We start from the raw sequence: 89592 nt of genomic DNA on the forward strand, positions 1-89592 counted from the left end.
GCGATGGTGCTGGGCCTCGGCATCGCGGTGCTGCGGCGTACGGGCGGCCCCTGGGTCGCGGTGCCGCTGCGCGTGGCCGTGGAGTTCGTGCGGTCGACACCGGTGATGATCCAGCTCTTCGCCGCCTGGGTGCTGCTGCCCGCGCTGGAACCGCTGGTCATCGGGATCGTGGTGCTCGGCGTGCACTACGCGACGTACACCTCCGAGGTGTACCGGGCGGGCATCGAGGCGGTGCCCAGGGGCCAGTGGGAGGCGGCCAGGGCGCTGTCGCTGTCCCGGACGCGCACCTGGTCCGCGGTGGTCCTGCCGCAGGCGGTGCGGAAGATCGTGCCGGCCCTGGGCAACTACGTGATCTCGATGTTCAAGGAGACACCGTTCCTGTCGGTCATCACCGTCGACGAGATGGTGCGCGAGGCCGGCACCTTCGGCAGCGACCACTTCGCCTATCTGGAGGCGTTCACCCTGGCCGCGGCGGTCTTCCTGGTCGCGAGCACCCCCACCTCGATCCTCATGCGGAAGCTGGAGAAACGCCTTGCTCACTGACGGAACACCGCACTCCGCCACGACCGCCCGGACCGCCGGGACATCCGCCGTCCGCTTCGACCAGGTGGTCAAGCGCTACGGGGACCACACCGTCCTGGACCACCTGGACCTGGAGGTCCGGCGCGGCGAGCGGGTCACGCTGATCGGCCCGAGCGGCAGCGGCAAGACCACCATCCTGCGGCTGCTGATGACTTTGGAACGGGTCACCGAGGGCGTCATCCGGCTGGACGGCGAGCCCTTCTCGCACATGCCGGGCCGCGGCGGCCGGCTCGTGCCGGCGGACGAGCGGCACCTGCGCGCCGGGCGGCGCCGGATCGGCATGGTCTTCCAGCACTTCAACCTCTTCCCCCATATGAAGGTGCTGGAGAACGTCATCGAGGCCCCGGTGCACGTGCTGGGCACCGACCGCGACGAGGCCGCCGAGCGCGGCCGCGAACTGCTGGAACTGGTGGGCCTGGCCGACCAGCAGGACGCCCACCCCACCCGGCTCTCCGGCGGCCAGCAGCAGCGGGTGGCCATCGCCCGCGCGCTGGCGATGCGGCCGGACATCCTGCTGCTGGACGAGGTGACCTCGGCGCTCGACCCCGAACTGGTGGCCGGGGTGCTGGACGTGCTGCGGGACATCGCCCGCGGCACGGACATCACCCTGCTGTGCGTCACCCACGAGATGGGGTTCGCCCGGGACGTCTCCGACCGCGTGCTGATGTTCGACGGCGGGAGGGTGGTGGAGTCGGGTGCGCCGGAGCGGATTTTCGGCTCCCCGGAGCACCGCAGGACCCGGGAATTCCTCGGTGCGGTGCTCTGAGAGAAAGTGGTCCGTGCCCGGGGCATATGCCAGAGTGGCGCGTTCCTGCATATACGTCCGAAGGCGTTCAGACAAAGCTTCAACGGGCTCTACTCGAAACCGCTTTGAGGCTATCGTGGAATGCGGCCCGGCTGCCGGGTCCCGTCCGTCGTGCGCGGTGGCCGTGACCAGCAGCCACAGCAAGGACGCAAACGGTCACACCTGTAGGGGGACACCGTGGCGCTTGAGCACCGACAGGTCGCGCCGGTCTACGCCGTCCAGCACGCGCTGCGCGTGCTGGAGACCGTGGACAAGCACCGGCACGGCGTCAGCGCCGAGCAGCTCGCCCGCGAAATCGGCGTGCCCATCGGATATCTTTCGCAACTGCTCGCCATGCTCAATCGGGAGCGCTATCTCAACGCCCTGCCCGGTGGCGGGTACGCGGTCGGTGAATCGCTCGTCCTGCTGGGCAGCGCCAGCCGCGACACGGCGCTCGCCGAGAAGATCAAGAACGTGCTGATGACCCTGCGCGACGAGGTCGGCGCGGCGGTCTACTTCAGCCGGTACGACGACGGCGAGGTCAAGATCGTCGACTTCGCCGACGGACCCGCCGCGCCGAAGGTCAACGAGTGGGTCGACTTCCGCTCCGCCGCGCACGCCAGCGCGGTCGGCAAGTGCCTGCTCACCCAGCTCGACCACAACGGCCGCCGCGACCACCTGTCGCGGCACAAGACGGTGCGGCTGACCTCGAGGACCACGATCAGCGAGAAGATCCTGCTGACGAAGCTGGAGAGCCAGCCGGCCACCGCGCCCACCCTGGACCTCCAGGAGTACGCGATCGGCACGGTCTGCGCCGCCATCCCGGTCACCATCGGGGCGACGGTCGGCTGCCTCGCGCTCTCCCTGCCCGTCACCCAGGCCCACCGCCTCAAGGGCGCCGCCGACACCCTGAACGAACGGGCGGCCCCCGTGCTGCTCTCGCTCGCGCTCTGACGACGTCCCACGGAACACAGAAGGGCGCCCCTCCCGGAGGAGGGGCGCCCTTGTGCTGTGCGCCGCCAGGGACTCGAACCCCGAACCCGCTGATTAAGAGTCAGCTGCTCTGCCAGTTGAGCTAGCGGCGCGTGCGAACGGGACAATCATACGGGGTCGGAGAGGGTGCTCATGACCACTGCCTCCGGACCACGAGGCGCGGGGGGACAGGGCTGTGCGGCACCGACGACATCGCGCCACAACGCGGACGCCCTCGCAGGGGCGGACGCCCGTCGTCCCCCCTGCCGCGGGGCATGCTGAAGGGCCCGGCAAGAGGGGGGAGGTATGCCGGGCCCATCAGCGTGGGGGGAGGGGTGTAGCTCTTGGGGGGGTGGTGTTGCTCTTGGGGGGTTTGTTGTGCTTGGGGGGGTGTTGTCTTTGTGGGACGGCCCAGGGTGCTACCAGGCGATGTCGTTCGCGTGGATGCCGGTGTGGTGCACCGACCAGGCGATGTCACCGTCCGGAGCAGGCTGCGCAGTTGCTGCCGTTGCGCCGATGAGCCCCATGGTGATGGAGGCAACGACGCCCAGAAGGACACGAAGGGCGTTGCGGCGAATCGATTTCATGGCAGGCCTGTCCTGGGAGTGTGAGCTGGGGTGGTACTCGGGGGGTGCAGCGCCGGCTTGGGGGAACCGTACGACTGACTGAATTCTGTCGGACGCCAAGCCGGTGGTCTTCACTTTTCGCGTTCCGGATTCGGACATGGCCCTATGCGGACACATGGGACCGGATGGCCCCCGATGGGTCCATACGCGAGCGGCGCCACGTAACCTGATCGGAGCCGGGGGGACGTGAAGCATTGGGGGTGCGAGCAGTGACCGACGACCTTCTGCGCGCCCGGGCGCAGGAACTCTACGCTCTGGCGCTCGCCGACGCCGACTGGACACCAGAAAGCGTCTGCACGCTCACCGGCTGGTCACACGGCGAACTGGACGCCGCACTGCACTCCTTGGCGTCCCTCGGCCTGGCCGCACCGTTCTCGTCCGCGCGCAGCGGCTGGTCGGTGCACTCCCCCGCGACGGCGATGGCGCAGCTCATCGAGGGCAGCCGGCGCCGGACCGAGGAGATGGTGAGGACCATCACCGACACCCATACCGCACTCAGCCAACTGGCAGCCGAGTTTCAGCCCGTGCACATGCGCCAGCTCGCCGAGGCCCGCATCGAGGTGGCCGCCCAGCCCGCGCAGATCGCCGCGATCCTGGACGAGGCGGCCAGCACCGTCACGACCGAGATCCTCTCCATGCACCCCGGCGCGCTGCCCGAGGACCACCTCTTCGAGGCGGACGACCGTAACCGGGAGGCGCTCAGCCGGGGCATCGCGATGCGCTCCATCCACCTGGCGACCGCGGCCGCCGTGCCGCACGTGCGGGCCCATCTGCGCATCATGGTCAACGACGGCGGCGAGGTGCGCGCCGCGGCCACGCTGCCCATGAAGATGATCATCGTCGACCACACGCTGGCCATCGTGCCGCCGCTCGGGCCGGACGCGAGGGACGAGCGTGCCGGCGGCTCCGCCATGGTGCTGCGCAGCCCGGCGATGGTCGGCGTGCTGCGGCAGATGTTCGAGCACTGCTGGGCGTCCGCGTCGGACCTGTTCACCGACGACGTGGGCGCCGCGCCCGCCGCCCGGCACCGGGAGGTCGTCCGGCTGCTGGCCTCCGGGCTGACGGACGAGGCCATCGGCCGCAAGCTGGGGCTGTCCGACCGGACGGTACGGCGGATCGTGGCGGAGCTGATGCAGCAGATAGGGGCCGACAGCCGCTTCCAGGCCGGGGTGAAGATGGTCCGCCTGGGGTGGCTGGACGACGACCCCGCGCTGCTGGAGGACGTGGTCGGGGGCACCCCCGGTGGTCAGGTAGGATCCTCTCTGTCGGTGAGCGCCGCTAGCTCAACTGGCAGAGCAGCTGACTCTTAATCAGCGGGTTCGGGGTTCGAGTCCCTGGCGGCGCACAGACATGAAGGCGTCCCTCCTCCGGGAGGGGCGCCTTCGTTCGTTGGGCCCGCGAACGAACAGGCGGCATCCTTGGGGACTCGGTGCGAAAATATGCCGTAACGACGAGGCAGGGGCTCCACCGGGGCTCTGGCGGGCCTACGAGGAGGCCATGCACGCACACGACGCAACGCCGCCCGGCACGGACAGGGAGGCCCGGCCAGCTCCCGGGACCCCTTCGCCCGGAGGCCTGCTCGACCTTCTCGGGGTCGCGGCGATGGTCCTCGACCGGCACGGCCGGATCGTCCTGTGGAGCCCCGAGGCCGAGCGGCTGTTCGGCTACAGCGCGGCCGACGCGCTCGGGCAGAACGCCGGGCTGCTCATGGTGGAGCCCGCGAAGCTGGAACTGGTCACCGAGCTGTTCAAGCAGGTCAGGGCCGGTGCGGTGTGGCAGGGCGTGTTTCCCATCGTGCACGCCGACGGCACGGTCCGTGACATCGAGTTCCGCAACATGCGCATGCTCGACGTCGACGGCGGGGTCTTCGCCCTGGGGCTCGGCGCCGATCTGACGACCGTCCGCCGGGTCGAGACGGACATGGGCCTGTCGAGCAGCCTGGTCGACCAGTCGCCCATCGGGCTCGCGGTCTTCGACACCGAGCTGCGCATCGTGCGGGTCAACGAGGCCCTGGAGGGCATGTACGGGCTGTCCGCCGCGTCAATGCTCGGGCGCACCATGCGCGAGGTCTCGCCGGGCATCGACGCCGTGGGCATCGAGGCGGCGATGCGGCGCGTCCTGGACACCGGGGAGCCGCTGCTGGACCTGGAGACGGTCGGCCGCACCTACGCCGACCTGGGGCGGGACCACGCGTGGTCGATCTCGTACTACCGGATCGAGGACCCCACCGGCCGGGTGCTGGGCCTGGCCACCTCGGTGGCCGACTTCACCGAGCGGCACCACGCCGCCGAGGAGATCGCGGCCGCCCGCGGCCGGCTGGCGGTGATCGCCGAGGCGGGCACCCGCATCGGCACCACCTTGGACCTCCAGCAGACCGCGCAGGAGCTGGCCTCGGTCGTGGTGCCGATGCTCGCCGACATCGCCACCGTCGACGTGCTGGACTCGGTGATGCGCGGCGAGACGGTGTCCCGGGTGGCCTCCGGCGAGACCGCCGAATTCCGGGCCCTGGCCGTCACCGCGGCCGACGCCGGCGAGGCGATCGGGGCCGTCGACCCGGTGGGCGAGCCGGCCTCGTACCCGACCGACCGGCTGATCACCCGGGCGGTGCGGGAGGGGCAGCCGGTGGTGGTGCACCGGGTGAGCAGCCGCATGCTGCGCCGGATCGCGCGCGACGACCGGGCCGCCGCGCTGCTGCGCCGGGCCGGGGTGCACTCGTACCTGGCCGCGCCGCTCATCGCGCGCGGCGAGGTACTCGGCGTGATCGGCCTCTACCGCACCCGCAACCAGAAGCCCTTCGACGACCAGGACCGCACCCTTGCCGTGGAGCTGGCGGCCCGGGCCGCGATATCCATCGACAACGCGCGGCTGTACGCGGGCGAGCGGCTGGCCGCCCTCACCCTCCAGCGGAGCCTGCTGCCGCACGAGCCGCCGACGGTGAACGGGATGGAGATGGCCACCCGCTACATACCGGCGGTCCGGGAGGTCGGCGGGGACTGGTTCGACGTGCTGCCGCTCAAGGACGGCAAGGTGGGCCTGATCGTCGGCGACGTGATGGGCAAGGGCCTGCGCGCCGCCGCGATCATGGGACAGCTGCGCACCGCCACCCGGGCCTTCGCCCAGCTCGACCTGGCGCCGAACGAGCTGCTGCGGCACCTGGACGACATCATCGGCAGCGCCGAGGGGGACTTCATCGCCACCTGCGTCTACGCGGTGTGCGACCCGGGGACCGGCCGCTGCCAGTTCTCCACCGCAGGGCACCTGCCGCCGGTGCTGGTGCCGCCCGGCGGTCGTGCCGAGCTGATCGACATCCCGAACGGGGTGCCGCTGGGCGTCGGCGGGATCGGTTTCCGCATGGTGGAGCGGGAGCTCGCCGAGGGCGCGGTGCTGGCGCTGTTCACCGACGGGCTGGTGGAGGACCGCCGGCAGTCCCTCGACGTCGGGCTGCGGGCGCTGATGCGCGTCCTCAAGCTCAAGACCCGCCACCGGTCCCTGGAGGACACCTGCGACCTGGTGCTGAGCACCCTGCAGCAGTCGGCGGACGACGACATCGCCCTGCTGCTGGCCCGGATGGGCCCGGCCGCAGCGCCCGTGCCGTGACGGCGGCAGCCGCCGCCGGGTTTCCCACTGCCCGCATTGTCTGTCTATGTTCGAAAGGTGAGGCCGTCACGCAGCAAAAAGCCCTACAGCGGCGGACCCGCTCTGCGGGTCCTCGATTCGGTCGTCCCGGTCGGCAGCGGAATCCTGCTGCCGCTGCTGCTGATCATCGGCATCTCGCTGAGCGACTGGCTGAGCGGCCCGCAGATCTATCTCGCGCCGATGATGGTCATGGCCCCCGCGCTGGCGAGTGTCTCCACCACCTGGCGGCGCACGCTCGGCGTCGGCGCGGCGGGGCTCGTCGCGCAGCTGGCGCTGCTGCCGTACGACGAGGTGCGCCTGCCGGACACCGGCACGCTGCTGCGGGCGCAGCTCGTCGCCTACGTCGTGGTCTCGCTCTTCGGCACCTACATCGCGTGGCGCTACGAACAGGGCCGGCGGGTGTTCGCCGCCGTCCACTCGGTCGCCGAGGCCGCCCAGCGGGCGCTGCTGCTGCCACCGGGGCCGGTGGTGGGGGACCTGCGGCTGGCCGTGCGCTACGTATCGGCCGCCGACACCGCGCAGATCGGCGGCGACCTGTACACCGTGGTGGAGACGCCGCACGGCGTGCGCGCGCTCATCGGCGACGTGCGCGGCAAAGGGCTGGACGCGGTGCAGACGGCGTCGGTGACGCTGGGCTCCTTCCGGGAGGCGGCGTACGACGAGGAGACGCTGACCCGGGTCGCGCAGCGGGTGGACGCGAGCGTGGCCCGGCACATGGCCCCGGGTGAGTTCACCACGGCGCTGTTCCTCCAGTTCAACGACCCGGGGCAGGTGGGACTGCTGCACTACGGCCACGTGCCGCCGCTGCGGGTCGCCCCGGACGGCACGGTCGCCTCGCTCGACCCGCCCGATCCGTGGGTGCCGCTCGGGCTGTCCCAGTTCGCGACGGGGCCGCCGCCCCGGCCCTGGCAGGAGACGCTGGGCCCGGACGACGTCCTGGTGCTGTGCACGGACGGGGTGATCGAGGCGCGCAGCGCCGTGGACGGCTCGTTCTACCCGCTGGCCGAGCGCGCGGCGCGGCTGGCCGCCGCGTCGGCCGGCGACCTGGAGGCGGCCGTCGAACGGCTCTACGCGGACCTGCTGCGGCACACCGGCGGCGGCCTCTCCGACGACGCGCTGCTCATGCTGGTCGCCCGCTCCTGAGCGTCGTCCGCCCGGCCGAACGACCGAACAGACGTCCCAAATCGCTCATTTGGCCGGTTAGCGGCCCGATTCCCACCTTGCGATCAAGACGGGCATTCGGGAAGGCTGGGGGCGCAGGACATCTAAGCGCCAAACGGAATCTATCTGCCCGAAACGGGAGGACAGGGATCCGTTTCGGCGCCTTTTGACCGAGCGGGGCCCAGGGGAGACGGCCCCGGCAAGGGGGTGGGCCACCGGCGTGACCCAGCGCGGTCAGGTCCCGGGCGAGCCGTAGCGGCATCGCGGGACCGGGAGCGGACCGCACACGCGTGAACACCCCGGGGGGCGGGGGGCCGCAACGCCCGGGACACCATCGCCGCGCGAGCGGCGCAGATGCTTCGGGGGGAGCATTCCCATGCCGCCGACACCGACCGGCGCCCAGCAGTACACCACCGACCACCCAGGTACCGGCGCGCCCGGCACCACGCCCGTCATCCCGCACCAGACCCGCCCCGGCCCGTCCCGGCCGCGGGCCGGCGCGGTGGCACCCCGGTACGACTACGAGCACTACAGCAGACTCGCCGGCCCGCTCACCGAGCCGGAGCCCGGCGTCCCCTACCGGGTGCGCTACCGCAGCCTGCTCGCCGAGGAGCCGCACCGGATCCGCGCGGCACTGCTGCTGGGCGCGGCCCCGGTGCTCTCCGCGGTGCTGCTCGCCTGGCTGCTGCAGCCGGCCCACTGGACCCGCCGGGAGCACGCGCCGGGCTGGATGACGGCCTGCGACACGGTGATGCTGATATCCATCGGCCTGATCGAGCTCTTCCGACTGATCAATGTGACGTCGAACGCGCACGCGACCCTCGTCGCCCGCGACCCGGTTCCCGTGGTCCCCGAGGAGGGCACCAAGGTCGCCTTCCTCACCACCTTCGTCCCGGGCAAGGAGCCCCTGGAGATGGTGCGGGCCACCCTGGAGGCCGCGATCCGGCTGCGCCACCGCGGCACACTGGACGTCTGGCTGCTCGACGAGGGCGACGACCCCGAGGTCCGGCGGCTGTGCGACCGGCTGGGGGTGCACCACTTCTCCCGCAAGGGCGTGGAGAAGTGGAACCGGCCCACCGGCTCCTTCCGCGCGAGAACCAAGCACGGCAACTACAACGCCTGGCTGGACGCGCACGGCGACGACTACACGTTCTTCGCCTCGGTCGACACCGACCACGTCCCGCTCCCCAACTTCCTGGAGCGGATGCTCGGCTATTTCCGCGACCCCGACGTCGCCTTCGTCGTCGGCCCGCAGGTGTACGGCAACTACGACACCGCGGTGACCAAAGCCGCCGAGAGCCAGCAGTTCCTCTTCCACGCCCTCATCCAGCGGGCCGGCAACGCCTACGGCGCCCCGATGTTCGTGGGCACCAACAACGCCGTACGGATCAGCGCCCTCAAGGGCATCGGCGGTCTGTACGACTCGATCACCGAGGACATGGCCACCGGCCTCGAACTGCACCGCCACCGCAATCCCGCCACCGGCCGCACATGGCGCTCGGTCTACACCCCGGACGTGCTCGCCGTCGGGGAGGGCCCGTCCTCCTGGACCGACTTCTTCACCCAGCAGCTGCGCTGGAGCCGGGGCACGTACGAGACGCTGATCAAGCAGTTCTGGCGGCTGCCCTTCGCCCTGTCCCCGGGCAGGCTGCTCAACTACACGCTGATGGTCGTCTACTACCCGATGACGGCGGTCAACTGGATGCTCGGCGGCCTCAGCTGCGCCCTGTTCCTGGGGCTCGGCGCCTCCGGCGTCCAGATCGACTCCGAGGTCTGGATGATGCTCTACAGCGACGCCGCGGCCCTCCAGATCGGCCTGTACGTGTGGAACCGGCGGCACAACGGCAGCCCGCACGAGCCCGAGGGCTCCTCGGGAGCGGCCGGCATGGTGATGTCGGCGCTGTCGGCGCCGATCTACGCCCGCTCGCTGATCGACGCCGTACTGCGCCGCAAGAGCCGCTTCGTGGTCACGCCCAAGGGCGACTCGGCCAGCCCCGACCGGCTGCTGTCCACCTTCCGCACCCACATCCTGTGGACGCTGGTGTTCGGCGGTTCGCTGGCCGCGAGCTTCTTCAACGGCCACACCCACGCCGCGATGCGCACCTGGGCGGTGCTGGCGCTGCTGCTCGCCGCCGCGCCGGTCGCCGTCTGGTGGCTGTCGTCCGCCCGCACCAGGAGCGCCGCCCGATGACCTACCGACCGAGCCGCCGGCTGCGGAAGATCGCCATCGGGAGCACCGCCGTGAGCGTCCTGGCCGGGATGAACGCGCCCGCGCTCTACGGCTGGACCACCTCGACGTACCACGACTACAAGATCGAGCAGCCGGAGTACAAGGCCGCGTACGGCCACTGGGAGCAGCTGGACGTCCCCAGGAAGTACCGGATCAACGCCATCCACGCCGCGCTGCTGCACACCGGGAAAGTGCTGCTCATCGCGGGTTCCGGCAACGACGAGACGAACTTCAGGGCCAAGTCCTTCACGAGCGTCCTGTGGGACCCGGTGAAGAACACCTTCAAGGAGATCGACACCCCCAAGGACATGTTCTGCGCCGGCCACAGCCAGCTGCCGGACGGCCGGCTGCTGGTGGCCGGCGGCACCGCCCGCTACGAGAAGCTGAAGGAGGCCGTGGACCGGGCGGGCGGCGCCATGCTGATCAAGAACGAGAACCCGGACGCGCCCCGGACGTTCCCGCAGGGCACGGTCTTCGTCAACAACGAGAACGGCCGCACCTTCCGCTCGGAGTTCCCGGTCACCGTGCCGCGGGCGAAGAAGACCACCGACCGGCGCACCGGCGCGGTCACGGTCACCGCGAGCGAGGTCCGCGTCTTCGTCCAGTCTCTGGTCAAGGGCGAGGCGGGGATCGTCAACACCGCCGCCCAGTACGGGATCCGGGGGCTGGAGGGCCGGGACCGGGACAACCTGTACGGGCTGGCCACCAAACTCGGCCTGGACAAGAAGGACTTCCAGGGGATCAAGGAGGCCTACGAGTTCGACCCGGTCGCCGAGCGCTACATCCCGGTCGACCCCATGAACGAGGCCCGCTGGTACCCCACCCTGGTCACGCTCGCCGACGGGCGGGTGCTGTCGGTCTCCGGCCTCGACGACATCGGCCAGGTCGTCCCCGGGAAGAACGAGATCTACGACCCCCGGACGCGTACGTGGAGCTACACCACCACGCGCTACTTCCCGACCTACCCGGCGCTCTTCCTCATGCAGGGCGAGAAGATCTTCTACTCGGGGGCCAACGCCGGCTACGGCCCCGCCGACCAGGGCCGCGTCCCGGGCCTGTGGGACCTGCGGACCAACCGCTTCACCCCGGTGCCCGGGCTCCGCGACCCGGGGGACCTGGAGACGGCCGCCTCGGTGCTGCTGGCACCCGCGCAGGACCAGAAGGTGATGGTGCTCGGCGGCGGCGGGGTCGGGGAGTCCCGGTCCTCGACCGCGCGCACCGCCGTGGTGGACCTGAACGCGGTCGGGCCCGCGTACACCGACGGCCCCGACCTGCCGGAACCCACGCGCTACCTGAACAGCGTGCTGCTGCCGGACGACACCGTCTTCACCACCGGCGGCTCCCGCGACTACCGGGGGCGCGGCGGCAGCGACATCCTCACGGCGCAGATCTACGACCCGGTGCGCAACGTCTTCAAGGACGCCGCCGACCCGGCCGTGGGACGCGACTACCACGCCGAGGCGCTGCTGCTGCCCGACGGCCGGGTGGCGGTCTTCGGCTCGAACCCGCTCTACGGGGACGACGCCGACACCACGCCGGGCTTCTTCGAGCAGCGCGTGGAGATCTACACCCCGCCCTATCTCTACCGGGACTCCAAGCCCTCGCTGGGCGAAGGCCCGCGGTCGGTGGAGCGCGGCGGCTCGATGACCTTCCCGACCCGGTACGCCGACCACATCGACACGGCGCGGCTCATCCGGCCGAGCGCGGTCACCCACGCCACCGACACCGAGCAGCGGTCGATCGCGCTGGACATCGAGCGCGGCAAGGGATCGGTGCGGCTCACCGTGCCGCAGGACCCGTCGCTGGTGCCGCCGGGCTGGTACATGGTCGTGGTCACCGACGAGGACGGCACGCCGTCCGTGGCGCGCTGGGTCAAGGTCTCCTGACCGCTTCCGCCGGTGGCGGCCGGCCCGGCGCGCGGTGTCTCAGGACGACGCCGCGCGCCGGGCCAGTCCCAGCGCGTACTCGGGCCACCACTGGCCGGCCTGGGGGCCGCCCTTGCAGGTGCCGTCGGAGTCGCCGGGGCGCTTGATCCACAGATAGGCGTCGACGAGTTCGCTGCCGGTGTCGGTGGTCGGCGGGGTGCCCAGGCCCCGGCCCGGCGGATTGCACCAGGCCTCGTCGTGGCCGCCGTCGAACGGGCCGCGCCCGTTGCGGCTGGTGTCGATGACGAAGTGCTTGCCGCCGACCAGCCCCGACAGCCGCGTGCCGTAAGCCGTGTTGGCCTCGGTGGTGTAGAAGTTCGAGGTGTTCAGGGCGAAGCCGTCGGCCCGCCCGATGCCCGCCCGGCGCAGCGGACCGGCCAGCCGCGCGGGGTCGCGCACCCAGCCGGCGTTGCCCGCGTCCAGGTAGACCGCGGTGTGCGGCAGCGCGCCCAGGGCGTCGACGGCATGGCCGAGCAGGGCGTACCGCTCCTGCGCGAAGCGGCCGGGAGTGCAGCCGTCGACCAGGTGCGTGAGCGCGTCGGGCTCCAGGACCACCAGCGCCTCGCGGTCGCCGATCCCGGCCGCGACCTCCTCCACCCAGGTGCGGTACGCCTCCGCGTCGGCGGCGCCGCCGCTGGAGTACTGGCCGCAGTCGCGGTGCGGGATGTTGTAGAGGACCAGCACGGGGGTGCGGCCGGCCCCCTCGGCGGCGCGCGTGAGGACCTCCGCCCGGCCGCGCGGGTCGTCGGGGCCGATCCACTCGGCGACCGGCCGGCCCGCGATCCGTTCCAGCAGGGCGGCGTCGGCGTCCCGGCCGGCCGCGCGCCACTCGCCGGCCTGACGCGCGGCGGAGGTGTCCGGGTTGACCCAGAAGGGGGCGCCGGCCATGGGGGTGCCGCGCCGCGCGGCCTCGTCCCGTCCGGTCGCCGCGGAGTCGTCGCCGCGGGAGCAGCCGGCGAGGGCCGCCGCGATCAGCCCGGCGGCGAACGCCGCGCGGGCGGCCCTGCGCGACGGGCCGGTGGAGGTTCCGTGCATCCACTCCCCCTTGGATGGCGGGACGGGACCGGTCTGCGTCAATCCTGACATACCGCACCGTCAACGCACCGCCAGAACAGGGCAGTTGCCGTTTTCCCGTCGAATGCCGCGGTTCACCGGCATGGCAGAATCCCGGCGGAGCCGTGGCCGACGATGGCGGGAGCAAGCCGTGACCGAACACCCGCACCGCCTCGCCGAAGTCCTCGTCGGACTCGCCGACACCCTGGGCAGTGACGTCGACCTCGACACCCACCTCGGGCGCGTGACCGCGGCCTGCGTGGAACTGCTGGACGCCCGTGCGGCGGGAGCGCTGCTGGCCCTCCCGGACGGCACGCTGCGCGCCGCCGCCTCCGGAGCGGTCCCGGAACTGCTCCCCGCCCTCGACGAGGAAGGGCCGTGCCTGGACTGCTACCGGTGCGCTGCCACGACGGTCGTGCCCGACCTGGCGCGCTGCGACGAGCTGTGGCCGCGGTTCGCGCCCCGCGCCCGGGAGGCCGGTCTGCACGCGGCGTACGCGGTGCCCCTGCGCCGGGGCCCGCAGGTGATAGGCGCGCTGGGCGTGCTGCGCACGGGCCCCGGGGAGCCGCCCGAAAGGGACCTGGAACTGGCCCGCGCGCTGGCGGACGCCGCGGCCATCGGGGTGCTCCAGCACCGCGCCCGGCGCGAACAGGAGCTGCTGGCCGAGCAGTTGCAAGGGGCGCTGGACAGCCGGGTGGTGGTCGAGCAGGCCAAGGGGCTGCTGGCCGAGCGGTGGGGCGTGGGCGTCGACGAGGCGTTCGCCGCGCTGCGCCGGTACGCCCGCAGCCACCGGATGCGGGTGGCGGAGCTGGCGACCCGCGTGCTGGCCGGCGGCTTCGACACCGACCGGCTGCGGGACGGCACGCCCTGACGTATCCGGTCACCGATTGTCAAGTCCTGGCCACAAGAGGACAGCTGACGGCCCGTCTGCCCTAGGGTGGTGCCCATGTCCGACACCTCCCTGCTGACGAGCACCCCGTCCATCGCCTCGGTCCGCCGCCGCGCGGAGGGCGACAGCACGGTGGTCACCCTCGACGGCGAGGTGGACGTGCTGACCGCACCGCGCGTCTCGGCCGCGCTGGACCTGCTCACCGGGACGGACCGCCCCGACATCGTGGTGGACCTGCGGCCGGTCGACTTCATCGACTGCAGCGGGCTGTCCGCGCTGGTGCGCGCGCGCCGTCGCGCGGAGCAGCAGCAGGGGCGCGTACGGCTGGTGTGCCGGGACGGGTTCACCCTGCGGACGCTGCGGACGACACGGCTGACCCAGTACTTCACCATCCTGCCGGACTGGCCGGACGGGACGGGACCGACGGGTCCCGGGGCCTGAGGCGCGCCCCGTCCGCGCCCCCAACGCGCCCTGGCAGGGCCGAGATCGGCTGTTCTAGCCTGGCGGAAAGGGCGGCCCGGGACCCCGGTCGCCGGCAGAGCAGCCTCCTACGCCCACAGGACGTGGTCCGGCCATGGCCAAGCTCGCGGCCTCCTCACGACTGTCCCTGTCCGATCCGAAGAGATCCGCCCTCGACGTCTCCTGGACCTGCTCGCTGCGCCGCACATCCGGCAGCGACGCGCTCGCGGCACGCCTGAGCCGTTCCGCGCTGGAGACCCTCTCCTGCGGCCCGGACGGCGCCCGGATCGCCCAGGCCGTACTGGTGGCCTGCGGCTACGTCGTCACGCACGGCCGGGCACGCCGTTTCCGCGTCACACTCGGCGTGGAGGACGGGCACTGCTCGGTGTGCGTCACCGACACCGGCTACGACCAGCCGTCCGCGCACGGCGGCGGCACGCCGCCGGAACCGCCGTCCTCCACCGAGACCGCCCGGCTGTGCCGGCAGCTCGCGGGCGCCGGGGACGGGGAACCGCTGGACGGCGTGCAGGTGCACCACACCGCCGACGGCGCCGTCCTGGTCCGCTTCCGCACCCGCCTGCCCGAGCCGCCGGCCCATCGTTCTCCCCCGGACGCGCCGGACCACTCCCGCGGTCCAGGCACCCGAGGGTGAGGAGCGCCCGGTCGGCGGCCGCGAGGGGAGCACGCCGCAGGCCGGGCGACCACGCCCCCGTCAGGCGCGGGGGGCGAGCCGGATCGTGCGGCCCTCGTGGGCCGAGACGGCGGCCGCTTCCAGGACCGCCAGTGTCGCGGCGGCCTGGGCCGCCGTGACCGGCGGCTCCGTGCCGTCGCGCAGGGCGGCGGCGACGGCCGCGTAGTACGCGGGGTAGTCGCCGGGCAGCGTCGGCTCGGGACGGACGTCGTCGCCGGCGCCCAGCAGGCCCCACGCGGACTGCGGTTCGGTGCCCCACGCGGCACCGGGGGCGGGGCGGGCGCCGTCGCGCAGATCGGCCTCCTGCGGGTCGAGGCCGTGCTTGACGTAACCGGCGGTGCTGCCCAGCACCCGGAAGCGCGGGCCGAGTTGGGCGGTGGTGGCGGTCATCCACAGGTGGGAGCGGACCCCGCCGGCGTGGGTGAGGGCGACGAAGGTGTCGTCGTCGGCCTGGGCGCCGGCGCGGCGCACGTCCCGCTCGGCGTACACGCTCTCGGCGGGGCCGAAGAGGGTCAGCGCCTGGTCGACCAGGTGGCTGCCGAGGTCGTAGAGCAGACCGCCGACCTCGGCGGGGTCGCCGGACTCGCGCCAGCCGCCCTTGAGGTTCGGCCGCCAGCGCTCGAAGCGGGACTCAAAGCGCCACACCTCGCCGAGTTCGCCGCGCTCCAGCAGTCCGCGCAGGGTGAGGAAGTCGTTGTCCCAGCGGCGGTTGTGGAACACCGACAGCAGCAGTCCGCGGTCGGCGGCGAGCGCGGCGAGCGCGTCGCCCTCGGCGGCGGTCGCCGCGAGCGGCTTGTCGACGACGACCGGCAGCCCGGCCTCCAGCGCGGCCGTGGCGAGCGGGACATGGGTCTTGTTCGGGGAGGCCACGACCACCAGGTCCAGCTCGTCCGCGCGCTTCCAGAGCTCGTCGGCGGACGCGGCGAGGCGGACGTCCGGGTACGCGGCGCGGACCTGCGCCTGGCGCTCGGGGTCGCTGGTGACAACGGTGTCGAGGGCGAGGCCGTCGGTGGCGGCGATCAGCGGGGCGTGGAAGACCGAGCCGGCCAGGCCGTAGCCGACCAGTGCGACGCGAAGGGGTGCGGAAGCCATGCGCCCCACTTAAGCAACGCTGTTGCGAAAGCGCAAGCGTGCCCGACAATGGGCAGGTGAACAACGGAACCGCCGGAGCCAACCTGCCAGTGCTGCGCAGCCACAACACCGCGCTGGTGCTCGGGCTGCTCCGCACCGCGACCGTCGCGGACGGCGAGGGGATCAGCCGGCTGGAGCTCGCCGAGCGCACCGGCCTCACCCCGCAGGCGGTCAGCAAGATCGTGGCGCGGCTGCGCGCGGACGGACTGGTCGACGCGGCCGGCCGCGGTGCCCCCACCGGCGGCAAGCCGCGCACCCTGCTCCGGCTGGCCCGGCGCGCCCGGTACGCGGTCGGGGTGCACCTGGACCGCGACGAGGTCACCGTGCTCCTGGCCGATCTGGCGGGCGAGACCACCGACGCCCGGACCGCCCCCCTCGACCTCGGCCGGCCCGCCGACGAGGTGCTGCGCGCGGTCGCCGGCCTGGTGCACGCCACCGTCGCGGACACCCCGGGCGCGGACGGCGCGGTGCTCGGCGCCGGGGTCGCCTCCCCCGGACCGCTGGACCACGGCACGGGCGCGCTGCTGCGCATCACCGGCTTCCCCGCCTGGGACGGCTACCCGCTGCGCGACGCGCTCGCCGAACGCCTCGGGCTGCCCGTCGTCCTGGACAAGGACACCAACGCCGCCGCCCTGTCCGTGCTGTCGCCGCCGGACCGCACCGGCACCGGGGACTCCTTCGGCTGCCTGCACCTGGGCAGCGGGCTCGGCGCGGGCCTGGTCCTCGGCGGCGCGCTGCACCGCGGCGCCCGGACCGGCGCCGGGGAGTTCGGGCACCAGGCGGTCGCCCTCGACGGGCCGCGGTGCGCCTGCGGGAACCGCGGCTGCCTGGAGGCGCTCTGCCTGGCCGCCGTCGGCCGCGGCGACCACGCCGGGGCCGCTCGGCTGCTCGGGCTCGGCGCGGCGAACCTGGTCTCGCTGCTCGACATCGACCGCGTCGTACTCGGCGGGCGCACCGTGCTGGCGCGGCCCGAGCTGTTCCGGCGCGAGGTCGGCGCCGCCATGGACGCCCGCACACGGCGGTCGGCGGGCCGTACCGTCCCCCTCTCCCTCGTCCCGGACGGCGCGCACGCGGTCGCCCGGGGCGCGGCGCTGCTGGCCCTGGCCCCGCTGTTCGGCCAGACGGCGGGCGGCTGACCGCCCGTACGGGTAGCCGCCGGGGACCACCCCGCGCCGTACGCGCATATGAGCGTACGAACGTGAGAGCTTCGCTGCCCATGAGGTGGCGCAGCGCTCTTGCCATGGCGGCGGCCTCGGTCGTGCTGGCCTCGGCCCAGGCAACCGGTGAACCCTTCCCCGTGCGGGCCCGGCTGAAGGACGGCCCACCGGCCTTCGTGGCGGGCGCCGCGGCGCGGGAGTTCCGCGTGGAGCTGGAGAACACCACCGGGCGGGCCCGGCGCGACGTGCACCCGGTCATCGTCCTCGTCGACCGCGACCGCAAGCTGACCGCACGCCAGGTGCGCCTGGAGTACCGCGCGCCCGCGACGGGCGGCGCGAAGGGGGCCGGCCGGTCCGGCGAGGCGCGCTGGCGGCCGGTGCCGGTCGCGCACACCGGCAACGACGAGAACATCGCGGTGGTGGGCGAGCACGACCCCGGCGTGGTCCTGCCCGCGCGCCGCACGGTACGTGTCGCGCTGCGGCTGCGCTTCACCCCGGACGCGCCGCCCGGGCCGGTCGCGGCCTCGGCCACCGTCGTGCAGCGCCGCGGCGCGGACGGCGACTGGGTCGGCGAGTCGGCGCCGTACCGCTTCACCGTCGTGCCGCCGACGGCCCCGGGCACACCCCGGGAGACCACCGGCGGCCGGGCGCCGGGCGGCACCGGAACGGCCCCCGGCACGGGCGGCGGCGGGCATCCCGGGGCCGGGGAACGCCCCGGCGTACGTCCCGGTGAGGGCCCCGGAGGACACCCCGCCGAACGTCCCGGTGCGGGCCCCGGTCCAGGCGGCCCAGGCGAAAGCCCCGGCGGCGGCGCGGGCGCGATCACGGGCACCGCCCCCGGCCGCCCCGGCGGCACCGTCCCCGGCAAGGGCGACGAGGGGGACCCGGACCCGCGGAACACCGCAGGCAGCCGGCTTCCGGGCGCCCCCGCCGCCTCCGCCGCGCCGCGCACGCACCCGCCCGGCCTGGCCGACACCGGCCCCACCCAGGACCCGAGGCCCGCCCTGCTCCTCATCGGCGCCGGTGCGCTGCTGCTGGCGGGCGGGGTCGCCTTGAGGGTCGGCCGCCTGAGGTGATCGGGGCACCGGCCGCGAACTCCCCTCCCCCGGTGGGTGATCGGCTGGTGAACGCCGCCCGGTGCGGCGCCCCCGGCCGCCTCCCGGGCCCGGCACCTGCGGCCGTCCTCCCCGCTCCGATCTGCGAGGATTCACCATGTGAACGACACCCAGGCGGGCGCGCCGACCCGCGCCGGCATCCCCGAGCACGGCCGGCTTCCCAAGTACTTCGTCGTCAAGACGCGCTTGGAGGAGCTGCTCGGCGAGCTCGGCGAGGGGGTGCCGCTGCCGACCGAACGGGAGCTCGCCGCCCGGTTCGGCGTGGCACGGGAGACCGTGCGGCAGGCGCTGCGCGAGCTGCTGATCCAGGGGCGGCTGCGCCGCCGCGGCCGCGCGACGGTGGTCGCCGGCCCCAAGCTGGAGCAGCCGCTGTCGCTGGCCAGCTACACCGAAGGAGTGCGCCGCCAGGGGCGGGTGCCGGGCCGTAACCTCACCGCGCTCGACCGGATCGCGGCGGACGAGGTGCTGGCCGGGCAGCTGGGCATCACCACCGGCGGCCCGGTGTGGCACATGGAGCGCGTCCTGCTCGCCGACGAGGAGCGGGTGGGCCTGGAGAGCACCTATGTCGCGGTGGAGCGCGTGCCGCGGCTGGACGTCGAGTTCGACCCGGACTCCTCCTTCTACGCGTATCTGCGCGAGCGCGTGGGCGTGGAGTTCGGCGACGCGGACGAGCGGATCGAGACGGTGCTGGCGACCCCGCGCGAGGCGCTGCTGATCGGTACCCCTCCCGCGCTGCCGATGCTGCTGCTGCACCGCCACAGCCGGGACACCGAGGGCGCGCCGCTGGAGCGGGTCCGGTCGCTGTACCGCGGGGACCGCTTCAGCTTCACGACCCATTTGTCCCGTACATAACACCAAGAACCTTTCACACCCCCCTCCCCGGGGCCTTTTAAGTCACGGAAAGATAACGGGTCTAGTCCAAGATTGCGGGTCCGTTCACGACCGGTTCAGAAACCGGACCCGACCGCGTCCGCCGGCCGCACGACTGTGGTCCGCATGAGAGTCCTGATCGTGGGTGCCGGAGCACTCGGCACCCTTCACGCCTGGCACGCCGTCGACCGCGGACACGAAGTCGTCCACCTGGAACGGGAGACCGAGGCCCGCGGCGCCTCCGTCCGCAACTTCGGCCTGGTCTGGGTCGGTGGCCGGGCCTCCGGCGCCGAACTGGAGACCGCGCAGCGCGCCCGCGAACTGTGGCAGCGCATCGGCGAGCAGGTGCCCGGCGTCGGCTTCCGCGCCAACGGCTCGCTGACCGTGGTGCGCACCGAGGCCGAGCGCGCCGTCGCCGATCAGGTCCTCGCCTCCCCCGAGGCCGCCGCGCGCGGGCTGAAGTGGCTGGACGCCGCCGAGGTCCGGCACCGCAACCCGGCGCTGCGCGGCGAGTTCACCGGCGCCCTGCTGTGCGAGCGGGACGCCGCCGTCGAGTCCCGCGTCGCGCTGCCCGCGCTGCGCGCGCACCTGGCCGCCACCGGCCGCTACACCTTCCTGCCCGGCCGTGAGGTCCGCGACATCGCGCCCGGCACCGTCCGCGACGACCACGGCGACACCCACCACGGCGACACCGTCGTGCTGGCCACCGGCGCCCACCTGACCGGGCTGGTCCGCGAACTGGCGGGCCCCGGGCTGCCGGTGCGCCGGGTCCGCCTGCAGATGGCCCAGACCGACCCGCTGGACGAGCCGCTGACCACCTCGGTCGCCGACGCCGACAGCTTCCGCTACTACCCCGCCTACGCCGGCACCGCGCTCGACGCCCTGCGCGCCGGACAGCCCCAGCCGCCGGTCGCCGCCGAGCACCGCATGCAACTGCTCATGGTGCAGCGCCTCGACGGCGGGCTGACCATCGGCGACACCCACGAGTACGACGAGCCCTTCGCCTTCGACGTCACCGAGGACCCCTACGACCACCTCACCGCCACCGCGGAAGCGCTGCTCGGCCGCCCCCTGCCGCGCGTGCGCCGCCGCTGGGCCGGGGTGTACGCGCAGTGCACCGACCCGTCCCTGGTGGTGCACCGCAGCCGCGTCGCCGACGGCGTGTGGCTGGTCACCGGACCCGGCGGCCGCGGCATGACCTGCTCCCCCGCCATCGGCGAGGACACCGCCAACGAGATCGGCTGGTAACGACAATGACCGACCGCACTTCCCCCACGCTCGTCGTGCTCGACATGGCCGGCACCACCGTCGCCGACGACGGCCTGGTCGAGCGTGCCTTCGTCCGGGCCGCCGAACGCCTGGGCGTCGAGCCCGACCTGGACTACGTCCGCCGCACCATGGGCGAGTCCAAGATCTCCGTCTTCCGCGCCCTGTTCGGCACCGAGGAGCAGGCGCAGCGCGCCAACACCGAGTTCGAGCTCGCCTACGCCGACCTCGTGGACTCCGGCGCCTGCGCGCCGCTGCCCGGCGCGGCCGAGGCCATCGCCGCCCTGCGCGAGCAGGGCCGCACCGTGGTGCTGACCACCGGCTTCTCCCGCACCACCCAGGACGCGATCCTGGCCGCCCTGGGCTGGCAGGACATCGCCGACCTCACCCTGAGCCCGGCCGACGCCGGCGGCCGCGGCCGCCCCTACCCGGACATGGTGCTCACCGCGCTGCTGCGCACCCGCGCCGCCGACTCCGTCCGCGAGATCGCGGTGGCCGGCGACACGGCGTACGACATGCTCTCCGGCGTCCGCGCCGGCGCGCCCGTCGTGGCGGGCGTGCTGACCGGCGCCCACGACGAGGCGGCGCTGCGCGAGGCGGGCGCCACCCACGTCCTGGACTCCGTCGCCGCGCTCCCCGCCCTGCTGGCGAAGGTCTGAGATGGGCATACGGTTCGAGGACGTGACGGTGGCCTACGGCCGCACCACCGTCCTGGAGTCCTTCGACCTCACCGTGGAACCCGGCGAGGTGATGGCCCTGCTCGGCCCCTCCGGCTCGGGCAAGACCACCGCGCTGCGCGCCGTCGCCGGCTTCGTCACCCCGGCCCGCGGACGGGTGTGGATCGACGGCCGCGACGTGACGAAGCTGCCGCCGTACAAGCGCGGCATCGGCATGGTCGTGCAGAGCTACGCCCTCTTCCCGCACATGCGCGTCGACAAGAACGTCGGCTTCGGGCTGCGGGCGCAAGGGGTTCCGCGCGCCGAGACCGCCGAGCGGGTCGAGCAGGCCCTAGCGCTCACCGGCATGGGCGAGTTCGCGCGGCGCTACCCGCGCGAGCTGTCCGGCGGCCAGCAGCAGCGCGTCGCCATCGCCCGCGCCCTGGCCGTACGCCCCCGGGTGCTGCTGCTCGACGAGCCGCTCTCCGCGCTCGACGCGAAGCTGCGCTCGGGAATGCTGGCCGAACTGGCGCGCCTGCACCGCGAACTGCCCGACGTCTCCATGCTGTACGTCACCCACGACCAGATCGAGGCGCTGACCCTGGCCGACCGCATCGCGGTGATGGACCGGGCCCGGCTGCAGGACGTCGGCACCCCCCAGGAGCTGTACCGGCGCCCGCGCACCGAGTTCACCGCGTCCTTCGTCGGCAACGCCAACCTGCTGCCGGTCACCGTCGGCAAGGACGGCGCGGTCCGGTTCGCGGAGCACGACCTGCTCGCCCCCACCGGCGACGCGGCCCCCGGCGCCGACGCCACGCTCTGCGTGCGCCCGCACGCCGTGGGCCTGGGCGACGGGCCCAACCCGCTGCCCGGCACCGTCACCGGCATCCAGTGGCGCGGCGCCACCCACCGCCTGCTGGTGGAGACCGCGGGCCACCAGCTGATGGCCGATGTCACCGAGCTGCGCGACCCGCCCGCCCCCGGCGACAGGGTCACCGTGCACTTCGCGCCCGACGACGCCGTCCTGCTGCCCGCGGGCACCGGGGGCGGTGACCGCGATGGCTGAGGCACGCCCCTGGGCGCCCCGCCTGCTGTGGGCGGGCGTCCCCGTCGCGCTGCTGGCGGCGACCTTCCTCTATCCGCTGGTGCTGCTGGTGTGGCAGTCGGTGTCCCCCGACACCGGCGGGCACTCCTTCGCCGTGTACGGCGACGTCTTCGGCTCCGAGGTCTTCCGGCGGGCGCTGGGCAACACCGTGTGGATCGCGGCCGCCTCGACGGCCGGCTGCCTGGTGCTGGGCTTCGTCCTGGCCCTGGTGATCGCGTTCGTGCCGTTCCCCGGCGCCCGCGCGGTCGCCCGCTTCGTCGACGTCTTCCTGTCCTTCCCGTCCTTCCTGATCACGCTGGCGCTGGTCTTCGTGTACGGGTCGGCGGGCATGGCCAACGGGCTGTGGACGGACGCGACCGGCGCCGCCGAGGGGCCGTTCGCCTTCCTGACCACACCCTGGGGCGTGATCCTCGCCGAGGTCACGTACTTCACGCCCTTCGTGATGCGCCCCCTGCTGGCCGCCTTCGGGCAGCTGGACCCCGCGCAGATCGAGGCCGCCTCCTCGCTGGGCGCCCGCGCCCCGCGCATCGTGCGGCAGGTGATCCTCCCCGACGCGCTGCCGGCGCTGGCGGCCGGCGGGAGCCTGGTGCTGGTGATGTGCCTGAACGAGTTCGGCATCGTGCTCTTCACCGGCGCCAAGGGCGTCACCACGCTGCCGATGCTCGTCTACACCAAGGCGATCCTGGAGTCCGACTACCCGGCGGCCTGTGTCGTCGCCACCGTCAACGTCGCCGTCTCGCTGGCGCTGTACGGCATCTACCGGGCGGTGAGCCGACGTGCTGGTGCATAGCCGCGGCGGCCGCTGGGCCGCGTGGGCGCTGTTCGCCCTGCTCTTCCTGCCGCTGTTCGCCCTGCTCTTCCTGCCGCTGTTCGCGCTGCCGCTGCTGGTGCTGGTGGCCGCGTCCTTCGCGGGCCACTGGAGCGGCGCGCTGCCGTCCGGCCCGACCCTGGACCACTACGACGCCGCCGTGCGCGGCGAGTCGCTGCAGGCCCTGACGACCAGTCTGGCCACCGCGGCCGCCGCGAGCGTCCTCGCGCTGACCGCGGGCACCTGGGCCGCGCTGTCGGCGCACGCGCTGGGCCGCCGGGCCCGGCGGGTGATGGACCTGCTGTTCATGCTGCCGGTCGCGGTGCCGTCGGTGGTCGCCGGGCTCGCGCTGCTGGTCGCCTTCAGCAAGCCGCCCGTGCTGCTCAACGGCACCCGGACGATCGTGATCCTGGCCCACACCGTCCTGGTGACGGCCTTCGCCTACCAGTCGGTGACGGCGGCGCTGGGCCGTCTCGACCCCGCCTACGAACAGGCCGCGGCCAGCCTCGGCGCCCGCCCCTGGTACGTGCTGTGGCGGGTCCGCCTGCCGCTGCTGCTGCCCTCCCTGGGGGCGGCGGCCGGGCTCTGCTTCGCCCTGTCCATGGGCGAGTTGAGCGCCACGATGATGCTCTACCCGCCCGACTGGCTGCCCCTGCCGGTCCTCGTCTTCAGCGCCACCGACCGCGGCTCGCCGTTCACCGGCTCCGCCCTCGCGGTGGTCCTCATGGGCACGACCCTGCTCGTCCTGCTCGCTCTCTCCCGCATCCGCACCAAAGCCTCCTACCGATGACCCTCAAGGAGATCAGTCCCGCCATGTCCTCCGTCCCCCGCGTCACCCGCGTCTCCCGTCGCGCCCTGCGCGCCCCGATCGCCGTCCTCGCCTCCTCCCTCGTCCTCGGCGGCGCCCTCACCGCCTGCGGCGGCGACTCCTCCGCCTCCGACGCCAAGGAGGTCACCGTCTACAGCGCCGACGGCCTCAAGGGCGAGAACGGCGACGGCTGGTACGACCAGATCTTCAAGGACTTCGAGAAGCAGACCGGCATCAAGGTCCGCTACGTCGAGGGCGGTTCCGGCGAGGTCGTGCAGCGCGCCGTCCGCGAGAAGTCCAACACCCAGGCCGACGTCCTGGTCACCCTGCCGCCCTTCATCCAGCAGGCCGACGCCAAGGGCCTGCTGGACAAGTACGCCCCGAAGGGCGCCGACAAGGTCGCGGCCGCCGACAAGTCCACCGACGGCACCTGGACCTCGGTCGTCAACAACTACTTCGGCTTCGTCTACAACAAGCAGCAGCTGAAGACCGCCCCCACCACCTGGGACGAACTGCTGGACGCCACGTACAAGAACAAGCTCCAGTACTCCACGCCGGGCGTCGCCGGCGACGGCACCGCGGTCGTCATCAAGGCGATGCACGACTTCGGCGGCAAGGACCAGGCCATGGACTACCTCAAGAAGCTCCAGGCCAACAACGTCGGCCCGTCCTCCTCCACCGGCAAGCTGGCGCCGAAGGTCGACAAGGGCGAGATCCTGGTCGCCAACGGCGACGTCCAGATGAACTTCGCCCAGGCCAAGTCGATGCCGAACCTCGGCATCTGGTTCCCGGCCGCGCAGGGCGGCAAGCCCACCACCTTCGCGCTGCCGTACGCCGGCGGCCTGGTCAAGGGCGCCCCGCACTCGGAGAACGGCAAGAAGCTGCTGGACTTCATGCTCGGCGAGGAGGCCCAGAAGCAGGTCAGCTCCATCGGCGGCGGCTTCGCCGCGCGCTCCGACGTCAAGGCCGACGACGCCAACGCCACGGCGCTGGCCGGGATCCTCCAGGGCGTCGAGGTCTTCCAGCCGGACTGGGCCGACATCGACACCAACCTCGACACCTACGTCAAGGCCTGGCAGGACGCGACCGGCAGCTGACCCACCGCGGCACCCCCCCCCGGCACCACGCACAGCGCGCACAGCACGACCCGGACGCCCCTGCCCCGCCAGGGGCGTCCGGCTGCCCGCATCCGACGTACACGACCCTTCGTCTGGAGGACCGTCATGCCGAACGGCATGTCCCGTCGCACCGTGCTCACCGCCTCCGCCGCAGGCGCCGCCCTGGTCGCCGCCGGCGGCCCGCTCGCCGGGCTCGCCCACGCGGCCGCCCCCACCCTCCCGAACGGCACCAGCGCCGACAAGGTGCTGGTCATCGGCATGGACGGGCTGCGCCACGACCGGATCGACGCCGCCAAGGCGCCGAACCTGAAGTCCCTGATGGCGAACGGGACCTACGGGCTCAGCCTGCTCTACGCCTCCCCGATGGCCGCCACCTCCTCCGGCCCCGGCTGGTCCACCATCTCCACCGGTGTGTGGCCCGACAAGCACGGGGTGAAGGACAACACCTTCGCCGGCAAGAACTACACCCGCTACCCCGGCTTCCTGGCCCGCCTGGCCCAGGTGCGGCCGCAGCTGTCCACGTACGCGGCCGTCGACTGGAAGCCACTGGACACCGAGGGCACCGTCACCGCGGGCGCCGACGGCAAGAACGTCTACGACGGCGACGCCGAGGGCTACCCGCTGCACGACGCCCACATCGCCGACGACGCCGAGCGCGTGCTGCGCGACCAGAACCCGGACGTCGCCTTCGTCTACTTCGGCAACACCGACGTCGTCGCGCACGCGGTAGGCGCCGCGAGCCCGAAGTACCTGGACGCCATCGCCGTCCAGGACGGCTACGTCGGCCGGCTGCTGGCGGCGGTCAGGGCCCGCCCCACGTACGCCTCCGAGCGCTGGACCGTCATCGTCGCCACCGACCACGGGCACCTCGACGCGGGCGGCCACGGCGGCAGCACCGTCGAGGAGCGGCGCACCTTCGTCCTGGCGCAGGGGCCGGGGATCGCCGCGGGCGCGCGGCCCGCCGACACCCGGCTCGTGGACGTCGCGGCCACCGTCTTCAAGCAGTTGGGCATCGTCCCCGACCCCGCGTGGGGCCTGGACGGCAAGCCCGTGCAGGAGCGCTCCACCGACCCCTTCGACGCGCTGCTGCCCGCGCTGGGCGGCCGGGTCGACGAGACCGGCATCCCGGCCTCCGTCCTGGGCTTCACGCACACCGCGCCCAGCGGCTGGTCGGTGGTGAACAACGCGATGGGCACCGGCGGCGTCACCGAGTGGCGGGGCTGGTCCTTCGCCACTGACGAGTTCTGGTCCCGCGCGCAGCGCGACCAGTGGCGCGAGCTCAACGTCCGCTCCCGCGGGGTGTTCGCCGTCGCCGACTCCGACGAGTGGGACGACACGTCCCACTCGGGCGGCTACGACTCCACGCTGGTCACCCCCGCGTACGCCGTGACCGGCAGGAGCAGCGTCACGCTGTCCTTCACCACCTTCTACCGCCAGGAGGGCGCCCAGACCGCGCAGATCCTGGCCTCCTTCAACGGCGGCACCCCCACCGCCGTCAAGAGCTACACCTCCGACGTGGTCTCGCAGCCCCAGTCCGTGACGGTCGCCGTCCCGGCGGGCGCCTCCGGCGTGAGCTTCCGCTTCCGCTACACCGGGGCCAACAACTGGTACTGGGTCATCGACGGGGTCAAGGTCACCACCGCCTGACTAGGCTGGGGGCGCCGGCACGACGACGTGCCGGCGCCCCCTCACCTCAGCACCCCGCCGCACCGCAGGAGTCCGTCCCATGGCAGAACGCAAGCCGATCGAGTCCTGGCTCACCGACATGGACGGAGTCCTGATCCACGAGGGCACCCCGATCCCCGGCGCCGACGCGTTCCTCAAGCGCCTCAAGGAGTCGGGGAAGCCGTTCCTGGTCCTCACCAACAACTCCATCTACACCCAGCGCGACCTGCACGCGCGGCTGACCCGCATGGGCCTGCACGTCCCGGTGGAGAACATCTGGACCTCCGCGCTGGCCACCGCCCGCTTCCTGGACGAGCAGCGGCCCGGCGGCACCGCGTACGTCATCGGCGAGGCGGGCCTGACCACCGCACTGCACGACATCGGCTACGTGCTGACCGACGTCGAACCGGACTACGTGGTGCTGGGCGAGACCCGCACCTACAGCTTCGAGGCGCTGACCAAGGCCATCCGGCTGATCAACAACGGCTCCCGGTTCATCGCCACCAACCCCGACGAGACCGGCCCCTCGGCCGAGGGCGCGCTGCCCGCCACCGGTTCGGTCGCGGCCCTGATCACCAAGGCCACCGGCAAGGACCCGTACTTCGTCGGCAAGCCCAATCCGCTGATGATGCGCGCCGGGCTCAACGCCATCCAGGCGCACTCCGAGACCAGCGCGATGATCGGCGACCGGATGGACACCGACGTGCTGGCCGGTCTCGAGGCGGGTATGGAGACCTTCCTGGTCCTCACCGGGCTGACGCGGCCCGCGGACATCGACCGCTTCCCCTACCGGCCCTCGCGGGTGGTGGAGTCCATCGCCGATCTGGTGGACCTCGTCTGACCCAACCGGAGCAGCCCCGCATGCGGCGGCCCGTCAGAAAAGAGACCTTCGAAGTACCGGGGCCGACCGATCCGACAACGTGAGCCCGGGTGAGCGGAGGTTTTCATCATGGGCTCTGTCAGGGACGCCACCCGCATTCCCCTGTGCGCCGCCGCGGCGGTGGCGGTGATCGCCGTCTGCGGTCCCGTCGCCGTCGCGGACGACGGCCCGGCCGGGAGCGGGGACGCCACCAGCCGGCTGTGGGAGCGCGCGGCCGGCGGGGGCGGCGGAGCCCAGAGCGGCGACCGCCAGGACTTCGGCCGGCAGGACGGCGGCCGGGACAACGGTGACCGGGACGACAACGGGCGGGACAACGGCGGACGCGGCAGCCGCGACGACAACGGACGCGACAACGGCCGGGACAACGGTGATCGGGACGACAACGGCCGCGACAACGGTGGCCGCGACAACGGCCGGGACAACAACGGCGGACGCGACAACGGCGGACGGGACGGCGACGGCGGCGAGGGCCGCGACGGGGGCGGCGGCGGTGAAGGCGGCCGCGGTGGCGGTGGCGGCGGTGTCGTCGGCGGAGGCGGTGTGACCGTCAACCCCGGTTCCGTCGGCCCCGGCGGCGACGTCGACGTCCGCACCCAGGAGTGCGACCGCGCCCAGTCGGGCACGGTCAACTCCTCCGCCTTCGTCGCCCCCGTCCGGCTCGCCCCCGCGTCGGACGGCGGCATGTACGCCTCCGCGGTGGTGCGCTCCGGGCTGGCGTCCGGCTCGTACAAGGTCTCCATCGAGTGCAACGGCCAGTCGCACGAGGGCCAGATCGAGGTCGGCGAGGGCACCGGGGACGGCGGCTTCCCGTCCGCGCCGGTGCCCGCGGGCGGCGGCGCCATGGCCGCCGGCGTGGCACGGCACGCGGCCTCCGCCCCGCAGCCGGCCGGGGTGCCGGGCACCGTGGCCGCGGGCGTGCTGGCCGTGGCGGGGGCGGCCGGCCTGGTCATGCACCGGCGCCGCAGCCGGGACTGAGCGCGGTGCAGGGACGGACCGTCGCGGCCGCCACGGCCGCGGTCGTGCTCTTCGCGGCGTGGCTGAAGGGCTACGTCCACCCGGCCCCCGGGGACGCCATGGGCGCCCCGGGGGTCACCGCCACGTCCGCGCCCGGGGCGGACGGGCGCCCCACCCCGGTCTACGCCGCGCACACCCCGCTCCGCCACGCGCGGCCGCTCGGCATCCGCATCCCCTCGGCCGGCATCGACGCCCCGCTCGTGGTGCGCGGGCTCACCGCCGACGGGGCCGTCGACCCGCCGCCGTTCACCTCGCCCGGCGTGGCGGGCTGGTTCGGCGCGGGCCCGGCGCCCGGCGACGCGGGCGCGGCGCTGGTCGTCGGCCATGTGGACACCCGCACCCGGGCCGCGGTGTTCTACAACCTCAGCACCGTCACGCCGGGCACCCTGGTGGAGGTCAACCGCTCGGACGGCTCGGTCGCGGAGTTCACCGTCGAGGGCGTGGAGATCGTCCCCAAGGAGGGCTTCCGCCCGGAGCGGGTGTACGGCTCGGGCGTCCGCCCCGAGCTGCGGCTGATCACCTGCGGCGGCACCTTCGACCGCGCGACCCAGAGCTACTCGGCCAACGTCGTGGTCTACGCGGCGCTGACCGGCTCGCACACCCGTGCCTGAGCCGGTGGCGCCGCACCGGCCCGAGGGGGCGTCAGACGCCCAGGTCGCGGATGAGCTTGGCCACGTGCCCGGTGGCCTTGACGTTGTACCAGGCGTGCTCGACCTTGCCGTGCTCGTCGACGACGACCGTCGAGCGGATCACGCCGGTCACCACCTTGCCGTACAGCTTCTTCTCGCCGAAGGCGCCGTACGCGGTCAGGACCGACTTGTCGGGGTCGGCCACCAGGGTCACCTTCAGGGACTCCTTCTCGCGGAACTTCGCGAGCTTCTCGGGCTTGTCGGGCGAGACGCCGATGACGTCGTAGCCGGCGCCCGCGAGGACGTCGAGGTTGTCGGTGAAGTCACAGGCCTGCTTGGTGCATCCCGGGGTGAGCGCGGCGGGGTAGAAGTAGACGATGACCTTGCGGCCGGCGTGGTCGGCGAGGGAGACCTCGTTGCCGTCGGCGTCGGGCAGGGTGAAGGAGGGTGCGGTGTCGCCGGGCTGGAGGCGCTCGCTCATGGGTGCAGTTCTCCGGTTCGGGGTGCCGACGGGCGCCGGCACGAGCGGACTGACAGACTGTCTGCACGGTACCGGTCGAGACAACGATGGAGGCTGCACGGTGTCGGATGGCAGGAGCCCGGCTCAGATCGAGGCGGACATCGCCCTGAAGCGGCGGGAGCTGGCCGCCACCCTGGACGAGATCGCCGTGCGGGTGCACCCGGCGACGATCGCCGCCGACACGAAGGCGAAGGTCGCGTCGGCCGTGGACCGCACCGCCGGACGGGCGTACGTGGCGGTCAACCGGGGTGTGACGGAGATCCGGGGGCACTTCGTCACCGAGGAGGGCGCCCCGCGGGTGGAGCGCATCGTGCCGGTCGCGGTGGCGGCCGTGGCACTGGTCACCGTGGTGGCCGGCCTCTCGCTGCGCAGACGACGCCGGTAACGTCGTACCTGTGAGTTCGCCATCGCATGACAAGCTTCCGATCCGCATGCTGCACGACCGCGTGCTGGTCCGTTCCGACACCCCCGAGGGGGAGCGCCGCTCCGGCGGCGGCATCCTGATCCCCGCCACGGCGGCCGTCGGGAAGCGGCTGGCCTGGGCCGAGGTGGTCGCGGTCGGCCAGAACGTGCGCACCGTGGAGGTCGGGGACCGGGTGCTCTTCGACCCGGACGACCGCGCCGAGGTCGAGGTGCGGGGCACGGCCTACGTGCTGATGCGGGAGCGGGACCTGCACGCGGTGGCCGCCGAGCGGCTCCAGGGCTCGGAGGACTCCACCGGTCTTTACCTCTGATTTGCTATCGTCGCTCTCATCCCCCTGACGAGACGCGCCGTACCAGGGCCCATGCAAAGACGACGCACCGCCTGATTCTTCAATGATCACGGAGGTGCTCGTCGTGGCATGGGTCCTGCTGTGTCTGGCCGGCCTGCTGGAGGTCGGCTGGTCGGTCGGCATGAAGTACACCGACGGTTTCACCCGGCTGTGGCCGAGCCTGGGCACCGGGTTCGGCATCGTCGCCAGCATGCTGCTGCTGTCGTACGCGGCGAGGACGCTGCCGATCGGCACCGCCTACGGGGTGTGGGTCGGGATCGGCGCGGCCGGGGCGGCGGTGCTCGGCATCGTGGTGCTCGGTGAGCCGGCGACCGCCGCCCGGATCTTCTTCGTCTGCCTGCTGCTGGTGGCCGTCGTCGGGCTGAAGGCGACCTCCGGTCACTGAGCTACTGGAAGCCGCCCCCGCCGCCTCCGTCGTCGCCCCCGACCGGGCCGCCGATCGGCAGCTCGGCGCCTCCGGGGCCGCCCTCGCTCGGCGGCGGGGAACTGCTGGCAGGCGGCTCGGACGGCGACTGCGGCGGCTCCGACGAGGTCGGCGGCTCGCTGGTCGTGGCCGGCGGCTCGGACGGCGACTGCGGTGGCGCCGAGGAGGACGGCGGCGCGGAGCTGGCCGGCGGGGCCGAGGTGGCCGGGGGCTCCGAGGCACCGGGCTCCAGCCGCAGGTGGAAGCCCTCCACCGGGGTGCCCTTCAGCGCGCCCGCGGTGTACTGCGCCCAGATCTCCGTCGGGAAGCCGCCGCCGTTGACCCGGTCCAGGCCGGTGGTGCCGTACAGCTGCTTCTGGGCGCCGGTCTGCGAGTCCTGCCCCATCACGGCGACCACGGTGGCCAGGTTCGGGGTGTACCCGGCGAACCAGGCGGCCTTGTCCTCCTCCGCCGTGCCCGTCTTGCCCGCGGCGGGGCGGCCGGAGGCCTGGGCGGCGGTGGCGGTGCCGCCCTGCACCACCGAGCGCAGGATCGACGTCGTGGTGTCGGCCGCCTCGCGGCTGACCGCCTGCCGCGGCGTCCGCTCGGGCAGCCGCAGGTCCTCGCCGTTCTTCGTGACCTTCACCACCATCGTGTACGGGACGTACCGGCCGTGGTTGGCGAGGGTCGCGTAGGCCTGGGCCATGTCCAGCGGGCTGGCCTCCATGGTGCCGAGCGCCATCGCCGGGGTGCTGACCAGCTTGACCTGCTCGGGGACACCGAGCGCCCGCACCGTGCTGTTGACGTCGTCCGCGCCGACGTCCTGCGCCATCTGGGCGTAGACGGCGTTGACGGACTTGTCCATGGCGCGGGTGACGGTGATCGGCCCGTAGGAGACGTCGTCCTCGTTGGCCGGGGCGTAGCCGGTACGGCCGTTGCGGCCGACGACCTCGCGCTTGTTGGTGCCGTCGTACGTCGTGTACGGCGTGATGCGCCGGCCGCCCTGCGTGGTCGAGTCGTTCTGGACCGCCGAGGCGAAGATGAACGGCTTGAAGGTGGAGCCGACCTGGTAGTCGCGGCGCGTCGCGTTGTTGACGAACTGCTTGGTGTAGTCGATGCCGCCGTACATGGCGACGACCTTGCCCGTCGCCGGGTCGATCGAGGCACCGCCGGCCCGCACGTACTGGTCGGTCTTGTGCGCCTTGGGGTCCAGCTTGTCCAGGAGCTGCTCCTCGGCCGCCTTGACGAAGGCGTCCTCCTTCTTGCGGTCGATGCTCGTGGTGATGCGGTAGCCGCCGGAGCGCAGCGTCTCCTCGTCGAGGATGTGCGCGGAGGCCAGGTAGTCCTTGACCGCCTCGACCAGGTAGCCGCGCTGACCGGACAGGCTGGTGGCGGGCTTGGCCTTCAGCGGGGTCGGGAACGTCAGCGAGGCGCGCTCGGTCCCGCTCAGCCAGCCCTCCTTGACCATGCCGTCCAGGACGTAGTTCCAGCGGGCCTGCGCCTGCGTCCGGTTCTCCGGGTGGGCGATCACGTCGTACTCGCTGGGGGCGTTGAGCAACGTGGCGAGGTAGGCGCCCTCGGCGGTGCCGAGTTGGTCGGCGTCCTTGCCGAAGTAGGCCTGGGCGGCGGCCTGGATGCCGTAGGCGTTGCGGCCGTAGTAGCTGGTGTTGAGGTAGCCCTGGAGGATCTCGCTCTTGCTCTTCTCACGATCGAGCTTGATCGCGATGAAGAACTCCTTGGCCTTGCGGATCGCCGTCTGATCCTGGTTCAGGTAGTAGTTCTTCACATACTGCTGGGTGATGGTCGAACCGGACTGCTTGCCCTTGCCGGTGACCGTGTTCCAGGCCGCCCGGATCATCGCCTTGGGGCTGACCGCGGACTCGTTGTAGAAGTTGCGGTCCTCCGCGGCGAGCGTGGCGTACTGGGCGGTTCTGGCGATCTGGCCGAGGTCGACGTTCTCCCGGTTGACCTGGCCGTCGCGCGCCAGCTGGCTGCCGTCGGAGTAGAGATAGACGTTGCTCTGGGCGACCGCCCCCGCGTTGGCCTTGGGGATCTCCACCAGCTGGTACCCGATGACGAAGGCCCCGGCGCAGGCCAGCACGACCAGCAGGAAGGTGCCGACCACCGTCTTCCAGCCCGGGATCAGTCTGCGGAATCCGGTGCGCTTCGGCTTCTTTCCGGACGGCGCGGTTCCCCCGCCGCCGGGGGAAGCGTTGCTGCTGCTCATGTCTGTACTGACTCCTCCGCGGCCGCCGAGGGTTGTGCCGCGGCGGAACATCTTGGGTCAATCGTGCCGTACGACCCGGCGGACACTCACGCACCTTCGGGACAAAACGGTGCAATGGCGCGCGTCCGTGACAGGGCTGTGACAGCTCTGGAGCACGCCGGGGACCCCACCACGGAGTGAAAAAGCCGTGGCAGCGCGTGACGGCGGCCGGTAGCGTCGTGCGCTTGCGCCCGCCCCGGACCGCACGGTCAACACGGTCAGCACGGCACCTGGGCGCGGCACGAACAGCACGACGGGAGGGTCGGGAGCAGGATGCGCCTGTACGCCGCCGTGGCGGCGAGCGGCTTCCGCCGCCACGCCACCTACCGGACGGCGACCGTGGCCGGGATCTTCACCAACACGGTCTACGGCTTCGTCATCGCCTACACCTACATCGCCCTCTGGGACGAACGACCCCACCTCGGGGGTTACGACCAGTCCATGGCGTTGACGTACGTCTGGACCGGCCAGGCACTCATCGCCGCCTGCGCACTGCTGGGCGGCGGCTTCCAGGACGAACTCATCGACCGCATCCGCAGCGGCGACGTCGCCGTCGACCTGTCCCGCCCCGCCGACCTCCAGGCCTGGTGGCTCGCCGCCGACCTCGGCCGGGCCGCCCACCAGTTGCTCGCCCGCGGCGTGGTACCGATGGCCTGCGGCGCCCTCGCCTTCCGCCTCGCCCTGCCCGCCTCACCCCTCACCTGGGCGTTCTTCCTGCTGTCGGTGCTCCTCGGGGCCGTCGTCAGCTTCGCCCTGCGCTACCTGGTGGTCCTCAGCGCCTTCTGGCTGCTCGACGGCAGCGGCGTGGTCACCGTCGCCGCGCTCGCCACGATGTTCTTCTCCGGCATGCTGCTGCCGCTGAACGCCTTCCCCGCGGCCCTGGGCGCCGTCGCCCGCGCCCTGCCGTTCTCCTCGCTCCTCCAGGTCCCCGCCGACATCCTGCTCGGCCGCAGCACCGGCACGGCACTCGCCGGCAGCCTGGCCTTCCAGGCGGGCTGGGCGGTCGCCCTGCTCGGCGCCGGCCGGCTCCTTCAGGCCGCGGCGACCCGCAAGGTGGTGGTCCAAGGTGGCTGAGGCACTGCGCACCTACGGACTCGTCGTGGGGATGTGGATCCGCTCCACCATGGCCTACCGGGCGTCCTTCGTGATGACCGCCCTCGGCAACTTCGCCGCCACCGCACTGGACTTCGTCGTCATCCTGCTGATGTTCTCGCAAGTGGACAGCCTCGGCGGCTGGAGCCTCCCCGAAATCGCCCTGCTCTACGGCACCGCCGGCACCTCCCTCGGCCTGGCCGACCTGGCCATGGGCAGCATGGAACGGCTCGGCAGCCGCATCCGCGACGGCACGCTGGACACCTTGCTGGTACGGCCCGTGCCCGTCCTGGCCCAGGTCGCCGCCGACCGGTTCGCGCTGCGCCGCATCGGCCGCGTCGTCCAGGGGCTGCTCGTGCTCGGCTGGGCGCTGGCCCGGCTCGACATCGCGTGGACCCCGCTGACGATCGTCCTGCTGCCCGTCAGCGTGCTCAGCGGCGCCGCCATCTTCGCCGCGGTCTTCATCGCGGGCGCCGCCTTCCAGTTCTGGGCCGGCGACGCCTCCGAGGTGCAGAACGCCTTCACCTACGGCGGCAACACCGTGCTGCAGTACCCGCCCTCCGTCTTCGCCAAGGACCTCGTGCGCGGCGTCACCTTCGTCGTGCCGCTCGCCTTCGTCAACTGGCTGCCCGCCCTGCGTATCCTCGGCCGCCAGGACCCCCTCGGCCTGCCCGGCTGGGCCGACTTCGCCCCGCCCCTGGTCGCCGCCGCGTGCTGCGCGCTCGCCGGCGCCCTGTGGCGGACCGCCCTGCGTTCGTACCGGAGCACCGGGAGCTGATGCCGCCATGACCACCCCCGTCATCGAACTCGACCAGGTCGAGAAGGTCTTCGACGTCCGCCGCAAGACCGGCCTGCTGCGCCGCGAACGCCGCCAGGTGCGCGCCGTCGACGGCCTCACCTTCAGCGTCCCCGCCGGCGAGATGATCGGCTACATCGGCCCCAACGGCGCCGGGAAGTCCACCACCATCAAAATGCTCACCGGCATCCTCACCCCCAGCGCCGGCCGGCTGCGCGTCGCAGGCATCGACCCCTCCCGCGAACGCGCCCGCCTCGCCCGCCGCATCGGCGTCGTCTTCGGCCAGCGCACCACCTTGTGGTGGGACCTGCCCCTGCGCGACTCCTACGAACTGGTCCGCCGCATGTACCGCATCGAGGCACCGCGCTACCGCCGCAACCTCGGCCGCTGCGTCGAACTGCTCGACCTCGCCCCGCTGCTGGACGTACCGGTCCGGCAGCTCTCCCTCGGCCAGCGCATGCGCGGCGACATCGCGGCCGCCCTGCTGCACGACCCCGAAGTGCTCTACCTCGACGAACCCACCATCGGCCTCGACGTCGTCAGCAAGGCCAAGGTCCGCGCGTTCCTCCGCGACGTCAACACCGAGCAGGGCACCACCGTCCTGCTCACCACCCACGACCTCACCGACATCGAGCAGTTGTGCCGCCGCGTCATGGTCATCGACCATGGACGCCTGATGTACGACGGCGGCCTCGCCGGACTGCACGCCATCGGCGAGAGCGAACGCACCCTCGTCGTCGACTTCGCCCACGAACTGCCGCCCGTGGAACTCCCCGGCGCCCGCTGCGCCCGCGTCGACGGCCCCCGCCAGTGGATCGCCTTCCCCGCCACCGCCAGCGCGGCCCCCCTCGTCGCCGAACTCGCCGCCCGGCACGGCGTCGTCGACCTGTCGGTGCGCGAACCCGCCATCGAGGACGTCATCGCCCGCATGTACGCCACCGGCGGCGCCCCCGTGTGACGCCGCCGGCAACCGCCCAGCGGCAGCCCAGGAGGATCAGCGCAGCGAACCCAGCGCCGCCCGCACCCGCTCCACCGCGCCCGACGTGGTCGACGCGTGCGCCGACAACCGCACCGAGTCCGTCCGCACCGACGGCGTGACCCCCTGCTCGTGCAGGGCCTTCGCGATCCGCTCCGGATCGGTGCCGGGCACCGCGAACGACACGATGCCCGCCCGCTCCTCCCGCGCCACCGGCGACAGCACCTCGCCGCCCGCCGCGCGCACCACCTCGATCAGCTCGTCCACCCGCCGCGCCACATGCGCCTCGATCGCGGCGACCCCCGACGACTCCACCAGCTCCAGCGCCACCGCGAAGGCCGCCGCCGTCACCGGACTCAGATTGGTGATGCTCCAGCGCAGCGCGTCGGGCGCCGGCGGATGCTCCGCGTCGTCGAAGACCGCGACGTCCGTCACCCCCGTCCAGCCCGAGAGCGTCGGCTCCAGCCGCTCCAGGGCCCGGTCCGACAACGCGGCGAACCCCGTCGCCCAGCTCGCCCGCAGCCACTTCTGGCCGCCCGCGACCACGACGTCCGCCGCCTGCCAGGGCAGCTCCGCCACACCGAACGCCTGCATTGCGTCGACGATCAGCAGCCGGTCGCCGATCACCTCGCGCAGCGCCGCCAGATCGGCGCGGTAGCCGGTACGGAAGTCCACCGCGCTGACCGAGACCGCCACCACCTCGTCGGTCAGGGCCGCCCGCACCGCGTCCGCGGTCGGCGCCGCGTCCAGCCAGCGCGGCACCGCACGGCCCAGAGCCGCACTGCGCCGCCACGGATAGTGGTTCGCCGGGAAGTCCGCCGCGGGCACCAGGACCGCGCCCCCCGCCAGACCGAACGCCGCGTGGAACAACCCTGTGGAGGCATTGGGCAGCAGCGCCACATGCGCCGCGTCCGTACCCGCCAGCCGGCCCGCCGCCGCCCGCGCCCGCGGCTCCGCCCGCATCAGCTCGTTGACGGTGGTGTGATCGGCCTCCGCGGACTCGGCCAGCGCCGCCGCCGTCGCCCCCAGCACATCACGCGAGGGCGGCCCGTAGCGGGCGAAGTCCAGATAGCCCTCGGGCTCGGTGAAACGCTCGGCGTAACCGGGCAGACCGCCCGCGTGATCCGTCATCGCCGTCCTTTGAATTGCTCGTGAAGTACGTGCGCACCCCGCCCGGGCCCCCTCCCGTCACACCTTCGTGGCGGCGGCAGCCCGCGTCGCCGGGGTGCGGATGACCACCGGAATCGCAGCCGGCGGCATCCTCGTCGGACGGTACGGGTCACGCGGCGCCTTGTCGAAGTCGATCACCGCGCCGCCCCGCCGCCGCACGGCCTCGGTGCCCCCGACCGCCTCCGACGCCGGTGAGCACCACGTTGCGGATCGACCATCCGGGGTACCCGCTCACCGCCGGCCGCAGCCGCACGCCCGTACGGGCCGAGGCGTCCGCACGGCCGACGGACAGCGAGTCCGGCGAGCAGGACACAACCGGTCGTTCCGGCCACGCGGTCCTCAACTCCTGCACAGAGGCGTACCGGAAACCGGCGCGATCCGCGCCCACTCATGATCCCATGGAGGATGCCGGACGGCGGGAACCCGTTGTTCGTTCCAACGGTTGAGAGCGGCGTACGCAAGACGCGAGGGGAAACAAGGACAACGGATGGAGAGGACTCCGGTGACCGGAACGGGCCAGAACGCGACTCCGGCGTTCTCCTACAGCCCCGCCGACGAAGGCAGGCGGCGCGGCGTCCGCCGTATGAAGGTGATCGCCACCGGCCTGCTGCTGGCCGCCACCGTCGTGTACGGCCTCGCCAAATGGGCCGAGTCGGCCGGCGCCGGCGCCTGGAGCGGCTACGTCGCCGCCGCCGCCGAAGCCGGCATGGTCGGCGCGCTCGCCGACTGGTTCGCCGTGACCGCCCTCTTCCGCAGGCCGCTCGGCCTGCCCATCCCGCACACCGCCATCATCCCCACCAAGAAGGACGCCCTCGGCCGCACCCTCGGCGACTTCGTCGGCGAGAACTTCCTGTCCGAGACCGTCGTCCGCACCCGGCTGCGCAAGGTCGGCATCGCCCACCGCCTCGGCACCTGGCTCGAGGACCCCGAACACGCCGAACGCGTCACCGAACAGGGCGCGGCCGCCCTGCGCGGCGCCCTGACCGTACTGCGCGACTCCGACGTCCAGGCCGTCGTCGGCGAAGCCATCACCCGCCGCGCCGACGCCCAGGAGATCGCCCCCGGCATAGGGAAGATGCTGGAACGGATCGTCGCCGACGGCGGCCACCGCCGGATGGTCGACCTGGTCTGCGTACGCGCCCACGACTGGCTCACCGAGCACGGCGACTCCGTCATGAACGCCGTCCAGGGCGGAGCGCCCGGCTGGACCCCGCGCTTCGTCGACCGCAAGGTCGGCGAACGGATCTACAAGGAACTGGTGCGCTTCACCGCCGAGATGCGCGACATGCCCGAACACCCGGCACGAGGCGCCCTCGACACCTTCCTCGCCGACTTCGCCACCGAGCTCCAGTCCGACCCCGACACCCGCAGGCGCGTGGAACGGCTGAAGAAGGACCTCATCGAACGCCACGAGGTGCAGGACCTCATCGAGTCCGCGTGGGGCTCGGTGCGCGGCATGATCGTCGCCGCGGCCGAGGACGAGCGCAGCGAACTGCGCATGCGCGCCCGCGCCTCCCTGCTGTCGCTGGGCGCCCGCATGACCGAGGACCCCCGGCTCACCGCCAAGATCGACGGCTGGCTGGAGGACGCCGCCACCTACGTCGTCACCACCTACCGCGACGAGATCACCGCCCTCATCACCGACACCATCGCCGGCTGGGACCCCGAGCAGACCACCCGCAAAATCGAGGCCAACGTCGGCCGCGACCTGCAGTTCATCCGCATCAACGGCACCGTCGTCGGCGCACTCGCGGGCCTGGCCATCTACACAGTGTCACGGGTCCTCGCGGGATAGCGACGACCATACATCGGAGGAATCCCCGGACCCTGGCCCTCCGCCGCGGAACTCCGCGAGACCTCCGGCGAACGGCGGGACGAAGAGCCCGCACCGCGGCGCTGCGCCCGCCCGTCCCGTCGTGCCGACCCACCGCCGCGCCCGGCGCGACGAGAACCGCGGAGGGATTCGCCACCCCATCCTTCGCGGCCCTTGGCGGGCGTATGACGGCCGCGGCGGAGGCGGCGGCACGGCCCGGCCTTCGCCGTCCTCGCAGGCCTCGTCCCACCCCCTCGCACGCCGCATCGCCGAACCGCACCGCCGTCCGCACCATGGGAAGGGGTTGCGGGCGACACCCCCTGCGCTGGAGGATCACCCAAGACCTCCGATGACCGTCCCCATCGGAAATGAACCATCCGCCTTCCCCCGACCCACCGGAGAGTCTCGTGAAGCTGCTGCGAGTCGGCCCCGCCGGAGCCGAACGCCCGGCCCTTCTCGACCAGGACGGCGTCCTGCGCGACCTGTCCGCCCTCACCCCCGACATCGACGGCACCCTCCTCGCCGACCCCGCCGCCCTCGACCGCATCCGCGAGGCCGCCGAAGCCGGCACCCTGCCCGCCCTCGACACCGACGACCTGCGCACCGGCCCCCCGCTCGCCGGCATCGGCAAGATCGTCTGCATCGGCCTCAACTACCACGACCACGCCACCGAGACCGGCGCCGCCATCCCCGACGAGCCGATCCTCTTCATGAAGGCCCCCGACACCGTCGTCGGCCCCGACGACACCGTCCTCGTCCCCCGCGGCAGCCTCAAGACCGACTGGGAGGTCGAACTCGCCGTCGTCATCGGCCGCGAACTGCGCTACGCCGCCTCCCACGAGGAGGCCCTGGCCGCCGTCGCCGGCTACACCGTCGCCCACGACGTCTCCGAACGCGCCTTCCAGATCGAGCGCGGCGGCCAGTGGGACAAGGGCAAGAACTGCGAGACCTTCAACCCCCTCGGCCCCTGGCTCGTCACCGCCGACGACGTCCCCGACCCGCAGGCCCTGGCCTTGCGGCTGTGGGTCAACGGCGACCTCAAGCAGGACGGCACCACGGCCGACCAGATCTTCCCGGTCGCCGAAGTGGTCCGCTACCTCAGCCAGTTCATGACCCTCTACCCCGGCGACGTCATCAACACCGGCACCCCGGCCGGCGTCGCCCTCGGCCGCCCCGAGCCCAAGCCGTACCTCCGGGCGGGCGACGTCGTCGAGCTCGAGATCGACGGCCTCGGCCGCCAGCGCCAGGTCCTCAAGGACGCCTAGGCCTCCCGGCCCTCCCCGAAGGGCGCCCGGCGCGGTGTGCGCCGGGCGCCCTTCGGCATATGCCCGGACGGCGTAACCGTCGTACGAACGGGTCGTTATTCCGTGCGAAAGTGCAACACCAGATCGCATGGGGGTGGAAGTGCCCACAACTCACTGGACCCGTGAACTCCTGGCCGACGCGGTGGCGTCCTCACGAACGCTGTCGGAAGCCATGGGCAAACTCGGCCTGGACCCGAAGAGCCCGACCCGCAAATACATCAGGTTCAGAATGAGGAAGTTGGGTGTGGACACCTCGCACCTCGAACGGGAAGGGGGCCGTTGGACGCGGGAAATCCTTGCGTCCGCTGTCGCCTCTTGCACGAACATGACGGAGGTGCTGCGCCACTTGGGAGTCGATGTCGTGGGCGGTCAGCACACGCACATCAGCGGGCGGATCCGCGCATTCGGCATCGACACGTCGCACTTCTTCATTACGCCCCACGGATCGCGCCACCGTTCCCCCGACGGCGTCCTGGTCGAGCAGGACCCGAGCACCGCCCGCCGCATGCAGAGCGATCGGCTCAAGCGAGCGATGCTGGCCAAGGGCGTGATCGAGCGCTGCGCGCTCTGCGGCACCGGACCTGAGTGGTGCGACCTTCCACTGCCTCTGGAGGTCGATCACCGCAACGGTGACTGGCGCGACAACCGCCTGCCCAACCTCCGTCTCCTGTGCCCCAACTGTCACTCGACGACGGACACCTATCGAGGGCGGGGCAAGCTGCGCGCCCGGAACGGGGCCCGGTGAACTCCGGCGCCCCGTACACACGCGAATTGCTTGCGCAGGCGGCGGCACAATGCGGCTCCATGGAGGAGGCCGTGGATTTCCTCGGCAGGACCCCCTACGCGAAGCTGCACCGCTACCTCGAAAAGCGATTCGCCGACTTCGGAATCGACATCTCCCACTTCCGGAACCCTTCCGCTCGCGGCCGCAAACGGCCGCGGCCCACGCCGGCGGAACTCCGGGAAGCCGTTGCACACTCCGCTTCCGTGGCCGAGACGCTCCGCCGCATCGGCAGATCCGACGGCGCTCGAACCCGCGCTCTGCTCCGCTCATGGCTGGCTGAAGACAGCCTGGACACCGGCCATTTCCTCGGTCAGGCCCACGGGAACAAGCACGGGACCAGGAACCGCAAATCGGCGGCCGACATTCTGGTCGCCCGCACCAGCGGCTACCGCACCGCGGCCGTACTCCTCCGCAGAGCTCTCGCCGAAACAGGCGTTCCCGCCCGGTGCGCGCAATGCGGTGTCGGCGAGATCTGGCACGGCAGAACGATGACTCTGGAAGTCGACCACATCAACGGCGACCGGCTGGACGACAGCCCGGAGAATCTGCGCCTGCTCTGCCCGAACTGCCACGCCGTGACGGACACATGGTGCCGGGGAGGGATGCGCGCCACCCGCCGTTAAACCGCATGGATCTGCTCAGCCGCCACCCGTTACCATGGGTGGCGGCTAGCGGCGGTGGCGCAGCAGGCGACGCAGCAGACTTAGGATCTGTGGCCCTTGATCGGGCTTGAGGGTTCGAATCCCTTCCGCCGCACCCCTTACGGCCTGTGAATCCAAGGATTGGGTTCACAGGCCACCGTCTTGTGGACTCACCCCACCAGTTCCCGCACCACCGGCACCAGGCCCCGGAAGGCCTGGCCGCGGTGGCTGATGGCGTTCTTCTCCTCCGGGGTGAGTTCGGCGCAGGTGCGGGACTCGCCCAGCGGCTGGAGGATCGGGTCGTAGCCGAAGCCGCCCGTGCCCTCGGGGGTGAAGCGCAGCGTGCCCAGGAGGCGGCCCTCGACGACGTGTTCGGTGCCGTCGGGGAGGGCGAGGGCGGCGGCGCACATGAAGTGGGCGGCGCGGTGGGGGGTGTCGATGTCGGAGAGCTGGGCGAGGAGGAGGGCGAGGTTGGCGCGGTCGTCGCCGTGCTTGCCGGCCCAGCGGGCGGAGAAGATGCCGGGGGCGCCGCCGAGGACGTCGACGCAGAGGCCGGAGTCGTCGGCGACGGCGGGCAGGCCGGTGGCCTGGGCGAGGGCGTGGGCCTTGAGGAGGGCGTTCTCGGCGAAGGTGACGCCGGTTTCCTTGACGTCGGGGATCTCGGGGTAGGCGTCGGCGCCGACGAGTTCCACGCCGAGTCCGGCGTCGGCCAGGATGGCGTGGAGCTCGGCGACCTTGTGGGCGTTGCGGGTGGCGAGGACCAGGCGGGTGTGCGGCATGCCGTGGATTATCGCGTATCCCGGTGGACCGTCCGGCTCGCGGACTTGTGGTCAGGCGGGGGCGCAGATCTTGGTGAGTCCGGCGGCCGCGTCGGCGACGGGGGTGATGTCGGGGGTCCGGCCGGCGTCGGCGGCGGTGCGGGCGTTGTCGACGGCTTTGCGGAGGTCGTCGACGGCCTTGGTGACGTCGGCGTTGTCGGTCTTGTCGCCGAGGGCGCCGAGGTGGTCGGAGATCTGGTCGAGTGCGGTGGCGGCACCTTGCGGGTCGTTGCCCGCGTTGCTCACCGCGTTCTGGAGGTTCTGGACGTCGCCGGCGACCTGGGCGGCGACGGTGGCGCAGTCGAGGGCCTTGTCGACGGCGTCGATGGCGTCGGCGGCGCCGCAGCCGGTGAGGGCGACGGCACCGAAGGCGGTGGCGGCGGCGAGTGCGGCGAGGCGGCGGCGGGTGCGTGAGTGCATGTCAGTACACACGCACCGCACCGCCGCCCGGGTTGCGTTCCGCAGACCTGTTCTTGGTCAGTTCTTGGTGATCTGTTCGAGCTCTTCCAGTGCGGCGCGCTGCAGGGCGTCGAGTTCGGCGCAGCCGCCGACGGCCAGGTCGAGCAGGGAGCCCAGTTCCTTGCGGTCGAAGGGCTGGCCTTCCGCGGTGCCTTGGACCTCGACGAAGCGGCCGTCGCCGGTGCAGACGACGTTCATGTCGGTCTCGGCGCGGACGTCTTCCTCGTAGCAGAGGTCGAGCATGGGGACGCCGTCGATGATGCCGACGCTGACGGCGCTGACGGTGCCGTTCAGGGGCTGGGCCTTGGCGCGCAGGAGTTTGCGGCCGTGCATCCAGGTGACGGCGTCGGCGAGGGCGACGTAGGCGCCGGTGATGGCGGCGGTGCGGGTGCCGCCGTCGGCCTGGAGGACGTCGCAGTCGAGGACGACGGTGTTCTCGCCGAAGGCCCTGTGGTCGATGACGGCGCGCAGGGAGCGGCCGATGAGGCGGGAGATCTCGTGGGTGCGTCCGCCGATCTTGCCGCGTACGGATTCGCGGTCGCCGCGGGTGTTGGTGGCGCGCGGGAGCATGGAGTACTCGGCGGTCACCCAGCCTTCGCCGCTGCCTTTGCGCCAGCGGGGCACCCCTTCGGTGACGGAGGCGGTGCAGAGGACCTTGGTGTCGCCGAAGGAGACGAGTACGGATCCTTCGGCGTGCTTGCTCCACCCGCGCTGGATGGTGACGGGGCGGAGCTGGTCGGGTGTGCGGCCGTCGATACGAGACATGGCGACGAGCCTAGTCGTATGTGCGCCGCGGGCCCGTGCCGGTTGCGGAACGGGCCCCTTGCGGGTGATCAGTTGTGGGGGGCCGGGGTCAGAGCATGTCCTCGATCTCGGCGGCGAGGGGGTCGGCGTCGGTGCCGATGACGACCTGGATGGCGTTGCCCATCTTGACGACGCCGTGGGCGCCGGCGGCCTTGAGCGCGGCCTCGTCGACGAGGGAGGGGTCGGCGACCTCGGTGCGGAGTCGGGTGATGCAGCCCTCGATCTCCTCGATGTTGTCGAGTCCTCCGAGCCCGGCGACGATCTTCTCTGCCTTGCTGGCCATCTGTAGCTCCTGGTTGTCTCGGCCGTTCGGTCCGATTTCACACGGTAGTGCAGGTGTGGACCGCATTTGCGGGGATGCATCTCTGACACAGCCGCGCCGCAACTGGTCTACACCACATTACCCGCCAGGAGGTAGTGACCATGAGCTCGGACGCCGCCGCAGGTCCGCGCCCCGGCCGCAGGTGGACGGGCACGCTCTTCCAGGGGCTGCAGAAGATGGGGCGCAGTCTGCAACTGCCCATCGCGGCACTGCCGGCGGCGGGCATCCTGAACCGGCTGGGGCAGCCGGACGTGTTCGGCTCCGAGGGGCTCGGCTGGGACAACGTGGCGAGGGTGTTCAGCGGCGCGGGCGGCGCGCTGCTGGACGGCTCGCTGGGGCTGCCTCTGCTGTTCGCGGTGGGTGTCGCGATCGGCATGGCGAAGAAGGCGGACGGTTCGACGGCGCTGGCGGCGGTCGTGGGTTTTCTTGTCTATTACGGGGTGCTGCACCAGTTCCCGCAGGAGTGCCCGCCCGGCACGGTGTTCACGCAGGCGAGCGCGATCAGCGGTGCCTGCGTCCCGCCGGGCACGCCGTCGGCGGCGATTCCCGCCGCGTACCAGGATCCGGGGGTGTTCGGCGGGATCGTGATCGGGCTGCTGACCGCCTTCTTCTGGCAGCGCTACCACCGCACGCGGCTGGTGGACTGGCTGGGCTTCTTCAACGGGCGGCGCCTGGTGCCCATCATCATGTCCTTCGTGGCGATCGCCTTCGCGGCGCTGTCGCTGTGGGTGTGGCCGCCGGTCGGCAGTGGCCTGACGAGCTTCAGCCAGTGGCTGAGCGATCTGGGGTCGTGGGGCGCGGGCATCTTCGGGGTGGCGAACCGGGCGCTGCTCACGGTGGGTCTGCACACGTTCCTGAACGTGTTCGTGTGGTTCCAGTTCGGCGACTTCACGAAGCCGGACGGCCAGGTGGCGCACGGGGACATCAACCGGTTCCTGGCGGGCGACCCGACGGCGGGGCAGTTCATGTCGGGCTTCTTCCCCGTCATGATGTTCGCGCTGCCCGCCGCGGCGCTGGCCATCACGCACTGCGCCCGCCCGGAGCGCCGCAAGGAGGTGGGCGGGCTGATGCTGTCGGTGGGGCTGACCTCGCTGGTCACGGGGATCACGGAGCCGGTGGAGTACTCCTTCTTGTTCGTCGCGCCGGCGCTGTACGCGATCCACGCGGTGCTGACGGGGGTGTCGATGGCGGTCACCTGGGCGCTGGGGGTGCACGACGGTTTCAGTTTCTCGGCGGGTCTCATCGACTACGTCGTGAACTGGTCGCTGGCGACGAAGCCGTGGCTGATCGTCCCGGTCGGGCTGGTGTTCGCGGCGGTCTACTACGGGCTGTTCCGGCTGGTGATCACGCGGTTCGACCTGGCGACGCCGGGGCGGGAGCCGGTGGAGGTCGCGGAGGAGATGGCGCGGGACAACCTCAAGGCGTAGCGGAGGGACCACGCTCCGAAATGTGGTCTAGACCACACAGAGCCAAACGTTCCTCTGCGCGTCAAGTGCATGTTAAGACTGGTCTACACCACTGAGTGGTTCAGACCAGGAGGAACTCCATGACGACCGCCACCCCGACGGCGGCTCCCGCGGCGAAGAAGCGGGGCTCCGGCCTTTTCCAGGGCCTGCAGAAGATCGGCCGCAGCCTCCAGCTGCCGATCGCGGTCCTGCCGGCGGCGGGCATCCTGCTCCGCCTGGGGCAGCCCGATGTCTTCGGGGCCGACGGCCTCGGCTGGGACAAGGTGGCCTCCGTCTTCGCGACCGCGGGCGGTGCCGTCTTCGACAACCTCCCGATGCTGTTCTGCATAGGCGTGGCCATCGGCTTCGCCAAGAAGGCCGACGGCTCGACCGCGCTCGCGGCTCTCGTGGGCTTCCTGGTCTACAACAACGTCCTGAAGGCCTTCCCGGTCACCGAGGCGAAGGTCCAGGCGGGCGCCGACATCGCCGCCACGTACAACAACCCGGGTGTGCTCGGCGGCATCGTGATGGGTCTGCTCTCCGCCGTCCTGTGGCAGCGCTTCCACCGCACACGGCTGGTGGACTGGCTCGGCTTCTTCAACGGCCGCCGGCTCGTGCCGATCATCATGGCCTTCGTCGGCACCCTGGTCGGTGTCTTCTTCGGCCTGGTCTGGGAGCCCATCGGCGACGCCATCAGCAACTTCGGCGAGTGGATGACCGGGCTCGGCTCGGTCGGCGCGGCGCTCTTCGGCCTGATCAACCGCGGTCTGCTGCCGATCGGCATGCACCAGTTCGTGAACTCGGTGGCCTGGTTCCAGCTCGGTGACTTCACCAACTCCGCGGGCACCGTCGTGCACGGCGACCTCACCCGGTTCTTCGCCGGTGACGGCAGCGCCGGACAGTTCATGTCGGGCTTCTTCCCGATCATGATGTTCGGCCTCCCGGCCGCGGCCCTGGCCATGGCCCACACGGCCCGGCCCGAGCGCCGCAAGGCCGTGCTCGGCATGATGCTCTCGCTCGCCCTGACCTCCTTCGTCACGGGTGTCACGGAGCCGATCGAGTTCTCCTTCATGTTCATCGCGCCGCTGCTCTACGCCATCCACGCGGTGCTGACCGCGGTGTCGATGGCGGTCACCTGGGCGCTCGGCGTCCACGCGGGCTTCACGTTCTCGGCGGGCGCGATCGACTACATCCTGAACTGGAACCTGGCGACCAAGCCATGGCTGATCATCCCGATCGGCCTGTGCTTCTCGGTGATCTACTACGTGCTCTTCCGCTTCGCGATCGTGAAGTTCAATCTCCCCACCCCGGGCCGTGAGCCCGAGGAGGAGATCGAGGACCTCACCAAGGCCTAGCGACGCGACCGCGCGGACGTACGCAGGAGGCCCCCGGAACCCGCTGGGTTCCGGGGGCCTCGCGCGTGCCGTGGCGGGCCGGCGGCGTCAGATCTCGTAGACCGCGCCCGCCTTCGCCAGTTCGACCGGGCCGTCGTAGACCGCGCGGGCGTCGTCGAGGTTGACCTGGGGGTCGGTCCACGGCGGGATGTGGGTGAGGACGAGGCGTCCGGCGCCGGCGCGGTCGGCGTACTCGCCGGCTTCGCGGCCGTTGAGGTGCAGGCCGGGGATGTCCTCCTTGCCGTGCGTGAAGGAGGCCTCGCACAGGAAGAGGTCGGTGCCCTCGGTCAGGGTCGCCAGGGCGTCGCTGCGGCCGGTGTCACCGGAGTAGGTGAGGGTGCGGCCGGCGTGCTCGATGCGGAAGCCGTAGGCCTCGACGGGGTGGCTGACCGTGTCCGCGGTGACGGTGAAGGGGCCGAGCCGGAACGCACCGGGTTCCAGGGTGCGGAAGTCGAAGACCTCGCTCATGCACTTCTCGTCGGGTACGTCCCCGTAGGCGCTCGCGAGGCGGCGCTCGGTGCCTTCCGGCCCGTAGACGGGGATGGCGTGGGCGGGGCCGCCCTCGTGGCGGTAGTAGCGTGCGACGAAGTAGCCGAGCATGTCGATGCAGTGGTCGGCGTGCAGATGGCTGAGCAGGACGGCGTCGAGGTCGTAGAGACCGCAGTGGCGTTGCAGCTCGCCCAGGGCGCCATTGCCCATGTCGAGCAGCAACCGGAAGCCGTCGGCCTCGACGAGGTAGCTGGAGCAGGCCGAGTCCGCGGACGGAAACGACCCCGAGCAGCCGACGACGGTGAGCTTCATGTGCAGAAACCTCCGTGGATTGTTCCGGGGGTCTTGCGTTGGCGCGCCACGATGCCCCATTCCGTACGGGAATGGGGGGAGGGCGGGTGCGACCCGCCATGTGCTTGAGCGTAAGGCGCCCGGGCTGCCCGTGCTCCTCTGCGGAGCCCCGTTGTGGGCGGAATCACCAGTACGGCGCCCTCGTCGCCGGAACTTCGCCGGGACGGGGGCGCCGCTGGGGGGTGCGCGGGGTTCAGGCCCAGAGCTGGCCGTGCAGGGCGGCGACGGCCGCCTCGGTGGACTCGGCGGTGTAGATGCCGGTCGACAGGTACTTCCATCCGCCGTCGGCGACGACGAACACGATGTCGGCGCGCTCGCCCGCGCGTTCGGCCTTGCGGGCGACGCCGAGGGCGGCGTGCAGGGCGGCGCCGGTGGAGACCCCGGCGAAGATGCCCTCCTGCTGGAGCAGTTCGCGGGTGCGGGCGACGGCGTCGGCGGAGCCGACGGAGAAGCGGGTGGTGAGGACGGACTCGTCGTAGAGCTCGGGGATGAATCCCTCGTCGAGGTTGCGCAGTCCGTAGACGAGGTCGTCGTAGCGCGGCTCGGCGGCGACGATCTGCACGCCGGGGACCTTCTCGCGCAGGTAGCGGCCGACGCCCATGAGGGTGCCGGTGGTGCCGAGACCGGCGACGAAGTGGGTGACGGAGGGGAGGTCGGCGAGGATCTCGGGGCCGGTGGTCGCGTAGTGGGCGCCGGCGTTGTCGGGGTTGCCGTACTGGTAGAGCATCACCCAGTCGGGGTGCTCGGCGGCCAGTTCCTTGGCGACGCGTACGGCGGTGTTGGAGCCGCCGGCGGCCGGGGAGGGGATGATCTCGGCGCCCCACATGGTGAGCAGTTCGCGGCGCTCGGAGGAGGTGTTCTCGGGCATGACGCAGACCATGCGGTAGCCCTTGAGCTTGGCGGCCATGGCCAGCGAGATGCCGGTGTTGCCGGAGGTGGGTTCCAGGATGGTGCAGCCGGGGGTGAGGCGTCCGGAGCGTTCGGCCTGCTCGATCATGTGCAGGGCCGGGCGGTCCTTGACGGAGCCCGTGGGGTTGCGGTCCTCCAGCTTGGCCCAGACGCCGACCTCGGCGGACGGGGACAGGCGCGGCAGCCGTACCAGCGGGGTGTTGCCGACGGCTGCCAGCGGGCTGTCGTACCGCATCAGGCCATTCCACCCGCGACGGCGGGGAGGATGGTGACGCTGTCGCCGTCGGTGAGCTTGGTGGAGATGCCGTCGAGGAAGCGGACGTCCTCGTCGTTGAGGTAGACGTTCACAAAGCGCCGCAGGTCGCCGCCGGCGGCGGTGTCGACGATGCGCTCGCGGATGCCGGCGTGGCGGGTGTCGAGGTCGGTGAGGAGCTCGTCGATCGTGCTGCCGCTGCCGTCGACGGCCTTGGCGCCGCCGGTGTAGCTGCGAAGGATGGTCGGGATGCGGACCTCGATGGCCATGCGGGGCTCCAGTCGGAAGGGCTCGTGTGGTGCGGGCGGCGGTGCGGCGTCCCGGTGTGCGCGGCCCGGTGGACGGGGTCCGGTGGGCGGCCCGGAGCGCGCGGGCGGGGTCGGCGCGTCAGGGGCGGGGACATGCCGCGCCGGCGAGGCGGCACAGGTCGACGTACAGCCGCGCCACGAGCAGGGTGCCCGGCGCTTTGTCGCTCACGTCGTGGAGAACCATGGGGTCATCGTATCGATTCCCCCCGGCCGTCAGAGGTGGTCGTCCCATGATGCGGACGTGGCCGTCTCAGGCGTAGGAGTCGACGATCTCGACGGGTTCCTCGGTGACCTGGCCGTCCACGATGCGGAAGGAACGGAACTGGAAGGGCCCGGAGTCGTCGGTGTCGGCGGTGGAGACCAGCACGTAGTGCGCGCCGGGTTCATTGGCGTAGGAGATGTCGGTGCGCGAGGGGTAGGCCTCGGTGGCGGTGTGCGAGTGGTAGACGACCACCGGTTCCTCGTCGCGGTCGTCCATGTCGCGGTAGAGCCTGAGCAGGTCACCGGAGTCGAACTCGTAGAACGTGGGTGAGCGGGCGGCGTTGAGCATGGGGATGTGCCGCTCGGGCCGGTCGCTGCCGGCCGGTCCCGCGACGACGCCGCACGCCTCGTCGGGGTGGTCGGCACGGGCGTGGGCGACGAGGGCGTCGTGGAGGGCACGGGTGAGGGTCAGCATGGTCGTCAGGATATGCAGTCGGTCTCCGTACGGGAGTACGGAGACCGACTGCCGGACACCGGGCGCGGGGGCCGGCCGGCGGGGCTACTTCTGGGCGAAGGCCAGTGGCTGGTCGGTGGGGGTGCGCCGCTTGGCGGCCTGGTAGCCGACGGCGAGCACGGCGAACCACACGAGCCACACGTACAGGCCGAGCCGGGTGTCGGGGTCGATCGCCATGAGGACGACGACGAGCAGCAGGGCCGCGATGGAGAGCCAGTTGGTGACGGGGGCGCCCGGCATCCGGAAGTCGGAGGCGGGCAGCAGCCCGGCGCGGACCCGGGCCCGGTACCGCAGGTGGGCGGCGAGGATCATGGTCCAGGTCCACAGTCCGGCGCAGGTGGCGACCGAGGTGATGTACAGGAAGGCCTTGCCGGGCGAGACGACGTTGACGATCACGCCGATGCCCATGACCAGGGTGGATCCGACGAGTGCGGGCAGCGGCAGGCTCCGGCCGCTGAGGTTGCCCATGGGACGGGGTGCCTCGCCGTTGACGGCCAGGCCGCGCAGCATGCGGCCGGTGGAGTAGATGCCGGAGTTGCACGAGGACAGGGCTGCGGTGAGGACCACGAAGTTCATGATCCCGGCCGCTCCCGGGATGCCGACCTGGGCGAAGACCTGCACGAACGGGCTGACGCCTGGGGTGTACTTGGTCCAGGAGAAGACCGACAGCAGGACGATCAGCGCGCCGACGTAGAAGATGCCGATGCGCACCGGGAGGGTGTTGATCGCCTTGCGCAGGGTCTGCTTGGGGTTCTCGGCCTCGCCCGCGGTGATGCCGACGAGTTCGACGCCGAGGTAGGCGAAGATGACGCCCTGCATGGCGAGCATGGCCTGCCAGGCGCCGTGGGGCGCGAAGCCGCCGTCGGCCCACAGGTGGGTGACGGAGGCGGTGTCACCGGCGGAGGAGAAGCCGAAGGTGAGCACGCCGACGCCGATGACGATCATGGCGATGATGGCGGTGACCTTGATGCAGGAGAACCAGAACTCCAGCTCGCCGAAGACCTTGACGGAGACCAGGTTCGCGACGAAGAGCACCACGAGCGCGACGGCGGCGGTGGACCAGACCGGGATCGCCGGCCACCAGAAGTTGATGTACGCGCCGGCGGCCGTGACCTCGGACATGCACGCGGTGACCCACAGCGCCCAGTACGACCAGCCGGTGGCGAAGCCGGTGAAGGGCCCGAAGAACTCGCGGGCGTAGTCGGCGAAGCTGCCGGAGGTGGGGCGGTAGGTGAGGAGTTCACCGAGGGCCCGCATGATGAAGAAGATCACCACGCCGGCGGCGGCGTAGCAGGCGATGAGGCTGGGGCCGATCTTCGCGATGCCGGTGCTGGAGCCGTAGAAGAGGCCGGTGCCGATGGCGCCGCCGATGGCGATCATCTGGACCTGGCGGGCGTTCAGTGCCCGCTTGTAGCCCTCCGCTGTCGCGGTTCCCTCGGCCCCGCTGCCGGATTCGTGCTCGACCTGCGTCGAGGTCATGTCTGCTGTGCCTTTCTCCATGCCCGGCCGGCCGTGTACGGCTCGGCAGGGCTCCGATCCCCCCGGATGGCTGGAGGTGCACGCCGGGGTCGACCGGCCACGCGACCGACCGCGACTTGGGGTGGCGTCGCGGCCGGTGGTCGAGGATTCGTATCACGGGGCGGGCGTCGGGCACGCAGCGCAAATGTGTCATACGTCTCAGGGAGAGGCGGACAAAAGGTGCGCCGAACGGGAATGCGGCCGCCCGCGGTGACGTGATCGTTATCCGGATTTGAGCGCCCTCTGAGCGGACGGGGGGGCGTACGGCGGGCGTACGACCGGGACACGACAGGCCAACGCGGGGGGACCGGAAGGGCGGTGCGAGGGGGGCGGAGCGCGGGCGGCGGGCTCCGCGCTCACACCTGGAGGGTGGCCACCAGACTCTCCTGGAGGCCGCCGAGCCACAAGTAGGCGAGGACGAGCGGCTTGCGCTCGTCGGAGTCGGGGAGGTGGTAGAGCTCGTTCTCCTCGTCGTCGGTGACCTCAAGCCGCGACCCCAGCGTCAGCCGCAGGTCGTTGAGGGTCCCGAGCCACTGCAGCGCCTCGGCCTCGGTCAGGGTCAGCACCGCTCCCCCGCGGCGGCCCGGGCTCAGCGCGTCGAGGCTGCGCACCACCGCGAGGGCGTCGCCGCGCTTGCGGGCGCGCAGGTCGTTCTCGGTGAAGCGGCGGAACTCCGCGGAGTCGGCGGTCTCCTCGTAGGCGTCGGGGAACAGCCGGGCCAGGGCCGGGTCCTGCGGGGGCTTGGTCGGGCCGTCCTCGAAGAGGCCGGCGAACGGGTCGGCGGGTTCGCCGTCGCCGGTGCCGCTGTCGGCGTCGCCGGGCCCGATCAGCTCCAGGAGCTGGACGGCCAGGTTGCGCAGGATGGAGATCTCGACCTCGTCGAGCGCGACGGCGGCGGTGCCACCGGGCGTGGACTCGAAGTACCCGGGCATGTGTGTCTCAGCCGTCCTCATGGCGCTCGGCGGTGGTGGTCTGCGTGATCGGCGGTGCCGTCCGGCGGTGCGGTGGTGCTCAGCGGTCCTGGGTGAGCGTGGCCCACAGCCCGTATCCGTGCATCGCCTGCACGTCGCGTTCCATCTCCTCGCGGGTGCCGCTGGAGACCACGGCGCGCCCCTTGTGATGGACGTCGAGCATCAGCTTGGTGGCCTTGTCCTTCGGGTACCCGAAGTACGCCTGGAAGACGTACGTCACGTAGCTCATCAGATTGACCGGGTCGTTGTGGACGACGGTCACCCAGGGAACGTCCGGGGACGGCGCCTCGAAGGGGGCCTCGCTCGACTCGGTCCGTTCGATCTCTGCGGGGGCGACACTCACGGCTCCCATGCTGTCACCAGATCGCGCCCGCAGGGAAACCGGCCCCCGAGAAATCGTCACTCTGACGAGAGTTGGGGGTAGCATCCTCGCCATGAGCTCTGCAGACCTGGGGCTGCCCGTGGCCGTCCCCTCCACCGCGCTCTTCACCGACCGCTACGAGCTGACCATGCTGCAGGCCGCGCTGCGCAGCGGCGCGGCCGACCGCCGTTCGGTGTTCGAGGTGTTCACCCGCCGGCTGCCCGAGGGGCGCCGGTACGGGGTCGTGGGCGGCACCGGCCGCCTGCTCGACGCGGTGGAGAACTTCCGCTTCGACGACGACATCCTCGGCTTCCTGGAACGCGAGCGGGTCGTCGACGCCGCCACCTTGAAGTGGCTGGCGGACTACCGCTTCCGCGGCGACGTCGCCGGCTACCCCGAGGGCGAGGTGTACTTCCCCGGCTCCCCGATCCTGCGGGTGGAGGGCACCTTCGCCGAGGCCGTCCTGCTGGAGACGGTCGTGCTGTCGGTCCTCAACCACGACAGCGCCATCGCGGCCGCCGCTTCCCGGATGGCCGTGGCCGCCGCCGGCCGTCCGCTGATGGAGATGGGCGCCCGCCGGGCGCACGAGCTGGCGGCGGTGGCCGCCTCGCGCGCCGCATACATCGGCGGTTTTGTCTCGTCGAGCAATCTGGCCGCCGGTTTCCGGTACGGCCTGCCCACCATCGGCACCAGCGCGCACGCCTTCACCCTGCTGCACGACAGCGAGCGGGACGCCTTCACCGCACAGGTGGAGTCGCTGGGCCGCGGCACCACCTTGCTGGTCGACACCTACGACGTGGCCGAGGCGGTCCGCGCGGCCGTCGGGATCGCCGGCCCCGAGCTCGGCGCGGTGCGCATCGACTCCGGCGACCTGCTGCTGCTCGCCCACCGGGTGCGGCAGCAACTGGACGACCTCGGCGCCAAGGACACCCGGATCGTGGTGACCTCCGACCTGGACGAGTACGCCATCGCCTCGCTGGCGGCGGCGCCGGTCGACGCGTACGGCGTGGGCACCTCCGTGGTCACCGGCAGCGGCCACCCGACCTGCTCGATGGTCTACAAGCTGGTCGCCCGGGCCGCCTCCGACGCCCCCGACGCGCCCCTGGTACCGGTCGCCAAGAAGTCGATGGGCGGCAAGACCAGCGTCGGCGGCCGCAAGTGGGCAGCACGACGGCTGGACGCCGACGGCGTCGCGGAGGCCGAGGTGGTCGGCACCGGTCCGGTGCCGGCGGCGCTCGCGGACCGGCAGCTGCTGGTGCCGCTGGTGACGGGCGGCGAGGTCGTGGCCCGGGAACCGCTGGAGGCCGCGCGCCTGCGGCATGTCGAGGCCCGCGCCGGTCTGCCGCTGTCGGCGACTCAGCTCTCCCGCGGCGAGCCGGCCCTGCCGACGGAGTACGCCGGCTGGTGAGGCCCCCTGCCGCGGACGGGACGCGGTACGTACAGTCGATGGACCGCGAGCAACGGAAGGACGGATCCCTGATGCACCGGGCACTGATCGTCGTGGACGTGCAGAACGATTTCTGCGAGGGCGGCAGTCTGGCGGTCGCCGGCGGCGCGGGGGTGGCCGCCGCGATCACCGACCTCATCGGGGACGCCACGGCCGGTTACCGCTGGGTCGTGGCGACCCGCGATCTGCACATCGAGCCCGGCGACCACTTCTCCGAGCGCCCGGACTACGTCCACACCTGGCCGGTGCACTGCGTGGCCGGCACCGAGGGCGTGGGCTTCCACCCCAACTTCGCGCCGGCGGTCGCCTCCGGCGCGGTGGACGCGGTCTTCGACAAGGGCCACTACTCGGGCGCGTACAGCGGCTTCGAGGGCGCCGACGAGAACGGCACGGGCCTGGCGCAGTGGCTGAGCGCGCACGGGGTGAGCGAGGTCGACGTGGTCGGCATCGCCACCGACCACTGCGTGCGGGCCACCGCGCTGGACGCGGTCCGCGCGGGTCTGCGCACCCGGGTGCTGCTGGACCTGACGGCCGGGGTGATGCGGGAGACGACGGACCGGGCGACGGACGAGCTGCGGGCCGCCGGCGCGGAACTCACGGGCAAGCCGGTCGTGGGCGCGGCGTAGGTCGTGCTGCCGTCCTAGTGGGCGGCGGGGCGCCGGGCGGTCGGGCCCAGCAGGGCCGCGATGGACTGCCAGGGCTCGGCGGGGGCGGCGGGGATGCGCCGCCAGACCAGGCCGTCGGGGTGGTGCAGGACGGCGTTGATCTCGTCGCCGGTGGGCGGTTCGAGGTTGCCGGCGAGGCGGGCGGTGCGAAAGCCCAGGTTGCGCAGCCGGGTCAGGGCGCGCTGCCGGTTCGCGGAGACGACGATCACCCGTATGTGGTCGTCGGGTGAGCCGCCGGGCGAGGGCAGCCGGAGGGCGACGATGACGTCGCCGCTCGGGAGCCTGGTGAACCCGCCGCTGGCCATAAGCACATGATCTGCGGATCGGCCCCCGTCCACCAGGGGACGGGGGCCGATCAGGTCACTTCGAGCGATGTGCGATCACTTGCGGGACGGGCTGACCATGATCGTGATAGAGCTGCCGTCCCAGGCCTCGAACATGATCGTGATACGGGTGTTGGTGGGGGACACCTTCACGCCGCCGGTCGGGTTCTTGGCGGACCAGTACGAGTACTTGTCGTCGAAGACCCGGTTGCCGGCCTGGCTCGGGATCCGGGTGGCGACGCCGTCCTTGTGCAGGGTGACGGCGTCGGTGTGGTGCGTCGAGAACGTGGAGTCGTAGGCCTGCACGCGGTTGCGCTGCAGCGTGCCGTCCTTCCACAGCAGCGGCGTGGGGTGGGCGTCGATCGGGAGGACCTTGCCCGCGCCCGGGTGCGCGCTGACGTTGTTGTCGGTCATCGAGGTGTCCCACAGCCAGATCAGCAGGCCGGTCTGGTACGCGTAGTGCTCGACCCAGTTCTCCTTGGTGGTGGCCCAGCCGAAGTTGTACGGGCCGGACTTGAGGGTCTTGTCGTACGAGACGTACTGCCGGTTCTCGGCGATGTAGTACTGCGGGTACTCCGACGAGAAGGTGGAGCCCTTGGCGGTGAAGCCCTTGGCGGTCCAGCCGTTGTCACCGTTCTCGGCGCCGTCGCTGAACACGGTCGCGCCGTCGGCGGTCAGCGTGATCGCGTCGGCCAGGAAGCCCTTCTGGGCCACGCCGCCGTCGCTCTGGTAGCGGAAGCGGAGCTTGACCGACGAGCCGGCGTACGCGTCCAGCGGGAACGCCATGTCCTGGTAGGAGGCCGCGGTGCCGGTCAGGGCCGGCTTGCCGCTGGCGTCGCGCGGGAGCGGGGCACCGCCGACGGTGCCGTCCAGCGCGGTCCAGGTCGCGCCACCGTCGGTGGACGCCTCGGTGTAGAGGTAGTCGTAGTTCTCCTCGATGTCGTACCAGCCCTTGAGGGCCAGGCTCGCCGAGGTCTTGCCGGTGAGGTCGACATCGCGGGTGAGGGTGTTGCTCAGGTTGTCACCGCTGCCGCTCCACCACTGCTTGGTGCCCTCGGCCGGGGTGGCGAGCTGCGTGGTCACGGTCTTCTTGGGGAGGGTGACGACCAGGCCCTGCTTGTTGCTGGTGTTGTACTCCGAGACACCGAGAGTGGCGCCCGACCTCGTGCCGGCCTTGGCGGTGGCGTAGTTGAGCCAGCCCAGCTGCAGCTTGTCCCAGGCGGTCATGTCGCCGGGCAGGTCGCCGATGGCGTCCTTGCCGGTGCCGAGCCAGGAACCGGACGACATCAGCGTCCAGAAGCCGGTGGAGTTCTCGGCGGTGTTGGTGGTGTCGTAGTGGTCCGGCAGACCGAGGTCGTGGCCGAACTCGTGGGCGAAGACGCCGAGGCCGCCGTTCTCGGGCTGCACGGTGTAGTCGCCGACCCACACGCCGGTGTCGCCGATCTGGGTGCCGCCGAGCAGGTTGCCGGCCGGGCCGGTCGCGCCCGCGTCGGTGCCGAAGGCGTACCACCGGTGGGCCCAGATCGCGTCCTCGCCCTGGGCGCCGCCGCCGGCGGACTCGTCCTCACCGGCGTGCACGATCTGGAAGTGGTCGATGTAGCCGTCGGGCTCGTTGAAGTTGCCGTCGCCGTCGTAGTCGTAGCGGTCCCACTGGTCGTACTCGGCCAGCTTCGCCTTGATCTGGGCGGCGGAGTCACCGGCGGCCTTGCGGGCGGCGACCCACTTGTTCACCGCGTCGGCGACGAGGTTCCAGGTGCAGGTGTCGCACTTGTTGCTGCCGTAACGGGCTTCGTTCCAGTCGACCTTGACCCAGTCGGCGACCTCGCCGGAGACCGAGTAGCGGCCGGAGGACTGCTTCTCGTAGTACTTCGCCATCGACTCCTTGCTGGAGGAGTGCGAGAAGTACAGGTCCTGGAAGTGCTGGCGGTTGTAGTCCGCCTGCCACGCCGTGCTGTTGTCCTTGCGACGGTCGGGCTTGGCTATCGAGTTGTGCGCGGGACCGGTCGTGCCGCCGTACGCGGGGTCGGTCTTCGTCCCGAACTCGGCAAGGATCACGAAGATCTTGTCGGTCTTCTCGCGCTTGAGCTCGACGTACTTGTTCGCGCCGAGCTTCACCACGCCCGAGGCGCCGCGGTCCTCGACCTTGGACTTGCCGGATATGACCTGTTCGATCGCCTGCTGGCGCTGGGACGCCTGACGCTCGCTCAGCGGGCCCTTAAGGTCGTGCGCGACCCGCTCCGCCCGAGCCGGGTCCTTCCGCGCGGCGCCGGCCTGAGAGTCGGCCTGGGCTGCCGCGACGGGGAAGGCGCCGGCACCTATTGCGGCGATCGCCACGGCCAGAGCGGCGGATCTGATGGTCCGTCGGTGGCTTATCACTGTGATTTGACCTCCCTAGGGTGAGGCCATTGCACCGGAGTGACGTGAGAAAAGACAGATCTTGACTTGGTCATGACCGACAAGTACGGTGAGCGACCGGTCCGTTGCGCATAGCGGACGTTCCGGGCTGCCCAAGCGGCCGGACAGCGGGCAGAGTTGGGTCCTCCGAAGATCGCGATGCGACCCCCTGCGCCCCCCATGCTTCCGTACCGTGGGTTAGGTCACGCTTACCGGATGTTCCGTCCGGGCATCCCGAAACGTAGAGTCGGTGGACGGCGTGCCACCTGTGAACGACCCGAAAGACCGCCCTGGCCGACGCTTCGACACCATCGACGTACACAAGGACGGATCTGCCATGCCGCGTCCCACCCCCGCCCAGATCTCCTACGGTTCCGCGACCGTGGTGCTCTCGACCCTGGCGATGCTGCTGCTGTCCGAGGCGCGTTCGGGCACCGGCGTCGCGGTCATCGCGGCCGCCGGGCTGCTGCTCGGCGTGCTGGTCGCCGTCACGGTGCCGCTGCCGGCAGCCGCCGGCCGCCGCGCCCGCAACGGCGCTCCGGCCGCGGCACCGGTCCCGCGCCCACGGGTGCGCAGCGCCGCCGAACCCCGCGTCGAGGAGCACTCGCTGCACCACTGAGCGGTCCGCCGCACCCGCCGGCACGACAACGGCCCCGGAGCCTTCGCTCCGGGGCCGTCGTACGTGTCCTTGCCGTCGGTCAGACCTTGACGACGACGGTCTTGGCCGCCTTGTCGTGCCAGCACTGGCGGTAGGGCTTGTCCCACAGGTGCCACAGCGCGTTGAGCAGTGAGGGGATGGCGCCGAGGCAGGGGATCAGGTTGCTGACCACACCCAGACCCGCGTACACGCCGGCCCTGGTCCAGGCCGCGTCACCGGGGACGGCGCCGTCGGCGAGCCGCGCCACCCGGATCTTCATGACCTTCTTGCCGACCGTCTGCCCGGAGGTGCGCAGCATCAGCGCCTCGTACAGGAAAATCGCGACGCTGAGCAGCACCGAAGCAAGGAACGTCTTGCCGAAGCCTCCGGAGAAGCCCACCACCGCGAACACAACGACGACAACCGGAATCAGGATGAGGCCGTCGATCAGCCGGGCGAGGAAGCGCTGGCCGCTGTCGGCCAGCGGCGGCATGCCCGCCAGGGCCGGGTCCACGGGCATCTGGCCGTAACCGGCGGGCGGCGCCTGCGGGTAGCCGTAGGGCGACCCGGGCTGCTGCGGGAACGGCGGCGGCTGCTGCTGGTCATAGGGGTTCTGGCCCTGAGGGTGAGGCTGCTGGCCGTACGGATTCTGGCCGTACGGATCCTGACCCCCCGAGCCGCCCTGCGGGTAACCGTATCCGGGCGGTTGATTCGAACTCATAGAGTGAGTAAATCAGCCGGACATGACGTCGCATAGTGGCAATACGTCACGGCCCTGCGACGATCGTCGCGCTGATGTCTCACGCCGCGGAGACCACCACGGTTTGCCCGGCTTTGTCGTGCAGGCACTGCCGGTACGGCTTGTCCCAGGTGCACCACAGCACCTCGATGATCCAGAAGATCGAGCCGCAGCACGGGATGACCGGCACCAGGGAGTAGACCGCCTCGCGTTTGAGCGCCGCCGGGGTCGAGGGGTTGGTGCCGTCGGCCAGCATGCCGACCCGGACCTTGAGGAGCTTCTTGCCCAGGCTCTGCCCGTAGCGGGTCAGCATCAGGACCTGGTAGACGAGGTAGACCACCGCGTAGATCACGCCCTCGGCGAAGCTCTTGCCGTAGCCGCTGGTGTAGTCGTAGGCGCCCCAGAACGCCCAGGTGATCGCGTAGATCGGGATGCCGATGATCAGTCCGTCGACGATACGGGCGAGCAGCCGGCGGCCCCGGTGCGCCAGCGGCGGCATCCCCGCGAGCGGGTCGGGCGTGGGCGCACCGCCGTACGGGGTGTCGTACGGACCGCCCTGCGGGGCGCCGCCGTAGGGGCCGCCCGGGTAGACGGGGGGCGGCTGGTCGTACGGCCCGCCGCTCGCCGGCGGAGTCCCGGACGGCGGCGGCGGGGAGGGCTGCTGCGGCTCCTGGGGAGGCTTCGCGAACGGGTCCTCGGGCCGGTCGGTGCTCATGCCCCGAGTGAAACCCGGACGCCGTGGGGACGCCTCCGGCGTGGTCCGTTCGGGTGCCGGTTCTCAGCGGTCCGCGGCCACGAAGGTGCGCGCCGCCTTGTCGTGCCAGCACTGGCGCCACGGTCGGTCGAAGGCGCACCACAGCAGGCCGAGGAAGCCGATCAGCAGGGCGGCCGGCACGGTGCGTGTGAGCCAGCGCAGCAGCGACCTGCCGAAGCCGGGTTCGTGCCGGCCCTCGATGTCCAGCACGCGCAGACCGAACAGCTTCTTGCCGAGGGTGCGGCCCCATGCGGCGGTCGGCACCACCTCGAACAGCACACCGGCGACGAGCGCCACACCGAGGACGATGCCGAGCTGCGTGGCCGTCGTGCCGTCGATGAACCACACGGTGACCGTCTCGCCCGACAGCCGGGCGGCGTCCATCTTGTCCTGGACGTGCTCGTACACGGCGGTGCCCAGCGGCACGGCGGCCGCGGCGACGATCGCGCCCGTCAGCAGCGAGTCCACGATCCGGGCGAGCAGCCGCTTGCCGAGCGAGCCGGGGCGCGGCTGTTCCCGCGCGGAGGCGAACGGGTCGGCGGGGACGGGCCGCCGCGGGGCGGGTGTGCCGGGGGCCTGTCCGCCCGTCCCGCTGCCGCCGCTGCCCGCGGCGCCGTTCTGCGCGGGCACCTGGGGCTGTCCCTGGCGGGCCAGTTCCTGCACCTGCTGGGCCCAGGGGACGGGGTTCGCGCCCTGTGCCGCGGGGGCGCCCGCGGTGGGCGCGGAGGCGATGGCCGGGGCGGGCGCCGGACCGGGGGCCGGCGGGGGCGCGGGGACCGGCGAAGGTGCCGGGGCGGGAGCGGGCGCGGGCGCGGAGACGGAGGCGGCCGTGGGGGTGGGAGTCGGGGCGGGCGCAGGGGCGGGCGCGGCGGCCTGGGGCGCGCCCCCGTGCTCCTGTGCGCCCCACGAGATCCGCGGGGACGGCTCCTGCCGCGCCGGGTCGGCCGCCCATTCCGAGACGGACGGCCCGCGTTCGACCGCGGGCGCCTGCGGGTCCTCGTCGAGGAACATCGGACCCGACTCGTCCACCGCGGGGGTGCGGCGCACCGGCGGCGCGGGAGGGGCGGGCGCCACGGGTGCCGGAGGGGCGGCGGCCACCGCCGGGCCGGAGACGAGCAGCGGGGCACCGGTGGGCGGCGCGAGGTTCTCACCGGGCTGCGGCGCGGGGCGGCTGGTGCCGGGGACCCACGAGGAACCGTTCCAGTACCGGATGTAGCCCGGGATGGACGGGTCAGGGTAGTACCCGGGGCCCGGCACACTCCCGCCGCTGATTCCGGAGGTCATCGGTGGCAACTCCCATCACGTCCCGTCACGGCCACGCGCTCGGCCGGTCCGCCGCCCGGCGGTCCAAGGAGGACATTAACGAAGAACGCCCCATCCGGAAGAAAGAAACGAGGCCCGGCCCAGGATCCGCATTCCAGGGCATTTCATCGGACCGGACCGGCTACGCTTCCCGCTTGACGGGTGCCCAGGGGAGCGGGTGACCCGCCGTCAGGCCGTGCCGCGACCGGCGAACCATGTGTGTATCGCATGCATGCAACTGCCGTCACACCTTCGGGAAAAGTCTTCCCGATCATGGGAAGCCGCGTAATGGTGAGTGCCCAATGCGCTCTCTCCCGGTGCGGGCCCCGCGCAGCACCTCGCCGCGCACTACCGCCAGGGGCCTTGTGCCGAGGAAAGGACGACGACGCCATGCAGACCGTGGTGGAACGGGAACTGGAGATGAACCTGGTGCTGTCGCCGGAGCGCAGCATCGCCGTGCCGGCCCGGCTGGCCTACCGGGTCGAGGACCCCTTCGCCGTGCACATCGCCTTCCACATCGGGTCGCAGTCCCCGGTGAACTGGACCTTCGCACGGGAGTTGCTCGTCGAGGGGGTGTTCCGGCCCTGCGGCCACGGGGACGTGCGGATCTGGCCGACCAAGACCGACGGGCGCAGCGTCATCTGCATGGCGCTGAGCTCGCCGGACGGGAACGCGCTGCTGGAGGCGGCGTCCATGCCGGTGGCGGCGTGGCTGGAACGCACGCTGCGCGTGGTGCCGCCGGGGACGGAGCTGGACCACCTGGCCATGGACGAGCGCCTGGACGAGCTGCTGGCCCCGACCGCGGGCACGGCCGGTGAGCCGCGGGACGACCTGTGGCTGCGCGATCCGTGGTCGGGGCTGGACGAGTCCCCGGAGGCCTAGGGCCTGGTGCGGGCGCGGCCTTCAGAACAGCTTGCCGGGGTTGAGGATGCCGAGCGGGTCGAAGACCGCCTTGACGCCGCGCTGCATCTCCATGCCCACCGGGCCGAGTTCGCGGGCCAGCCACTCCTTCTTCAGCACGCCCACGCCGTGTTCGCCGGTGATCGTGCCGCCGAGTTCGAGCCCCAGCGCCATGATCGCGTCGAAGGACTCCCTGGCCCGCCGGGACTCCTCGGGGTCGGCCGCGTCGAAGCAGACGACGGGGTGGGTGTTGCCGTCGCCGGCGTGGGCGCAGACACCGATGGTCAGTTCGTGCTTGGCGGCGATGGCCGCGACCCCGTCGAGCAGGGCGCCGAGCCGGCCGCGCGGCACGCACACGTCGTCGATCATCGTGGCCGTGGAGACCCGCTCCAGCGCGGGCAGCGCCATCCGCCGCGCCTGCAGCAGCATTTCGGACTCCACGGCGTCCTCGGCGGGGACGACCTGCGTGGCGCCCGCGGCCAGGCACAGCTCCCCCACTGCCGCCAGGTCGGCGGCCGGGGCGGGGGTGTCGAAGGCGGCCAGCAGCAGGGCCTCGGTCGACTCGGGCAGGCCCATCGCGGTCATGGCGTTGACCGCGCGCACCGTGGTGCCGTCCATGAGCTCCAGAAGCGACGGCACATGGCCGCCGGACATGATGGCGCAGACCGCGGCGCACGCCGCCTGCGCGGAGGGGAACTCGGCGACCATCGCGAGCTGGGCGGGCGGGGCCGGCCTGAGCGCCAGGATCGCGCGGACGACGATGCCGAGGCTGCCCTCGGAGCCGACGAACAGCCGGGTCAGGTCGTAGCCCGCGACGCCCTTGGCGGTACGGCGCCCGGTGCGCATCAGGCGGCCGTCGGCGAGCACCACGTCCAGTCCGAGCACGTACTCGGCGGTGACGCCGTACTTCACGCAGCACAGGCCGCCGGACCCGGTGCCGATGTTGCCGCCGATGGTGCACTGCTCCCAGCTGGAGGGGTCGGGCGGGTAGTACAGCCCGCGTTCGGCGACGGCACGGGACAGCGCGGCGTTGACCACCCCGGGCTCGACGACCGCGACCCGGTCGACGGGGTCGATCTCCAGCACCCGGTTCATCCTGGTGAGCGACAGCACGATGCAGCCCTCGGACGCGTTGGCCGCGCCCGACAGGCCGGTGCGGGCGCCCTGCGGCACCACGGGCACCCGCAGCGCGGTGGCGGTCCGCATGATGTGCCGGACCTCCTCGACGGTCCGCGGCAGGCAGACGACGGCCGGCGCTCCGGCCGGGCAGAAGCTCGCCATGTCGTTGGCGTAGGAGGTGGTGACGTCGGGGTCGGTGAGGATCGCCTCGGCGGGAAGCCCGGCGCGCAGCCGTTCGATGAGATCACCCATGCCCACAGCCTCGCACCGCCGGGGGCGGCGGGGAAGGACGCCTGCCGGCGCCCGGGGCACGGAAAACGGCCGGCGCCGGACCACGCCCTCCCCCGCGGGGGCGCGGTCCGGCGCCGGAATTCACGGCGAAGGGATCAGAGGTTGCCGCGGCGCTCCTGCTCGCGCTCGATCGCCTCGAAGAGGGCCTTGAAGTTGCCCTTGCCGAAGCCCATCGAACCGTGGCGCTCGATCATTTCGAAGAAGACGGTCGGGCGATCCTGGACGGGCTTGGTGAAGATCTGCAGCAAGTAGCCGTCTTCGTCCCGGTCTACGAGGATCTTCAGCTCCCGCAGGGTCTCGATCGGCACGCGGGTGTCGCCGGCCCACTCGCCGAGGGTGTCGTAGTAGGAGTCGGGCGTGTCGAGGAACTCGACGCCGGCCGCGCGCATGGCGCGCACGCTCGCGACGATGTCGTTGGTGGCGAGCGCGATGTGCTGCACGCCGGGGCCGCCGTAGAACTCCAGGTACTCGTCGATCTGCGACTTCTTCTTCGCGATCGCGGGCTCGTTGATGGGGAACTTGACCTTCAGCGTGCCGTCTGCCACGACCTTCGACATCAGGGCGGAGTACTCGGTGGCGATGTCGTCGCCGACGAACTCCTTCATGTTCGTGAAGCCCATGACGCGGTTGTAGAAGGTGACCCACTCGTTCATCTTGCCGAGCTCGACATTGCCGACGCAGTGGTCGATCGCCTGGAAGAACCGCTTGGCCGGCGGCTCCACGATCGGTTCGGCGGCGACGTAGCCGGGCAGGTACGGGCCCTTGTAGCCGCCGCGCTCCACGAGGGTGTGGCGGGTCTCGCCGTAGGTGGCGATGGCGGCGAGGACGACCGTGCCGTACTCGTCCGAGACCTCGCGCGGCGCCTCCAGCCCGGTCGCGCCGTGCGCGAGGGCGTAGTCGTACGCGGCGCGGACGTCGGGGACCTCCAGCGCCAGGTCGACGACACCGTCGCCGTGGGCGGCCACGTGCTGCTCCAGGAAGCGGCCGTGGTCGGTCGCGGCCCGGACGACGGAGGTGAACACGAACCGGGCGCTGCCGGACTCCAGCACGTACGACGCGGTCTCGCGGCTGCCGTTCTCCGGTCCGGAGTAGGCGACGCGCTTCATGCCGAAGGCGGTCGAGTAGTAGTGCGCCGCCTGCTTGGCGTTGCCCACCGCGAAGACGACCGCGTCCATCCCCTTGACCGGGAACGGGTCGGCGTCGCCTGCGGTGCCGGGGGTGTGATCCAGGGTCTCAGTCATGGCGCCAGCCTCGCCCCGGGGGCCAAGGTGCGCAATAGTTCCAGGAACCAGTGCGCAATCTGTACAGCGGTTCGGGCATAACGGGCGGCATTCTGCACAGAGTGACCACTGTCACAACGGCGACCACACGAGGGCGGCGGGACACCATGGGCATCGACCGACTGGACGGCCGGCTGATCGCGCTCCTCGCGCGGGAGCCGCGGATCGGGGTACTGGAGGCCTCCCGGCGGCTCGGCGTGGCCCGCGGCACCGTGCAGGCGCGGCTGGACCGGCTTCAGGCCAATGGGGTGATCCGGGGCTTCGGCCCGCAGGTGGACCCGGCGGCGCTCGGCTATCCGGTGACGGCGTTCGCGACGCTGGAGATCAAGCAGGGCCAAGGCCCCGATGTGCGCGCCCACTTGAGGGCGGTGCCGGAGGTGCTGGAGCTGCACACCACGACCGGCCAGGGGGACATGCTCTGCCGCCTGGTCGCCCGGTCCAACGCCGATCTCCAACGTGTGATCGACCGGGTTGTGGGTTTTGATGGCATCGTGCGGGCCGCCACGGCGATCGTCATGGAGAATCCGGTCCCGCTCCGGATCATTCCGCTGGTCGAGCAGGCGGCACGGGACGCGGAACCGTGACCGGCGCCGCCGGCGGCGGGCGAGGCAGGCAGGTGGTGAGGCCGGATGAGCTTCTGGGCGTACCTCACCAGCCGCCGCGAGCAACTGCTGGCCGACGCCTACCAGCAGGCCAGCCTGGTCTTCCAGTGCATGGTGCTGGCCACCGCGATCGGGGTGGCGGTGGGCGTGCTCAGCTACCGCCGCGGCTGGACCGCGGGCCTGGCCGTCACCTCCACCGCGACGATCCTCACCATTCCCTCCCTGGCGCTGATCGGTCTGCTGATCCCCTGGCTGGGCCTCGGCGTCCCCCCGACGGTCACCGCGCTGACGCTGTACGGGCTGCTGCCGGTGGTCCGCAACACGATCGTGGGCCTGCGCGGGGTCGACCCGGCCCTGGTGGACGCCGCCCGCGGGATCGGCATGTCGCGCCCCGCGGCGCTGGCCCGGGTGGAACTGCCGCTGGCGTGGCCGCCGATCCTGACCGGCATCCGGGTGGCGACGCAGATGCTGATGGGCATCGCCGCGATCGCCGCGTACGCCTCGGGTCCGGGCCTGGGCAACGAGATCTTCCGCGGCATCGCCTCGCTGGGCAGCGCCAACGCCCTCAACCAGGTGCTGGCCGGAACGATCGGCATCGTCGTCCTCGCGCTGCTCTTCGACGCCGCCTATGTGCTGATCGGGCGGCTGACCATCCCGAGGGGGATCCGTGGCTGAGGCGGCGGGCGCGACCATCGAGCTGGAGCAGCTGACCAAGCGCTACCCGGGCAGCGCGGAACCGGCCGTGGACAGCGTGTCCATGGAGATCAAGGCGGGCGAGACGGTGATCTTCGTCGGGCCGTCCGGCTGCGGCAAGTCCACCACCCTGAAGATGATCAACCGGCTGATCGAGCCGACCTCGGGGCGCATCCGCATCGGCGGCGAGGACGTGACCGACATGGACCCGGTGAAGCTGCGCCGCAAGATCGGCTACGCGATCCAGTCCTCCGGGCTCTTCCCGCACATGACGGTCGCGGAGAACATCGCCCTCGTCCCCCGGATGGTGGGCTGGTCCCGGGCGCGGGTGCGGGACCGGGTCGCGGAGATGCTGGACCTGGTGGGCCTGGACCCCCGCGAGTTCCGGGGCCGCTACCCCCGCCAGCTGTCGGGCGGCCAGCAGCAGCGGGTGGGCGTGGCGCGGGCGCTGGCGGCCGACCCGCCGGTGCTGCTGATGGACGAGCCGTTCGGCGCGGTCGACCCGATCACCCGCGACCACCTCCAGGACGAGCTGATCCGGCTCCAGCACGAACTGCACAAGACCATCGTCTTCGTCACCCACGACTTCGACGAGGCCATCAAGCTCGGCGACCGCATCGCGGTGCTGCGCGAACGCTCCCACATCGCCCAGTTCGACACCCCGGAGGCGATCCTGACCAACCCGGCCGACGACTTCGTCTCCGGTTTCGTCGGCGCGGGCGCGGCCCTGAAGCGGCTCAACCTCACCCGGGTCCGCGACGTGGGCGTCGCCGACTTCCCGACGGTGAGCGTGGACGACCCGCTGCAGTCGATCTTCGACCGGCTGCGGGCGTCGAGCCTGACCAACGAACTGCTGCTGCTGGACCGCAAGGGCCGCCCCTACAAGTGGCTGCGGCGCGGCGACCTCATGCGGGCCAAGGGCTCCCTCGCACGTGCGGGAACGCTCGTGGGCGACACGGTCACCCGGGACGCGACACTGCGGGACGCCCTGGAGGCGGTGCTGACCGACAGCAGCGGCCGGGTCGCGGTCACCGGCCGGCGCGGGGAGTTCACCGGCGTGGTGGACATGGAGACGCTGCTCAACTCCGTCCACGAGATGCTGGAGGCCGACCGGCTGGCGGCGCTGGAGCACCGGCACGACCTGGAGGAGCTGCGGGCCCCGCAGACCCGGGCGGAGCAGGAGGGCGCCGACCACGAACCGGGGGCGCGCGCATGACGGGCCGCAGGGGCGCCGCGGACGCCGGCCCCCCGCCCGCCCCGGGGGACGGCGGAACCCCCGGAGAAGGGGGACCAGGGGAATCAGCGGAGCCGTCCGCGCCCGGCGCCCCGCCCGGGCGGTGGCCCACCTGGCGGCACCTGGTGATCACCCCCGCCGTGCTGGCCGCCGTCCTCGTCGCCACCTATGTGTGGATCACATCGGTGCACCTCGACTCCATCGCCGCGAACGCCCTGGCGGGCGACACCGTCCGGGTGCGGCTGTGGCAGCACGTCGAGCTCACCGCGTACTCCACCTTCTGGGTGCTGGTCATCGCGATCCCGCTGGGCACCGCCCTGACCCGGCGCGGGCTGCGGGCCGCGGCGCCCGTCGTGACGGCGGTCGCCAACATCGGGCAGGCGACCCCGGCCATCGGGATGCTGGCGCTGCTGGTGATCTGGCTCGGCATCGGGCCGCGCACGGCCCTGGTGGGCATGGTCGTCTACGCCGTGCTGCCGGTGCTGTCCAACACCATGGCGGGGCTCAGAGCGATCGACCCGACGCTCGTCGAGGCCTCGCGCGGCATCGGGATGTCGGCACTGGGCACCTTGTCGCGGGTCGAACTGCCGCTGGCCGTACCGCTGATCCTCGCCGGGGTGCGCACGGCGCTGGTGCTGAACGTAGGCACGGCGACGCTGGCCACCTTCGTCGGCGGCGGGGGTCTGGGCGACATCATCACCACCGGCATCGTCACCCAGCGCATGCCGGTGCTGATCCTGGGCTCGGTGCTGACCGTGGTGCTGGCGCTGCTGGTGGACTGGCTCGCCTCGCTGGCCGAGCAGATGATGCGCCCGCGCGGCCTGGAGGAGACATGAGCCGCCGGCGCACCGCCGTGGCCCTGGCCTCCTGCGCGGCGCTGCTGGCCGCGGCGCCGGGCTGCGGGCTCAAGAGCGGCAGCCCGCTGGCCGACGACGTCCGTCCCGGCAGCCTCGGGCGGGGCCTGCCGCTGAAGGGCGCGTCGCTGACGGTGACGTCCAAGAGCTTCAGCGAGCAGATCATCCTCGGCTCGATGATCGGGCTGGTCTTCAAAGCCGCGGGCGCCGACGTACGGGACCGGACGAACATCCAGGGCTCGATCGGGGCCCGCGAGGCCGTCCGGTCCGGCGACGCGGACGCCATGTACGAGTACACCGGCACCGCGTGGATCACCTACCTCGGCAACGACAAGCCGATCACCGACCCTCGGGCGCAATGGCAGGCCGTCCACGACGCCGACCTGAGGAACGGCATCACCTGGCTGCCGCCGTCCACCCTCGACAACACCTACGCGCTCGCCACCACCCGGGCGAAGAACCGCCCCTACGGCCTGCGGACCCTGTCCGACGTCGCCGCGCTCTCGCACCGGAAGCCGTCGGCCGTCACCTTGTGCGTGGAGAACGAGTTCGCCTCCCGCGACGACGGGCTGCCCGGCATGGTGAAGGCGTACGGCATGAACCTGCCCGCCTCCCACATCCGCAAGATGGACACCGGCGTCATCTACACCCAGATCCCGAAGCCGGGTTCCTGCCTGCTCGGCGAGGTCTACACGACGGACGGCCGGATCGCCTCCCTGCACCTGGAGGTCATGGAGGACGACAAGCACTTCTTCCCCAACTACGACGCCGCGCCCGTCGTCAACAGCAAGGCCCTGAAGCGCTGGCCGGCGATCCGGGACCTGCTGGACCCGGTCTCGCGCAGGCTCACCACGGCCGTGGGACGCGAACTCAACGCCAAGGTCGACGTGGAGGGCGAGGACCCGCGCCAGGTCGCCAAGGAGTGGCTGGTGAAGGAGGGCTTCATCACGGAGGGCTGAGCGGCCCCAGTGGCAGGGCGGCGCAAAGAAGTCGTTGCAAAGAACTCTTTGCACCCTCTACGGTGGACGCGTGCCCGACGAACCCACCGCCGACGCCCCCGGCCCCCGCGTCGTCAGCCTCGACCCGCGCACCCTGCGCGGGCTCGCGCACCCGCTGCGCATCCGGCTGCTCGCCGCCCTGCGCGAGTACGGACCCGCCACCGCCTCCGGGCTCGCGGCCCGGCTCGGCGAGTCCAGCGGCGCCACCAGCTACCACCTGCGGCAGCTGGCGACGTACGGATTCGTCGAGGAGGACCCCGGGCGCGGCACCGCCCGCGAACGCTGGTGGAAGGCCGCGCACAGCGGCACCCGCTTCAACGCGGCGGGCTTCCTCGCCCACGAGGACCCCGATGTGCGCGCCGCCATCGGCCTGTTCGGCCGGGAGGTCGCCGCGGCCCACGCCGAGGAACTCACGACGTGGCTCGACACCCTGGGCGACTGGCCGCCGCAGTGGCGCGAGGCCTTCGACCTCAGCGACTTCGCCCTGCGGCTCACGCCCGCGCAGGCCCGCGCCCTGCGGGCCGAACTGCACGCCGTGGTGGAGCGCTACCGCGACACGGACACCGAACGGCCCGACGACGACGGCGGCGACGCCGCGCTCGTCCACGTCCACCTGCACGCCTTTCCGCGCGCCGCGGACTGACCGCACCGACCACGGGGGACCCGCATGGACACCGGAACCGGCATATCCGACGGCACCGAACGGGCCACCGGGCCCGCACCCGATCCGCGGCCGCTGCGGCTCGTACTGGCCGCCAACGTCGTGTCGATCAGCGGCAACGCGCTCACCGTGCTCGCCGTCCCGTGGTTCGTGCTGCAGACCACCGGCAGCGCCGCCCGTGCGGGACTGGCGGCCTTCTGCGGGACCCTGCCGGTCGTCATCTCCGCGCTCGGCGGCGGACCGGTCATCGACCGCTTCGGACGGCGCAGGACGTCGGTGGTCTCCGACGCGGTGTGCGGGGTCGCCGTGGCCGCCATCCCGCTGCTGCACTTCGCCGGGGTGCTGCGCTTCTGGCAGTTGTGCGCGCTCATGGCGGTCAGCGGGCTCTTCCACGCCCCCGGCGAGACCGCCCGCGACGTGCTGCTGCCCGTGCTCGCCGAACGCGCCGGGACACCGCTGGGGCGCGCCGCGGGCTACTTCGACGGCGCCTCACGCGGGGCACGCATGCTGGGCGCCTCGCTCGGCGGGGTGCTCATCGCCGTCCTGGGCGCGGAGGCGGTGCTGCTGGTGGACGCGGCGACCTTTGGAGTCTCCGCACTGCTGATCGCCTTCGGCATCCGCGGACTGCGCGGCGCCGAACCGGCCCGGGACGCGGCACCGGCCTCCCTGCGCACCTACCGGGCCGAACTGCGCGAGGGCCTGGTCTTCCTCGTCCGCAGCCGGCTGCTGCTCGCCATCACGCTGATGGTCATGGTCACCAACGGCCTCGACGTGGGCTGGAGTTCGGTGCTGCTGCCCGTGCACGCCGAACGGGAACTCGGCGGCTCGGTCCAACTCGGCCTGCTCTCCGGCCTCTTCGGCGCCGGCGCCCTCGCCGGGGCGCTGGCGTACGGCGCGCTCGGCCACCGGCTGCCCCGGTGGCCGGTCTACACCGTGTGCTTCCTGCTGTGCGGGGCGCCGCGGTTCCTGGTCGCCGCCTGGGTGCCCGGCTGGGGCGCCCTTGCCGCCACGATGCTGATCGGCGGCCTGGCGGCGGGGGCGCTCAACCCGATCCTGTCCACGGTGACGTTCGAGCACATCCCCGACGAACTGCGCACCCGCACCCTGGGCACCCTGGGCGCCGGCGTCCTGCTCACCACCCCGATGGGCGGCCTCGCGGCGGGCTTCCTGGTGGACGGCGTGGGACTGCCGGCGGCACTGCTCGCCGTCGGCGCGGTCTACTTCGCGGCGACACTGTGCCCGCTGGTCTTCCCCACCTGGCGCACGATGGACGCCCGCCGCACGTAGGGCTGCCGCCTGGGCCGGGTCGTCACAGGGAGGCGCCCCAGGCACGGTACGCCGCCGGCGTTCGGCCCGAGGGGGTTGCCGCATCGTCCGCGGAGCCCGACCACGCCGACCACGGGACGACCCTCCGCCTCGCGATGCACCGCGCCAGGGAGCACCCCCAGCCGTAGCACGATCTAGCAGCTGGGGACCTTGCCGCCGCTCTCCAGCGCCTTGAGGGCGTCGATCGCGCCGTCGAGCGTGGTCACCGGCACCAGGCGCATCCCCTGGGGGAGTTCGGCCCTGGCGTCGGTGCACTCGCCCTTCGGCACGAGGAAGACCGTCGCCCCGTCGCGCCGGGCGGCCCGCTCCTTGAGCGGGACACCGCCGACCGCGCCGACCTGGCCGCCCGGCGTGATCGTCCCCGTACCGGCGATCCGGCGGCCCCCGGTGAGGTCTCCGCCGTGGCCGTTGCCGTTGATCTTGTCGATGATGCCCAGGCTGAACATCAGCCCGGCGCTCGGCCCGCCGACGTCCGCGAGGTGGAGGCCGACCTTCACCTTGGAGGGCGACAGCCCGAGGTGCGCCAGGGCGGCAGTGGTCGCGGCGTCCTGCGACTCGGTCATCTCCGCCTGGTTGTGCTTCTCGATCTCCTTGACGCTGCCACCGGTCGGGTAGACCGCGTCCCGCGGCATCGCCGCCTGGTCGGTGGCGAACCACGCCTTCAGCACATCACCGAACCGCACCACGGCGTCCGGGTTCGTCGCGGCGATCGTCGTCATCCGCAGCTGGCCGGAGGTGTCCCGCGTCGGGGTACCGCTGACGGTGATCACCGGCTGGCCCTGGTCGCTGCCGAGCACGTCGGCCGTCAGCCCGGGCACGACGATCGAGATCGGCAGGGGCGCGAACGCGGCGACCGCCAGCAGGGCGACGACGAGGGCCGCGCACACGGCGAGGGTCCGGCTGCGGGCGGTGGCGAAGGGCATGGGGTGAATGTAGTTCACCGCGCCGGGTGGGACGCGCCACGGGCCTCCCCCGCACCCGCTACCGCAGGGCGTCCGCGACCTCCACCGCCGCCTCCACCACCCGCGGCCCCACCCGCTCGGGCACCGAGTCGGCGAGCATGACCACCCCGACGCTCCCCTCTATCCCGGGTACGCCCACCAGCGGGGCCGCCGCGCCGCTCGCGCCGGCCTCCAGCTCGCCGTGGGTCAGGACGTAGCCGGGCCCCTCCGCGCAGCGCGGGTCGGGCTCGTACGGCTGTGTGTTGCGCCCGGCGAGGATCGCGCGGCCCGCGGCACCGCGGTCCAGGGAGTGCCGGAATCCGGTGCGGTAGGCGACGTGGTAGTCGGTCCAGCTGGGCTCGACGACCGCGACGGCCAGGGCCTCGGTGCCGTCGACCAGGGTGAGGTGGGCCGTGGCGCCGATGTCCTCGGCCAGGGAGCGCAGTGCGGGGAGCGCGGCCTCGCGCAGCAGCGGATGCACCTGGTGCGCCAGGCGCAGCACACCGAGGCCGACCCGGGCGCGGCCGCCGAGGTCGCGGCGGACCAGCGAGTGCTGCTCCAACGTGGCCAGCAGGCGGTAGACGACCGTGCGGTTGACGCCCAGCTTCATGGCGAGCTCGGTGACGGTGAGCCCGTGGTCGGTGTCGGCCAGCAGCTTCAGGACCCGCAGGCCCCGGTCGAGCGTCTGAGACGTCTCCGCGGTCACTGACGCCCCCTTCTCGTGAGTGGTGGCACTTCTCTCACGGCGGGGAGCATGCCGGTCCCACGGCAGGGCGCGGAGAAGCCACCGGTCGGTCTGGCGGTACCGGCTGCGCCCCGAGGCTGCGGGCCACGGCGCGTTGGGTGACCGGAACGGTAGCGATGCGTACCGCTCAGCGGAAGACTTCGTCCACAATCCGGTCATGCGACGGGGCGTGCCGACCCGTCGAACGCAAATCCTTCCGCCAACGACGCGTCACACCGCAAGATTCACAGCACACCTGACAACCCGTCACCGGCAGGTCAGCGCATCCGGGTGGCCCACTCCTGGACCTTCTTGATGCGCTCGTTGAGCTGCCCCGCCGTCGCCTCCGCGCTCGGCGGGCCGCCGCACACCCGGCGCAGCTCGTTGTGGATCACCCCGTGGGGCTTGCCGCTCTGGTGGTTGTACGCCGACACAAGGGTGTTGAGCCGCTTGCGGAGCTCCAGCATCTCCTTGTGGCTGACCACCGGGCGCCGCTCGGCGGGCAGTTCCAGCAGATCCGCCTCCGCGTCCGGCTTCTTGCGGCTGTGCGCGATCTGCCGCGCCTGGCGCCGCTGCAGCAGCATCTGCACCTGGTCCGGCTCCAACAGGCCCGGAATGCCCAGGTAGTCCTGCTCCTCCTCGCTGCCCGGATGCGCCTGCATGCCGAACTCGGCGCCGTCGTACAGCACCCGGTCGAAGACCGCGTCCGACTCCAGCGCCTCGAACGGCAGCATGTCCTGCTCGCCGGTGTCCTCGTCCTGCTCCTTCTCGGCCTCGGCGAGCTCCTTCTCGGACTCCGCGTACGGGTCCTCCTCGCCCTCCTTCTTCGGCCGGTCCAGGACGTGGTCGCGCTCGACCTCCATCTCATTGGCGAAGTCCAGCAGCATCGGAATGGTCGGCACGAACACCGACGCGGTCTCACCACGGCGCCGCGACCGCACGAAACGGCCCACGGCCTGCGCGAAGAACAACGGCGTCGAGATCGTCGTGGCGTACACGCCCACCGCCAGACGCGGCACGTCGACGCCCTCCGACACCATGCGGACCGCCACCATCCAGCGGTCCTCGCTCGCGCTGAACTCCTCGATGCGGGACGAGGCGTTCGCGTCGTCCGACAGCACCAGGGTCGCCTTGTGCCCGGTGATCTCGCGGATCAACTTCGCGTACGCCCGCGCCGACTCCTGGTCCGTGGCGATCACCAGCGCACCCGCGTCCGGGATCGACTTGCGGACCTCCGTCAGCCGGGTGTCCGCGGCGCGCAGCACATTGGGGATCCAGTCACCCGTCGGAGCCAGCGCGGTACGCCAGGCCTGCCCGATCGCGTCCCTCGTCATCGGCTCGCCCAGACGCGCCGCGATCTCGTCGCCCGCCTTCGTCCGCCAGCGCATGTTGCCGCTGTAGGAGAGGAAGATCACAGGGCGGACGACGCCGTCCGCGAGCGCGTTCCCGTAGCCGTACGTGTAGTCGGCCGACGAACGGCGGATGCCGTCGTTGCCCTCCTCGTACGTCACGAACGGAATGGGATTGGTGTCCGAACGGAACGGCGTACCGGTCAGCGCAAGCCGGCGGGTCGCCGGCTCGAACGCCTCCTGGCACGCCTCGCCCCACGACTTGCTGTCGCCCGCGTGGTGGATCTCGTCCAGGATCACCAGGGTCTTGCGCTGCTCGCACCGGTTGCGGTGCAGCATCGGGCGCACGCCCACACCCGCGTAGGTCACCGCCACGCCGTGGTAGTCCCGCCCCACCGGGCCCGCGCTGTACTCCGGGTCCAGCTTGATGCCTATCCGCGCGGCCGCCTCCGCCCACTGCTTCTTCAGGTGCTCGGTGGGGGCGACCACGGTGATCTGCTGCACCAGGTGGTTGTGGAGCAGGTACGAGGCCAGGGTGAGCGCGAAGGTCGTCTTGCCCGCGCCCGGGGTCGCGACCGCCAGGAAGTCACGCGGCTGCGTTTCGATGTACCGCTCGAGCGCGCCCTGCTGCCAGGCACGCAGCTTGCCGGCGGTGCCCCAGGGGGCGCGACCGGGAAAGGCGGGCGAGAGGTGGTGCGAGGCGCTGGCGCTGTGCGGGGCGGTGGTAGTCACGGTCTCCGGGTGACGGTCGGGGGGCGGGGGGCCGTCACAGCCTACCCGTGGGCGGCGTCCAGGGTTTTTCCCCCGCCCTCCCGCCCGTGTGCCCTGTGAAGTCACGCACCCCGACGCAAGTTGTAGGGGGCCGGGTACGGGCCTTCCGGGGCTGCCATTCTGGACAGCACATTTAGGTGCCTCAGGCACTGTCGGCTGCGTGCCCCGGGTCACGCACCCAAATATGCTCCACAGTCCAGAACGCCACCCCTCCAGCCCCGCCCCCTCCGTGAGCTTTCGCGCCTGATCCCCGGTGGGGGGTATGGACGGCACCGTGCTCGGGCACCCGTAGGCGCAGCGCCAACGACATGCTCCGCCGTCACCGCCAACAGACACCCCACCGGCCGTCAGTCGCCCCACCGGCCCCGGGAGGGGGTGCGCCGGGGTCCGCCCGCAGGCGACGAGCGGAGACTGCGGTGCGCAGCACGTTGGCGTAGACCGCGAGCGCCGAGGACGGACTCCGGAGCGGCGCCGACCCCCACAACGCACGCAGCGCAGGGCCCGCACTTACCGCGCCGGGCACTCGGGCGGGAGGGCGGGGGAAAAACCTAACGAGCCGCCAAGCCCCGCAGGGCCTCACCGATCGCACCCGGCTCCGCAACCGCCCCCGACGCCACCGCAATCACAAGATCGTAGGCCCCATCCTGGTCAGCCGACCGCAGGTCGACCCCGTTGATGTCGAGGAACACCGCCGCCGCCAGCCACGCGGTCCGCTTGTTGCCGTCCACGAGCGGGTGGTTGGCGGCGATGCCGTGCAGCAGGGCGCCCGCGCACGCGTAGAGGTCCGGGTACGCGGCCACGCCGAACATACGGGCGCGCGGCCGGTGGACGGCCGACGCGAACAGGCCCGGCTCGCGCACGGCCGGCGGCAGGCCACCGCACGCGAGTCGGGCGAGCTCCGTGACCTCGGCCACAGTGAGATGGCGCACACTCACTCCCCGAGCCTGCGCAGCAGATCCGCGTGGGCGTCCGCGAGCGCTTCCCCGGACGCCGTGACCGGGGCCGCGTCGGCCCCCTGGTAGGCGCGTACGGCCGTGCGCACGAGTTCGGCGACCGTGACGCCGTGCGCGTCGGCCAGGTCGTCGAGGGACTCCCACTCGGCGTCGGTGAAGACGAGGGTCAGCTCTTTCACACCGCGACGGTAGCCGCCCGGCGGGTTCGGCTCACCCCGATTTCGGACGGAGCCGTGCCGCCACGGCGACGCCCGCGAGGCCGAGCACGCCCAAGGGCAGGAAGACGGCGGCGAAGGCGCCCCGCGCGCCGCCCAGGGCGGCGAACGTGGTGCCCGCGGCGGCGACCAGGACGACGCTGGCCAGCGCGTCGGAGACCTGGAGCGCGGCGGAGTTGGCGCCGGCCTCGGAGGGCGGCGAGAGCTTGAAGAGGATGACGCTCAGGGAGGAGATGACCAGGCCCGCTCCCAGGCCGCCCACGGCCCACGCGGCGGCGGAGCTCCAGACCGGGGCGGCGCCGATCAGCGGCAGGGCGACGCCGGCCGTGGCGGCGGCCATGAGGAACATGCCGATGACGACCATGCGGTCCCGGTGCGGTTCGAGGCGGGGGCGGCCCTGGATCCAGGAGCCGATGCCCCAGGTGATGCCGCCGGAGGCGAGGGAGAGTCCGGCGAGGGTCGGCGACAGGTGCCGTTGCGTGACGAGCATGAGCGGCACGAAGGTCTCGGCGCCGAGGAAGGTGCCCGAGGCGACCCCGCGCAGCAGGACCACCGAGGGCAGTCCGCGCGCCGCGCGGAACGTGCCGCGCGGCAGCAGTCCGAGGGCCGCGGGGACGATGAGGGCCGCGCCGGCCGCCGCGAGGACCAGGGACAGCGGCCGCAGGTCCTGTCCGGCGTACTGCAGCAGCCCGGCGCCGGCGGAGACCGCCAGGGCGAGCCGGATGCGGCGGCCGTCGGGTGCGCGGCGGTCGTCCGGGGGCGGCTGGACGGGCATCCGGCGCATCGCGGGCAGGCCGATGAGCAGCGGGGGCACGATCAGGACCGGGATGGCGAGGAAGACCCAGCGCCAGCCGAACTGCTCGGTGACCGTGCCCGCCACGAGCGGGCCGACGATGGAGGGCACCACCCAGGACGCGGCGAAGCCGGCCATGACGGCGGGCCGCAGCCGTTCGGGGTAGGCCAGGCTCACGACGACGTACAGGGCGACGATGACGAGTCCGCCGCCGATCCCCTGGACGGCGCGGCCGAGGACGAACAGCCACATCGACTGGGCGGCGCCGGAGATCAGCAGGCCGGCGGCGAAGGCGCCGATGCCGGTGACGAGCGGCGCGAGCGGGCCGCTGCGGTCCGACCACTGGCCGCTGACGACCATGGCGAACAGCGAGGTCGTGAAGTACCCGGAGAAGGCGAAGGCGTACAGCGGCAGTCCGTGGAGTTCGCGCGCGGCGACCGGCATGGCGGTGCCGACGGCGGTGGCCTCGAACGCGATGAGCAGGACGACCGAGACCATGGCGAGGGTCAGCGCGCGGTAGCGGCTGCCCAGGACGGTGTCGGTACCGGGGTCCGGCCCAAGGAGGAGAGGTCTGTCTGAATTGCCGGGAATCGGCTCGGCTTCGGCGGTCGTCACCCGGACAGGGTAAGGGGCGTAGGCGGCTTTCGCCCCTGGCGTCCATGAACAACGGGGTCGGCCTTTCGGCCCAGGGCCGGAGATGGACCGCGCCGGGCCGGGAAGGCGTAGGCCATGCCGCACTGCACTTCGTACGACGGAACCGAGATCGCCTACCGCGACCAAGGGGAGGGCCCGGTGCTCCTCGCGCTCGCCGGCGGGCCCGGCCGCGACGCCGCGTACCTGGGCGACCTGGCCGGGCTGGACACGGTCAGGCGCCTCGTCGTGCCGGACAGCCGCGGCACCGGGGACACCGCGCCGGCCGCCGACCCGCTGGCGTACTCCTTCCCGCGGCTCGCGCAGGACGTGGAGGCGCTGCGCCGCCATCTGGGCCTGGAGCGGTTCGCCCTGCTCGCGCACGACGCCGCCGCCGCGACCGCGCAGGCGTACGCCGCCGAGTACGGGGGCCGGCTGACCCACCTGATCCTGGTCGCGCCCGGCTCGCGGTTGCAGGGCGTCCGCCCCGACGACGCCCGCGTGATCTTCGAGGGCAGGGCGGGCGAGCCCTGGTGGCCCGAGGCCGTCGCGGCGCTGGGCGAGCTGGAGAGCGCCGACGACCTGGACCGGGTCCGCGAACTGCTGCTTCTGGTGGCCCCCATGGCGTACGGCCGCTGGGACGCCCCCCAGCGCGCCCACGCCGCCGGCGAGGGCACCCAGACGCACCCGGTCCCCCGCGCCGGCTTCTGGCAGGGCGTCGACGAGCAGGCCCGGCAGGCCCTCCTGGACCGGCTGCGCGAGGTGACCTGCCCCGTCCTCGTTGTCACCGGCGACCGCGACGCGGTCACCGGCATGCGGGCGGGCGAGGCCGTCGCGGACTCCTTCCCGCACGCCCGCCTGCGGCCCCTGCACGCCGTCGGCCACTACCCCTGGGTCGACGAACCCGCGCTGTTCCGCCCGGTGGTGGAGGAATTCCTCATGGGCGGGTCGGCTCCCGGGCCCTCATGAACGGCGTATGGCAGTCCTGTTGCGGCCCCGCCCGATCCGTTGACCCGTCCCGGGCGGGGCCGCCTATGGTCGAACCACGTCGACAACGCCCGGCCGTGTGCCCGAGTGGTTCAGGGGCTCGACTGCAAATCGAGTGACGTGGGTTCGATTCCCGCCACGGCCTCCGACGAAGGGCCCGGTCCGCTCCCCAGGGAGCGCACCGGGCCCTTCCGCCGTACCGGCACGGCACGACACGGCGGGCGGAACCGTCCAGGTCGCCCGGCTGTTCATCCCGGAGATGTCGCGAATTCATTCGCTTGACATGTGTACCATCCCCAAGTCGGTCGTAGCGAAGGGTTCACGTGTCCATATCCGAAGAGCTGCGTCCAGGCGCGCTCCCCGCACAGCGTCGAACCGGCTCCCGCCACACGGACACGCCTCCGGCCCGCCATGGCCGCTGGGTGGCCCCCCTGGTGGTCGCCGTCCTGTTCTCCCTGTTGCAGGCAGCCGGCTACTCCGGAGTCAGCTTCAGCAACGACTCCTACCGTTACGCGCGCAGCGCACTCCACCTGCTGGGCGACTCCCGGGCGGACGCCCAGGCCGAGGCGCTGAAGGCCTACTGCGCCAACACCACCAACCGGGCACAGCGGCTCGACGACGTGAATCCGGCGCGCTACACCCTGCCTCCGCGGCAGCCGCAGCAGTACCGGACCTGCCTGACCCGCTACGCCCAAGGGCTGGAACCGGCGGCCCCGGAGTACGACCGGATCTTCGACACCCGGCCCGGTTACCCGCTGGTGGTCGCACCGGCCGTCGCGGTCCTCGGCGTGATGCCGGGCATGTGGCTGACCGATCTCGCCATCACGCTGGCCGGCTCCTTCCTGGTCCTCTTCCTGCTCCGCGCGATCGGGGCGTCGCGAGCGGCGGCCCTGGCCGGGCAGATCCTCTACCTGGCCTGCCCGATCGCCTACTGGAGCATGCGGCCGCTGTCGGAGGGGCTGGTCAACGACTGCGCCCTGGCCGCCGTCCTGGCCGCGTGGTGGCTGGTGAAGGGGCGCACGGGCGCCGGTGCGGCCGTCCTTCTGGGCTCCTTCGCGCTGCTGTCCCTCGTCAAGTACTCCACCGCGCTGCTGCTCGGCGCGGGATTCGTGGCGGCCGCGATCGCCATGTTCGTGTTCAGCCGGGTGCGCGGGCGCGGCGTGCTCCTGCTCGCGGGGCTGTCCTTCGCGGTCACCGCCGCCAACGCCGTCGTGATCAGGCTGTGGTCGCTGCCGAGCACCGGCGAGACGTTGCAGGACACGTTCACCGACCACTTCCTGCTGCCCGCCGTCCCCGACCCGTGGGCCCAACTGCTCGACCTCAACATGCGGTACTGGCCTCATTGGGTCGTGACGCAGGCGCTGGACCCGCTCTTCCTGGCGTGCACGGCGCTCGCCGCCTGGGCGCTGATCCGCCGCGGGACGCCCGTGATCACCTGGCTCTGCCTGGTGCTCCTGGTCACGGGGCTGGGCGCGGCCGTGGCCCACCCGGTGGCCGACCAGACGGAGCGGCTGTGGCTGCTCGCCTGGATACCCCCGGTGATCGGCCTCGTGCTCTGGCTGGACCTGCTCCGCCGCCCCGCCGGTCAGCCGGCGGCCGACACCACCGCCGCGGACGCCGTGAGCGCCGCGGCCCGCTGAACCCGACCGCGCCCGGCGGGTGAACCGCCGGGCGGGTCCCGTGGCTCACGCCTGGGGGCGGACCACCGCGTGCTGGGGGCGGATCGGCAGGCGGCTGACCGGGCGGCCGGTGGCGGCGCGGACGGCGGCGGCGACGGCGGCCGGGGAGACGACGACGGGGGCGGCGCTGGCGGCCTTGGCGCCGAAGGGGGCCAGGACGTCGCGCTCCTCGACGAGGCGGACGATGCGCACCGCGGGGGCGTCGAGCGCCGTGGGCAGGGCGTAGCCGGTGAGGTTGGGCCGCTTGACGACGCCGCGCGGGGCGCGCAGGTCCTCCATGAGGGCCATGCCGACGCCCTGGGTGACGCCCGCCTCGATACGGGCCCGCAGCTGCGCGGGGTTGAGGACGCGGCCGACGTCCTGTGCGACGGCCATCTCCACGACCCGGACCGCGCCGAGTTCGATGTCGACGTCGACCACCGCGCGCACGGCGCAGAACGCCAGGCCCACGAAGGCGTCGCCCTGGCCGGTCTCGTCGAGCCGGTCGGTGGGGTGCGGACGGCACTGCGCGGTGGCCCACAGCTCCTTGCCGGCCAGCTCCTCCTCGACGGTGGTGGAGAGCACCCCGTCGTAGCTGGTGATCTTGCCGTCGGCGATGGTGAGCAGTTCGGCGGACATGCCGAACTTCCCGGCGAGCGGCTGGAGAAGCTGGGTGCGCACCATCTTGGCGGCCCGTTCGACGGCGCCGCCGGAGACCCAGGTGTGGCGGCCGCGCGCGGCGGCGCCCGCCGGGGGCTGGTCGGTGTCGGAGGGCAGGACGCGGACGTCCTCGATGCCGAGGACCTCCTGCACGATCTGCCGGGCGAGGGTGGCGAAGCCCTGGCCGGTGTCGACGGCGGCGCAGATGACGGTGGCGGCGCCGTCGTGGACGCGCACGGTGGCGGTGGAGACCTCGTCGGTGCCCTCGGCGCCGAGCATGTGCACCATGCCGAGCGCGTAGCCCACGCCGCGGCGCACGGCGCCCGGTTCGCCGGCGCCCTCCAGGCCGCCGGGGAGCAGCCATTCGGACTCGTCGTCGTCCACGGGCAGCGGCGGCAGGTCGGCGTCGCGCACGGCCTTCAGCAGTTCGCCGACGGGCGCGGGGCAGGTGACGGACTGCCCGGTGGGCAGCAGGTCGCCGGTGGCCATGACGTTGCGCATCCGGATCTCGGCCGGGTCCAGGCCGAGTCTGGCGGCGAGCTTGTCCATCTGGCCCTCGTAGGCCGCGCAGACCTGCATCGCGCCCTCGCCCCGGACGTGGCCGGAGGGCGGGTTGTTGGTGCGCACCGCCCAGCCCTCGACGAAGACGTGCGGGACGACGTACGGGCCCGCGGCGAAGGCCACGGCGGCGGCCAGCGCGTCGGACGAGGTGTCGGCGTAGGCGCCCGCGTCCAGCAGCACCTGGGCCTCGACCTTGACCAGCCGGCCCTCGGCGTCGGCGTGGTGGCGGTAGCGCAGCAGCGTGGGGTGGCGGTGGCTGTGGCTGAGGAAGGACTCCTCGCGGGTGGCCACGAACTTCACCGGGCAGCCGGTCCTCAGCGCGAGCAGCCCGAGCGGGATCTGCACGCCGGAGTCCTCGCGGTCGCCCATCGCGCCGGGCACGCCGGTGACGACGACCTTGACGCGGTCCTGCTCCAGGCCGAAGCAGGCGGCGGCCAGGTCGCGGTCGGTGTGCGGGTCGGTGGAGGCGACGTAGAGCTCGACGCCGCCGTCGGGGCGGGGCACGGCGAGGCCGGCCTCGGCGCCGATGGGGGCGGGGTCCTGGCGGCCCACCCGGTACAGGCCCTCGACGACGACCTCGCCGACCGCGTCCGGGTCGCCGAACTGCAGCGGGATGTGCCGGATCAGGTTGCCGTCGGGGTGCAGCGGGGGTGCGGAGAAGGCCCGTTCGGGGTCGATGACGGGTTCCAGCACCTCGTACTCGACCTGGATGGCGGCGGCGGCCAGCCGGGCGGTGTCGGGGTGGTCGGCGGCCACGGCGGCGATGGCCTCGCCGTGGTGCCGGACGGTGTCCTTGGCGAAGACCGGGCGGTCGGCGACGCGGCGGCCGTGCATGGCGTCGCCGGGCACGTCCTCGTGGGTCACCACGGCCCGTACGCCGGGCATCGCGACGGCTTCGGCGGTGTCGATGGAGACGATGCGCGCGTGCGGGTGCGGGGAGCGCAGCACGGCCGCCCACAGCAGGCCCTCGGCCCACAGGTCGGCGGCGTAGGGGTAGGTGCCCTGGGCCTTGGCGGCCGCGTCGGCGGCGGGCAGCGAGGTGCCGATGCCCAGACGGTGCGCGTCGGCGGGCGGCGTCTCGGCGGCTTCCGCCGGGGTGCTCATGGCCGGAGTGGCCGTCGCGGCGTCGGGGCCCGTCATCGCGCGTACCTTTCGCTGCCGCGAGGGGTGAGGGGGTGCGGGGTGCGGTGGAGTTGCGGGGTCACGCCGGGCCTCCGGTGGAGGGGCGCGGGTGCGGGACGCGGGCGGCCTCCGCGGCCGGTTCGCCGTCGGCGCCGTCGGCCGCCTCCGCGGCCTCCTCGCGCTCGGCGACGACCGTGCGGACGGCCTCCAGGACACCGTGGTAGCCGCTGCAGCGGCAGAGGTTGCCGCTGATGGCCTGCCGGGTCTCCAGCTCGCTGGGGTGGTGGTTGCCCTCCAGCAGGTCGTGCACGGTCATCGCCAGGCCCGGGATGCAGAAACCGCACTGCACGGCCCCGCACTCGGCGAGCGCCCGCTGCACGTCCGAGGGCCGGCCGTCGGTGGACAGCCCCTCGACCGTGCGGACGTCGGAGCCCGCGGCGGTCGCGGCGGGCACCAGGCAGGAGGCGACGAGCCGGCCGTCGACCTTGACCGAGCAGGCACCGCACTCGCCCTGCTCGCAGCCGTCCTTGGCGCCGGCCAGGCCCAGCCGCTCGCGCAGGACGTAGAGCAGGGACTCGCCGAGCCACGCGTCGGTGACGGGGCGGTCGGTGCCGTTGACGTTGAGGACGTAGGAGGCCAGCGGGTGTTCGCTGTGCGGGTCCTCGGGCTCGTCGGCGCCGGCCTGTTCGGCGGACGCGTCCTCGTCCCCGGCGGCGCCGGCGTCGGCGCCCGGGTCCGCGGGACCGTCGTGGGGGGCCGGTACGGGCTCCGCGACCTCGGGCGGCAGGGGTGCGGAGTCCGGCAGCCGGTACTCGCCGGACTCCTCCGCGGTGCCGTCCGGGGTGATGGGCAGCTTCCACTGGCCGGTGGCGTCGGGCGGCAGCGACCATCCCTCGGAGGGTGGCGCCGGGGGCGGTGCCGGGGGCGGTGCCTGCCGGCCGGCGCCGGCCGCCCACGGGGCGGGATCGGGCGCGGACGCGAAGGCCCCCACCGAGTACTCGCCCGAGTCCCCCGGGTCGCCGGGGTGCTCCGGCCGTTCGTCGCGGACGACGGGGATGGCCCAGGTGGTCGCCGGGTCCTCGCCCCGCGCCGGGCCGGCGGGCGCCGCGGTGCCGACGGTGAGCGGGATGTCCGGGGGGCCCTGCGGGGGCTGCGGGGCGTATCCGTGGCCGGGGGCGGCGAGCGGGTCGGCGCCGGGCTCGGTCATGGACAGCTGCGCGGCGAAGGACACGTGCATGGTCTGGTCGGAGTCGTACTCGCCGTGGGGCACGGGCTGCCACACCCCGTGCCCGGGGGCGAATCCCCCGGCCTCCGGGCCGGGAGTCCCCATGGGGGGCTGGTCGGTCATACGCCCGTCCGATGTCCTGTCGTCGTACATGTCGTCGCTCATGCCAGTGCCCTCCCCAGCGCGCGGCGGGCCAGTGCGGCCACCGTACGCCGCAGCTGCACGGCCGCGGCGGGCAGTTCGGGGGCCGGTGTGCCGTCCGGGGCCGGCAGGGGGTCGGGGATGCAGGCGGCGGCGACGTACTCGCCGAAGGCCGTGAGGGCCTCGGGTGCCAGTGTCCGCTCGCCGTCCCAGTCGATCAGTCCGGCGACCCAGCGTTCGGCCTCGAGCGGCCGCAGCGGCACTGGTGCGACGGCTCCCACCGCGCAGCGTACGCCCCGGCGTGCCGGGTCGAGGACGAGGGCGACGGAGGCGATCGCACGGCCGGGCCCGGTGCGGCCGGTGGCCTTGAGGAAGGTCTGCGGCGCGTGCAGCAGCGGGACCCGCACGTACGCCAGGAGCTCGCCGGGCCGCAGCGGGTCCATGCCGGTGAGCAGGTGGCTGACGGGCAGTTCGCGGTTGCCCTCGGGCCCGGCGACGACGACCGAGGCCTCCAGGGCGGCGAGCACGGGCAGCGAGTCGCCGGTGGGCGCGGCGCCGGCGATGTTGCCGCCGAGCGTGCCGGCGTTGCGGATCTGCGGGGGTCCGGCCGCGCGGGCGGCGGCGGCCAGGGCGGGGATGAGCGCGGCGAAGTCCGGGCGGCCCATGCGGGCGTGGGTCAGGCCGGCGCCGAGGAGCGCGGCCCCGTCCGCGTACTGCCAGCCGCGGATCTCGCTGATCCGGCCGAGGCCGACGAGTCCCGCGGGGCGCAGCAGCCCGGCGTTCACGGCCGCCATGAGGTCGGTGCCTCCGGCGACGGGCACGGCTGCGGGCGTGGCGGCCAAGGCCGCCACGGCCTCGTCGAGCGAGGACGGCAATGCGACATCGCGCGTTGCCTGCCGTGCGTACGTGCTCACGCAGCTGCCCCTTCCCCGGCTGTCCGCGGTGCGGTAGCCGTACGGTACGTGCTGACAGCCCGGACGTGGCAACTCTGGCACATCTTCCGGGGTGATCAACGCGAGGGTCGCAAAGGGAAGCCCGCCCTCCGGATGGACATCCGACCGCTTTGCACCTTTCTCCAGTCGGCGGGGCGAAATGGTGCAAGTGTAAGAAATGCCATCCTTCGCGCCTCTTGCGGTGTTTGACCGTTTGGTCGTTCGCCCCATCCACCCTGCCAGCCCCGGCCGTGCCGGGGCCGCGGGTTGTGGCAGGGCTCACACGATCGGGGGCGGGCCCTCGATCGGGCGTCCGACGACTCCGGGACGCCGCTGCCACGGCAGCGGGCCGCCCGGCGGCCGGTATTCGACCCCCAGTGCGTCAAGTCGCCCGTAGTGGGTGGCCATTCGCGCGAGGAAGCCCTCGACGTCGCGTTCGGCCGGCGCCGGCAGCGGGCTCCACGCGGTCTCCGCGAACGCGGCCAGCCTCGGGAAGGCCATGTAGTCCACGGCCCGCACCGTGTCCATCGTCTCGGTCCAGATGTTGGCCTGCGCGCCGATGACACGGGCCGCCTCGCGCGGGCCCAGGCTGTCCGGCACCGGCTCGAACCGGTAGACGTCCTCCAGGGTCCGCACGTGCGCGATCGGCACCGGCTCGTCGTCGCCGGGGGCCTGCCGCCAGTCCAGGTAGACCTGTGACTCCGGGCACATCACGACGTCGTGGCCCGCCCGGGCGGCCGCGATGCCGCCCTCGTAACCGCGCCAGGAGGACACCGCCGCGCCCGGCGTGAGGCCGTACGCGGTCGTCTCGTCCCCGGGCACCCGCTCGCCCTGCGGGCGTTCCTTGCCGCGTCCGGCACCGCCTTCCAGGATCTCGTCCCAGCCGATGAGGCGCCGGCCCCGGTCGGCCAGCCAGCGGTCGAAGTGCCGCACGAACCAGCTCTGGAGCTCGTCCTCGTCGCGCAGGCCCAGCTCCTTGATGCGGGCCTGGACCACGGCCGACGCCTTCCACTGGTCCTTGGGGCACTCGTCGCCGCCGAGGTGCACGAAGGTCGACGGGAAGAGCGCCAGGACCTCGGTCAGCACGTCCTCGTAGAAGCGCAGGGTGCTCTCGACCGGTGCCAGGACGTTGGGGTTGATGCCCCAACCGGTCAGCACCTCAAGGGCGGTGGTGTCGACCACGTCGGTGACGCCGAGTTCGGGGTAGGCGGCGATGGCGGCCTGCGAGTGCCCGGGGATGTCGATCTCGGGGACGACGGTGACGTGCCGCTCGGCGGCGTACGCGACGATCTCGCGGATGTCGTCGTGGGTGTAGTGACCGCCGTGCGGGCGCTCGTCCCACAGCGGCGACTCGCGCAGGCCCACCTTGGTGCGGGTGCGCCAGGAGCCGACCTCGGTGAGCCGCGGGTGGCGGCGGATCTCCACCCGCCAGCCCTGGTCGTCCGTCAGATGCAGGTGCAGAACGTTGAGTTTGTGCGACGCGAGCAGGTCGACGTAGCGCAGGACGACGTCCTTGGGCATGAAGTGCCGTGCGACGTCCAGCAGTACCCCGCGCCACGCGAAGCGGGGGGCGTCGGCGATGTCGCAGTACGGCAGGCGCCACGAGCGGCCCGGCAGCGGCGCCCGGCGGTACGCCTCGGCCCCCAGCAGCTGACGCAGCGTCTGCGCGCCCCAGAAAAGTCCCGCGGGCCCTCCGCCGTCGATGCGGACGCCCTGCCCGGGGGCCACCGACAGCCGGTAGCCCTCGGCACCGAGTTCCGCGGTGACCTCGGGGTCCAGCCGCAGGGTGATCGATCCGTCGCCCGCGCTGTCGCCGGGCAGCAGCGCGAAGCCGGTGGCCGCGCCGAGGACGGACCGCAGCCAGCGGGCGGCCGGCTCCGCCCCGGGGCCCGCGGACAGCGCCGTGCCGGGACGCAGTTCGAAGTGGCCGATGTCGGCGTGCCGGTGCGCCTCCACGGGCGCCGGGATGAGATCCATGGCGCCCATCCTGCCGGGCGGGACGAGATTGGCATAGACCATTCACGCCATCTTGGCGCCCCGCCGCCGCCCGCGCCCGGCGCCGCCCGCCCGCCCCCGTCGGCACGCCCGCACACCGGGCAGCGCAAAAGGCGCGACCGCCCTGTCCGGCGGCCGCGCCTGTCCGGGCCCGCAGCGGCTACTTCTTGCCGCTCTTGTCCTTGTCGCCGCCGCCACCGGCGGGCATGGACTCGAAGATCTCCTTGCACATGGGGCAGACCGGGTACTTCTTGGGGTCGCGGCCGGGCACCCAGACCTTGCCGCACAGCGCGACCACCGGAGATCCGGAGAGCGCGCTCTCCATGATCTTGTCCTTCTGCACATAGTGCGCGAAGCGCTCGTGGTCGCCATCGCCGTTCGACACCTGCGGGGTCGGCTCGACGAGGGTGCCGGTGCCCGCCCCGCGCTCGGGCTCAAGAGTGCTCATGGCACGCAAGCCTAATTGAGAGACGGATCGTCCGGGTACGTGGCGACCATCGCGAGTTCGCTGCGCTGCCGCCGCAGCACCGACCGCCACAGCTGCTCCGGGTCGGGCGAGAACACGTCCCCCGGCTCGGACTCCACCACGTACCAGGCGCCCTCGACGAGCTCGTCCTCCAGCTGGCCGGGCCCCCATCCGGCGTACCCGGCGAAGATCCGCAACGAGCCCAGCTCGGCCGCCAGCAGCTCCGGCGGCGCCTCCAGGTCCACCAGGCCGATCGCGCCGAACACCCGGCGCCAGCCCAGCGGCTCCCCGTCCTCGCCGTCCCGGGGCTCCCCGGGGACGACCGCCAGACCGAGCGCCGAGTCCAGGGAGACCGGGCCCCCCTGGAAGACCACCTGCGGGGAGCCGGCGAGGTTCGCCCACGGCTCCAGGACGTCACCGACACCGACCGGTGTGGGACGGTTGAGGACCACACCCAAGGAGCCCTCCTCGTCGTGGTCGAGGAGCAGCACCACCGCCCGGTCGAAATTGGGGTCCGCGAGGGCGGGCGTCGCGACGAGGAGCCTGCCGGTGAGCGATGACACTTCGGTCATGGTCAACATAATCCCGCATTACCCCTCCGCGCGGGGTGGCAATGCGACGCATCAGGTACTCCCGGGACGCCCGGGACAGCCGTGGCGGCAACCCTCCGGCACCGCGCGACCGCGCAGGGTGCTGTAGCGAAGCCATTACATGAGTAGGACCTCACAGCCCTGACCGCGGGCACGGAAGGCCGATTACCATTTCCCTCCGGTGCCTGCGGGGACCCCGCCTCATTTCTGCCCCTCTCCAGGAACGCGAGAGCAATGACCGGCCTTAACGATGTACTGCTCGTCCACGGCGGCACCCCGCTGGAGGGTGAAATCCATGTGCGCGGCGCGAAGAACCTCGTGCCGAAGGCCATGGTGGCCGCCCTGCTCGGCAGCGAGCCGAGCCGGCTGCGCAATGTGCCCGCCATCCGGGACGTGCGCGTGGTGCGGGGCCTGCTGCAGCTGCACGGCGTGACGGTGCAGGAGGGCGAGGAGTCCGGCGAGCTGGTGCTCGACCCGTCGAAGGTGGAGAGCGCCAACGTCGCCGACATCGACGCGCACGCGGGCTCCTCACGCATCCCGATCCTCTTCTGCGGCCCGCTGCTGCACCGTCTGGGGCATGCCTTCATCCCGGGCCTGGGCGGCTGCGACATCGGCGGCCGGCCGATCGACTTCCACTTCGACGTGCTGCGCAAGTTCGGCGCCGTCATCGAGAAGCGCCCCGAGGGCCAGTACCTGGAGGCCCCGCAGCGGCTGCGCGGCTGCAAGATCGAGCTCCCGTACCCGTCGGTCGGCGCGACCGAGCAGGTGCTGCTGACGGCCGTCCTGGCCGAGGGCGTCACCGAGCTGAGCAACGCCGCGATCGAGCCGGAGATCGAGGACCTCATCTGCGTCCTGCAGAAGATGGGCGCCATCATCACGATGGGCACCAACCGCAGCATCCACATCACCGGCGTGGACAAGCTCGGCGGCTACAACCACCGCGCCCTGCCGGACCGGCTGGAGGCCGCCTCCTGGGCCTGCGCGGCCCTGGCCACCGAGGGCAACATCTACGTCCGCGGCGCCAGCCAGCGCGAGATGATGACCTTCCTCAACGTCTTCCGCAAGGTCGGCGGCGCCTTCGAGGTCGACGACCACGGCATCCGCTTCTGGCACCCCGGCGGCCCGCTGAACGCCATCGCGCTGGAGACCGACGTCCACCCCGGCTTCCAGACCGACTGGCAGCAGCCGCTGGTCGTGGCGCTGACGCAGGCCTCCGGCCTGTCCATCGTCCACGAGACGGTCTATGAGTCCCGGCTCGGCTTCACCTCGGCGCTCAACCAGATGGGTGCCCACATCCAGCTCTACCGCGAGTGCCTGGGCGGCACTCCCTGCCGCTTCGGCCAGCGCAACTTCCTGCACTCCGCGGTCGTCAGCGGCCCCACGCGACTCCAGGGCTCCGACCTGGTCATCCCGGACCTGCGCGGCGGCTTCTCGTACCTGATCGCCGCCCTGGCGGCGCAGGGCACCTCGCGGGTGCACGGCATCGACCTGATCAACCGCGGCTACGAGAACTTCATGGAGAAGCTGGAGAAGCTCGGCGCCAAGGTCGAGCTGCCCGCCGCGAGCTGACCGGCAGGGCCCTGGAGGACCCTTCGAGGCCCGCCGGGGCCCCGGGCGGTCGCCGGGCCCTCGAAGGGGCCCCAGCGGGCCCCCAGGCGTGCGAAAGGGCGGCCTCCCCGGTCGGGGGAGGAGCGGCGAGGTCCAGGCCGGTGAGGGCGAGACCGGTCGCGGTGGTGTGCACATGGGCGTCGGTGAAGGCCGGGGTGACCAGCGCG

Annotated in this window: 89 protein-coding genes, 4 tRNA genes and 1 riboswitch (1 of these 94 only partly in view); of the genes, 53 read left to right on the forward strand and 40 right to left on the reverse strand. The window is 72.4% G+C overall.

What is annotated here, in order from left to right:
* The 3 genes from ehuD to ABZ883_RS15170 form a co-directional block, all read left to right on the forward strand.
* Window positions 1–543, forward strand: the 3' portion of a protein-coding gene (gene ehuD / locus ABZ883_RS15160; protein ID WP_360906074.1) for an ectoine/hydroxyectoine ABC transporter permease subunit EhuD. The gene continues 93 nt to the left of window position 1, outside the view; 543 of the gene's 636 nt are visible here — the last part of the coding sequence; its start codon lies off the left edge, out of view; its stop codon occupies window positions 541–543.
* Window positions 533–1348, forward strand: a complete 816-nt coding sequence (gene ehuA / locus ABZ883_RS15165; RefSeq protein WP_360906075.1) for an ectoine/hydroxyectoine ABC transporter ATP-binding protein EhuA — start codon at window positions 533–535, stop codon at window positions 1346–1348. Before ehuD ends, ehuA begins: the two co-directional genes overlap by 11 nt.
* A gap of 216 nt (window positions 1349–1564) precedes the next feature.
* On the forward strand, window positions 1565–2320 hold the full coding sequence (locus tag ABZ883_RS15170; protein WP_360906076.1) for an IclR family transcriptional regulator C-terminal domain-containing protein: 756 nt from the start codon (window positions 1565–1567) through the stop codon (window positions 2318–2320).
* Between the two features lie 58 nt (window positions 2321–2378).
* On the opposite strand, the gene ABZ883_RS15175 is transcribed toward ABZ883_RS15170, so the two are convergent.
* The 4 genes from ABZ883_RS15175 to ABZ883_RS15190 form a co-directional block, all read right to left on the reverse strand.
* Window positions 2379–2451 (reverse strand) — tRNA-Lys (locus ABZ883_RS15175).
* Between the two features lie 306 nt (window positions 2452–2757).
* On the reverse strand, window positions 2758–2925 hold the full coding sequence (locus ABZ883_RS15180) for a hypothetical protein (protein WP_360906077.1): 168 nt from the start codon (window positions 2923–2925) through the stop codon (window positions 2758–2760).
* 286 nt (window positions 2926–3211) lie between these two features.
* Window positions 3212–3439, reverse strand: coding sequence for a hypothetical protein (locus ABZ883_RS15185; protein ID WP_360906078.1), 228 nt, complete (start codon window positions 3437–3439; stop codon window positions 3212–3214).
* A gap of 42 nt (window positions 3440–3481) precedes the next feature.
* Complete coding sequence (locus ABZ883_RS15190) at window positions 3482–4039, reverse strand: hypothetical protein (RefSeq protein ID WP_360906079.1); 558 nt, start codon at window positions 4037–4039, stop codon at window positions 3482–3484.
* Here ABZ883_RS15190 and ABZ883_RS15195 point away from each other — a divergent pair.
* The 6 genes from ABZ883_RS15195 (at window position 3966) to ABZ883_RS15220 (ending at window position 11877) form a co-directional block, all read left to right on the forward strand.
* Window positions 3966–4274, forward strand: coding sequence for a helix-turn-helix transcriptional regulator (locus ABZ883_RS15195; protein ID WP_360906161.1), 309 nt, complete (start codon window positions 3966–3968; stop codon window positions 4272–4274). The two genes, ABZ883_RS15190 and ABZ883_RS15195, sit on opposite strands and share 74 nt — an antisense overlap.
* A tRNA-Lys gene (locus ABZ883_RS15200) sits at window positions 4237–4309 on the forward strand. Before ABZ883_RS15195 ends, ABZ883_RS15200 begins: the two co-directional genes overlap by 38 nt.
* 152 nt (window positions 4310–4461) lie before the next feature.
* Window positions 4462–6561 (forward strand): SpoIIE family protein phosphatase, encoded by a 2100-nt coding sequence (locus ABZ883_RS15205; protein ID WP_360906080.1) that lies wholly within the window; start codon window positions 4462–4464, stop codon window positions 6559–6561.
* Window positions 6562–6618: 57 nt separating this feature from the next.
* Window positions 6619–7743: a PP2C family protein-serine/threonine phosphatase gene (locus ABZ883_RS15210; protein WP_360906081.1), complete on the forward strand. Its 1125-nt coding sequence runs from the start codon at window positions 6619–6621 to the stop codon at window positions 7741–7743.
* A gap of 394 nt (window positions 7744–8137) precedes the next feature.
* Window positions 8138–9952, forward strand: coding sequence for a cellulose synthase catalytic subunit (locus ABZ883_RS15215; protein ID WP_360906082.1), 1815 nt, complete (start codon window positions 8138–8140; stop codon window positions 9950–9952).
* Window positions 9949–11877: a kelch motif-containing protein gene (locus tag ABZ883_RS15220; protein ID WP_360906083.1), complete on the forward strand. Its 1929-nt coding sequence runs from the start codon at window positions 9949–9951 to the stop codon at window positions 11875–11877. The genes ABZ883_RS15215 and ABZ883_RS15220 overlap by 4 nt, the downstream gene beginning before the upstream one ends.
* A gap of 39 nt (window positions 11878–11916) precedes the next feature.
* Here the strand turns inward: ABZ883_RS15220 and ABZ883_RS15225 are convergent, their stop codons facing one another.
* On the reverse strand, window positions 11917–12951 hold the full coding sequence (locus tag ABZ883_RS15225) for a glycoside hydrolase family 6 protein (protein WP_360906084.1): 1035 nt from the start codon (window positions 12949–12951) through the stop codon (window positions 11917–11919).
* 169 nt (window positions 12952–13120) lie between these two features.
* On the opposite strand from ABZ883_RS15225, the gene ABZ883_RS15230 reads away from it, so the two are divergent.
* The 3 genes from ABZ883_RS15230 to ABZ883_RS15240 all read left to right on the forward strand — a co-directional run bounded on the left by ABZ883_RS15230 (window position 13121) and on the right by ABZ883_RS15240 (window position 14969).
* Window positions 13121–13840, forward strand: a complete 720-nt coding sequence (locus ABZ883_RS15230) for a GAF and ANTAR domain-containing protein (RefSeq protein ID WP_360906085.1) — start codon at window positions 13121–13123, stop codon at window positions 13838–13840.
* A gap of 75 nt (window positions 13841–13915) precedes the next feature.
* Window positions 13916–14299 (forward strand): STAS domain-containing protein, encoded by a 384-nt coding sequence (locus ABZ883_RS15235; protein ID WP_360906086.1) that lies wholly within the window; start codon window positions 13916–13918, stop codon window positions 14297–14299.
* Between the two features lie 133 nt (window positions 14300–14432).
* Window positions 14433–14969 carry a hypothetical protein gene (locus ABZ883_RS15240; protein WP_360906087.1) on the forward strand — a complete coding sequence of 179 codons (537 nt, stop codon included), beginning with the start codon at window positions 14433–14435 and terminating at the stop codon, window positions 14967–14969.
* Window positions 14970–15029: 60 nt separating this feature from the next.
* Here the strand turns inward: ABZ883_RS15240 and ABZ883_RS15245 are convergent, their stop codons facing one another.
* Complete coding sequence (locus ABZ883_RS15245; RefSeq protein ID WP_360906088.1) at window positions 15030–16100, reverse strand: Gfo/Idh/MocA family oxidoreductase; 1071 nt, start codon at window positions 16098–16100, stop codon at window positions 15030–15032.
* Between the two features lie 56 nt (window positions 16101–16156).
* Between ABZ883_RS15245 and ABZ883_RS15250 the strand changes: the two genes are divergently transcribed.
* From ABZ883_RS15250 to ABZ883_RS15310, 13 genes are all read left to right on the forward strand, one after another.
* The gene (locus ABZ883_RS15250) at window positions 16157–17275 is read left to right on the forward strand and encodes an ROK family transcriptional regulator (protein ID WP_360906089.1); all 1119 of its coding nucleotides are present in this window, start codon (window positions 16157–16159) and stop codon (window positions 17273–17275) included.
* An 80-nt stretch (window positions 17276–17355) separates the two neighbouring features.
* Window positions 17356–18372 (forward strand): hypothetical protein, encoded by a 1017-nt coding sequence (locus ABZ883_RS15255; RefSeq protein ID WP_360906090.1) that lies wholly within the window; start codon window positions 17356–17358, stop codon window positions 18370–18372.
* Between the two features lie 129 nt (window positions 18373–18501).
* Window positions 18502–19263: a GntR family transcriptional regulator gene (locus ABZ883_RS15260; RefSeq protein ID WP_360906162.1), complete on the forward strand. Its 762-nt coding sequence runs from the start codon at window positions 18502–18504 to the stop codon at window positions 19261–19263.
* A gap of 144 nt (window positions 19264–19407) precedes the next feature.
* Window positions 19408–20529 carry a TIGR03364 family FAD-dependent oxidoreductase gene (locus ABZ883_RS15265; protein ID WP_360906091.1) on the forward strand — a complete coding sequence of 374 codons (1122 nt, stop codon included), beginning with the start codon at window positions 19408–19410 and terminating at the stop codon, window positions 20527–20529.
* Window positions 20530–20534: 5 nt separating this feature from the next.
* On the forward strand, window positions 20535–21206 hold the full coding sequence (locus ABZ883_RS15270) for a phosphonatase-like hydrolase (RefSeq protein WP_360906092.1): 672 nt from the start codon (window positions 20535–20537) through the stop codon (window positions 21204–21206).
* Between the two features lies 1 nt (window position 21207).
* Window positions 21208–22269 carry an ABC transporter ATP-binding protein gene (locus ABZ883_RS15275; RefSeq protein ID WP_360906093.1) on the forward strand — a complete coding sequence of 354 codons (1062 nt, stop codon included), beginning with the start codon at window positions 21208–21210 and terminating at the stop codon, window positions 22267–22269.
* Window positions 22262–23098, forward strand: coding sequence for a 2-aminoethylphosphonate ABC transporter permease subunit (locus tag ABZ883_RS15280; RefSeq protein ID WP_360906094.1), 837 nt, complete (start codon window positions 22262–22264; stop codon window positions 23096–23098). Before ABZ883_RS15275 ends, ABZ883_RS15280 begins: the two co-directional genes overlap by 8 nt.
* Window positions 23085–23906, forward strand: coding sequence for an ABC transporter permease subunit (locus ABZ883_RS15285; RefSeq protein ID WP_360906095.1), 822 nt, complete (start codon window positions 23085–23087; stop codon window positions 23904–23906). The genes ABZ883_RS15280 and ABZ883_RS15285 overlap by 14 nt, the downstream gene beginning before the upstream one ends.
* Before the next feature lie 23 nt (window positions 23907–23929).
* A complete protein-coding gene (locus ABZ883_RS15290) occupies window positions 23930–25021 on the forward strand; it encodes a 2-aminoethylphosphonate ABC transporter substrate-binding protein (RefSeq protein WP_360906163.1) in 1092 nt (363 codons plus the stop codon).
* A 126-nt stretch (window positions 25022–25147) separates the two neighbouring features.
* Window positions 25148–26689 carry an alkaline phosphatase family protein gene (locus tag ABZ883_RS15295; RefSeq protein ID WP_360906096.1) on the forward strand — a complete coding sequence of 514 codons (1542 nt, stop codon included), beginning with the start codon at window positions 25148–25150 and terminating at the stop codon, window positions 26687–26689.
* A gap of 79 nt (window positions 26690–26768) precedes the next feature.
* Window positions 26769–27548 carry an HAD-IIA family hydrolase gene (locus ABZ883_RS15300; RefSeq protein ID WP_360906097.1) on the forward strand — a complete coding sequence of 260 codons (780 nt, stop codon included), beginning with the start codon at window positions 26769–26771 and terminating at the stop codon, window positions 27546–27548.
* Window positions 27549–27656: 108 nt separating this feature from the next.
* Window positions 27657–28562, forward strand: a complete 906-nt coding sequence (locus ABZ883_RS15305; protein ID WP_360906098.1) for a hypothetical protein — start codon at window positions 27657–27659, stop codon at window positions 28560–28562.
* Window positions 28563–28567: 5 nt separating this feature from the next.
* The gene (locus tag ABZ883_RS15310) at window positions 28568–29212 is read left to right on the forward strand and encodes a class F sortase (RefSeq protein ID WP_360906099.1); all 645 of its coding nucleotides are present in this window, start codon (window positions 28568–28570) and stop codon (window positions 29210–29212) included.
* 31 nt (window positions 29213–29243) lie between these two features.
* On the opposite strand, the gene bcp is transcribed toward ABZ883_RS15310, so the two are convergent.
* On the reverse strand, window positions 29244–29711 hold the full coding sequence (bcp, locus tag ABZ883_RS15315) for a thioredoxin-dependent thiol peroxidase (protein WP_360906100.1): 468 nt from the start codon (window positions 29709–29711) through the stop codon (window positions 29244–29246).
* 100 nt (window positions 29712–29811) lie between these two features.
* Here bcp and ABZ883_RS15320 point away from each other — a divergent pair, with 100 nt between their 5' ends.
* The 3 genes from ABZ883_RS15320 (at window position 29812) to ABZ883_RS15330 (ending at window position 30908) form a co-directional block, all read left to right on the forward strand.
* Window positions 29812–30135, forward strand: a complete 324-nt coding sequence (locus ABZ883_RS15320; protein WP_360906101.1) for a DUF3618 domain-containing protein — start codon at window positions 29812–29814, stop codon at window positions 30133–30135.
* Window positions 30136–30145: 10 nt separating this feature from the next.
* Window positions 30146–30484, forward strand: a complete 339-nt coding sequence (locus tag ABZ883_RS15325) for a co-chaperone GroES (RefSeq protein ID WP_319664422.1) — start codon at window positions 30146–30148, stop codon at window positions 30482–30484.
* A gap of 7 nt (window positions 30485–30491) precedes the next feature.
* Window positions 30492–30553: riboswitch (guanidine-III (ykkC-III) riboswitch) on the forward strand.
* 34 nt (window positions 30554–30587) lie between these two features.
* Complete coding sequence (locus ABZ883_RS15330; protein ID WP_360906164.1) at window positions 30588–30908, forward strand: multidrug efflux SMR transporter; 321 nt, start codon at window positions 30588–30590, stop codon at window positions 30906–30908.
* 1 nt (window position 30909) lies between these two features.
* On the opposite strand, the gene ABZ883_RS15335 is transcribed toward ABZ883_RS15330, so the two are convergent.
* Window positions 30910–33153 (reverse strand): transglycosylase domain-containing protein, encoded by a 2244-nt coding sequence (locus ABZ883_RS15335; protein WP_360906102.1) that lies wholly within the window; start codon window positions 33151–33153, stop codon window positions 30910–30912.
* A gap of 312 nt (window positions 33154–33465) precedes the next feature.
* Between ABZ883_RS15335 and ABZ883_RS15340 the strand changes: the two genes are divergently transcribed.
* Genes ABZ883_RS15340 through ABZ883_RS15350 form a run of 3 tightly spaced genes read left to right on the forward strand, consistent with a single transcriptional unit; the run spans window position 33466 to window position 36038 of the window.
* On the forward strand, window positions 33466–34266 hold the full coding sequence (locus tag ABZ883_RS15340; RefSeq protein ID WP_360906103.1) for an ABC-2 family transporter protein: 801 nt from the start codon (window positions 33466–33468) through the stop codon (window positions 34264–34266).
* On the forward strand, window positions 34259–35062 hold the full coding sequence (locus tag ABZ883_RS15345) for an ABC transporter permease (RefSeq protein WP_360906104.1): 804 nt from the start codon (window positions 34259–34261) through the stop codon (window positions 35060–35062). Before ABZ883_RS15340 ends, ABZ883_RS15345 begins: the two co-directional genes overlap by 8 nt.
* A gap of 7 nt (window positions 35063–35069) precedes the next feature.
* Window positions 35070–36038 (forward strand): ABC transporter ATP-binding protein, encoded by a 969-nt coding sequence (locus ABZ883_RS15350; protein ID WP_360906105.1) that lies wholly within the window; start codon window positions 35070–35072, stop codon window positions 36036–36038.
* Between the two features lie 36 nt (window positions 36039–36074).
* Here the strand turns inward: ABZ883_RS15350 and ABZ883_RS15355 are convergent, their stop codons facing one another.
* Window positions 36075–37187: an aminotransferase class V-fold PLP-dependent enzyme gene (locus tag ABZ883_RS15355; protein WP_360906106.1), complete on the reverse strand. Its 1113-nt coding sequence runs from the start codon at window positions 37185–37187 to the stop codon at window positions 36075–36077.
* Between the two features lie 526 nt (window positions 37188–37713).
* Between ABZ883_RS15355 and ABZ883_RS15360 the strand changes: the two genes are divergently transcribed.
* From ABZ883_RS15360 to ABZ883_RS15380, 5 genes are all read left to right on the forward strand, one after another.
* A complete protein-coding gene (locus ABZ883_RS15360; RefSeq protein ID WP_360906107.1) occupies window positions 37714–39021 on the forward strand; it encodes a DUF445 domain-containing protein in 1308 nt (435 codons plus the stop codon).
* Window positions 39022–39446: 425 nt separating this feature from the next.
* Window positions 39447–40304, forward strand: a complete 858-nt coding sequence (locus tag ABZ883_RS15365) for a fumarylacetoacetate hydrolase family protein (RefSeq protein ID WP_360906108.1) — start codon at window positions 39447–39449, stop codon at window positions 40302–40304.
* Between the two features lie 127 nt (window positions 40305–40431).
* A complete protein-coding gene (locus tag ABZ883_RS15370) occupies window positions 40432–41088 on the forward strand; it encodes an HNH endonuclease (protein ID WP_360906109.1) in 657 nt (218 codons plus the stop codon).
* A 59-nt stretch (window positions 41089–41147) separates the two neighbouring features.
* Window positions 41148–41750 carry an HNH endonuclease signature motif containing protein gene (locus ABZ883_RS15375; protein WP_360906110.1) on the forward strand — a complete coding sequence of 201 codons (603 nt, stop codon included), beginning with the start codon at window positions 41148–41150 and terminating at the stop codon, window positions 41748–41750.
* A gap of 48 nt (window positions 41751–41798) precedes the next feature.
* Window positions 41799–41883: transfer RNA gene (locus tag ABZ883_RS15380), tRNA-Leu, on the forward strand.
* 55 nt (window positions 41884–41938) lie between these two features.
* Here ABZ883_RS15380 and rdgB read toward each other — a convergent pair.
* The 4 genes from rdgB to ABZ883_RS15400 form a co-directional block, all read right to left on the reverse strand.
* Entirely contained in the window at window positions 41939–42547 is a 609-nt protein-coding gene (gene rdgB / locus ABZ883_RS15385) for an RdgB/HAM1 family non-canonical purine NTP pyrophosphatase (RefSeq protein ID WP_360906111.1), read from the reverse strand.
* 51 nt (window positions 42548–42598) lie between these two features.
* The gene (locus tag ABZ883_RS15390) at window positions 42599–43006 is read right to left on the reverse strand and encodes a hypothetical protein (protein ID WP_360906112.1); all 408 of its coding nucleotides are present in this window, start codon (window positions 43004–43006) and stop codon (window positions 42599–42601) included.
* Window positions 43007–43063: 57 nt separating this feature from the next.
* Window positions 43064–43810: a ribonuclease PH gene (gene rph / locus ABZ883_RS15395; protein WP_360906113.1), complete on the reverse strand. Its 747-nt coding sequence runs from the start codon at window positions 43808–43810 to the stop codon at window positions 43064–43066.
* Window positions 43811–43898: 88 nt separating this feature from the next.
* Window positions 43899–44132 (reverse strand): PTS glucose/sucrose transporter subunit IIB, encoded by a 234-nt coding sequence (locus ABZ883_RS15400; RefSeq protein WP_360906114.1) that lies wholly within the window; start codon window positions 44130–44132, stop codon window positions 43899–43901.
* A gap of 140 nt (window positions 44133–44272) precedes the next feature.
* Between ABZ883_RS15400 and ABZ883_RS15405 the strand changes: the two genes are divergently transcribed.
* Both ABZ883_RS15405 and ABZ883_RS15410 read left to right on the forward strand, forming a co-directional pair.
* Window positions 44273–45598 (forward strand): PTS transporter subunit EIIC, encoded by a 1326-nt coding sequence (locus ABZ883_RS15405; protein ID WP_360906115.1) that lies wholly within the window; start codon window positions 44273–44275, stop codon window positions 45596–45598.
* 119 nt (window positions 45599–45717) lie between these two features.
* Window positions 45718–46971 carry a PTS transporter subunit EIIC gene (locus ABZ883_RS15410; protein WP_360906116.1) on the forward strand — a complete coding sequence of 418 codons (1254 nt, stop codon included), beginning with the start codon at window positions 45718–45720 and terminating at the stop codon, window positions 46969–46971.
* 87 nt (window positions 46972–47058) lie between these two features.
* Here ABZ883_RS15410 and ABZ883_RS15415 read toward each other — a convergent pair whose 3' ends face one another.
* The 8 genes from ABZ883_RS15415 to clpS form a co-directional block, all read right to left on the reverse strand.
* Window positions 47059–47811, reverse strand: a complete 753-nt coding sequence (locus tag ABZ883_RS15415; RefSeq protein WP_360906117.1) for an MBL fold metallo-hydrolase — start codon at window positions 47809–47811, stop codon at window positions 47059–47061.
* A gap of 232 nt (window positions 47812–48043) precedes the next feature.
* Window positions 48044–48994, reverse strand: a complete 951-nt coding sequence (locus tag ABZ883_RS15420) for a cysteine synthase (protein ID WP_360906118.1) — start codon at window positions 48992–48994, stop codon at window positions 48044–48046.
* The gene (locus ABZ883_RS15425) at window positions 48994–49281 is read right to left on the reverse strand and encodes a MoaD/ThiS family protein (protein WP_360906119.1); all 288 of its coding nucleotides are present in this window, start codon (window positions 49279–49281) and stop codon (window positions 48994–48996) included. The genes ABZ883_RS15420 and ABZ883_RS15425 overlap by 1 nt, the downstream gene beginning before the upstream one ends.
* Before the next feature lie 118 nt (window positions 49282–49399).
* A complete protein-coding gene (locus ABZ883_RS15430) occupies window positions 49400–49504 on the reverse strand; it encodes a putative leader peptide (protein WP_319664451.1) in 105 nt (34 codons plus the stop codon).
* A gap of 66 nt (window positions 49505–49570) precedes the next feature.
* Window positions 49571–49996 (reverse strand): M67 family metallopeptidase, encoded by a 426-nt coding sequence (locus ABZ883_RS15435; RefSeq protein ID WP_360906120.1) that lies wholly within the window; start codon window positions 49994–49996, stop codon window positions 49571–49573.
* Window positions 49997–50080: 84 nt separating this feature from the next.
* Entirely contained in the window at window positions 50081–51514 is a 1434-nt protein-coding gene (locus ABZ883_RS15440) for an amino acid permease (RefSeq protein ID WP_360906121.1), read from the reverse strand.
* A 395-nt stretch (window positions 51515–51909) separates the two neighbouring features.
* Complete coding sequence (locus tag ABZ883_RS15445) at window positions 51910–52485, reverse strand: DUF2017 domain-containing protein (protein ID WP_360906122.1); 576 nt, start codon at window positions 52483–52485, stop codon at window positions 51910–51912.
* Window positions 52486–52564: 79 nt separating this feature from the next.
* Window positions 52565–52876 carry an ATP-dependent Clp protease adapter ClpS gene (gene clpS / locus ABZ883_RS15450; protein WP_319664455.1) on the reverse strand — a complete coding sequence of 104 codons (312 nt, stop codon included), beginning with the start codon at window positions 52874–52876 and terminating at the stop codon, window positions 52565–52567.
* Window positions 52877–52958: 82 nt separating this feature from the next.
* On the opposite strand from clpS, the gene ABZ883_RS15455 reads away from it, so the two are divergent.
* Together ABZ883_RS15455 and ABZ883_RS15460 are read left to right on the forward strand one after the other, a co-directional pair.
* A complete protein-coding gene (locus ABZ883_RS15455; protein ID WP_360906123.1) occupies window positions 52959–54293 on the forward strand; it encodes a nicotinate phosphoribosyltransferase in 1335 nt (444 codons plus the stop codon).
* 71 nt (window positions 54294–54364) lie between these two features.
* Complete coding sequence (locus tag ABZ883_RS15460) at window positions 54365–54958, forward strand: isochorismatase family protein (protein ID WP_360906124.1); 594 nt, start codon at window positions 54365–54367, stop codon at window positions 54956–54958.
* 14 nt (window positions 54959–54972) lie between these two features.
* On the opposite strand, the gene ABZ883_RS15465 is transcribed toward ABZ883_RS15460, so the two are convergent.
* Entirely contained in the window at window positions 54973–55302 is a 330-nt protein-coding gene (locus tag ABZ883_RS15465) for a hypothetical protein (RefSeq protein ID WP_360906125.1), read from the reverse strand.
* 75 nt (window positions 55303–55377) lie between these two features.
* Entirely contained in the window at window positions 55378–57654 is a 2277-nt protein-coding gene (locus tag ABZ883_RS15470; RefSeq protein ID WP_360906126.1) for an immune inhibitor A domain-containing protein, read from the reverse strand.
* 397 nt (window positions 57655–58051) lie between these two features.
* On the opposite strand from ABZ883_RS15470, the gene ABZ883_RS15475 reads away from it, so the two are divergent.
* Window positions 58052–58333, forward strand: a complete 282-nt coding sequence (locus ABZ883_RS15475) for a hypothetical protein (protein ID WP_360906127.1) — start codon at window positions 58052–58054, stop codon at window positions 58331–58333.
* 79 nt (window positions 58334–58412) lie between these two features.
* On the opposite strand, the gene ABZ883_RS15480 is transcribed toward ABZ883_RS15475, so the two are convergent.
* From ABZ883_RS15480 to ABZ883_RS15490, 3 genes are all read right to left on the reverse strand, one after another.
* Complete coding sequence (locus tag ABZ883_RS15480) at window positions 58413–59072, reverse strand: RDD family protein (RefSeq protein ID WP_360906128.1); 660 nt, start codon at window positions 59070–59072, stop codon at window positions 58413–58415.
* A gap of 79 nt (window positions 59073–59151) precedes the next feature.
* Entirely contained in the window at window positions 59152–59805 is a 654-nt protein-coding gene (locus ABZ883_RS15485; RefSeq protein ID WP_360906129.1) for an RDD family protein, read from the reverse strand.
* Window positions 59806–59868: 63 nt separating this feature from the next.
* Window positions 59869–61128: an RDD family protein gene (locus tag ABZ883_RS15490; RefSeq protein ID WP_360906130.1), complete on the reverse strand. Its 1260-nt coding sequence runs from the start codon at window positions 61126–61128 to the stop codon at window positions 59869–59871.
* A 408-nt stretch (window positions 61129–61536) separates the two neighbouring features.
* Between ABZ883_RS15490 and ABZ883_RS15495 the strand changes: the two genes are divergently transcribed.
* Window positions 61537–62028, forward strand: a complete 492-nt coding sequence (locus tag ABZ883_RS15495) for an SsgA family sporulation/cell division regulator (protein ID WP_360906131.1) — start codon at window positions 61537–61539, stop codon at window positions 62026–62028.
* A 21-nt stretch (window positions 62029–62049) separates the two neighbouring features.
* On the opposite strand, the gene ABZ883_RS15500 is transcribed toward ABZ883_RS15495, so the two are convergent.
* Together ABZ883_RS15500 and hppD are read right to left on the reverse strand one after the other, a co-directional pair.
* Window positions 62050–63417 carry an FAD-linked oxidase C-terminal domain-containing protein gene (locus ABZ883_RS15500; RefSeq protein ID WP_360906132.1) on the reverse strand — a complete coding sequence of 456 codons (1368 nt, stop codon included), beginning with the start codon at window positions 63415–63417 and terminating at the stop codon, window positions 62050–62052.
* Between the two features lie 134 nt (window positions 63418–63551).
* A complete protein-coding gene (gene hppD, locus ABZ883_RS15505; RefSeq protein ID WP_360906133.1) occupies window positions 63552–64697 on the reverse strand; it encodes a 4-hydroxyphenylpyruvate dioxygenase in 1146 nt (381 codons plus the stop codon).
* A 146-nt stretch (window positions 64698–64843) separates the two neighbouring features.
* On the opposite strand from hppD, the gene ABZ883_RS15510 reads away from it, so the two are divergent.
* The 7 genes from ABZ883_RS15510 to ABZ883_RS15540 all read left to right on the forward strand — a co-directional run bounded on the left by ABZ883_RS15510 (window position 64844) and on the right by ABZ883_RS15540 (window position 71065).
* Window positions 64844–65320, forward strand: coding sequence for an Lrp/AsnC family transcriptional regulator (locus ABZ883_RS15510; RefSeq protein ID WP_360906165.1), 477 nt, complete (start codon window positions 64844–64846; stop codon window positions 65318–65320).
* A 45-nt stretch (window positions 65321–65365) separates the two neighbouring features.
* A complete protein-coding gene (locus ABZ883_RS15515; protein ID WP_360906134.1) occupies window positions 65366–66013 on the forward strand; it encodes an ABC transporter permease in 648 nt (215 codons plus the stop codon).
* A complete protein-coding gene (locus ABZ883_RS15520; protein WP_360906135.1) occupies window positions 66006–67247 on the forward strand; it encodes a betaine/proline/choline family ABC transporter ATP-binding protein in 1242 nt (413 codons plus the stop codon). Before ABZ883_RS15515 ends, ABZ883_RS15520 begins: the two co-directional genes overlap by 8 nt.
* Window positions 67244–68101 (forward strand): ABC transporter permease, encoded by an 858-nt coding sequence (locus ABZ883_RS15525; protein WP_360906136.1) that lies wholly within the window; start codon window positions 67244–67246, stop codon window positions 68099–68101. The genes ABZ883_RS15520 and ABZ883_RS15525 overlap by 4 nt, the downstream gene beginning before the upstream one ends.
* Window positions 68098–69078 (forward strand): glycine betaine ABC transporter substrate-binding protein, encoded by a 981-nt coding sequence (locus tag ABZ883_RS15530; protein WP_360906137.1) that lies wholly within the window; start codon window positions 68098–68100, stop codon window positions 69076–69078. The genes ABZ883_RS15525 and ABZ883_RS15530 overlap by 4 nt, the downstream gene beginning before the upstream one ends.
* 70 nt (window positions 69079–69148) lie before the next feature.
* Window positions 69149–69760, forward strand: coding sequence for a winged helix-turn-helix domain-containing protein (locus tag ABZ883_RS15535; RefSeq protein WP_360906138.1), 612 nt, complete (start codon window positions 69149–69151; stop codon window positions 69758–69760).
* 24 nt (window positions 69761–69784) lie between these two features.
* Entirely contained in the window at window positions 69785–71065 is a 1281-nt protein-coding gene (locus ABZ883_RS15540) for an MFS transporter (protein ID WP_360906139.1), read from the forward strand.
* A 173-nt stretch (window positions 71066–71238) separates the two neighbouring features.
* Here the strand turns inward: ABZ883_RS15540 and ABZ883_RS15545 are convergent, their stop codons facing one another.
* The 6 genes from ABZ883_RS15545 to ABZ883_RS15570 form a co-directional block, all read right to left on the reverse strand.
* Window positions 71239–72027: a S16 family serine protease gene (locus tag ABZ883_RS15545; RefSeq protein ID WP_360906140.1), complete on the reverse strand. Its 789-nt coding sequence runs from the start codon at window positions 72025–72027 to the stop codon at window positions 71239–71241.
* A 58-nt stretch (window positions 72028–72085) separates the two neighbouring features.
* On the reverse strand, window positions 72086–72751 hold the full coding sequence (locus tag ABZ883_RS15550) for a helix-turn-helix domain-containing protein (RefSeq protein ID WP_360906141.1): 666 nt from the start codon (window positions 72749–72751) through the stop codon (window positions 72086–72088).
* A gap of 296 nt (window positions 72752–73047) precedes the next feature.
* Window positions 73048–74850: a DEAD/DEAH box helicase gene (locus ABZ883_RS15555; RefSeq protein WP_360906142.1), complete on the reverse strand. Its 1803-nt coding sequence runs from the start codon at window positions 74848–74850 to the stop codon at window positions 73048–73050.
* Window positions 74851–75437: 587 nt separating this feature from the next.
* Window positions 75438–75803, reverse strand: coding sequence for a Fic family protein (locus ABZ883_RS15560; RefSeq protein ID WP_360906143.1), 366 nt, complete (start codon window positions 75801–75803; stop codon window positions 75438–75440).
* A 17-nt stretch (window positions 75804–75820) separates the two neighbouring features.
* Window positions 75821–76021, reverse strand: a complete 201-nt coding sequence (locus tag ABZ883_RS15565; protein ID WP_360906144.1) for a hypothetical protein — start codon at window positions 76019–76021, stop codon at window positions 75821–75823.
* 31 nt (window positions 76022–76052) lie between these two features.
* Entirely contained in the window at window positions 76053–77381 is a 1329-nt protein-coding gene (locus ABZ883_RS15570; protein WP_360906166.1) for an MFS transporter, read from the reverse strand.
* A 198-nt stretch (window positions 77382–77579) separates the two neighbouring features.
* Between ABZ883_RS15570 and ABZ883_RS15575 the strand changes: the two genes are divergently transcribed.
* The 3 genes from ABZ883_RS15575 to ABZ883_RS15585 all read left to right on the forward strand — a co-directional run bounded on the left by ABZ883_RS15575 (window position 77580) and on the right by ABZ883_RS15585 (window position 80107).
* Window positions 77580–78449, forward strand: coding sequence for an alpha/beta hydrolase (locus tag ABZ883_RS15575; protein ID WP_360906145.1), 870 nt, complete (start codon window positions 77580–77582; stop codon window positions 78447–78449).
* A gap of 91 nt (window positions 78450–78540) precedes the next feature.
* Window positions 78541–78612: transfer RNA gene (locus tag ABZ883_RS15580), tRNA-Cys, on the forward strand.
* Between the two features lie 277 nt (window positions 78613–78889).
* Complete coding sequence (locus ABZ883_RS15585) at window positions 78890–80107, forward strand: hypothetical protein (RefSeq protein ID WP_360906146.1); 1218 nt, start codon at window positions 78890–78892, stop codon at window positions 80105–80107.
* A gap of 45 nt (window positions 80108–80152) precedes the next feature.
* On the opposite strand, the gene ABZ883_RS15590 is transcribed toward ABZ883_RS15585, so the two are convergent.
* The 6 genes from ABZ883_RS15590 to ABZ883_RS15615 all read right to left on the reverse strand — a co-directional run bounded on the left by ABZ883_RS15590 (window position 80153) and on the right by ABZ883_RS15615 (window position 87799).
* Window positions 80153–82450 carry a molybdopterin cofactor-binding domain-containing protein gene (locus ABZ883_RS15590; protein ID WP_360906167.1) on the reverse strand — a complete coding sequence of 766 codons (2298 nt, stop codon included), beginning with the start codon at window positions 82448–82450 and terminating at the stop codon, window positions 80153–80155.
* 97 nt (window positions 82451–82547) lie between these two features.
* A complete protein-coding gene (locus ABZ883_RS15595; RefSeq protein ID WP_360906168.1) occupies window positions 82548–83798 on the reverse strand; it encodes a 2Fe-2S iron-sulfur cluster-binding protein in 1251 nt (416 codons plus the stop codon).
* A 56-nt stretch (window positions 83799–83854) separates the two neighbouring features.
* Window positions 83855–84748: an FAD binding domain-containing protein gene (locus ABZ883_RS15600; protein WP_360906147.1), complete on the reverse strand. Its 894-nt coding sequence runs from the start codon at window positions 84746–84748 to the stop codon at window positions 83855–83857.
* A gap of 297 nt (window positions 84749–85045) precedes the next feature.
* Window positions 85046–86743 carry a beta-N-acetylhexosaminidase gene (locus ABZ883_RS15605; protein WP_360906148.1) on the reverse strand — a complete coding sequence of 566 codons (1698 nt, stop codon included), beginning with the start codon at window positions 86741–86743 and terminating at the stop codon, window positions 85046–85048.
* Window positions 86744–86921: 178 nt separating this feature from the next.
* Entirely contained in the window at window positions 86922–87209 is a 288-nt protein-coding gene (locus ABZ883_RS15610) for a DUF3039 domain-containing protein (protein ID WP_360906149.1), read from the reverse strand.
* An 11-nt stretch (window positions 87210–87220) separates the two neighbouring features.
* Window positions 87221–87799: a YqgE/AlgH family protein gene (locus tag ABZ883_RS15615; RefSeq protein ID WP_319664520.1), complete on the reverse strand. Its 579-nt coding sequence runs from the start codon at window positions 87797–87799 to the stop codon at window positions 87221–87223.
* A gap of 252 nt (window positions 87800–88051) precedes the next feature.
* Here ABZ883_RS15615 and murA point away from each other — a divergent pair, with 252 nt between their 5' ends.
* Window positions 88052–89386, forward strand: coding sequence for a UDP-N-acetylglucosamine 1-carboxyvinyltransferase (gene murA, locus ABZ883_RS15620; RefSeq protein WP_360906150.1), 1335 nt, complete (start codon window positions 88052–88054; stop codon window positions 89384–89386).
* Window positions 89387–89592 lie beyond the last annotated feature (206 nt).

It is taken from the genome of Streptomyces sp. NPDC046977 (assembly GCF_040644455.1).
Lineage (GTDB): Bacteria > Actinomycetota > Actinomycetes > Streptomycetales > Streptomycetaceae > Actinacidiphila.

Bases quoted from the DNA above. Each gene is read 5' to 3' on its own strand.
- ABZ883_RS15180 (WP_360906077.1), bottom strand. From the start codon at position 2,925: ATGAAATCGATTCGCCGCAACGCCCTTCGTGTCCTTCTGGGCGTCGTT.
- ABZ883_RS15185 (WP_360906078.1), bottom strand. From the start codon at position 3,439: ATGGTCCTCACCATCTCCTCGGTCCGGCGCCGGCTGCCCTCGATGAGC.
- ABZ883_RS15190 (WP_360906079.1), bottom strand. From the start codon at position 4,039: ATGGCCTCGTCCGTCAGCCCGGAGGCCAGCAGCCGGACGACCTCCCGG.
- ABZ883_RS15205 (WP_360906080.1), top strand. From the start codon at position 4,462: ATGCACGCACACGACGCAACGCCGCCCGGCACGGACAGGGAGGCCCGG.
- ABZ883_RS15215 (WP_360906082.1), top strand. From the start codon at position 8,138: ATGCCGCCGACACCGACCGGCGCCCAGCAGTACACCACCGACCACCCA.
- ABZ883_RS15220 (WP_360906083.1), top strand. From the start codon at position 9,949: ATGACCTACCGACCGAGCCGCCGGCTGCGGAAGATCGCCATCGGGAGC.
- ABZ883_RS15225 (WP_360906084.1), bottom strand. From the start codon at position 12,951: ATGCACGGAACCTCCACCGGCCCGTCGCGCAGGGCCGCCCGCGCGGCG.
- ABZ883_RS15235 (WP_360906086.1), top strand. From the start codon at position 13,916: ATGTCCGACACCTCCCTGCTGACGAGCACCCCGTCCATCGCCTCGGTC.
- ABZ883_RS15240 (WP_360906087.1), top strand. From the start codon at position 14,433: ATGGCCAAGCTCGCGGCCTCCTCACGACTGTCCCTGTCCGATCCGAAG.
- ABZ883_RS15245 (WP_360906088.1), bottom strand. From the start codon at position 16,100: ATGGCTTCCGCACCCCTTCGCGTCGCACTGGTCGGCTACGGCCTGGCC.
- ABZ883_RS15255 (WP_360906090.1), top strand. From the start codon at position 17,356: ATGAGGTGGCGCAGCGCTCTTGCCATGGCGGCGGCCTCGGTCGTGCTG.
- ABZ883_RS15265 (WP_360906091.1), top strand. From the start codon at position 19,408: ATGAGAGTCCTGATCGTGGGTGCCGGAGCACTCGGCACCCTTCACGCC.
- ABZ883_RS15270 (WP_360906092.1), top strand. From the start codon at position 20,535: ATGACCGACCGCACTTCCCCCACGCTCGTCGTGCTCGACATGGCCGGC.
- ABZ883_RS15275 (WP_360906093.1), top strand. From the start codon at position 21,208: ATGGGCATACGGTTCGAGGACGTGACGGTGGCCTACGGCCGCACCACC.
- ABZ883_RS15280 (WP_360906094.1), top strand. From the start codon at position 22,262: ATGGCTGAGGCACGCCCCTGGGCGCCCCGCCTGCTGTGGGCGGGCGTC.
- ABZ883_RS15290 (WP_360906163.1), top strand. From the start codon at position 23,930: ATGTCCTCCGTCCCCCGCGTCACCCGCGTCTCCCGTCGCGCCCTGCGC.
- ABZ883_RS15295 (WP_360906096.1), top strand. From the start codon at position 25,148: ATGCCGAACGGCATGTCCCGTCGCACCGTGCTCACCGCCTCCGCCGCA.
- ABZ883_RS15300 (WP_360906097.1), top strand. From the start codon at position 26,769: ATGGCAGAACGCAAGCCGATCGAGTCCTGGCTCACCGACATGGACGGA.
- ABZ883_RS15305 (WP_360906098.1), top strand. From the start codon at position 27,657: ATGGGCTCTGTCAGGGACGCCACCCGCATTCCCCTGTGCGCCGCCGCG.
- bcp (WP_360906100.1), bottom strand. From the start codon at position 29,711: ATGAGCGAGCGCCTCCAGCCCGGCGACACCGCACCCTCCTTCACCCTG.
- ABZ883_RS15335 (WP_360906102.1), bottom strand. From the start codon at position 33,153: ATGAGCAGCAGCAACGCTTCCCCCGGCGGCGGGGGAACCGCGCCGTCC.
- ABZ883_RS15340 (WP_360906103.1), top strand. From the start codon at position 33,466: ATGCGCCTGTACGCCGCCGTGGCGGCGAGCGGCTTCCGCCGCCACGCC.
- ABZ883_RS15350 (WP_360906105.1), top strand. From the start codon at position 35,070: ATGACCACCCCCGTCATCGAACTCGACCAGGTCGAGAAGGTCTTCGAC.
- ABZ883_RS15355 (WP_360906106.1), bottom strand. From the start codon at position 37,187: ATGACGGATCACGCGGGCGGTCTGCCCGGTTACGCCGAGCGTTTCACC.
- ABZ883_RS15360 (WP_360906107.1), top strand. From the start codon at position 37,714: ATGGAGAGGACTCCGGTGACCGGAACGGGCCAGAACGCGACTCCGGCG.
- ABZ883_RS15370 (WP_360906109.1), top strand. From the start codon at position 40,432: ATGGGGGTGGAAGTGCCCACAACTCACTGGACCCGTGAACTCCTGGCC.
- ABZ883_RS15375 (WP_360906110.1), top strand. From the start codon at position 41,148: ATGGAGGAGGCCGTGGATTTCCTCGGCAGGACCCCCTACGCGAAGCTG.
- rdgB (WP_360906111.1), bottom strand. From the start codon at position 42,547: ATGCCGCACACCCGCCTGGTCCTCGCCACCCGCAACGCCCACAAGGTC.
- ABZ883_RS15390 (WP_360906112.1), bottom strand. From the start codon at position 43,006: ATGCACTCACGCACCCGCCGCCGCCTCGCCGCACTCGCCGCCGCCACC.
- rph (WP_360906113.1), bottom strand. From the start codon at position 43,810: ATGTCTCGTATCGACGGCCGCACACCCGACCAGCTCCGCCCCGTCACC.
- ABZ883_RS15400 (WP_360906114.1), bottom strand. From the start codon at position 44,132: ATGGCCAGCAAGGCAGAGAAGATCGTCGCCGGGCTCGGAGGACTCGAC.
- ABZ883_RS15405 (WP_360906115.1), top strand. From the start codon at position 44,273: ATGAGCTCGGACGCCGCCGCAGGTCCGCGCCCCGGCCGCAGGTGGACG.
- ABZ883_RS15410 (WP_360906116.1), top strand. From the start codon at position 45,718: ATGACGACCGCCACCCCGACGGCGGCTCCCGCGGCGAAGAAGCGGGGC.
- ABZ883_RS15415 (WP_360906117.1), bottom strand. From the start codon at position 47,811: ATGAAGCTCACCGTCGTCGGCTGCTCGGGGTCGTTTCCGTCCGCGGAC.
- ABZ883_RS15420 (WP_360906118.1), bottom strand. From the start codon at position 48,994: ATGCGGTACGACAGCCCGCTGGCAGCCGTCGGCAACACCCCGCTGGTA.
- ABZ883_RS15425 (WP_360906119.1), bottom strand. From the start codon at position 49,281: ATGGCCATCGAGGTCCGCATCCCGACCATCCTTCGCAGCTACACCGGC.
- ABZ883_RS15430 (WP_319664451.1), bottom strand. From the start codon at position 49,504: ATGGTTCTCCACGACGTGAGCGACAAAGCGCCGGGCACCCTGCTCGTG.
- ABZ883_RS15435 (WP_360906120.1), bottom strand. From the start codon at position 49,996: ATGCTGACCCTCACCCGTGCCCTCCACGACGCCCTCGTCGCCCACGCC.
- ABZ883_RS15440 (WP_360906121.1), bottom strand. From the start codon at position 51,514: ATGACCTCGACGCAGGTCGAGCACGAATCCGGCAGCGGGGCCGAGGGA.
- ABZ883_RS15445 (WP_360906122.1), bottom strand. From the start codon at position 52,485: ATGCCCGGGTACTTCGAGTCCACGCCCGGTGGCACCGCCGCCGTCGCG.
- clpS (WP_319664455.1), bottom strand. From the start codon at position 52,876: ATGGGAGCCGTGAGTGTCGCCCCCGCAGAGATCGAACGGACCGAGTCG.
- ABZ883_RS15455 (WP_360906123.1), top strand. From the start codon at position 52,959: ATGAGCTCTGCAGACCTGGGGCTGCCCGTGGCCGTCCCCTCCACCGCG.
- ABZ883_RS15460 (WP_360906124.1), top strand. From the start codon at position 54,365: ATGCACCGGGCACTGATCGTCGTGGACGTGCAGAACGATTTCTGCGAG.
- ABZ883_RS15465 (WP_360906125.1), bottom strand. From the start codon at position 55,302: ATGGCCAGCGGCGGGTTCACCAGGCTCCCGAGCGGCGACGTCATCGTC.
- ABZ883_RS15475 (WP_360906127.1), top strand. From the start codon at position 58,052: ATGCCGCGTCCCACCCCCGCCCAGATCTCCTACGGTTCCGCGACCGTG.
- ABZ883_RS15480 (WP_360906128.1), bottom strand. From the start codon at position 59,072: ATGAGTTCGAATCAACCGCCCGGATACGGTTACCCGCAGGGCGGCTCG.
- ABZ883_RS15485 (WP_360906129.1), bottom strand. From the start codon at position 59,805: ATGAGCACCGACCGGCCCGAGGACCCGTTCGCGAAGCCTCCCCAGGAG.
- ABZ883_RS15490 (WP_360906130.1), bottom strand. From the start codon at position 61,128: ATGACCTCCGGAATCAGCGGCGGGAGTGTGCCGGGCCCCGGGTACTAC.
- ABZ883_RS15495 (WP_360906131.1), top strand. From the start codon at position 61,537: ATGCAGACCGTGGTGGAACGGGAACTGGAGATGAACCTGGTGCTGTCG.
- ABZ883_RS15500 (WP_360906132.1), bottom strand. From the start codon at position 63,417: ATGGGTGATCTCATCGAACGGCTGCGCGCCGGGCTTCCCGCCGAGGCG.
- hppD (WP_360906133.1), bottom strand. From the start codon at position 64,697: ATGACTGAGACCCTGGATCACACCCCCGGCACCGCAGGCGACGCCGAC.
- ABZ883_RS15510 (WP_360906165.1), top strand. From the start codon at position 64,844: ATGGGCATCGACCGACTGGACGGCCGGCTGATCGCGCTCCTCGCGCGG.
- ABZ883_RS15515 (WP_360906134.1), top strand. From the start codon at position 65,366: ATGAGCTTCTGGGCGTACCTCACCAGCCGCCGCGAGCAACTGCTGGCC.
- ABZ883_RS15525 (WP_360906136.1), top strand. From the start codon at position 67,244: ATGACGGGCCGCAGGGGCGCCGCGGACGCCGGCCCCCCGCCCGCCCCG.
- ABZ883_RS15530 (WP_360906137.1), top strand. From the start codon at position 68,098: ATGAGCCGCCGGCGCACCGCCGTGGCCCTGGCCTCCTGCGCGGCGCTG.
- ABZ883_RS15540 (WP_360906139.1), top strand. From the start codon at position 69,785: ATGGACACCGGAACCGGCATATCCGACGGCACCGAACGGGCCACCGGG.
- ABZ883_RS15545 (WP_360906140.1), bottom strand. From the start codon at position 72,027: ATGCCCTTCGCCACCGCCCGCAGCCGGACCCTCGCCGTGTGCGCGGCC.
- ABZ883_RS15575 (WP_360906145.1), top strand. From the start codon at position 77,580: ATGCCGCACTGCACTTCGTACGACGGAACCGAGATCGCCTACCGCGAC.
- ABZ883_RS15590 (WP_360906167.1), bottom strand. From the start codon at position 82,450: ATGAGCACCCCGGCGGAAGCCGCCGAGACGCCGCCCGCCGACGCGCAC.
- ABZ883_RS15595 (WP_360906168.1), bottom strand. From the start codon at position 83,798: ATGGGGACTCCCGGCCCGGAGGCCGGGGGATTCGCCCCCGGGCACGGG.
- ABZ883_RS15605 (WP_360906148.1), bottom strand. From the start codon at position 86,743: ATGGATCTCATCCCGGCGCCCGTGGAGGCGCACCGGCACGCCGACATC.
- ABZ883_RS15610 (WP_360906149.1), bottom strand. From the start codon at position 87,209: ATGAGCACTCTTGAGCCCGAGCGCGGGGCGGGCACCGGCACCCTCGTC.
- ABZ883_RS15615 (WP_319664520.1), bottom strand. From the start codon at position 87,799: ATGACCGAAGTGTCATCGCTCACCGGCAGGCTCCTCGTCGCGACGCCC.
- murA (WP_360906150.1), top strand. From the start codon at position 88,052: ATGACCGGCCTTAACGATGTACTGCTCGTCCACGGCGGCACCCCGCTG.